Source organism: Azospirillum sp. A26, assembly GCF_042604635.1.
In the GTDB taxonomy this organism is placed as follows: Bacteria; Pseudomonadota; Alphaproteobacteria; order Azospirillales; family Azospirillaceae; genus Azospirillum; species Azospirillum palustre.
The window spans coordinates 1,739,502-1,851,036 of the sequence record NZ_CP170472.1 but is presented as its reverse complement, the minus strand read 5'-3'; the positions used below and the strand labels follow the sequence as shown (position 1 = coordinate 1,851,036).

The following is a 111,535-nucleotide window of genomic DNA, read 5'->3' as shown; positions in this document are numbered from 1 at the left end:
TTCCAGCCGGTGACGATCGGGCGCTACACCCTGCCCAACCGCATCGCCATGGCGCCGCTGACCCGCAGCCGCACCGACAACGCCACCGGCGTGCCGACCGCGATGAACGCCGAATATTACGCCCAGCGCGCCACCGCCGGCCTGATCGTCGCGGAGGCGACCCAGATCTCGCCGCAGGGCAAGGGCTATGCCTACACCCCCGGCATCCACAGCGCCGAACAGGTGGCGGGCTGGAAGCTGGTGACCGACGCCGTCCATGCGAAGGGCGGACACATCTGCCTGCAACTCTGGCATGTCGGCCGCATCTCTCACCCCGACCTGCAGCCGGGCGGCGCCCTGCCGGTGGCACCGTCGGCGGTCAAGCCGGAGATGAAGGCCTTCACCGTCGACGGCTTCAAGGACATCCCGACCCCGCGGGCGCTCGATGTGTCGGAACTGCCGGGGATCGTCGAGGATTACCGCCGTGCCACCCGCAATGCGCTGGCCGCCGGCTTCGACATGGTGGAGGTGCATGCCGCCAACGGCTATCTGATCGACCAGTTCCTGCGCGACGGTACCAACAAGCGCACCGACGCCTATGGCGGTTCCGTCGAGAATCGCGCCCGTTTCCTGTTCGAGGTGCTGGACGCCGTGGTGGCGGAGGCCGGGGCCGACCGCGTCGGCATCCGTCTGTCGCCGTTGAGCCCGGCCAACGACGCCCAGGAAAGCGACCCGGTCGGCACCTTCAGCCCGGTGATCCGCCGTCTGAACGGCTACGGTCTGGCCTATCTGCACATGATCGAGGGCGTGACCCGCGGCCCGCATCCCGGATTCAGCGGCGATCTCGCCGAACTGCGCGGGCTCTATACCGGCCGCTACATGGCCAATAACGTCTATGACCGCGCCATGGCGATCCAGGCGACGGCGAACGGTCATGCCGACATGATCGCCTTCGGCCGGCCCTTCATCTCCAACCCCGATCTGGTGGAGCGGCTGCGCATCGACGCCCCGCTGGCCGAACCGGACCAGAAGACCTTCTATGGCGGCGACCGCCACGGCTACACCGACTATCCCACATTGAAGCAGTCGGCCGGCTGATCCGGCGGCGCACGGGGGGCGTGCATAAACCGTCCGAGTCGCACCGCCGGTCGCGGTACTGGGGTGCCGGGGATGGGGGTGGAGCGGCACTTCGGTGCTGCTTTTGCCCGGCCGGCGAGCCGGCGGGTGGGGAAGCGTAAGCCTGGGGTGAGGCAATTAACGGCGATTCGGTCATCTTTCCTTTGGAAGGCTTGACCTGGGATCGGATACCTGTGACAACAGACTTTCGGCACACTCTATGAGCTTGAAGACACATGTTCGACCGCCCGCCCCGCCAGGGCTTCCGCGCTCCCGAGATCACCAAGTCCAACGTCACCGCCACCGTGAAGTGGTTTAACCCCACCAAGGGGTTCGGCTTCGTGTCGCCTGAGGACGGTTCGCCCGATGCCTTCCTGCACGTCTCTGCGGTTCAGGCCGCCGGCTACGACGCGCTGGACGAAGGCACCACCATCACCTGCGACCTGGCCCGTGGGCCGAAGGGTCCGCAGGTTGCCTCCATCCACACGGTCGATACGTCGACCGCTCAGCGTTCGGCCCGTCCGCGGACGACCGGTGGCTTCGACCGTGGCGGCTATGACCGCGGCGGCTACGATGCCGGCGGCAGCACCGGTGGCGAAGAAGTCGACGGCACCGTGAAGTGGTTCAATGCCGATAAGGGCTTTGGCTTCATCACGCCCAGCACCGGTGGCAAGGACGTCTTCGTCCACGTCAACGTGCTGCGCCGTTCGGGCATGCAGACCCTCCAGGAGGGCGATCAGGTGCGCGTCACCGTTCGCCAGGGCCAGAAGGGTCCGGAAGCGGGCAAGGTCGAGTACCTGTAAGGCTCCGGAATATCCGGGCCTCGGTCGTAACGGCGTTCGTCCTCTCCGGACGCACGCCGCATCGGCTGGCTCCGCTTGGCTGAAAAGCCTGACGAAGCCCCGAGCCGCCTTGGCTCCGGGCTTCCCGGTGAGAGTCCGGACTTTCAGCGCACGGTGCCTCCCTTCGGGGGCGCGCCGTGCGTTCCTGTCTTTTATTCTGCTGCTTTTGCGGTCCTGGCTCGTGAGTGATCCGGCCGTGGCTCCAGTTCGGCCCGGCTGTTCGTTGCCTGTGTCTTCTCCGCTCTTTTCTGTTTCCTCCCGTCTGCTTTTTTGGCGCCGCCCTCCGGGGCGGCCGGCGCGGGTGAATCAGCCGGCCTGTCCAGGCTGGCTTGCTGGTCTCTTTCCTGCTGCCCCAAGCTGTCGAAGGCGCGATTCGGCATGAACGAGTTGCTGACCGTCCTGCTCCCGGGCGCTGAGGGCGGCGGATGGTCCCTGGCGCAGTTGGTGGGATTTTGCGGCACGCTCGGCGGCATGCTCTGGCCCTTTTTTCGCAGCCGCACCGGCATGCTGCTGGTGCAACTGGTGCCCTGCCTGTGTTTCGCCCTGCATTTCGCCATGGTGGGCTCTCCGACGGCGGCGGCGCTGAACGGGCTGGCGGCGCTTCAGGTGGTGGCGGCGCTGGCGATTGGCGGCCGGCCGGCCTTCCGCATCGCCTATCTGCTGATTCTGCCGGTGATTGCCGCGGTGATGGCCCTCACCTGGTCCGGCCTGCCCTCGGCCTTCGCCGCGGCGGGAATGGCGCTGATCAGCCTCGCCCGCTACCAAACACAGGTTGCGCGCTTCCGCGGCACCATGCTGGTGGCTTTGCCCTGTTGGTTCGTGCACAACAGTCTGGTGGGATCGGTGCCGGCGATGATCTCGGACGTCACCGGCATCGTCGTCAATGGCTGGATGCTGCTGCGTGGCACCGGGTCGGCGGCCTCATCGACATTGATGGCGACACCAATGGCCCCACCAACACCAATTCCGTCGGCAAGCGGAGAGGGGAAGCTGCCATGACCGTCAACCATTCGAACCTGTCGGCGGAAGACGCCGCCGCACTGCGCGCGATCCCGCTGTTCGCCAAGCTGAGCGACCGTGCGGTGTCGCTGCTCGGCGGCGTCGCCATCGTGCGGCCGGTGTCGCGTGGCACCACCCTGTTCCTGCAGGACGAGACGGCCGACCGTTTCTTCGTCCTGCTCGACGGCTGGGTGAAGCTGTACCGCCTGACCCGCGACGGGACAGAGGCGGTGGTGCATGTCATCGGCCCGGCGGAAAGCTTCGCCGAGGCCGCCATGTTCGCCGACGGCAAATTCCCGGTCTGTGCGGAGGCGGTGACCGACGCCCGCGTGATGACCCTGACCGCCGACGGATTCGCCCGCTGCCTGCGCGAGGATGATCGCATCGCCTTCGGCATGCTGGGCTCGCTGTCGGTCCGGCTGCGCCATCTGGTGACGCAGATCGAACAGCTCCAGGTCCAGCCGGCGCCGCAGCGGGTCGCCGCCTTCCTGATGCGCGTCTGCCCGCAGGGCGACGGGCCGGCGCAGTTCCAGCTTCCCTTCGACAAGGCGTTGATCGCCCGCCGCCTGGGCATGCAGCCGGAAACCCTGTCGCGGGCCCTGGCCAAGCTGCGGGCCGTGGGGGTGGACACCCAGGGGCTGATCGTCAACGTCGCCGAGCGTGCCGCCCTGCGCGCCATGGCGGAGGCCGGCGAGGAGGAGTGACGGGACCGCGGTGCCGGCGGCTGTGACAGCATCGGCTCCGCGGTTCAGACCGGATTGACGGCGCAGTCCCCCCGTGCGAGTTTGCACCCCTTCCGGTACCGCATTTGTTCAGGATTTCGAGGCAGCGATGGGCGACAGCAAGACGGTGGAGACGGCATCGGATCCGGCGCAGGATCTGGTGGCCTTCGCCGGTGACCGGCGCTTCGCCACCGTGATGGCGGACCCGCCCTGGCGCTTCGTCAACCGCACCGGCAAGATGGCGCCGGAGCACCGCCGCCTGTCGCGTTACGGCACCATGACGGTGGAGGACATCTGCGCCCTGCCGGTCGCCGACATCGCGGCCCCGACCGCGCATCTCTATCTCTGGGTCCCCAACGCCCTGCTGCCGGAAGGCTTGCAGGTGATGCGCAGCTGGGGGTTCGAATACAAGACCAACCTGATCTGGCACAAGGTGCGCAAGGATGGCGGGTCGGACGGGCGCGGCGTCGGCTTCTACTTCCGCAACGTGACCGAACTGATCCTGTTCGGCGTGCGCGGCAAGAAGGCCCGGACGCTGCCGCCCGGCCGCACACAAGTCAATCTGATCGAAAGCCGCAAGCGAGAGCACAGCCGCAAGCCCGACGAGCAGTATGAACTGATCGAGTCCTGCAGCCCCGGCCCCTATCTGGAGATGTTCGCCCGCGGCGCCCGGCCCAACTGGTCGGTCTGGGGCAATCAGGCCGACGACGGCTATGAGCCGACCTGGAAGACCTACGCCTTCAACTCCGCCACCGACCGCGAGGCGGCAGCGGAGTAGGGGGCCGCGTTACAGCAGCCCCAGCGCATCCAGATCGCGCCGCAATGCCTCGGCACCCAGGAACAGGTGCGCCGACATTCCCACCGACTTCGCCGCCTCGACATTGTCGGGGTTGTCGTCGATGAAATAGCACTCCTTCGGATCGAGGCCGTAACGATCCGTCAGCAGCCGATAGATCGCCGGATCGGGCTTCACCAGCCGTTCCGCACCCGAAACGATGATCCCGTCGAAGCCGTTCAGGAAGTCGAAGCGCTTGCGCGTCAGTTCGAACTTCTCGACCGAGAAGTTGGTGATGGCGTAGACGGGGACACCGCGGGCCTTCAACTCCGCCAGAATGTCCGGAGTGCCGGGGATCGGGCCGGGCACCATGCGCTCCCACATGTCGTCATAGGCGCGGATCAGCTCGGCGCAGTCCGGATGTTCCTCGGTCAGCAGGGCGACCGCGTCCTTCCAGGGGCGGCCGCGGTCCTGCTCCAGGTTCCAGGCGGGGGTGCAGACCCCGTCGAGGAAATCCTCCATCAGGTCTTCGTAGCCGTCGAACAGCTCGCGGTAGAGATGCCGCGGGTCCCATTCGATCAGCACCTGCCCGACGTCGAAGACGACGACGGACGGCTTGGCCCGCTCGGTCATTCCGGTCATTGAACGATCCGCCTCAACCCTTGGCGCGGGCGGCGTCGGTCAGCCGCTTCATGTCGTCCAGCTTGATGGCGCCCGGCACCAGCTCGTCACCGAAGACGAAGGCGGGGGTGCCGCGGATGTTCAGCTTCTCGGCAAGCGCCTGATTGGCGGCGATCACCTTCAGCACGTCCGGCGATTCCATGTCCTTCTTCAGCCGGTCGGTGTCGAGGCCGACCGACTTGGCCAGCCGCATGATGACCGCCTCGTCCAGCTGGCCGCGCTGGGCCATCAGGGCATTGTGGAATTCGACATATTTGCCCTGCCCACGGGAGGCGAGCGCCGCCTTGGAGGCGACCAGGGACGCCGGCCCCAGGATCGGGAATTCCTTCAGCACGAAGCGCAGCTTGGAATCGCCCTTGATCAGCGACTGGGTGTCGGCCTGCACCGCCTTGCAGTAGCCGCACTGGTAATCGAAGAACTCGACGACCGTAACGTCGCCCTGCGGGTTGCCGATGACCGGATCGGCGGGGTTGCGGAGCAGCTCCTGCTTGTTCTCGGTCAGCGCCTTGCGGGCCTGTTCGGCCTCCGCGGTCTTCTGGCGCTCCTGCATGGCGTCGACGGCCTGTAGGATCACCTCCGGATGCTCCATCAGATAGTCACGGACGATCTTCTCGATGGCAGCCTTCTGGTTGCCGTCGAAGCTCGCCGATTGCGCATGGGCCGGGGCGGCGGCGGACAGCGCCAGCGCCGCGACGGGCAGGGCGAGCAGGGCGGAACGCAGAAACGGCAGGGCGGGGCGCATAAGGCGGCGCATGGGGGGCGGTCTCCGAAACACGAAGGACATTGGGCCGAAGGCCGCCCACACTGGACCGACAATCCGGTCCGGACAAGCGCAAAACGCCTGCCCGGACCTCACGTTTCAGCGAGCGGCCATCACCCATCGGCCGTCACCCGCCACCCATCGGCCGTCAGCGGGCGCGCAGCAGTTCGCCCACCGACAGCAGAGCCATCTCGTCGCCGTCGGCCTTGCCGATGGTCCGGCCGGTGGAGTAGGGCAGGTTGTTGTCGTTGACGACGACGATGTGGTCGCCATCGACGATGTTCACCCCCTCAGGCCCGAGATGGGGCATGACGAAGCGGCCTTCCGGGGCCTGGCCGGCGCGGGCCTTGTGGTCGGGGTCGGCAATGTCGGTCAGGTCGATGTAGCCGACCTTGCGGACGAAGCCCTCGGCATCCGCCCCGGCGATGTCGATCTTGTAGATGCGCTTGAAGGCGGCCGGCGCGTTGAAGCAGTCCGGCTTGATCTCGCCCTGGCAGGCCTGGGTCTTCGCCCCTTCGGTCGTATCGTCGCGCTCGATCACCAAGGCGCTGCCGGCGTCGATCATCGCCATGTCGGCAACGACATTCGCGTTGTCCTCCAGCCTGTACTTCCACGACTTGCCGGTGTACGTGCGGCTGGCGACGTCGAATTCCAGGATGCGGGTGTACGCGCGGCCGTCCTTGTTCTCGAAAGCATTGGCGGCGGCGTTCCACAACGGACCTTCCAGCGACGGGTACAGCGTCTTGCCGTCCGGCGACACGCCCATCGGCTCGAACCCGCGGGAGCGGCGGACCTCGAAGCTGACGGTGCCCGGCACCGCCGGCAGGCCGTTGTTGCGGTAATGGTCGGGCGAGCGGGCCGGCTTGCCGTCGATCACCGTCTCATGGACCGCGATCACCACGCCGTCCCGGCTCAGCTCCAGGATATAAGGGCCGAACTCGTCGCCGATGAACAGGCGGTCGTTCTGGACCACCAGCGATTCGGGATCGAAATCGGCGCCGGTCAGGTAACGGCTGGTGGTGTTCTCGTTGACGATGGCGAAGGGGACCTTGCGGTCGGGATCGCGCAGGAAGGTCGTTTCCAGCCGCTGCGTGGCGCCGCTCTGCCAGTCCGGCTTGACCCGGTGGACCATCAGCAGGGCATCGACCGAGTTCACCTTGCTGCCGAAGCCGTTGTCGGTCAGGGCCAGGAACTCGCCATTGGGCTGCGGCACGACGGCGGAGAAGCCCTGCACCGCCTGGCCGGCGACCGGCAGCATGATCTCCGTCTCGCGCGGGGCCTTGGGGTCGGCGGCGAAGGAGGTGGCGCGGATGGTGCCCACGGCGTCGACGCGCTTGCGGTCGGCATTGGTGAACTTGCCGGCGGTGGCGAACAGCGGGCCGGCATCGGCCGGCGCCTGCACCAGCGTGTCGGCCGGCAGCACCGCATGGCCGGCGAGCGTGGCGGGATAGCGCTTGGCCAGCTGGTCCTGCGCCTGGGCGGCGGCAACGGTCAGGCTGGCGGACATCAGGGCGACGGTGGCGAGCAGGGCGCCACGCCAGGAGGGGAGGCGCCAGGACGGCAGGCGGACTGACGGCATGCGGTATACTCCGTGGACGGAACCGCGCGCCCTGTTTCACTCAGGCGCGCTCGATGTCCGCGGAATAGCAAGCGGCGATGACGTGGCCGGGACGGTTCAGTGACCGTTGCGTTACCGGAAGGACGCTTTGGTCATATGACCCGCGCGTCGCCGACGATCCCGTCAGCGCTCCGGCTTGTCGGCGCCGCCGGTCTGGCCGCGGATGTCCTGGGCGCGCAGCCAGCCGGGCGATCCGGCAGGCAGCATCTTTTCCGCCCGCTCCGCCTGGGCCTTGGCCATCGGCATGTCGCCGCGCGCCAGCGCCTCCTCCGCCGTGGCGTAGGCGACCATGCCGTCGTTCTTCTTCATGCTCCAGGCCTGGGCGGTCAGCCGCCACAGGAAGGCCGACTGCGCCTTGCCCTTGGAGGCGATCTGCAGATTCTTCAGCGCCTCGTCGGCCAGGCGTGGGTCATGCTGCTCCAGCAGGGCGTGGGCGAGGGAGACGCGGATCGTTCCGGCATCGGAACCGGCCATCTCCACCGCCTTCCGATAGGGGGCCACCGCATCCGGTGCCCGGCCGGTCTGCAACATCAGGTCGCCCTTCATCTCGTAGAGATAGGGGTTCTTCGGTTCGTCGGCGATCAGCCCGTCAACCAGCGGCGTCGCCTGCTTGACGTCGCCCTGGCGGAAATAGGCATAGGCGCGGCCGTAGCGGGCGGCCGGCGACGGATCGTTCACCTTGTAGCGGACCAGGGCGCCGCGCGGGTCGAGATAGCCGTAAAGTTTGGCCTGGACGCGCCGCAGGTCGGCCTCCGTCGCCGACGGCAGCTGGGCATTGCTGTAGCGGGAGCGGGCGACGAAGGCCTTCACCGCGTCGATGCGCTCGCGCGTCAGCGGGTGGGTCAGGCGATAGCCGGCGTCGCGGTCGTTCATCAGCGGGTCGTTGACGCCCAGCTTCTCCAGGAAGGTCTCCATTCCCCTGGCGGAGATGCCCGACTGTTCCAGGAAGGACAGGCCGGCCTGATCGGCCGAGGCCTCCTGCGTGCGGGAGAAGGACAGGTAGTTCCGCTCCGCCAGATGCTGGCCCAGCATGACGCCGGCCGCACCGGCGCCGGCATTGCGCGAGGCCAGACCGCCGGCGATGCCGAGACCCATGCCGAGCAGCGAGGCGAGGAAGGCATTGTCCATCGCCTCGGCCCCGCGGACCAGATGACCGCCGGAGATGTGGCCGGTTTCGTGGGCGATGACGCCCAGCAGCTGGTCGGCGTTGTCGACGTCCAGCAGCAGCCCTGTGTGGATGAAGATGTTCTGTCCGCCGGCGACGAAGGCGTTCACCGTCGGATCGTTGATCAACAGAATCTGCACCGAGTCCGGGTCGATGCCGGCCGCCTGGAAGATTGGCCGGGCCATCTTGCGGATGATATGGTCCGTCTCGGCGTCGCTGAGGATTTGCATCTCCGAGCGGCGCTGCGCGCTCGCCGGTGGCGCTCCCCACACCAGCGACATCAGACATACGGACATGATGGCGACGACCGAAACCAGCCTGCTGGGCTTGCGCACCGTGACGACCTCCGGCTTGGAACAGCGGACCCCCGCGCACGACCGGCGGAGCCCGCGACACACTCGCCTGCAAATCTGGCAACGGTTGGGCGCGGTTGCCATAGCTGCATCACTGCTGTCGGGCTGCGTCAACACCAAGTTCAAGACCGATGCCACGGTGCAGAGCTTCGTCGTCGCCGACGAACCCTATGCCGCCGGCGTGGGTCGCGACGTCATCGCCCAGGGCGGCAAGGCCGGCGACGCGGTCGCGGCGATGGCTCTGGCGATGACCGCCAGCCTGCCGTCGCGCGTCGGGCTGACCGGCGGCGGCGTCTGCGTGCTGTTCGATGCCGCGTCGAAGAAGGCCCGCACCATCGATTTCCTGCCGCGCCCGGCCGGTGCCGGTGGTGTCGCCATGCCGGCGATGGCGCGCGGCCTCTTTGCCGTCCAGGCCGCCGCCGGCGTGATGCGGTGGGAGCAGGTCGTCTCTCCGGCCGAACAGCTGGCCCAGTTCTCCCCCGGCCTCAGCCGCGCCCTGGTGCAGGACCTGGGCACCTTCGGCGGGCGGCTGGGGCCCGACTCGGAGACGAGGCGGCGCTTCCTCGGCGGCGGCACTCCGGCGGTTGGCGCCGTGGTCGGCCAGCCGGAATTGGCGGCGACCCTGTCGGTCTTGCGACGTCAGGGGGTGGGCGCCTTCTACAACGGCCCGCTCGCCGCGACGGTGGCCCAGGGCACCGGCATCGACCCGGCGCAGCTGCGGGCCTACCAGCCGCGCGTCGGCGGCACGCTGACCGTGCCCTTCGACATTTCCGACCTGCATGTTCCCGACCTGAGCGAGCCCGAGGCCGGTGCCGCCCTGGTCCAGGCCTGGAAATCGGTTGCCGCCCTTCCTCCGGCCGAGCGCGCCACCCGCGCCGCCCAGTTGCTGGGCGCCACCGGCAAAGGCGCGACTGCCGCCGGGGCCGGCGTGATGGTGATCGATCCCGACGAGAACGGCGCGGCCTGCGCCTTCACCCAGGGGGCACCCTTCGGCACCGGCCGCGGCATCCCCGGCACCGGCATGCTGGTTGCCCAGGGCGTGGACCGCGGCGGATTCGGCGCGCCGGCTCTCATCGCCAACTCCATCATCGGCCGCACCCTGTTCGCCGGGGTCGGCACCGCCAACGGCGACGACGGCCCGGCGGCCGGCCCGGCGGCACTGCTGTCGGTTGCCCTTCCCGCAGGTCTGGAGGACAAGTCCACCGCCAGCCAGATCCAGGCGGCCCGTCCGCAATCCATTCCCGGACGCGTCAGCTTCGTCGGTTGCCGGGTGTCGGTGGAGGATGGGGTCCGCTATTGCCAGACGGCGAACGATCCGCGCGCCGGCAGCCTCGCGCTGACGGTGGAAAGCGAGCGCAAGCGGGACTGAGTCCCGGACAATAATGGTCCGGCCCAAGGCCGGCGACAGGTAGAGACGGACGATCATGAGCAAGCAGCCCAAGGTTTCCAAGCGGGGCGCCATTCCGCCCTTCTTCGTGATGGAAGTGATGCGCGCCGCGGCCGAGCGCGAAGCAGCCGGCCTGGAGGTCCTGCACATGGAGGTGGGGCAGCCGTCGAGCGGCGCGCCGAAGGGTGTGGTGCAGGCGGCGGCCAGCGCGGTGACCGGCACCGACCCGCTGGGCTACACCGGGGCGCTCGGCATCCCGCCGCTGCGCGCCGCCATCGCCAAATGGTACAAGGACCGCTACGGCGTCGAGGTGCCGGAAGGCCGGGTGGTCGTTACCACCGGGTCGTCGGGGGCGTTCCAGCTGGGCTTTCTTGCCGCCTTCGATCCGGGCGACCGGGTGGCGATGGCCTCGCCCAGCTATCCGGCTTACCGCCACACCCTGACCGCGGCCGGCGTTGTCCCGGTCGAACTGCCGACCGGGCCGGAGCATCGCTTCCAGCCGACCATCGAGCTGCTGGAGGCGCTCGACGAGCCGGTGCAGGGGCTGATCGTCGCCAGCCCGGCCAACCCGACCGGGACCATGCTGAGCCGGGAGGAACTGACCGCGCTCTCCGACTGGTGCCGCGCCAATGGTGTGCGCATGGTGTCGGACGAGATCTACCACGGCCTGACCTATGGCACCGACGCGGTCACCGCGGCCGAGGTCAACGATCAGGCGCTGGTGGTCAACAGCTTCTCCAAATATTTCTCGATGACCGGCTGGCGGCTGGGCTGGATGATCGTGCCGGACGATCTGCTGCGCTCCGTCGAATGCCTGGCGCAGAACCTGTTCATCTCGGCGCCGACGCTGAGCCAGGTCTCGGCGGTCGCCGCCTTCGAGTGCACCGAGGAGCTGGACGGCCACGTCGCCCGCTATGCCCGCAACCGCGCGCTGCTGCTGGAGGAGCTGCCGAAGGCCGGCTTTACCAGGATGGCCCCGGCCGACGGCGCCTTCTACATCTACGCCGATGTGTCGGACATGACCGACGACAGCGAGGCGCTGGCGAAACAGATCCTGGAGGAGACGGGCATCGCCTGCACCCCCGGCATCGATTTCGACACCGCCCGCGGCCGTCGCTTCCTGCGCTTCAGCTTCGCCGGGTCGGAAGCGACCATCGCCGAGGCGGCGCGGCGGCTGATCGCCTGGCGGGCCGGGAAGTAGGACGTTTTCCGGCGGGGGCCGTCGCTGCGGCGGCCCCCGCCGTCCTCCCGTTCAGAACAGATGCTGCCCGCCGGTGATGAAGGTTTCCGTCCCGGTCACATAGGCCGAGTCCGGGCCGCACAGGTAGAAGATCACCGCGGCGACATCCTCTGGCGTGCCCATGCGCTTCAGCGGGATGCGCGGGATCAGCACGTCATATTCCGGGCCGGTCATCGCCGTTTCGATCTCGCCGGGGGCGACCGCGTTGACGCGGACGCCGATCTCCGCGAACTCCACCGCCATTTCGCGGGTCAGGCCGGACAGCGCCGCCTTCGAGGTCGAATAGGCCGAGCCGGCGAAGGGATGCACCGAATGGCCGGCGATGGAGGTGACGTTGACGATTGCCCCCTTCGCCCGCGACAGCGGAGCGGCGAAGCCGCGCGCCAGAACCAGGGCGGCGAAGAAGTTCAACTCGAACACCCGGTGCCAGCCCTCGATCGAGCCGTTCAGGCAGCCGAGCCGTTCCTTGATCGGCGTCTTCGGCGAAATGCCGGCGTTGTTGATCAGGGCGTGCAGCGGCGCGCCGTCAAGCGCCTTGTTCGCCTCCTCGACGAAGGCGGCGCGGCTGGCGGGGTCCGACAGGTCGGCCGGGATGTGGTGGGTCCAGTTGGGATCGCGGCGGCAATGGGCCGGCACATCCTCGCGCGAGCAGGAGATCACGCGCCAGCCTTCATTGCTGAAGCGGGTGACGGTGGCGTGTCCGATACCCCGGCTGGCGCCGGTGAGAATGACGACTTTGCGGTGCGGCATGGGGGCTGCGCTTCACGAATGATTGCGGTCGGCGGGGAAAGCGGACGCCCTGGGAACGGCCTCGGGAGTTCCGGATGGGAGGAACGAAGGCCCCCTCATCCGCCGGTGGTCCACCGCCTGCGGCGATCCTACCCGCCGCCGCACCGCCTGTCATCACCGCCTGTCATCCGCCGGTATGCCGGCTTCTCCCGGCTGTCCGGTGTGAGCCGGGGGCGGCATATGGCGCGGCAGAACGACGCAATCGGCGGCCTTGTCCATTGACCTTGCGCCCGGCAGCGCCAACCTTGGCGAATCCCCGCAAGACGGAGCCAGCCCTTGTCGCGCCAGCCCTTCCGTCCCCTTGCGTCCTTATTGCGCCGCCGCCTTGTCCTGCTGACCGTCACGGCGCTGTCCATGACGGCCTCGGCCGGCTGGGCTGCGGAGCCCTCGCGGGTCGCCTGCGTGCCGCCCGGCGTCTGGGCCGACAGTGCCGGTGCCGCGGTGGAGCCGGTGCCGCTGTTGCGCCGCCTTGCCGAGGCGCCGGCGGTCCTGCTGGGGGAACAGCATGACAAGGCGGACCACCACCGCTGGCAATTGCACACTCTGGCTGGACTGCATGCGCTGAACCCCGACCTTGCCGTCGGGATTGAGATGCTGCCGCGCCGGCTGCAGCCGGTTCTCGACCGCTGGGTGGCGGGCGAAATGACGGAGGGCGAGTTCCTGAAGGCGACGGACTGGCGCACCGTCTGGGGATTCGACCCGCAATTCTACCTGCCGATCCTGCAATTCGCCCGCCTGCACCGGCTGCCGGTGGTGGCGCTGAATGTGGAACGGTCGCTGATCGGCCGCACCGCGCGCAACGGCTGGGCCACCATCCCGGAGGCGGAGCGCGAGGGCGTCGGCAATCCGGCCGCTCCGACGGAGGCCTACCGCAACCGCCTGACCGAGACGCTGGCGACGCACGACCGCTCCGAAGCCCGCTCCGCCGCACCGGCCGACGCCCCCGACAGCGCGGTCAAGCGCTTCATCGAGGCGCAAGGCATCTGGGACCGCGCGATGGCGGAAAAGATCGCCGAGACCCGCCGCATCACCGGCCGTCTCGTGGTCGGCATCCTGGGGGAGGGGCATGTCGCCAGCCGTGACGGCGTTCCGCATCAGCTGGCCGATCTCGGCATCGGCGATGCGGCCGTGCTACTGCCCTGGGACGCCGACCGCGACTGCGACGAGCTGGATGGGCGCATCGCCGATGCGGTGTTCGGCCTGGGGCCGGAACGGGAGGATGCGGAGCCGCAACGCCCCAAGCTGGGCGTGCAGCTCGACCCCGGTCCGGAGGGCATCACGGTGGGGGCGGTCAGCAGCGGCAGCGTGGCCGCGGCGGCGGGCCTGCGCACCGGCGACCGCATCCTGATCGCCGCCGGCACGCCGGTGCGCGCACCCGCCGATCTGGTCGCGGTGATCCGCCGGCAGGCGCCGGGCACCTGGCTGCCGCTGACCATTCGGCGCGATGGGGCGGAACAGGAGGTGGTGGCGAAGTTCCCGGTGGACGGGGCGGCGCATCCACCCCAACCCTGACTTGGCCCCTACAGCATCTTCTCCCACCGGGCGAGCGCGTCCGGCGTGGGGTTGACCGCCGGGGCGCAGTCGGAGCGGCCGAGCCGCTCATGATGCTCGCGCAGGGCCCAGACGACGGTGGGGAAGGCAAGCTCGTTCCAGGGGATGTCCTTCCACTCGAACAGGCCGACCTCCAGGCTTTCCGGACCGGGCTCCACGTCGGGCGAGAGCAGGCGGGCGCGGAAGATCATCTGGACCTGACTGATGCGCGGGATGTCGTAGATCGCCAGCAGATGGTCGATGTCGATGCGCGCCCGTGCCTCTTCCCAGGCTTCGCGGGCGGCGCCGTCGCGGGTGCTCTCGCGCTCCTCCATATAGCCGGCGGGCAGGGTCCAGTAGCCCTTGCGCGGCTCGATGGCGCGGCGGCAGAGCAGGATGCGGCCATCCTCCCAGGTCGCCACGGCGCCGACCACGATCAGCGGGTTCTGATAGGCGATGTAGCCGCAGTCCGGGCACAGCAGCCGCTCGCGGTCCTCGCCGGGCGGGATGGCGCGGACACGCGGGCCGCCGCAGTTCGGGCCGCAATCGTACTTGCCGGTATCGGGGGATTTGTCGTCGGGGAGAGTGTCGTCGGGCATGGCTTCCGATATGGCGCCGGATTCTTGGTTGGGCAAGCGGAGAAAGCGAAAGCAGGGCCGCTGCCGTGTTTGGTGCGTTCGCGCCCTGTTCCAATTCGCGATTCGTTCCGATAGGCTGCTCCCGTTCCAGAGGTGAGGGGATTTGGGGTGACGCAGTTCCTGGTCAACGGGATGGTGGTGGATGGCGCATCGCTGGCGATAGGGCTGGCGGCCGGTCTGCTGCTGGGCGCCGCCGTCGCCTGGGCGGTGCTGCGCGCCGCTGCCGGGCGGGCCGAAGCGGTGGCTGCCGCGCTGCATGCCGAGTTCGCCACCCGCCTCGACCTCGCCGAACGGACCGAGGGCGACCTGCGTGAGGAGATCGAGGCGCGCGACCACCAGATCGCCCGCCTGCATGGCGAGGTCGCCAACGCCCGCGAACGCCATGCCCAGCTGTCCACCCGGCTGGAGGCCGAGCGGACAGCGGCGGCGGAAAAGATGGCGCTGCTGGAGCGCGCCCAGGCAGCGCTGGCCGACAGCTTCAAGGCGCTGTCGGCGGAGGCGCTGCACCAGAACAACCGCAGCTTCCTCGATCTGGCGCGGGAGACGCTGGCCGGCTTCCAGGAGCAGGCGAAGGGCGACCTCGACAAGCGTCAGACCGCCATCGCCGCCATCGTCGATCCGGTACGCCAGAGTTTGGAGGCGATGGACCGGCAGATCCGCGACCTGGAAAGCACGCGGGCGGGGGCCTATGAGGGGTTGAAGCAACAGGTGCTGTCGCTGGTGGAGACGCAAAGCGCGCTCAGGGCGGAAACCGGCAACCTCGTCCGGGCTCTGCGCACCCCGGCGGCGCGCGGGCGGTGGGGCGAAATCCAGCTGCGCCGGGTCTGCGAGATGGCGGGGATGCTCGACCATTGCGATTTCGTCGAGCAGGTGTCGGTCGACAGCGGCCGGCTGCGTCCCGACCTGATCGTGACGCTGCCCGGCGGCAAGACCCTCGTGGTCGATGCCAAGACCCCGCTGGAAGGCTATCTGGACGGCATCCAGGCGGTCGACGACACGGTCAGGCGCGACGGCATGGTCCGCCATGCCCGCCATGTGCGCGACCACATGAAGCAGCTCGGCACCAAGGGCTATTGGGACCAGTTCGACGACAGCCCCGAATTCGTCGTGCTGTTCCTGCCCGGCGAGAATTTCTTCTCGGCGGCGCTTGAGCAGGACCCGGCGCTGATCGAGGCCGGCATCGACCATCGCGTCATTCTGGCGACTCCCACCACCCTGATCGCCCTGCTGCGCGCCGTCGCCTATGGCTGGCGGCAGGAACGGCTGGCCGACAATGCCCGCGAAATCAGCGCGCTCGGCGCCGAGCTGTACAAGCGGCTGTCCGACCTGGGCGGCCATATGGACCGGTTGGGTGGGCAGTTGGACAAGGCCGTCGGCTCCTACAACAGCGCGGTCGGCACGCTGGAATCGCGGGTGCTGGTCAGCGCGCGCCGGTTCCGCGACCTGCATGCCGCGCCGGAGGGGGCGGAGATGCCGCTGCTCGAACCTCTGGATCACAGCCCGCGCCGCCTGCAGGCGACGGAACTGCGCGCGGTGCCGCCGGTCGAGACCACTGCGGCCGATTGAGGCATTCCGACCGATGGATGCAGAGCCGCCGGCGTGCTATCCCTGCGGCCTGACAGCTTTTCGATCCGATGGAACCCGCCGATGACTGACCAGACGGCAACCGGCCAAACAGCCACCAAACAGACGGCAACCGAGCAGACCGTCCGCTGCGACCGCTGTGCCCACCGCTATCCCGCCGCCGAGGAGGGGTGCCCGCGCTGCCGGTCGATTCGCCGCACCAACGCCGTCATCGTGGCGCTGCTGGTGATGCTGGTGATCCTTGCCCTGGTCGGCTGGGTCGGCACCTTGGTCTTGACCTGAGATCGGGCCTGGAACTTTGGTCGGTCATTGCGCAGCCCCTGCACAAACCATGGGCAACGCGCGCAACGAAACATCATTTCTGTTTCACCCGATAATCGAGCAAGTTTTTTGCTTGTCACATTAGCGTTATTTTGAGAAGCAACCCCATGCCGTCGTTTCTGCGCAGGGGTTGCATGATGCTGAAAAACCTCCGGATTGCCGCGCTTACCAACCTGTTCGGGGTGGTGGTCACGCTGGGTTTCCTGGCGGTGGTCATCACCGGTGCGCTGGCGATCCGCGAGCTGAAGGTGGGCGGGCCGATCTACCAGCGCATCGTGCTGGGCAAGGATCTGATCGCCGACATCCTGCCGCCGCCGGAATATGTGATCGAAGCCTATCTGGAGGCGACGCTGGCGATGAACGACCCGGCGTCGGTCGAACAGCGCCGGGCGCGGCTGGCGCAGCTGCGCAAGGATTATGACGAGCGCCATGAGTACTGGCTCAAGGAGAGCTTCGAGCCGTCGCTGCTCACCCAGCTGACCCGGACCTCCCACGCGCCGGTGATGCGCTTCTGGACCGAGGTGGAGACGAAGTTCCTGCCGGCGCTGGCCCGCAAGGACGAGGCGGCGGTCCGCGCCTCCTACGCGATCATCGCCGAGGCCTACGCCGCCCACCGCGCCGTCGTCGACCGCATCGTCGAGGACACCAACCGCTACAACGACGAGACGGAGGTCTATGCCACCGGACGTGAGGACCTGTTCATGACCGCGGTGTGGGGCGTCTCGGCCCTGGTGCTGGCAGTCGTGGTGTTCGGCGTGTTCGGCATCCGGCGCCGGGTGGTGAGGCCGGTGGGAGAGCTGACCGCGGCGATGCGGGCTCTGGCGCAGGGCGACCTGACCGTCGCCATTCCCGGAGCCAACCGCGGTGACGAGGTCGGGGCGATGGCGCAGGCCCTGCGTGTCTTCAAGGAGAATGCGGAGGAGGCCGAGCGCCTGCGCCGCCTGCGCGACGAGGAGCGCGAGCGGTCGGAGCGCGAAAAGCAGGCAGCTCTGCTGCGCATGGCTGAAACGGTGGAGATGGAGGCATCGAACGCCGTTGACGTGGTGGCCAGCCAGACCGGCCAGATGGCCGGCAACGCCACCCGCATGGCCGAATCGGCCCGTGCGGTCAGCGACAACAGCCAGACTGTCGCCGCGGCTGCGACCCAGGCGCTGTCGAACGCCCAGACCGTCGCCGCCGCGTCGGAACAGCTCAGCGCCTCCATCCGCGAGATCGCGGCCCAGATCGGCACCGCGACCACGATGACCGGCGATGCCGTAGGCGCCTCGGTGCGGGCGGAGGAGACCATTCAGCGTCTGGCCGAGGCGGTGACCCGCATCGGCGAGGTGACCGACCTCATCAACGACGTCGCCGGCCAGACCAACCTGCTGGCGCTGAACGCCACCATCGAGGCGGCGCGGGCTGGCGAGGCTGGCAAGGGCTTCGCCGTCGTCGCCAGCGAGGTGAAGCTGCTGGCCGGCCAGACCGCAAGGGCGACGGACGAGATCGAAAGCCAGATCGCCGCCATCCAGGCCACCACGGCCGAGGCGGTGAGCGCCGTGCGCGCCATTGCCGAGCGGGTACGCGGCGTCGAAACCGTGTCTGCCACCGTCGCCGCCGCCATCGAGGAGCAGGAGGCGGCGACCGGCGAGATCGCCCGCAATGTCGTCCAGACCTCCAACGCCGCGCAGGAGGTGGCGACCCGCATCGCCGCCGTCTCGCAGGAGGCGACCGCGACCGGCGAGCGCGCCAACGAGGTCAACAGCCTGTCCGTCCGCGTTGCCGCCAGCATCGACCAGCTCCGCCGCGTTCTGATCGAAGCGATCCGCACGGCCACGCCGGAGGTGAACCGCCGGGCCGCGCCGCGCTATCCGCTGAACCGTCCCGGTCGGCTGTGGGTGAGCGGGCGCGAACTGCCGGTGACGGTCGACAACGCGTCGGAGGGCGGCGCCCAGCTGAGCGGGCTGCCGCAGGAGGCATGGTCCGGTCTGGCGGAGGGGAATGCGCTGCGCATCGCCTTGCCGGGACTGGACCCGGTGGCTGCCGTTGTCCGGGGGCTCGACCGCGGCGGTGCCGGCCGCCTGCACGTCACCTTCATCCTGTCCGGTGCCGAGCGTGACCGCTTTGCCGCGCAGTTCGGCCGCAGCGTCGCCGGACTGGCCGCGCTCGACCGCGCCGCCTGAACGGTTGCGGCTGCCGGCTTGCGGCTGCCCTTCCGCGGTCAGGGAATAACCTTAATTATGACAGTGATTTCATGACGGTTCGGCGGTTGCCGGGTTCAGAATGGCGTCGGTTCCTGGGCAGCCTGCCCATTCTGAAAGCCTCTGCGCCATGGTCGAAACCACCGCCTGTCCTTATTGCGGGTCCGATTACGGGCATGGTCCCAACGATTGCCCGCTCTGCCGGTCCGCCCGGCGCAAGGATCTGGTGGTGCGCTGCGTCATCGGGCTGATGTTCCTTGTCCCTATCCTGACGCTGTTCGCCACCATCCTGCTGGACAACGGCGTGGGGAAGATGCTGTCGATGGATTGAAGGGGCGGATTGAAGAGCCGGATAGACGCCTACATGTGACCGGTGCGTGCCGACTGCTCCAGCGCCTTGATGTGTGACAGGCCGGGCAGGATCTCCGACTTCACGAATTCCATGCGGCGGTTGGGACCGCCGCCGCCGCGGGCGAAGCGGTGCTTCCACAAATTCATTTTCACCGCCAGACCGCACAGCACGCCGCCGATGGTGACGTGGTGCGAGGCAATCAGCTCGCGGATCGACCGGAAGGTTTCGGCGTTGATGTCGCTCCAGAAATCCTTGGAGCGGTTGTCGAAGCTCTCGAACCGGCCGGTGATGGAGGTCGCGATGTCGGTCAGGTCGCGGGCGATCTCGTCGAGCATGCGCATCTGGCGGGAATCGCGCTTGACCTCGGCGGAGCTGCGGATCTCCTCCATCCAGCTGACGAAGCGCTGAACCTCCGGCACGATCTCGTCCAGGCATTTGCGGAAATAGGCGAGCGACAGGAAGATGTCGCCATATTCCTCGAGGAACTTCGGGATGTCGTTCAGGCCGATGTCCAGCCGGTCGGCCATCATGCGCAGATTGCGCAGGGCCTCGTCCCGGTTGGGGTTGGCGAACAGCTGGATGATGTCGGTCACGTCGGCGACCTGAAGCTCCTCCGTGCCATAGACATATTCCATCAGCGGGCGGGTGAAGACCCGCATGTAGCTGGTCAGCTCGGCCTTCTTGCGGTCGGACAGGGTCAGCGATTCGACGTTGTTGACGTCGATGTTCAGCCGCCGCAGCTCGATCCGCGAGGAATAGACGTCGAAGCTGGAGGCAGCGCCGATCTTCTCCAGCTTCACCAGATCGCGTTCGACCTCGTCCTTGTAGGATTCGAAATAGGAGGGGATGTGGCGGGGAGACACCTGACCGCTGCCGGCCTGGGCGTCACGGAACATTTCCACCACCGTCTGAAGCCGGACGTTCTTGATCAGGCGCGCATGCTGAAGGCCGGGCGTTTCCAGCGGGATCGCCGACAAAGGCAGGATGTGCAGGGAATCGCGGGCCTCGTCGTCCCAGGTCTTGCGCTGTTCCGTATCGGGCGTGGACTTCGCGTCCGCCGCCGTATCGCTTGCCCCACCGTCCAACCGACCGTCTCCCACTGCCGTCTCGCGTCCCGTGCCGGCGATTATCGCAGAGCGCACCTTACAACAGGAGTCAGGGCTGACAAGGATCGAGATGTGGCGGATTGCCGCGCAACAGGCTGCGGCGTGCCGAGAGGCCCGAGGGGCCTCCTGCCGGCGCGCCGCGGCGGGCGGTCAGTGGACGCTGACTGGCTCCATGTCGTTCTGGACGATGGCGGCGAAGGCCAGTTCGCGGTCGGCGACGACGCTCAGCGGCGTGCCGTCGGCGGCGTGGATGGCGAAGGCAGCGGCACCGTCCATCTCCACCGGGCGGACATAGGCGACGTCGCCCAGGCCGAAGCTGGCGAAATCCTGGGTCGACAGCTGGCGCAGCTGGCTGTGGGTATCGTGCATCATGGTCTTGGTCTCCCGCGGCTCCCCGTCATGGGCGGCCGCGCGTGCAGAGTATCGGGGGCGAGAGTATCAGGGAAGACAGCGGGAAGGGGGGATCAATCGTCCCGGCCGTCGGCGGACACGTCGATGGTGCGGGGCATCGCACCGGCGGCGGTCTTCTTCGGCTGTTCGATCTTGATCGTCCGGACCTTCGGCTCCGGCATCGGGCGGGTCAGGTCGATGTTGAGCAGCCCGTTGTCGAGCGAGCAGCCCACCACCTCGATCCCTTCGGCCAGCACGAAGCTGCGCTGGAACTGCCGCGCGGCGATGCCGCGGTGCAGATAGACGCGCGACTTGTCGTCGGTCTGGCGGCCGCGGATGACGAGCTGGTTGTCCTCGATCTGGACCGACAGGTCATCGGAGGTGAAGCCGGCCACGGCAAGCGTGATGCGGAGGCCGTCGTCGCCGATCTGCTCGATGTTGTAGGGGGGATAGCCTTCGGCCGAATTCTTGGCGATCCGGTCGAGCGTCCGCTCGAACTGGTCGAAGCCGAGCAGCAGCGGGCTGTTGAAAAGCGAAAGGCGAGTCGTCACGACGCATCCTCCTCACGACGGGAGCGAGTTGCGGAAGGTGGGCCCGTTTCCGGCGCCCGGCGGGTCAGCGGCCCAGCATCCGCCGGCGCCGCCATGCCTATAGATTGGGAGAGCCGCGGCTGCGGTCAAGAACCCTGTGCGCCTCTGGAATGGTTAAGAATCTCAGGAGCCTCGCCAAGCTCCACCGCCACCGCGTCGGCGATGGCGAGGCAGGAGGTCAGGCCCGGCGATTCGATGCCGAACAGGTTGACCAGACCGGCCACCCCGTGGGTGCCCGGCCCCTGGATCAGGAAGTCCGCCTGCGGCTGTCCCGGGCCGCTCAGCTTCGGCCGCACGCCGGAATAGGCCGGCACCAGCGCATTGTCCGGCAGCCCCGGCCAATAGGAGCGGACCGCGTCATAGAAGGAGTCGGCCCTGGCAGGGTCGACGGCGTAATCGATCCCGCCAGTCACGTCGCCCAGCCATTCCACGTCGGGACCGAAGCGGGCCTGTCCGGCAAGGTCCAGCGTCAGGTGAACGCCCAGCCCGCCCTCCACCGGAACCGGATAGACCAGCCGCGAGAAGGGGGAGCGGCCGGCGGCCAGCGCATAGTAGTTGCCCTTGGCCAGCACGCGCGGCGGCACGTGGGCGGCGTCCAGCCCCTCCAGACCGCGGGCGACGGCCCAGGCCCCCAGCCCAGCGGCATTGACCAGGGTGGAGCAGGCGATGCGCATCGGCTCCGCCCCGCCGACCTCCAGCTCGAATCCGGCTGCGGTGCGGTGGGAGCGCTCCAGTGGGCTCAGCAGCGCCAGCATGGCCCCGGCATCCTCCGCGTCGCCCAGCAAAGCCAGCATCAGCCCGTGGCTGTCGATGATGCCGGTGGAGGGCGACAGCAGGGCGCCGACGGTGCGCAGGTTCGGCTCCCATCGCATCGCGGTGGCAGCGTCGATCTCCGTCAGGTCGGTGACGCCGTTGGCCGCCGCCTGGGCGCGGATCGCCGCCAGCTTCGGCAACTGCGCCTCCTCCGTCGCGACGATCAGCTTGCCGATGCGGCGATGCTCCACCCCGTGGGAGGCGCAGTAGTCGTAAAGCGCATCGCGGCCGGGCACGCACAGCCGGGCGCGCAGGCTGCCGGTCGGATAATAGATGCCGGCATGGATGACTTCGGAGTTGCGCGAGCTGGTCCCGGTGCCGATGGCATCCGCCGCCTCCAGCACGATGACCTCGCGCCCGGCCCGCGCCAGCCGCCGCGCCACCGCCAGACCGACCGCGCCCGCCCCGACGACCACGCACTCCACCCGTTCCATCGCGTCATTCCTGCCTGCCGCTTGCGCCGCCGGGAAGGGGAGCGGAAAAGGGCGGGGCGTGCAAGAGGTTCCGGATATGCCATCGGGCCCGCATATGCGTTGGGCTTGACTCGGCCGCGCCAATGGGTATTGTGCGCGCCTTCACCTCCTGGGAAAGCGGGCGCGCGCAATTTTTGACGCCCCGTCCGCCGCCTGAACAGGGCGGCCGGAACTACCGGGACAACATCAACTCGTGTCCAACGAGGCGTGAGAGTTATGAGCAAGCGTCAAGAGTCCAAGTACAAGATCGACCGCCGCCTTGGCGTCAACCTGTGGGGCCGCGCCAAGAGCCCGCTGAACAAGCGCGAGTATGGCCCCGGCCAGCACGGCCAGCGCCGCAAGAAGCCGTCGGACTACGGTCTGCAGCTGATGGCCAAGCAGAAGCTGAAGGGCTACTACGGCAACATCGGCGAGAAGCAGTTCCGCCGCATCTATGCCGAGGCCGTCCGCCGCAAGGGCGACACCGGCGAGAACCTGATCGGCCTGCTGGAGCGCCGTCTGGACGCCGTGGTCTACCGCATGAAGTTCGCGCCGACCCCGTTCGCCGCCCGTCAGCTGGTCAACCATGGTCACATCCTGGTCAACGGCCGCCGCCTGAACGTCTCTTCGGCCCGCATCAAGGACAACGACACCGTCGAGGTGCGCGCCAAGTCCAAGCAGATGGCGCTGATCCTGGAAGCCTCGGCCTCCGGCGAGCGTGACATCCCCGACTATCTGGAAGTCGACGGCAGCGCCCTGAAGGGCCGCTTCGTCCGCGCCCCGCTGCTGGCCGACGTTCCGTACCCGGTCCAGATGGAACCGAACCTGGTCATCGAGTTCTACTCGCGCTGATCGGTCGGCTCCTGCCGAACGCGAAAGGCCGCCCCCTCGGGGGCGGCCTTTTTGCTTTCGGGGCCAGCGTTCCGGGCTTGTCGCACCGGCAGCCCGGCAGTCACCGCCGACGCGTCAGCAGCAGTGCCGTCAGGTCGTCGTCGATGGGACCGGTCGCGGTCAGGTCATCGAGCAGGCCGGACAGCAGGCCGGCGTCGTCAGGCTCGTGCAGGCGGCGGGCGAGCAGAGTGGCGAGGCCGTACTCGTCCAGAACCTCGTGGCCCTCGCCGCCTCCGATCGGGATTTCGATGGCCGCATCGGAATAGAGGAGCAGGCGGGCTCCGGGTGGCATCGGCAGCCGGCGGGCATCGTAGGTGATCGACGACAGCAGGCCGAGCGGCAGCCCGCTGCCGTCGCCCAGCCGCGGTGCCTCGTCGCCGGGATGCCAGATCATCGGCGCCGTCGATCCGGCGGACGCATAGTGGAACTCCCCGGCCACCGGATCGATCAACCCGGTCAGCATGGTGGCGAACTGGCCGCAGGGCAGCAGCCCGCACAGCCGGCGGTTCACCGTCTCCAGGAACTCCGCCGGGGTCAGGCCGGTGCTGCCGATCTGGCGGCAGATGGCATCCAACCGGAAGGTGTTCAGCGCGGCACCGACCCCATGGCCGGAGAAATCGACCAGATAGACGGCGACCCGGCCGTCGGGCAGACGCTCGATCCCCCAGAAATCGCCACCCAGCTCGGAGGAGGGCGCGAAATGCGCCTGGACGGCGATGCCGGTCGCCGCCTCCAGCTCCGCCAGCCGGTCGGGGCCGGGAAGCATCCGGGTCTGCATGGCGCGGGCCAGTTCCAGCTCTCTTTCCGTGCGGCTGTGATACTGCTCCAGATCGCGCAGCATGGCCCGCTTGCGCAGTTGGATGCCCACGCGGGCCAGCAGCTCCACCGCGTTGATCGGCTTGGTGACATAGTCGGTCGCGCCGGCGGCGAAGGCGCGGGCACGGTCCTCCGCCCGGCTCAGGCTGGACTGCACCAGAACCGGCAACGATTTCCAGCGTGGGTCGGCACGCAGGCGCCGGCACATCTCGAACCCGTCCATCTGCGGCATCATCAGGTCGAGCAGCACGAGGTCCGGCTTGAAGCGCTCCATCAGGTCCAGCGCGTCCTGCCCGTCCTCCGCCTGCTCGATCAGGGTGATGCCGCCGCGCTCCAGCAGGGCCACCAGAAGGTGACGGTTGATCCGGTTGTCGTCGACGATCAGCACGCGGGCGCCGGCCAGCCCGTCGACGGCATCGCCCGCCTCGGCCGGACGCAGGTCGGACGGCATGGAAGCGCTCATTCCGCCGCCTCCCGTTCGATCCACAGCAGCGTATGGTCGTCGCCGCTGGACTGCCCCAGGGCGAGCGAGCGGACCACGGCGTCGAAGCCTTCACCCTCCTCCACGGCGCGGGCGATCATCCAACCGAGCCCGATCCCGGTCCCGCCGGCGTCCAGCGCATCCAGAACCGCGACGGAGTAGAGCGCCAGCACGCTGCCCCGCGGCAACTCCATCACGTCGCTGCGGTAGCGGGTGCCGGGCGCGATGCCGATCGGCAGGCCGGCAGCCGCACCGAACGCCGGCCCGCCGTCGCCGTTCAGGATCATCGGCGGCGCCCCGTCCGCCGAGGCGTGGATGAAGCGTCCGGCCTCGCCGTCCACCACGCCATAGATCATGGTGGCCTTCTCTCCCGGCGCCAGCAGCCCGGCGGCGCGGTCGTTCAGCGCGGTCATCAGGACGGCGGCGTCCTCGCCATGGGCGGGACCCAGCTCTTGCAGAAGGGCATGCAGCCGGAAGGCGTTCAGCGCCGCCGAGACTCCGCGGCCGGCGACGTTCAGCAGATAGGCGCCGAAGCGCCGCCCGCCCAGCGGCAGCACCCCCCAGAGATCGCCGCCGAGATTGGGCGAGATCACGCTGTGGGCGCGCAGGCGGCAGCCCGCGGCGGCGGCCGCGGCGGCACTCTGCGCCGGGGTCGGCAGCAGATGCTCCTGCATCGACCGGGCGATGGACAGCTCGGCCTCCACCCGCGCCCGATAGGTTTGAAGGCGGCGGATCAGCACCCGGTCTTCCAGATGGATGCGCACGCGGGCCAGCAGCTCCGTGCGCTCCAGCGGCTTCGACACCAGATCGGTGGTGCCGGCGGCGAAGGCGCGGTTGCGGTCCTCGCCCGACGACAGTGCGGTCTGCACCAGGATCGGCAGGTCGGCCGTCTCCGGCATGGCGCGTAGGCGGCGGCAGACCTCGAACCCGTCCATTCTCGGCATCATGATGTCGAGGATCAGCAGGTCGGGGATGGCGGCCCCGATCATCGCCAGCGCCTCGAACCCGCTGGCGGCGAAGGAAACCTGCCGGAAACCGGCCTCGGCCAGGAAGGCGCCGATCAGCGTGCGGTTGAAGGCGGTGTCGTCCACCACCAGGATCGGGCAGTCCAGGACGGTACAGTCGGGGATCCGGCATTCGCAGGGCTGGTCGCCGGAGTCCCGCGCATCGGAATGTCCGGCATCCGATGGCGGGAGCGCTCCACAGCCGGGATTATGCCAGCCATCCGCGGTCACAGCCGGAACCTCATGCGGATGCGGCGGCCGCCATCCTCGATCACCAGACCATCGGCGATATTGCCGATCAGGTCGAGGCCGCGGCCCGACGCTCCCGAGCTGGCGCGCGGGCCCGGGGTAAAGCCGGCGCCTTCGTCGGTGATCTCCACCGTCGCCAGCCACCGGCCATCCTCCGCCGGGTCGATCCGGAGCGTGACGACGATGCGGCGGCTTGCCAGCACCGGGTCGGCCAGACGGTCGCCCAGGTCGCGGGAAAAGCGTTCCAGCTCCTGGGCGCTCAGCTCCTTCATGCCGGCGACGCCCAGGTTGCCGTGGACCAGCGCGTTGCTGACCGCCTCGTGCAGGGCAAGCTCGACGTCGTCGCGGCGGTCCCCCTCCAGCGGATGGCGGGCGCTCAGCGCGGCCAGCAGCCTGCCGCCAAGCTGGAGGTCGTGCGCGGTGGCCGTGGTCAGGTTCAGGTAGAGGTCGCTTCTCGCCGCCTCCGCCAGCAATGGCGCCAACCGGTCGGCGGTATCGGAAGCGCCGGTGTCGGCCGGCGGCTCGATCCAGGCGGCGACGGGGGGAAGCCAGAGCGCGTCGGTTTCCGGGACGGCGTTCCCGTCTCCGGCCAGCAGGACTGCCAGCGGCGCCGGTCCGGCGGGCGCCTGCACCGGGGACAGGCGCAGCGCCAGCGCAAGCCGGTTCAACCGGTCGGCCGCCACCCCCGGTGCCAGAAGACCGGCGAAGCGGGTTCGGCAGCCGGCGGCCTGGTCCGTTTCCTGTGTCGTGCTCTGGATTGTCCCGTCGATCACCGGGATCAGTCCTCGATCTGGACGATCTTGGCGATCTGCGCCACGGTCAGCACCCGTTTGACCTGACCGGTGGCGCCGCGCAGGATGAACTGCTTGGCGGCGCGCTCCATCTCCTCCCGCGCGATCAGAAGCATGCCGATGCCGGCGGAATCGACGAATTCGAGCGACGACAGGTCGAGCACCTGACGCTTGAGCTTGTTCTGCCCCATTTCGCCGATCAGTGCCCGTAACTTCGCGTGGTCGTTGAAGGTCAGCCGACCGCGCAGGCGGATCACCGCCTCCTGATCGCGCACTTCGATCCCGTAGTCCATAGGGCAGTCTTTCCGCAAATGTGGTTCAGTGTACAGGCGGGGGCACCGCGCTAGAAGAGTTCAATATCACCGCCAGCGCTGCTTCCCCCTGCGGCATCAAGGTCAAGCACGCCGTTTTCGTCCAGGGCCGTGCCTTCCAGCAGCAGCCTGCGCACGAAGCGCTCGCGCATTTCGCTCAGCGTGAAGCGGCCCATCAGCTGGTTCAGCCATTCCTGCGGTTCGCGTGCGCCGATGGCGGGCGGCACCTGGGCGCGGATCCTGGTTTCCAGTTCTCCCAGCCCGGCGCTCATGATGGCGAGGCTGTCGTTGATCGCCTCGATCCGCTGCTTGGTCAGGTCCTGGAACTGCATGCCGGTGATGACGTGCGCGATGGTGGACGACATGTCGGACGACACCGATGCCGCCGTCTCCAGCACCGACTGGAAATGGTTGGTCTGCTCTACCAGGCTGTCCATCGTCTTGTCGACGCGTTCCTTGGCCAGCATCTGCGGCGACATGTCGGTGTTGGCGATCTGGCGCAGGATGTCGTGGCCGTTGCGCACGCCCTTCACCACGGCGGTGACGGTGCCGCGCATGCGGTCGGCCAGCTCGCCGGTGGAGCGGGAGAGGTGCCGCACCTCCTGCGCCACCACGGCGAAGGTCCGCCCGGCCTCGCCGGCGCGGCTGGCCTCGATGGTCGCGTTCAGCGCCAGGAAGTTGGTCTGGCGGTTGATGCCGTCGATGTCGCCGATCGACTTCTCCAGCTCGGCCACGTCCTTCTGCACGTCGTCCAGCAGATAGACCATGCTCATGGCATGGCGCGACAGGGTGACGATGTTGGTCACCATGTCGGTGATCACGTCCTGCATGCCGACGACCAGCCTGTCGAGCGGCACCCGCTCGCCGTCGATGTCGACCGACCCGGCCATGTCGACGATCTGGGCCACCCGCTCGGACTGCTCCAGCGCCTTCCGGGCCAGTTCGCGGAAGCGCTCCGACAGGTCGAGGGTGGATGTCTCCACATGGTCCGAGGTGCGCGTCAGCTCGCCCTGCACGATGTCGAGCGTGCGGCGCTGCACGTCGGCGAAGCCGAGCCAGGTGGACAGAAGCTCCGCGGTGACCGCGAGCTTGGCGTCGCCGTCCGGCGTCGCGGAGACGTCCCGGGGCGCGGCATTCCGGGGGCCGGTCTGGACGGCGTCGTGGGCAGCGGACTTGAACATACTGATGCTCCTTGGAAACTCTACCCGGATCCCCGATCAGGTCGGGGTGGTGCGGGGGCGTTCGCCGACGGCGTCGAAGGCGCGCAGCATTTCGGCGGGGATTTGGGCGAGCGGCAGTTCGACCGCGACCGCGCCGGCCTCCCTGGCGGCGCGCGGCATTCCATAGACGACGCAGCTCGATTCCTGCTCGCCGATGGTGAAGGCGCCGGCCTCATGCATGGCCTTCATGCCGATGGCGCCATCGCGGCCCATGCCGGACAGGATGACGCCGACGGCGTTGTTGCCGGCCGCCTTGGCGACGGAGGCGAACATCACGTCGACCGACGGGCGGTGGCCGCTCACCGCGGGGGTGTCCTGGATGTGGCAGACGAAGCCGGCGGTGTCGCGGACGATGGCGAGATGGCGGTCGCCGGGGGCGATCAGCACCAGCCCCTGGGCCGGGCGGTCGCCATGGACGGCGACCCGCACGGTGGGGGCGGACAGCCGGTCGAGCCGCGCCGCGAAGCTGGGCACATAGCTGGGCCCCATATGCTGGGTGATGACGATGGGCGGGCAGTCGGCCGGCATGGCGGCCAGCACGTCGCGGATGCGCTCCACCCCGCCGGTCGAGGCGCCGACCGCGATCAGCCGCTTGCCCGAGCCGGCGCGCCGCGGCGTCGGCAGGACGCCATGGGCGGCAGCCGGGCGGCGCATGGTCAGGCGCGCGGTGGCGGCGACGCGGATCTTGGAAACCAGCTCCATCGCCGTCGCCTCGAAGCCCTGCCCCTCGGAGCCGCCGGGCTTGGCGACGCAGTCCACCGCCCCCAGCTCCAGCGCGCGGATGGCGGCGTCCGACCCTTCGCGGGTCAGGGAGGAGACCATGATGACCGGCGTCGGCCGCAGGGTCATGATCTTCTCCAGGAAGGACAGCCCGTCCATCTTCGGCATCTCGACGTCCAGCGTGATGACGTCGGGGTTGGTGGCCTTGATGACCTCGCGCGCTTCGAAGGGGTCGCGGGCGACCCCGGCCACCTCCATCCCCGCCTCCCGGGTCAGGATGTCCTTCAGCATCTCGCGCATCAGCGCGCTGTCGTCGACGATGACGACACGGATCGGTCTGGTCATGGGTCAGCTCCCTTCCGGATCGGCGGGGGTGAACAGTTCGACCTCACCCTCCTCGGGGGCCTGGCTCAGGTGCGTGATGAAACGCCGTTCGCGGGTGACGGTGTCGGCCGCCGCCTCCGGCCGCAGCAGGCGGCGCAGCGCGCGTCCGCTGTGCGGGAAGTAATGCACCCGCCGGGCGGAGCCTCCGCCCAGATCGTGGCCGGCCAGCGTCAGCCCCTCCGTCCGCACGTAATCCAGCGCGAAGCGGCAGTTCAGCCCGCCGATGTCGTAGCTCGATTCGATGACGCGCCCGCCGCCGAACAGCTTGACTTGCAGGCGCTGGCGTTCGGCACCGGCGGCCAGCAGCGCGTTGATCAGCCGCTCCATGGCGACGGAGCCGTAGCGCGCGGCCATGCCGGCCCCCTCAAGCTCGCTCGCCGGCAGGTCGGGCAGCATGAAATGGTTCATGCCGCCGATGCCGCGCACCGGATCATGGATGCAGGCCGCCACGCAGGAGCCCAGCGTCGTCGCGATCATCAGGTCGGGACGGTCGCTGACCGCCTGCTGGCCCAGCCCGATCTTGACGGTGTCGGCGTTGAATTCCCGGTTGAAGTAGCGCCCGCTGCCCATGCGGTTGCGGAGCGTCGGGCTGGCTGGCTCCTGCCGGGGGAGGGGTTCGGCGTTCATCGCTCACTCCCTCCGGTAGATGGTCGGACCGGCCTGCCGGAACAGGTTCGACACGCCATACAGGCTCTCCGAATGGCCGAGGAACAGATATCCGCCGGGGCGGAGCATCCGGGCGAAGTTCTCTATCACCTGCATCCGGCCGCGGCGGTCGAAATAAATCAGGACATTGCGGCAAAAGATCGCGTCGAACGGGCCGGACATCGGCCAATGTTCCAGCAGGTTCAGGGGCTTGACGGTCACGAGGCGCTTCAGCTCCTCGCCCATCTCCACCGCCGGCTCGCCGCCCAGCCGGGTGTCGGTGGTGAAGCGCTGGCGGATTGCCGGAGGGATGCCGGTGGCGCCCGAAATCGGATAGATGCCGCGCCGGGCGGCTTCCACCATGTGGGTGTCGATGTCGGTGGCGAGGATGCGGGCATCCCAGCGGCGCAGCTCCGCCCCTATGGCGGAAACCAGAACCATCGCCATGGTGTAGGGCTCCGGTCCTGAGGAGCAGCCGGCCGACCACAGCCGCAGCCGCGGTTTCGGCTTGTGGGCGTTCAACGCCCGCAATTCGGGCAGGACGGTGGAGGCGAGGAAGTCGAAATGATGCGATTCGCGGTAGAAGCTGGTCAGGTTGGTGGTCAGCGCATTGACCAGGAAGCCGATCTCGTCGGCCACGCCCTCGCTTTGCAGCAGGGCGCAATAGGCGTCGAAATCGGGCAGCCGCAGCTCGCGCAGGCGGCGCGCCAGCCGGGCATAGACCATCTCCGCTTTATGCGGCGCCAGCGCGATGCCGGCCAGCTGATAGAGCAGGCCGGCGATCAGGTCGAAATGGTGCCGCTCGAAATGGAATTCGCGCGCGCCACCGAACACCGCCGCCGGCGCCGCCGGGGGGCGGCGCAGCGTCTCGGGTTCGGTCAGTGAGGCGGGCGAGCGGTCGGTCATCGCGGCACCGGGGGCATCGTCAAGAGAGCTCGGGTCAGGCGGATCGGCGATCGAGGGTGAAGAAGGTCATCTGCTGGCGCAGCTGGTCGGCCTGATCCTCCAGCGAGCGGGCGGCGGCAGTGCTTTCCTCCACCAGGGCGGCGTTCTTCTGGGTCATCTCGTCCATCTGGGCGATGGCGATGTTGACCTCGTCGAGGCCGGACGCCTGCTCGGCGGTCGCCCGCGCGATTTCCGACACCAGATCGGCGACGCGGCCAATGCCCGACACGATCTCCGTCAGGGAGCTGCCGGCCGACCGCACGAGGTCGACGCCATCGCGCACCTGACCCCCGCTGTCCAGGATCAGCGCCTTGATCTCCTTCGAGGCCTGGGCGGAGCGCTGGGCGAGCTGCCGCACCTCCTGCGCCACCACGGCGAAGCCGCGCCCGGCATCGCCGGCCCGCGCCGCTTCCACCGCCGCGTTCAGCGCCAGCAGGTTGGTCTGGAAGGCGATCTCGTCGATCACCCCGATGATGTCGGAGATTTTCTGCGACGACTGTTCGATCCTGCGCATCGCCTCCACCGCGCTGGTCGCCACCTGCCCGCCGCGCGAGGCCGCGGCGCGCGCCTCGGTGGCGTAGCCGTTGACCTGCTGGGCGTTGTCGGCATTGGAGCGCACGGTGGCGGCGAGCTGTTCCATGCTGGCCGCGGTCTCCTCCAGCGAGGAGGCCTGCTGTTCGGTCCGCTCCGACAGGTCCATGCTGCCCTCCGCCACTTCGCGGCTGGCGACGGCGATGGAGCCGGCGGCATGGTCGATGCGCTGCACGATCTCCGACAGATGAGCGACCGTGCCGTTGAAATCGTCCTTCAGCCGCTGGAACACGCCTTCATACTGCTTGTCGATGCGGCTGGTCAGGTCGCCGCGCGACAGCGATTCCAGCACCGTTGCCAGATCCTCGGTGACGGCGGCGATGTTCCCGGACAGGCGGTTGATGCCTTCGCTGACCAGCCGGAAGAAGCCGCTCTTGCCGTCCAGCGGGATGCGGTGGGTGAAGTCGCCGCGCACGGCATTCTCCACCATGGCGCCGATCTCCGCCTCGATCGCCAGCTCCTCGGTCAGGTCGCGCCATTCGACGACGGTGCCGAGCCGCTCGCCCTGGCGGCTGACCACCGGGTTGGCGATGACCTGGAAGGTGCGGCCGCCGGTCTTGGCCAAGCCGCGATGGGTGTGGGTCAGATCGGTCAGCAGGCGGCGCTGGTGGGTTGGGTCGCGGTGGAAAGCGTCGAAATTCTGTCCGACCAGCTTGCTCGAGTCGAAGCCGGGCAGCGCGGTGCGCAGGTCGGCCTCGGCATGGCGGAACATTGCTGTGATCGAGTCGTTGGCGTAGAGGATGCGGCCGTCGGCATCGGCCATCATGATGTTGGCAGACACCCGTTCCAGCGCGATGCGGGAGCGCAGGGCCTCCACCGCCTCGTCCTTGAAGGCGTCGACGGCGCGGGCCATGTCGCCCAGCTCGTCCTGCTGGCCGGTGTGGGGAACGCTGACCGACAGCTTGCCCTCGGTCAGTTCGGTCATCACCCGGCGGATGCCGGTGACCGGCCCGACGATGGAGGCGGCGATGCGGTTGGCCGCGACGATGCCGATCACAAGCGACAGCAGGCCCAGCCCGACCGTCAGGCGGATGGTGAAGGCGGCCTCGCTGCCGGCCTCCTGCTCGATGACCCTGGAGCCGGCGGCGATGGAGGCGACGATGCCGTCGATGGCGCGGTTGACCGCCGACGCGGCGGTGACGAGGTCGTCGGTGCGGCGCTTGGCCTCGTCATTGGCGGCGACGATCTCGCGGAAGGCGCTGCGGTATTCGGCGGCGCGGGCGTCGACCTCGCGCAGGGCAACGGACAGGGCGGCATTGTTTTGCAGCAGGGCGGACAGACGGGCGATCCCGTCGCCCATCGCCTTGCCTTCCGCCTCCACCTGGGCGACGGCGGCCGGATCGCGCAGGCCGATGGCGCGGTTGGCGTAGAAGCGGGTCATCAGCCAACGCTTCTCCACCTCCTGCATGCCGAAAGCGATGTCCTTGTCGCCGGAGGCGTTGGCCGCGGCCACCGCCTCTTCCAGCCGCTTGGTCACCTGGGTGCCCAGCGGGTCCATGCGCTCGTGCAGCGTCCGGTCGGCACGCTCGCGCACGGTCCGCACCGCGTCGAATTTCTCGTGGTAGGCGCCGTGCAGGCTGTTGAGGTCGGCGAACGCGGCGGCCTGGGGGGAAGCCTTCATCATGGCCTGCCGGTCCGACATCGCCGATTCGAACTCCCCGCGCAGGACGCGCAGCCGCTCCAGCGCCTCGGTGGTGCCGAGATTGATGTATTCCCGGGTTTGCAGCCGTTGCGCCCCCAGGCGGCTTTCCAGATCCTTGGCGAAGACGGCGAGGTCGCCCGACGCGATGACGCTGTCGATCCGCCGGTTCAGCCCGTCCAGCCCATAGATGCCGGTGCCGGACTGGGCGGCGATCAGAACCAGCAGCAGGCCGAAGACCAGCCACAGCCGCTTGGCGATGCGCATGTTGCTGAGGAAGTTGCCGGATTTGGCAATCGTACCGTCGGTGGCCATCGCTGACGTTCCCTCTTTTTATGGCTTCTCGTTGTGGCCTGCGTCGCCGGGGGATCGCCAACCGGTATCAGGTCGGCTCCAGCGCCGCGCGGGTGGCGTCCTGGTCGACATGCTCGCCGGCGAACAGCTTCCCCACATTGAGCAGGGTCACCATCCGGTTCTCGGCGGTGTAGAGGCCGCTGAGATACTCGGCGTCGACCAAACCGCTGTCGACATCGGGCGGCGGCTTGATGGCGTCGTGGCCGATGGCGAGGATGTCGGAAATGGCGTCGACCAGGATGCCGCGCGTTCGCTCCCCCACCTGCATCACCACCACGACATGGCGCTTCGTCACCTGGGTCAGGCCACCGCCGAAGCGGGCCCGCAGGTCGAAGATCGGGATGATGATGCCGCGCAGGTTGATCACGCCGCGGACATAGTCGGGAAGATTGGGCAACCGGCTTTCCGGCGTCCAGCCGCGGATTTCCCTAACTGCCAGGATGTTGACGCCGTACTCCTCGCTGCCGACGGTGAAGGTGACGTACTGCTCCTCGCTGCCGTTCGCGGCGCCGGCCGGCTGGAGATCGGTGCGGGAGCTGACAGGGGCGATTGCGGTGGAACTGCTCATCGCTGAACCTCAAACCGTTTGGCGTTGATGCTGGTCGGACTTGTCCGCCGGGGCGGGCAGGGACGGGGAAGGCGGGGGGCTGCCGCCGGAGGCGCTGCCAGTGCCGGCGCCGGTGCCTGAACCATGGCGGCTCATTTCGCGCAGGCCCGCCACGTCCAGGATCAGGGCGACCCGGCCGTCGCCCAGGATGGTGGCGGCGGCGACGCCGTCCAGCCGGCGGAAGTTGGATTCCAGGCTCTTGATGACGACCTGCTGCTGGCCCAGCACCTCGTCCACCACAAGGCCGAGGCGGGAGCCGTCCTCCGTCTCCACCAGCACGACCAGCCCCTTGGTGGCGTCGTCGATAGCCTTGGGGATGCCGAACAGCCGGTGCAGATGGACGAGCCGGACATATTCGCCGCGCGCCATCATGACGTCGCACTTGTTGACCAGCCCATGCAGGTCGGCGGGTTTGGGGCGCAGGCTTTCGACGATGTTGGTCAGCGGCAGGACGAAGCGCTCCTCCCCGACCGAGATCACCATACCGTCCAGCACCGCCAGCGTCAGCGGCAGCGACAGGACGAAGCGGGACCCTTCGCCCGGTGTCGAATAGACGCCGATCCGTCCGCCCAGGCTGGAGATGTTCCGCCGCACCACGTCCATGCCGACGCCGCGGCCCGACAGGTTCGACACCTGATCGGCGGTGGAGAAGCCGGGCAGGAAGATCAGGTGGTCGATCTCCTCGTCCGACAGGCTGGCACCCGGCTGCACCAGACCCTTCTCGATGGCCTTCGACAGCACCTTGGCACGGTTGATGCCGCGGCCGTCGTCGGTCACCTCGATTACGATGCGGCCCGACCGGTGGGCGGCCGACAGATGCACGGTGCCGGCGCGCGGCTTGCCGACGCGCTCCCGCTCCTCCGGGCCTTCCAGACCATGGTCGATGGAGTTGCGGATCATGTGGGTCAGCGGGTCGACGAGGTTCTCCACCACCGTCTTGTCGACCTCCGTCGTCTCGCCGGTGGTGACCAGCATCACCTCCTTGCCGGTCACGGCGGCGCATTCGCGCACCAGCCGCGGCATGCGCGAGAAGACGCTGGAAACCGGCTGGGCGCGGATCGACATCACGCTTTCCCGCAGTTCGCGGGTGTGCTGGGCGAGGCCTTCCAGCCCCTCCAGCAGTTCCTGGAACTGGCCCGGCGGCAGGTCGCGCAGATGCTCGGCGATCATCGCCTGGGTGATGACCATCTCGCCGACCATGTTGACCAGCCGGTCGATCTTGTCGAGATCGACGCGGATGGTGTGGGCGGTCGGCCCGGCATGATCGCTGCCGCCGTTCGTCCGCTTGGCGCCGTCGCCGGGCTTCGCCGCGCCCGCCGCGCCCGACGTGGTGGCGGCCGGAGTGGCGGTCGGGATGGCCGGTGCGGCTGCGGGGGCAACCGGCTCCGGCAGGTTGGCGGCAGGGGCGGGCGTGACCGGCTCCGCCGACGGAATAATCGCGGGGGCGATGATCGCCGGCGGGGGAGCTTCGGCGCTGATGCGGATGTCGCAGTCGTCGGCGACGAACTCGAACACGTCGTCGATCCGGGCGCGGTCCACCTGCGGGTCGGCCAGCAGCGTCACCGTCCAGGACAGGTGCAGCAGTTCAGCATCGAGGTCGCGCAGGGAGGGCAGCCTGTCCAGATGGCAGACCACTTCCGCTTCGCCCAGGCGGCGCAGGGCGCGCAGCATGTAGGTCGGCTCGTTGCCCGACAGCAGCAGTTCGGCCTTCGGACGGAAAACGATGGTCCAGCGGACCTTGCCTTCGGGAACGGGGCCGGCGGCGGACCCGGGCTGATCGTCGCGCGCGGCCTGGATCGCCGCCAGCGCGTCGCCGAAGATGCCGGCCTCGTCATCCTCGTCGTCGGGATAGAAGCCTGCGACGGCCTGGATGGCGGCGGGCGATGCGGCGGGGCCCCCGTCCGCCGGCTCCCCGGTCTTGTCCAGGAAGCGGCGGAGGGCGGCGACGGTGTCGTCGGTGGTGCCGGCCGGCGCCTCGGTCTCGTCGGCGGCGTGGGCCAGCAGGCGGGCCAGCACGTCGTTGGCGCGGATCAGCGTGTCGACCAGTTCGGTGCTGACCGGAATCTCGGCGTTGCGCACGCCGTCCATCACCGTTTCGAATTCATGCGCGAAGGCGACGAGGTCGTTGAAGCCGAAGGCGCCGCCGCCGCCCTTGATCGAATGGACGGCGCGGAAGATCGCGTTCACCTCGTCCATGTCGATTTCGCCGGGGGCGAGGCGCAGCAGCCCGGCCTCGGCGACCGCCAGGAGTTCGGCGCTCTCGTCGAAGTAGGTCTGTTTGAAGCGGCTGAGATCGTCCACGGCTGCACCTCTCCCTGAATCCGACGGCTTGCGGTCAGCCGCAGACCTTCTGCACCACCGACACCAGCTTGTCGGGGTTGAAGGGCTTCACGATCCAGCCGGTGGCGCCGGCGGCGCGGCCCTCCGCCTTCTTGCTCTCGTCCGCTTCGGTGGTCAGCATCAGGATCGGCAGGGTGCGGTGGGCCGGGATGGCGCGCAGCCTGCGGATCAGGGTCAGCCCGTCCATCACCGGCATGTTCAGGTCGGTGATGACCAGATCCACCTTGTTGGTGGCGATGGCGCTCATCGCCTGCTGGCCGTCGGCGGCTTCCACCACGTCATAGCCGGCGCCCCGCAGGGTGAAGGACACCATGTCGCGCATGGTGCGCGAATCGTCCACCGTCATCACTTTCTTCTTCACGCTCGGCTCCATTGCTTCAGCCAGGCGGCGAGTCCCAGATCCTCGCACGCTTCGGACAGGACCTCGGACGGGGCGGCGAGGACGAAGGCGGCCCCGCGCTCGGCCGCATCGCGGGCGGCGACGACCAGCGCCTGGATGCAGGCGGCGCTGATGCGTTCCACGGCGTCGGCCTGGACGGTGACGTCGGCCGACGCCTTGAAGGCGGCGCGCAAACTGTCCAGCAGAGGTTGCGCCATGGGCAAATCGAGGTCGCTCGGCAGGCCCAGGCGGAGCCGGCCGTCATCCTCCTCCGTCCACTTGATCAGCGACACGCCACCCCTCCGTCTACGGCAGGCACATTCTTGCGCATTCCGGTTGCAGCAGCGACGTTGCCAGACTGCGTCTCAAGGATTCGTTAAGCGCAAGCTTCGGACGGAGGGGGCGGCGGCGGGAAGTTGGGGATAACCGCAATCAAAAATGGGACATGGTGGAGGGGCAGGCCGCCGGCAGGATATGTCAGCCTTTTACCGGCGCGATCAGCGGACGGAATTCGGCCAGGACGGACTCATAGACCGGGCGCTTGAAGGCGACGATCAGGCCCGGCAGTTCTTCCGCGTCGATCCATTTCCAGGCGTCGAATTCCGGGTGGTCGGTGTCGAGCCGGATGTCCGCCTCGTCGCCGGTGAAGCGGGCCAGCATCCACATCTGCTCCTGCCCGCGCCAGCGGCCCTTCCACACCTTGCCCAGCAGGTCGTCGGGCAGGTCGTAGCGGTGGGGGGCAGCGGTCATGGCGATGAACTCCGCCTTTGCCGTGCCGATTTCCTCCTCCAGCTCGCGGAAGGCGGCGATGCGGGCATCCTCGCCATCGTCGATGCCGCCCTGGGGCATCTGCCAGTCGGCCTCCGACCCACAGCGCCTGGCGACGAACACCTCGCCGCGGTCGTTCAGCAGCATGATGCCGACACAGGGGCGGTAGGGAAGGGAGTCGCGATCAACAGGGGGGCGGTCGATGGGGGCGGTCATGCCGGCGGGCTCCGTTCGGGTCAGGCTTTCGTGAGGAAGAAATAGACGGTCATCGCCGCCCCAACCAGGATCACCAGCTTGCGCAGGACCGGCGGTGGGATGTGGCGGGCGACCGAGGCGCCGGCATAGCCGCCGGCCATGGCGGCGACCAGCATGATCAGCGCCTCCGTCCAATAGACCGCGCCGCCGGCGACGAAGGCCGCCACCGCCACCGCATTCAGGCAGCCGGAGACCAGGGACTTCAGCCCGTTCATCGCATGGAGGTCGGTCAGGCCGAAGACACCGAGCGTCGCCAGGATCAGGATGCCGATGCCGCCGCCGAAATAGCCGCCATAGACCGCGATCAGGAATTGCACCGCCAGCACCGTGCCGTGGCCGATGGTGAAATTCCGCCGGATCCAGGCCGAGGCCGTCGGGCCGATGGCGAACAGCAGCGTGGCGAACAGCAGCAGCCACGGCACGATGACCTCGAAGGTCCGCTGCGGCGTCCACAACAGCAGAAGCGCGCCCAGCAGTCCGCCGACGAGGCTGATGCCGAGGAAGGAGGGCAGGTGGACCTCGCGGATGCGTCCCAGTTCCCGCCGGTAGCCGAAGGCGCTGGCCAGCGCGCCGGGCGACACCGCGACGGTGCTGGTGGCGTTGGCGTTCAGCGGCGGCACGCCGGCCAGGATCAGCGCCGGGAAGGTCAGGAAGCTGCCGCCCCCGGCCACGGCGTTCAGCACGCCGGCACAGAAGGCGGAGACGATCAGCAGCAGCGTCAGCATGTCACCCTACCCGAAACCTTGTGGCCCGAAAGCCTTGTGACCCGAAAACCGTGCCCGGCGCAGCCGGCGCGTTGCGTTTTGCACACGCCCGCCCATACCGCAACGCCGAAGTCCCACAACCACGCGGCTTTCGCAACCCCGAACAATTCGTTAAGGTCGTCGTCCCTTCAACGGATAGAGTGTCCGGAGACCTCCATGTCCGCCCTGCTCGACACCACCGACGCCCTGCACGACCAGATGATCGCCCTCGGCCGCGCCGCCCGCGCCGCCGCGGCCGCGCTGGCGACTGTGCCAGGACCGTCAAAGGATCGGGCGCTAAGGGCGGCGGCGGCGGCCATCCGCGCCCGCGCCGCCGAGATCAAGGCCGCGAATGCCGAGGACATGGCGAGCGCCCGCGACCTGTCCGGTCCCATGCGCGAACGGCTGATGCTGGACGACACGCGCATCGAGGCGATGGCCAAGGGCCTTGAGGACATCGCCGACTTCCCCGATCCCATCGGCGGCGTGCTGGCGGAGTGGACGCGGCCCAACGGTCTGCGCATCCAGCGCGTCCGCGTACCGCTGGGCGTCGTCGGCATCATCTATGAAAGCCGGCCCAACGTGACGGCGGATGCCGGCGGCATCTGCCTGAAGTCGGGCAACGCCGCCATCCTGCGCGGCGGTTCGGAGAGCATCCGCTCGTCCCGCGCCATCGCCTCCTGTCTGGCCCAGGGCCTGCGCGAGGCCGGGCTGCCGGAGGCGGCGATCCAGCTGGTGCCGACCACCGACCGCGCCGCCGTCGGCCACATGCTGACCATGCGCGACTACATCGACGTCATCATTCCGCGCGGTGGCAAGTCGCTGATCCAGCGCATCGCCGACGAGAGCCGGGTGCCGGTCATCAAGCATCTGGACGGCAACTGCCACGTCTATGTCGATGCCGCCGCCGACCTGGAGAAGGCGCGCAAAGTGGTGCTGAACGCCAAGATGCGCCGGACCTCCATCTGCGGCGCCGCCGAGACGCTGCTGGTCGACCGTGCCATCGCCGACACGGCCCTGCCGGTTCTGGTGAAGGACCTTCTGGATTCCGGCTGCGCGGTGCGCGGCGATGCGGCGGCCCAGGCGGTCGATCCGCGGGTGACGGCAGTAGCGCCGGAGGATTGGGATACCGAGTATCTCGACGCCATCATCGCCTGCGGCGTGGTGGACGGGGTGGACGGGGCCATCGACCACATCGACGCCCACAGCTCCCACCACACCGAATCGATCCTGACCGAGGATCCGGCGGTGGCGGAGCGGTTCCTGTCCCGTGTGGACAGCGGCATCGTGCTGTGGAACGCCTCGACCCAGTTCGCCGATGGCGGCGAGTTCGGCATGGGGGCGGAGATCGGCATCTCCACCGACAAGTTCCACGCCCGCGGCCCGGTGGGTGCGGAGCAGCTGACCAGCTACAAGTATGTCGTGCGCGGCGATGGCCAGACGCGGCCTTAAAATCGACGCCCTTCCCACCATTGAAACCCTCTCCCCCTGGGGAGAGGGTAATCGCTCCGCGTTGAGGTTGGGAACGGATCGTGCGCCCCACCTCTATTCCGGCCCGCTCTATGCCGGTCTGACCGTCGGCATTCTCGGGGGGTCGTTCAATCCGGCCCATGCCGGGCACCGGCACATCAGCCTGTTCGCGCTGAAGGCGCTGGGGCTCGACCGCGTCTGGTGGATGGTCAGTCCGCAAAACCCGCTGAAATCCACCTCCGGCATGGCGTCGCTGCCCGAACGGCTGGCGGAGGCGCGGGGCGTCGCCGCCCATCCGCGGATCGAGGTGACGGCCATCGAGACCGCGCTCGGCACCCGCTACACCGCCGATACGCTGGCCAAGCTTCAGCGCCGCTTCCCCAAAACCCGCTTCGTCTGGTTGATGGGGGCGGACAATTTGCGGCAAATTCCACGCTGGAAGCACTGGAATCGAATCTTCGACTCGGTGGCCGTTGCGGTTTTCGCCCGTCCAACCTATTCTCTTGGTGCGTTGAGCGGCAAGGCCGCCCAGCGCTACACCCGTCGGCGGGTGTCGGTGTCCGGGGTAAAAGGGCTGGCGCGCCGCAGGCGGCTGGCCTGGGCGTTCTTACGCAACCCCTTGCACCCGGCCTCGGCGACGGCGATCCGGCAGGCACGGGCCGCCGGGTCGTGAAACCGTTGCAAGAGGTTGGAGCCATCACCACGCACACCGAAACGGCCGCGACCGCTCCGCGGCCAGCCGCCGTTCCCCAGATCCTGGAACCGCAGGACCTGAAGGCGCTCATCCAGGCGTCGCTCGACGCCGACCAGGCAGATGACGTGACCGTCATTGATCTCGCCGGGAAAACCACCTTCGCCGATTACATGATCGTGGCGTCGGGCCGCAACACGCGGCACATCGGTGCCATGGCGATGAAGCTGGCCGAAAAGCTGAAGCAGGCCGGCGTCCGCGGCGTCGAGATGGAAGGCATGGCCCAGTGCGACTGGGTGCTGGTCGATGCCGGCGACGTGATCGTCCACCTGTTCAAGCCGGAAGTCCGGACCTTCTACAACATCGAAAAGATGTGGGGTCTGGAACTGCCGACGCCGTCGGGCACGGCGCGGCTGAGCGCCTGACGGGCAGCAGGCGGAAACGACGGCGGAGGGCCGCATCATGCGTCTGTGGCTCGCCGCCGTTGGGCGGTCGCGGGGTGGACCGACCCGCGACCTGTTCGACGAGTATGTCGGACGGCTCGGCTGGCCCTTCACCCTGAAGGAGGTCGAGGTGAAGAAACGCCTCTCCTCCGACGAATTGAAACGGCAGGAGGCCGAGCTGCTGCTCGCCGCCGTGCCGGCCGGCGCCATCGTCGTGGCGCTGGACGAACGCGGCAAGGCGCTGCCCAGCGAAAGTTTCGCCGCGAAGATCGGTGACTGGCGCGACCGCGGCGCCGGCGATCTCGCCTTCCTGATCGGCGGTGCCGACGGCCATGGCGACGCGGTGCGCGCGCGGGCCAACTTCCTGCTCGCCTTCGGGCCGATGACCTGGCCCCACATGCTGGTGCGCGGCATGCTTGCGGAGCAACTCTATCGCGCTCAACAAATTCTTGCCGGTCACCCCTATCACAGGTCCTGATTCCGAGCGTCGCATCCGGCGCACGGAAAAGCGCCGGAGCTGAAAACACAAAACTCCGAGACCACAACCTTTCGAGAAAGGTAAGCGCGATGACCGAGACCAACCGACCCCGCCCCGTCGTCCTCTGCATCCTGGACGGCTGGGGCTATCGCGAGGAGCGGTCCGACAACGCGATTGCGCTGGGCGAGACCCCGAACTGGGATCGCCTGTGGTCGGCCGAACCGACGGCCTTCCTCGACGCCAGCGAGGAGGAGGTCGGCCTGCCCAAGGGCCAGATGGGCAACTCCGAGGTCGGGCACATGAATCTCGGCGCCGGCCGGGTGGTCATGCAGGATCTCGTGATGATCGACCACGCCATCGTCGAGGGCGAGCTTGAGCGCAACGCGGCGCTGAACGATCTGGTCAAGGAGATGCACAAGACCGGCGGACGCGTCCACCTGATGGGCCTGCTGTCGCCGGGCGGCGTCCACTCGCACCAGGACCACATCGCCGCGCTGGCCGGCGTGCTGTCGCGCGAGGGTGTGCCGGTGGCGGTCCATGCCTTCACCGACGGCCGCGACGTTCCGCCGCAGAGCGCCAAGGACCAGGTCGCCGAGTTCATGGCCGACGTCTTCGAACTGCCGGGTGTCGAGGTGGCGACCGTCATCGGCCGCTATTACGCGATGGACCGCGACAAGCGCTGGGACCGTGTCGCAAAGGCCTATGCCGCGATGACCAGGGCGGAGGGCGAGCGCGCCGCCGACCCAATCCAGGCCATCGAGCAGAGCTATGCGGCCGACAAGCATGACGAGTTTATCCTGCCGACGGTGATCGGCGATTACGCCGGCATGAAGGACGGCGACGCCATCCTGATGGCGAACTTCCGCGCCGACCGCGCCCGCGAGATCCTGGCCGCCTATGTCGAGAAGGATTTCGACGGCTTCCCGGTCGCCAGCTCCCCTGCGGGTGGCGCGCCGAAGCTGGCCGCCGTGGTCGGCATGGTCGAATATTCGTCGGCGCTGGCGAAGCTGATGACCACCATCTTTCCGCCCAAAACCCTGACCAAGGTGCTGGGCGAGGTGGTTTCCGAGGCCGGATTGAAGCAGCTGCGCATCGCCGAGACGGAGAAGTATCCGCACGTCACCTTCTTCTTCAACGGTGGCGAAGAGCGGGTCTATGAGGGCGAGGACCGCATCCTGGTGCCGTCGCCGAAGGTCGCCACCTACGATCTCCAACCGGAGATGTCGGCCTCGGAAGTGACCGCCAAGCTGGTCGGCGCCATCGATTCTGGCAAGTACGACCTGATCGTCGTCAACTTCGCCAACCCCGACATGGTCGGCCACAGCGGCATGCTGGATGCCGCCATCAAGGCGGTGCAGGCGGTCGACGGCAGCGTCGGTCAGGTGGAGGCCGCGGTGCGCCGTGCCGGCGGCACCATGCTGATCACCGCCGACCACGGCAACTGCGAACTGATGAAGGACCCGGAGACCGGCGGTCCACACACCGCCCACACGCTGGACAAGGTTCCGCTGGTGCTGGTCAACGGTCCGGCCGGCGCCCGCATCGACAGCGGCCGTCTGGCCGACATCGCCCCGACGCTACTCGACCTGCTGGGCCTGCCCAAGCCGACCGAGATGACCGGCCGCAACCTGCTGGTCCGCACCGCCGCCCGCGCGGCGGCGGAATAACGGATGGCGCGGAGCGGCCCCTTCGCCCTTGATGCCCCCTCTCCCCCCCGGGAAGAGGGTCGGGGTGAGGGGGGCGCGTGGCGTGGAGTTGCTAGAATCTCGGCGCTTGGTCCTGCATCTCGACTTACATCCTGCAATGCATCCCCCTCACCCAGCCCTCTCCCCGGGGGGGAGAGGGGATCCGCCGGGGGAAGAGTATTTGGAGTGGGAGGGGAACTGTTCGCCAGCTTCGTCGTCATCGCCGGCCTGATCCTTGCCCAGCCGGCAAACGCCCAATCCGAAGCCCCCAAGGACACCCTCAAGCGGGTCGAGCAGCAGCTTCAGACCGGCAAGCAGCGCCAGCAGCAATTGGAACGCCAGTCCCAGGCGCTCCAGACCGAACTCGACACCCTGCGCGGCCGGCTGATCGCGCTGGCCGATCAGGCGCGCGGGCAGGAACAGACGCTCGACCAGCTGGAAGACTCGCTCACCGCCCTTGAGGGGGAGGAGCGCGAGCGTTCCGCCGGTCTCGACGCCGAACGCCAGCAGATCGCCACCTTGCTGGCCGCCCTCCAGCGGCTGGCGCGAATTCCGCCGGAGGCGGCGCTGGCCCGGCCGGAAAGCCCTGTGGACACCCTGCGCTCCGCCTTGCTGCTGCGCGACGCGGTGCCGGCGCTGAAGGCGCGGGCCGATGCGCTGTCCCAGGCGTTGACCGCGCTGGCAGACACCCGCGGCAAGCTGGTCGACCAGCGGGCGAAGGCATTGGCGGCGCGGGTGGCGCTGACCGAAAAGCAGGACGAGATGAACCGCCTGATCGCCCGGCGCGAGGAGCTGTCGCGCCAGACGGAGGAGGAACGCGTCCAGGTCGGCCAGCGCATGGCGGACCTGTCGGGGCAGGCCACCGATCTCCGCCAGCTGATGGAGCGCATCGAGGCCGAACGCCGCGCCGCCATCGAGGCCGCCGCTCGCCGCGAAGCCGAGCGGCGCGAGGCGGAACGCAGGGAAGCCGCCAAGCGCGAAGCGGAAAAGCGCGAGGCCGAACGCCGGCTCGCCGCCCAGAAGGAGGCGGAGCGTAAGGAGGCCGAACGAAAGCTGGCCGAACTGCGCGCCGCCGAACAGAAAATCGCCGAGCAGAAGGCTGCCGAGGAAAAGCGCGCGAAGGACGAAGCCGCCAGGGAGGCGGCACGCGAACGCGAGCTGGCCGCGAAGTCTCCGGAGGACGGTCCGCCGGCCGTCTCCGGCATGGTCCTGCCGGCTGCCGGCAAGCTGACGACCCGCTTCGGCGAGGCCGACCGATATGGCGCGACCAGCCGTGGCGTGACGGTCCAGACCCGGGCCGGAGCGGCCGTGGTGGCGCCGCGCGGCGGCACCATCGTGTTCGCCGGCCCGTTCAAAGGCTATGGCCTCATCTTGATCGTGGAACACGGCAACGGATATCATAGTTTGATTGCGGGTTTGGGCCGGATCGAAACGGCCGTCGGGCGTAAGGTGGCCAGCGGGGAACCGCTGGCGGTCATGCCGCCGGACGGCAATCCGGATCTCTATTTCGAGCTGCGACGAAACGGCCAGCCGATCAATCCGCAACGCGGGTTCGGCGCCCCGGAGGGGAAAGGACAAGGGTAGATGAGGATGTTCAAGCGCGCCGCAACGGCGGCAGCTCTGGTGTTTCTGGGCGCCGGCGTCGCCACCGTCACTGCTCAGTCCAGCAATTCGTCGGACACCTACCGGCAGCTGAACCTGTTCGGCGACGTCTTCGAGCGCGTCCGCGCCGAGTATGTCGAGCCGGTGACCGACGAACAGCTGATCGAATCGGCGATCAACGGGATGCTGACCTCGCTCGACCCGCATTCCAGCTATCTGAACAAGAAAAGCTTCCAGGATATGCAGGTCCAGACCCGCGGCGAGTTCGGCGGGCTGGGCATCGAGGTGACGATGGAGAACGGCCTGGTGAAGGTCGTGTCGCCCATCGACGACACCCCGGCCTTCCGCGCCGGCCTGCAGCCGGGCGACCTGATCGTCCAGCTGAACGGCGAGGCGGTGATGGGCCTCAGCCTGAACGAGGCGGTGGAGAAGATGCGCGGGCCGGTGGGCAGCGAGCTGAAGGTCACGGTCCGCCGCGGCGAGGCGGGCGAACCCTTCACCGTGTCGCTGACCCGCGCCGTCATCAAGGTGCAGTCGGTCCGCTTCCGCACGGAGGGCGACATCGGCTATGTCCGCATCACCAGCTTCAACGAGCAGACGCAGAGCGGGCTGGAGAAGGCGATCTCCTCCATCCAGCAGCAGCTGGGCGACAAGCTGAAGGGCTTCGTGCTCGACCTGCGCAACAATCCGGGCGGTCTGCTCGACCAAGCGGTCTCGGTCTCCGACACCTTCCTGGAGAAGGGCGAGATCGTGTCGACCCGCGGCCGGCGCGCCGAGGAGGGCACCCGCTTCAACGCCAAGCCGGGCGACCTGATCAAGGGCATGCCGCTGGTGGTGCTGATCAACGGCGGGTCGGCCTCGGCCTCGGAAATCGTCGCCGGCGCCCTGCAGGACCACAAGCGCGCGATCATCATGGGCACCCAGAGCTTCGGCAAGGGATCGGTGCAGACCATCATCCCGCTGCCCGGCCATGGCGCCATGCGTCTGACCACGGCGCGCTACTACACGCCGTCGGGACGCTCGATCCAGCAGCTCGGCATCACCCCGGACATCGAGGTGCATGTCGCCAAGGTGGAGGACCTGGACAAGAACGTCATCCGCCGCCGCGAGGCCGATCTGAAGGGCGCGCTGGTCAACCCCGACGCCGCCAACAAGGCACCGCGTCCGGCCACCACCAACCCGGCCGCTCCCGGCACGCCCGCCGCCCCGAACCCGGCAGCGCCGGCTCCGGGACCGGGCGCAGGTGCCGCTCCGGCGGCGCCCGGTGCGGCGCCCGGCGCTGCCCCTGCTCCGGGTGCCGCTCCCGCCCCGGCCGAGGGTGCGGCGGCGGAGGGGGCGGAGCCGCCCTTCGACTTCCAGCTCGCCCGCGCGCTGGATCTGCTGCGTGGCGTCGCCCTGTTCCAGCAGCGCTCCGCGGCGCGCTGACCGGAGCGAACGACGGTGAAGGCTCCCGCCCTGCTCGGTCGTCTGCGGTTCGATGTCCGGGGCCTGCGCCCCGGGCTCGGCTGGCTGCGCCGTTTCCGTCGCAATGGAGACGACCCGGCAGGGCGGCCGCGCAAGCCGCTTTCCAAAGCCCTGCTGGGTGCCGTCGCCGTGGTGGCGGTCGCCTATGCCGGCTTGGCCGGTTGGCTGGCGCTGAACGGCGGGGCGACGCGGGACGCGTGGCAGGCGTCGATTCCGTCGACGACGGTGGCGGTCGCCCCGCTGCCGCCGCCACCGCAGCCGGAGCCCAAGGTTGCCGCCCCGGCGGTTCCACCGCCGTTGCCGACCGATGCCGCCCCGCTGCCGCTGCCGGGTGTTCCGGCGGCGGCGGTGACGCTGGTCCCGGCCCCGGTGCCGGGATTGGTGGAGGACAGCCGCAACGGCCCGCTGCCGCGCATTGCCCAGGACGGGCGCAAGCCCTGGCAGGTCTATGCCCGGCCATTCCCGGCGACCGACAAGCGGCCGCGCATCGCCATCGTGATGTCCGACCTTGGACTCAGCGGCGTCACCACCGGCAATGCGCTGGCGAAGCTGCCGCCCGGCATCACGCTCGCCTTCCTGCCCTATGCCGAGCGGCTGGACGACTGGGTCGAGCGTGCCCGCACCAAGGGGCACGAGGTGATGCTGTCGGTGCCTATGGAACCGCTGAACTATCCGCGCGACGATCCCGGTCCCAATGCGCTGCTGACCATGCTCGGCCCCGACCGCAACATGGAGCGGCTGGAATGGTCGCTGGGCAAGGCGGTGGGCTATGTCGGCATCACCAGCACCACCGGCAGCAAGTTCACTGCCAACCCGGCGGCGATGCAGCCGGTGATCGACGCGCTGAAGGCCCGCGGCCTGCTGCTGGTCGATGCCCGCGCCAATCCCAAGAGCGTCGCCGGGCCGCTCGCCAATCTGGCCGGCGTGCCGCGGGCGCTGGGCGACCGCGTCATCGACCGCGACCTGTCGCGCGGCGCCATCGACGACCAGTTGCGCGAGTTGGAAGAGATTGCCAAGACCAACGGCGCCGCCGTCGGTTTCGCTTCCCCCTATCCGACGACGATCGAGCGCCTCAATCTCTGGATGACCGCTCTGGCCGATCGTGGCATCGCGCTGGCCCCGGTGTCGGCTGTGGTCAATATCCAGAAGTAGCGCGCCAACCGGCTCCGCACTCCATCCGCTTGAATGCGACAACGCGCGCCGGGCGGATGCACGCCTGCGCCTTGCGCGACTGCGTCCTATGCGGGAATATCCACGCCGGCTTTCGAATTGGCGGAGAGGGCGGATGTTTCATCCGGAAGCGCTGGAGCCCATTGTTGCGTTCCTGCGCGGCATCGGCATGCCGGTGGAGTATGGCGACGCTGCCCATGGCGGCTTCCTGCCCGGTGTGAACATCCAGGCCGGGGCTCTGCATGTCGATCCGGAGACGCTGCTGGGACCGGGCGACCTGCTGCATGAGGCGGGGCACATCATCGTCCTGCCGCGCCAATACTGGCCGTCGCTGGGGCGTGACGTGCAGGCGGACATCGACACCATCCTCGCCGACCAGACCGCGCGCGACGGCTCCCCCGACCCGATCCTGACCAGGGCCGCCCGCCAGGGCGAGTTCATGTCGCAGGCCTGGTCCTACGCGGTGGTCCAGCATTTGGGCCTGCCGCAGGAGTGTCTGTTCTTTCCCGGCTCCTACCGGTGCAGCGGCTATGAGGGCACCCACCCGATGCTGGCCTGGATCGAGCAGGGAACCCATTCCGGCCTGATCAATCTGGCGCAGGCGGACTTCACCGGCTATGCGGGGATGTTTGCCTTCATGGGCGACAACGGGCTCGCCCCGTTTCCGCAGATGGCCAAGTGGACGTTGGACTGAGGGTACGGTCGGCAGCGCCCTCTCACCCGCAAAGCGCATCCCAGTCCAGCGCCCCCGGATCCTCGACCAGATGGTCCACCGTGTCGAACACCACGGCGGGGTGCTGGGGCCAGGCGATGGTCAGCATGCCGGCAGCCTTGGCGCTGCGGGCGCCGGTGGGGCTGTCCTCGATCACCGCGCAGGCTTCCGGCGGCAATCCCAGCATCGTCGCCGCCAGCAGGTAGGGCTCCGGATGGGGCTTGCCGTTGGCAACGTCCTCGCGGGCGATGCTGAAGCGGAAATGCGGGATCGCCATCGCCCGCATGTTGGCGTCGACGATCATGCGCCCGCCGTTCGACACGCAGGCCTGGGCCAGCCCGCGGGCGGCGAAGGCCTCCACCAGGGCGAAGGCACCGTCGCGCGGGCGCACCCGGTCGACGTTGGCGACATACTGGGTGTTGATCTCGTCGGCCCAGGCAGGCAGGTCGATGGGGAAGGGGCGGCGGGCATGCAGGGCGGCGTAGATCTCGCGGAAGGCCACGCCATGCATCGATCGGCAGTCCTCCTCGCTCAGCTCATGGCCATAGCCGCGGCAGACGTCGACGGTGATCTGCTGGTGCCAGGGCTCGCTGTCCATCAGCGTGCCGTCGATGTCCCACAGGATGGCGCGGATCGGGCTGCGCGAAACCATGGTCACCGCACCACCAGATCGTCGCGGTGGATCATCTCGTCACGCCCCTGGTAGCCCAGGATTTCCGGGATCTCGGTGCTCTTGTGGCGCAGGATCTTGCGGGCGTCGTCGGCACTGTAGGCGACGAGGCCGCGGGCGACCTCGCGCCCCTCCTGCGTGCGGACGATCACCACGTCGCCGCGGTCGAAGTCTCCCTGCACGGCACTGACGCCGGCGGGCAGCAGGCTGGCGCCGTGGGACAGGGCGCGCATGGCGCCGTCATCGACCACCAGCACGCCGGTGGCGTTGACATGGCCGGCAATCCAGGCCTTGCGGGCGCTGGTCGGCTCGGCCGACGGCAGGAACCAGGTGCAGAGCGCGCCGCCATCCTCCGGCCGCAGCTCCAGCGCCGCCAGCGGGTTCATGCGCTTGCCCTTGGCGATGACCATGCGGCAGCCGGCCGACAGGGCGACGCGCGCCGCAGCGATCTTGGTCACCATGCCGCCGCTGCTGTAGCCGGGTGGCGGCTCGCCGGCCATGCCCTCGATCTCCGGCGTCAGTTCGCGCACGGTGGGGATATGGCGGGCGTCCGGGTCCTTGCGCGGGTCGGCGGTGTAGAGGCCGTCGATGTCCGACAGCAGCACCAGCGTGTCGGCGCTGACCATCTGCGCGACGCGGGCGGCCAGCCGGTCGTTGTCGCCGAAGCGGATTTCGGCGGTGGCGACGGTGTCGTTCTCGTTGATGACGGGAACCGCGCCCAGCTTCAGCAGCGTGTCGATGGTGTTGCGGGCGTTCAGGTGACGCCGCCGCTCTTCCGTGTCCTCCAGCGTCACCAGCACCTGGGCGACGGTCACGTCATGGCGGGCAAGCGTTTCCTGATAGGCGTGGGCAAGGCGGATCTGGCCGGTGGCAGCGGCGGCCTGCTTCTCTTCCAGCTTCAGCGCCCGGCCGACGAGGCCCAGATGCTCCCGCCCGCAGGCGACGGCGCCGGAGGTGACGATCACCACCTCCTGCCCGCGCTTGCGGCAGGCGGCGACATCGTCGGCCAGTGCGTCGAGCCAATCCCGGCGGATTTGCCGGGTTTCCCCGTCGACCAGAAGGGCCGAGCCGATCTTTACGACCAGCCGGCGGGATTCGAGAAGGGTAGGGGCGTCAAGCGCCATGGCGGGAGGTTCCGTCCGTATCGTCGTCCGAACCGTCCTCTTCGCCTTCCGGCTCCTCTCCGTCAAGAGCTTCGTCCGAGTCGCCTTCCTGCTCCTCACCCTCTTCGAGTTCGCCCTCTTCCAGGGCGTCCTCTTCGAAATCCTCGTCCTCGAGATCGTCTTCCTCGAGATTATCGTCCTCGCCGCCGACCCATTCGCCGGTTTCATCGTCCCACTGCATCTCGCCGTCGTCGGGCAGCTTCTGGCCGACCGGCGGGCGCGGGATGGAGCGGGTCGCCGGGGCGTTGATGACCTCGGGCTCTTCGGCCTTCGAGTCCTTGATGACGGTCAGCAGCCGGTACAGCACCTGCTTCACGCCCTGGCCGGTGGCGCCCGACAGCACCATGACCTCGGCGCCCGAAGCCTCCTCCAGCGCCGCCTTCTTCTCCTCGATCTCCTCGTCGAGCAGGGCGTCGGACTTGTTCAGCCCGATGACCTCCGTCTTGTCGGCGAGGTTGCCGCCATAGGCTTCCAGCTCGTTCCGGATCGTGCGGTAGGAGGCGACGACGTCGTCGGCCGTGCCGTCGATCAGGTGCAGCAGGATGCGCGAGCGTTCGACGTGACCGAGGAAGCGGTCGCCCAGCCCATGGCCCTCGTGTGCGCCCTCGATCAGGCCGGGAATGTCGGCGATGACGAACTCTTCGTCACCGGCGCGGACGACGCCCAGGTTGGGAGCCAGCGTGGTGAAGGGATAGTCGGCGATCTTCGGCTTGGCCGCTGTGGTGGCGGCCAGGAAGGTCGACTTGCCGGCATTGGGCAGCCCGAGCAGGCCGGCGTCGGCGATCAGCTTCAGCCGCAGCCACACCCACTGCTCCTGCCCGGGCCAGCCGGGGTGGAACTTGCGCGGCGCCCGGTTGGTCGGCGTCTTGAAGTGCGCGTTGCCGTGCCCGCCGTCGCCGCCGCGCAGGAAGACGCGGCGCTGTCCGGCCTCGGTCAGGTCGCACAGCACGGTTTCCTGGGTCTCGTCCAGGATTTGGGTCCCCACCGGCACCTTCAGGACGACATCCTCGCCGCGCGCGCCGTTGCGGTTGCTGCCCATGCCGTGATGGCCGCGCTGCGCCTTGAAGTGCTGCTTGTAGCGGTAGTCGATCAGCGTGTTCAGGCCGTCCGCCGCCTCGATGATCACGTCGCCGCCGCGACCGCCGTCGCCGCCGTCCGGGCCGCCGAACTCGATGAACTTCTCGCGCCGGAACGCCACGGCACCGGGGCCGCCGTCACCGCTCTTCAAGAACACCTTGGCCTGATCGAGGAACTTCATCGGGGGACCTTGCCCGTAAACGGAAGGGAAACCGGCGGCGGGACGGCACCGGACTGAAAACGAAAATCGGGGAGCCGGTCGCCCGGTCCCCCGATTTTATCCCACAAGCGTGCAGGCCTGCGACACAGGCCGCGCAACGACCTTACTGGTTGTTCGGCCCGATCACTCGGCGGCGACGGCCGGAACTTCCTGGTCGTTGGCCGGAACGACGTTCACGAAAGTGCGGCCGTTCGAGCTGTGCTTGAAGTAAACCTGACCGTCGGCCATCGCGAAGATGGTGTGGTCGCGGCCGAGGCCGACATTCTCGCCCGGGTGGAACTTCGTGCCACGCTGACGGACGATGATGTTGCCGGAGACGACCTTCTCGCCGCCGAAACGCTTCACGCCGAGACGGCGACCGGCGGAGTCACGGCCGTTGCGGGACGAGCCGCCTGCCTTTTTGTGTGCCATGGGGTGTTGCTCCTAATACTGAAGGTGCGCCTGGAAGCTTGACCGGAAGACCCGGATCAGGCCGCGCCGTTGATGCCGGTGATGCGCAGGACGGTCAGGTCCTGGCGGTGGCCGTTCTTACGGCGGTAGTTCTGGCGGCGCTTCTTCTTGAAGACGATGATCTTCGGGCCGCGATCCTGGGCGACGACCTCGGCGACAACCGAGGCGCCGGCCACGGTCGGGGTGCCAATGGTGGTGTTGCCTGCGTCGCCGACCATCAGCACGTCATCGAGCGTGATGGAGGCGCCAGCATCGGCCTCGAGCTTCTCAACACGGATCACGTCGCCATTGGCGACCTTGTACTGCTTGCCGCCGGTGCGGATCACTGCAAACATTGTCGTCACTGCCTATGTCAAAACAAACGGCGGGCTTCTCGCCCACCGTTCGATGCGCAAGCCCGTTCATGGGAGCGACGATCTATACTCAAGGTGGCCTGAGAGTCAACAGGGATACGGCCGAAAAGCTTCGCATTTTTCTGCAAAAAAGGCTTGCACGGCCGGGGGCGTTTATATAGGTTCCGCCCACCCCGCCAAACGGGGCAGCGGATGGGTGGCAGAGCGGTTGAATGCACCGCACTCGAAATGCGGCATACCCTCACGGGTATCGGGAGTTCGAATCTCCCCCCATCCGCCATTCTCTCTCACCAGAGAGTAAATTGCAAAGCGCCAGCCGGATCGGCTAGGCGCTTTTTTCTTGTCCGGCTCGTGGCGGCCTTTGTCTCGGCTGCTTTTGTCTCGGCCGCCCCGGTCTTTTCCGGTTGGGCATCTCCTTTTTCTCCGGGCCGTCGCGATGGCCGTTCCCCCGGCTGGTTTGTTGGTCATTTCAACGCCAACGCCCAGATCCCTTCGGTGCGATCCGCCAGGGATGCGACCGGAGGGGTGCCGCCATGAACTCGCTCAGCCGTCACGATGGGTGCCTGCGCTTCTCCTATGTCGTCGACGGCGGCCTGCGCGTCGAAGGCACCCACGATCCGGCGGAGCAGGTGCTGGTCCTGAAGGTGACGGCGCCGCAGGGGCGGGTGATCCATATGGATGCGCTTCCCTGCGACGACCCCCGTGTCATCCTGGCGGCGCTGCGCGAATGGGGCGAGCCGCCGGAGGAGGTGCGCGACGCTCTGCCTGCGCTGGGCGGCAACGCGATCCTGCTGGAGACGCGGCTCGGCGACTCGGTGCGCGCCTCCGTCCGCCGCCATGGCATGAAGGTGGAGGTCGTCTTCATCGACGGTGACGGCCGGCGGCTGGCGGAGTTGCGCGCCGGCAGCCTGGAGGCGCTCGACGCCAAGGCCGGCGGACTGCTGCGCCTGTCGCAACGGACCCGTGCGGTGCTCAGCGCCTGGCTGTCGGCCGAACCGCTGTGGCTGGCGGCATTCCTGTTGGGCGGGCCTTTCCTTGGCGCTTTGCTGATCGTCTTCGGGGCGCAGGTCTCGCCGGAGCAGGTGCTGGTCACCGCCTATGCCGGGGCCGCCGGGCTGGTCGCCGCCTACGAACTGCTGCGCGCCGGCTACGCCGAGTGGGTGTTGGCGCCGCCGGACAGCTTTCCGCGCCAGTGATCTCCGGCATTTGATCCGTATCACGGATCTTCCGTTTGACGGAAAAACAAGCCCCGACGCTGTGGCGCCGGCATCGGGAGGCCGACCATCGCCCCGCCCATGACTGGGCCAAACGACTGGGAGGACATCACATGACGCAGGCTCGATACTGGATCGCCGGCTGCGCGATTTCCCTTCTGTGCGCAGGCACGCTCCCGATGGCGTCCGCCGCGGATCCCGCGCTGGAGGGCGCGGTGCGCAAGGCGGTCAGCCAGCAGGCCCAGCCCTGGCTGGCCGATCCGGCGGTGGTCGGCGCGGTGAAATCGCAGAACAGCAGGAATGCCGGCATCGCCCAGGCCAAGATCGACGAGATGGACAACAGGTGGAAGGCGGCGGCCAAGGCAGGAGGCGCCAACCCGGCCTTCGATGAGGTCTCGTCGAATGCGGTGTCCAAGCAGCTGAAGCAGGTCGTCGCCGGCAGCAATGGCCGGATCGTCGAAATCCTTCTGATGGACGACCATGGGCTGAATGTCGGCCAGACCGCCGGGACCTCCGACTTCTGGCAGGGCGACGAGCCGAAATGGCAGAAGATCTTCACCGGCAATGCCGATCTCTACATGACCGACCCGGAGAAGGACGACAAGACCGGCGCCATGCTGACCGAGGCCAGCGTTCCGGTGATGGACCCGGCCGGCAAGCAGAAGATCGGCGTGGCGATGATCGTTCTGGATACTGCGAAGCTGGGCCAATAGGCGCCACCCACAGCGGCGGTTCGGCAAAGCAAACGGCGCCCCGGATGGTCCGGGGCGCCGTTCTCATGTCCGACTCAAGAGCGGACGGACCGTGTCAGGGCGTCAGGCCGCCTGCTGGGTCAGGGCGGGGGCCGGAGCGGGCGTCTCGACCTCCACCGCCTGGTTGCCGGCGGCGGTGACGATCGGAATGCTCCGCGGCTTCATCGCTTCGGGTACCTCGCGCGCCAGCTCGATGTGCAGAAGGCCATTCAGAAGAGACGCGCTGGTCACCTTGATGAAATCGGCCAGCTGAAAGCGGCGCTCGAACGCGCGCCCGGCGATACCCCGGTAGAGGAATTGGCCGGCCGGCTCGTCCTTCTTAGCTTTACCAGTGACGGTCAACGAATTCTGGTGAGCGACGATGTTGAGGTCGTCCAGACCGAAGCCGGCAACGGCCATGGTGATCCGGTACGAATCCTCGCTCAGCTTTTCGATGTTGTAGGGCGGGTAGGACGCCGCCTCGTCACCGGTGGTCGCGGTCTCCAGCAGACGCGACAGGCGGTCGAAACCGACGGTGGAACGGAACAGCGGCGAAAGGTCGTAGCTACGCATGACATATCCTCCGAAAGAGCGATACGGCCATCGAGGACCACGGTCTGGTCGGTCGTCGACGGTGGGTTTGGAGGCGGACCCCGTATGGGCATCCGCCTGACGAGCGAGAGATAATCGACGCTTTTTCCTGTTCAAGAGGGTGGTCGTACAAACGCCGGCCGGATCCCGCCTGGGGTTGCCGGGTACCGCCCAGTCACCAATTGTTAATCAGTTGCGGCAAGGCTCAGGCTAGGGCCGTAAGTCCGCGGGAGGGGGCCGACGACCATGACTTCGCACACCTTCTTCTTCAACGGTCCCTACGACGAGACCATGGCCCTCTTGATCGAGGCGCGGAATTACATCGCCTATCATGATGCGGCCGAACACCGGAAGCTGCCGCCGCAGGTGCGCTTGCAGATCTCCTACGAATCCATGCGGGTGACCAGCCGCCTGACCCAGGTGATGGCGTGGCTGCTGGCGCAGAAGGCGGTTCATGCCGGCGAGATGTCGAAGGAGCAGGCGGCGAGCGAGGATTTCGCGCTGTCCGGCGGCGAGATCTGTTCCGATCCCAGCGGCCCCGACAACGAGGAACTGCCGTCTGGCCTGCGCAGCCTGCTGGAGCGCAGCCACAGCCTCTATATGCGTGTATACCGGCTCGACGCCATGGTCCGCGCCGATGTGGAGCGCGAGGCCGCCGCGGCGGTTGTCGGGTAAGCTTTCGGTGGGGTGAAGGACCGCCGCCGCACCATGCGCAAATGGAAAAGCACAAACGAAAAGGGCGTCCGAACCGGTCGGACGCCCTTTTCGCATCGGCAGGATAGAAGTGCGGTAACGCTTACTTCTTGAGGCCGAAGTTCGCGAAGCGCTTGTTGAACTTGGCGATCTGCCCGCCGGTGTCCAGCAGCTTCTGCACACCGGTCCAGGCCGGGTGAGACTTCGGGTCGATGTCGAGGCGCAGCGTGTCGCCCGGCTTGCCCATGGTGGAGCGGGTCGTGAACGAGCTGCCGTCGGTCATGACCACGGTGATCTCGTGATAGTCGGGATGGATGTCAGTCTTCATGGCCGGGGTTCCTGCAAAGCGAGCGGCGTCTATACCAAAACGCCTTCGCCGGTGCAACCCCGGAATCGAGCCTCGTTCAGGGAGTCTTCGGCGGGTTCCACGGCCGTTTCCGCGGCGGTTTCGCCCGTCCATCGCCTTGTTGGCGTCGCCGCACCGCGCTATATGCCAGCGATCCGCATCAATAACCCCAACAGACAAGCGGGAACCGCGTGGCTCGCCAACCCTCCCCCGACATGATCGCTGCCTCCGCCCGTGGCGAGGCGGATGCCCGCCGCCGCGACCTCGGCCCCCTGCGCCGGCTGGTGCCGTTCCTGCTTCCCTACAAGTGGCGCATCCTGGGCGCCATGGTGGCGCTGACCGTGGCCGCCGGTACCGTGCTGGGGCTGGGGCAGGGGATGCGGGTGCTGATCGACCAGGGTTTCGCCGGCGGCGACACCTCGCTGCTCGACCGCTCGCTCCTGGTGCTGCTGGCGGTGATCGCGCTGATGGCGGCCTCGACCTATGGCCGCTTCTATCTGGTCAGCTGGATCGGCGAACGGGTGGTCGCCGACATCCGGCGCGCCGTCTACGACCATGTACTGACCCTGTCGCCCGGCTTCTTCGAGACGACCAAGACAGGCGAGATCCTGTCGCGGCTGACCACCGATACCACGCTGTTGCAGGTGGTGGTCGGCTCGTCCGCCTCCATCGCGCTGCGCAACGCGCTGCTGTTCCTCGGCGGCACCGGCATGCTGCTGATCACCTCGCCCAAGCTGACCGGGCTGGTGGCGCTGGTGGTTCCGCTGGTGGTGGCGCCGATCATTTTCTTCGGCCGGCGGGTGCGCAAGCTGTCGCGCGACAGCCAGGACCGCATCGCCGACATCGGCTCCTTCGTCGAGGAGACGCTGGCCGCCATCCGGACGGTCCAGGCCTTCACCCACGAGGCCATCGACCGCACCCTGTTCGGCAAGCGGGTGGAGGAGGCCTTCGACGTCGCCATCCGCCGGGTGCGCGTACGGGCGGTGATGACGGTGATCGTCATCGTCCTTGTCTTCGGCGCCGTCGGCATCATCCTGTGGATCGGCGGTCATGACGTGGTGGCCGGACGGATCACGCCGGGCCAGCTGTCGGCCTTCGTCATCTACTCCGTGGTCGTCGCCGGATCGGTCGGCGCCATCAGCGAGGTGATCGGCGACCTCCAGCGCGCGGCCGGCGCCACCGAGCGTCTGTTCGGCCTGCTCGCCATCGAGTCGGAAATCCGTGCCCCGGCCGCACCGAAGCCGTTGCCCAGCCCGGCGGCGGGGGCGCTGTCCTTCGACGCTGTCCGCTTCCACTACCCGTCGCGCCCCGACTGGGCGGCGCTGGAAGGCTTCTCGCTGGACGTGAAGCCGGGCGAGCGGGTGGCCCTGGTCGGCCCGTCGGGCGCCGGCAAATCGACGGTGTTCCAGCTTCTGCTGCGCTATTACGACCCGCAGGCCGGTTCGGTGCGGCTCGACGGGGTCGATGTGCGCGATGCCGACCCGGTCGATGTGCGCCGTCGCCTCGGCCTCGTCGCCCAAGACCCGGTGGTGTTTTCCGCCAACGCCTGGGAGAACATCCGCTACGGCCGGCCCGACGCGTCGGATGCCGAGGTGCGGGCCGCCGCCGAGGCCGCCCATGCGCTGGACTTCCTCGATGCGCTGCCGGAGGGGTTCGGAACCTTCCTGGGCGAGAAGGGCGTGCGGCTGTCGGGCGGTCAGCGCCAGCGCCTCGCCATCGCCCGCGCCATCCTGCGCAACCCGCCGGTGCTGCTGCTGGACGAGGCGACCAGCGCGCTGGATGCCGAAAGCGAGCGGATGGTGCAGGATGCGCTCGACCGGCTGATGCATGGGCGCACCACGCTGATCGTCGCCCACCGGCTGGCGACGGTGCTGAACGCCGACCGCATCGTGGTGATGGACAAGGGCCGCGTGGTCGAGACCGGCACCCATGGCGAGCTGGTGGCGCAGGGCGGGCTCTATGCCAGACTGGCGGCCTTGCAGTTCGACCGCGCGGACGGAGTGGCGTAAAGGGACATAAGGGCACATCGACGCCTCCGGCCGACCGCGCTACCCTTCCCGCCATTCCCAGCCCCCATGAGGCAGTGCGATGGCGCGGATATCGGCGGGCCGCCTGATGGCGGTGATAGTGAAGGAATTCATCCAGATGCGGCGCGACCGGCTGACCTTCGCCATGATGGTGGGGGTGCCGATCCTGCAACTGATCCTGTTCGGCTTTGCCATCAACTCCGACCCGAAGGCGCTGCCGACCGCGCTTCTGGTCGCCGACTCCAGCCCCTTCGCCCGGACGCTGGTAGCGGCGATGGAGAATTCCCGCTACTTCGCCATCACCCGCAGTGCCGCTTCGGAGGCGGAGATCGACCGGCTGCTGGCGGAAGGGGAGGTGCAGTTCGCCGTTACCATCCCTCCCGGCTTCGCCCGCGATCTCCAGCGCGGCACCCGCCCGGTCCTGCTGGTGGAGGCCGACGCCACCGACCCGGCGGCGACCAGCAACGCCCTGTCGGCGCTGACCGCCATCGCCCGGCAGGCGCTGAACCCCGATTTGACCGGGCCGCTGGCGAGCTTGCGGACCGGGCCCGACCCGGTGGACCTGCGCGTCCACCGCCGCTACAACCCGGAAGGCATCACCCAGTACAATGTGGTGCCCGGCCTGATGGGCGTGGTGCTGACCATGACCATGGTGATGATGACGGCGCTCGCCGTCACCCGCGAGCGGGAGCGCGGAACCATGGAGAACCTGCTGGCGATGCCGGTGCGCCCGTTCGAGGTGATGCTGGGCAAGATCGTACCCTTCGTCGTCGTCGGCTATGTCCAGGTGCTGCTGATCGTCGTGGCGGCGCGCCTGCTGTTCGACGTGCCGATCGTCGGCAGCCTGGGCCTGCTGTCCGCCGTGCTGATTTTGTTCATCGCCGCCAATCTGGCCGTCGGATTCACCTTCTCCACGCTGGCGCGCAACCAGTTGCAGGCGATGCAGATGTCCTTCTTCTTCTTCCTGCCGTCGATGCTGCTGTCCGGCTTCATGTTTCCCTTCCGCGGCATGCCCGGCTGGGCACAGACGGTGGGGGAAATCCTGCCGCTGACCCATTTTCTGCGCATCGTCCGCGGCATCCTGCTGAAGGGGAACGGGCTGGCCGAGATCGCGGCGGAGGTGCTGGCGCTGGCGCTGTTCCTGACGGTGGTCACGGTGGTGGCGCTGAAACGCTATCGCCAGACGCTGGATTGAACCGCGGGAGCCGCCAGGGGGCGCACCACCGATGGCCCGGCTCTGCGCCTGTCCGTCCGGTTGTGCCGGCTGGATGCCTCCTCCATCATTCCTTAACCACGACTCCGCTATAGCCGTAACAGTGGCGGTGCTGGCGACGGTGAAGCGGGGGGCAGAGATGGGTTTTCGCGCTTTTGGCGGGCGTGCCTTCAAACTGGTCGCGTGCGTCGGGCTGGCCGTCGCCCTGCTGGCGGTGGGCGAGGCCGACGCCAAGTCCCGCAAGAAGAAGCCGGCGCCGATCCCGGCCTATGCCACCAGCGTCGCCTGGGGGGCGGTGACCGGCCCCTCGCTGGGGGCCGCCAAGTCCATCGGCGGCTATGCCGCCGGCTGCATCGCGGGTGCCCGTGCCCTGCCGCCGGAAGGCGTCGGTTATCAGGTGATCCGCCTGTCGCGCCAGCGCAACTACGGACATCCGGTGCTGGTCGACATGCTGCGCGACTTCGGGCAGCGGGTGGCGCTCTCCGGGCTGGGCACTGCGCTGATCGGCGACATGGGGCAGGCGCGCGGCGGGCCAATGCCGTCGGGCCATGCCAGCCACCAGATCGGCCTGGATGCCGATGTCTGGCTGCGTCTGGACCTGCCGCCGATGGGCCGCGCAGGCCGCGAGCGGCTGGACGAGATCAAATATGTCGATTACGACCGCATGCGGGTCACCGAGGACTGGTCGGACCGTCAGGCGAAGATGATCCAGATCGCCGCCAGCGATGCCCGTGTCACCCGAATCTTCGTCAACCCGGCGATCAAGCTGGCGATGTGCCAGCGCAGCTGGGCCGACCGCAGCTTCCTGAACAAGCTGCGCCCCTGGCACGGTCATGACGGCCACATGCACATCCGGCTGGGCTGCCCCGCCGGCAGTCCGCAGTGCGAGCAGCAGGATGCCCAGCCGGAAGGCGACGGCTGCGGGGACGAGCTGATGTCCTGGCTGGACAGCGCCGCTCCCGCCACCGAGCACCCGCCGGGCTACAAGCCCGAGCCGCGGGTGGTCCGCAAGATGCCGGCAGCCTGCGCTCCCGTGCTGAACGCGGCGGGCACCCGCATGGCGTCGCTGGCCGACTCCGCGGCGGCGCCCGCCAAGGCTGCGCGCTGACGGGTTAACGTGTTTCCGCGGAGAAATTTTTCCACTTGCATGCAATTAGCGTCCGTCTAACCTGAGGCTGGACAGATTCTTGCGGATGGTGTGTCCGGTGCGCGCCGGACAACCGCAAGGATACTGTGCCGGGTGCTGTCGGCCGGGGGTGGCCGGCGGTGCCGGGAGTCGTTCGGCGGATGGGGTGCCACGGCGATGACGGACATGGGGAAATGACGGACAAGGACGGAGCGTCCGGACACGGACCGAGCCTGAAGACGCGCCTGTATGCGTGGTGGGAAGGCTATGACCTGTCCGGCATGAAGGCGAAGAAAGGCGATGAGCCGGCGCCCGAACCGGAACAGCCGCAGCCTGCCGCGCCCGGTCCGGGCATGAACCGCTGGGGCAAGCCGCTGTGGACAGCCACCCGCATCGAGGTGGCGGAGAAGATGTGGGGCGAGGGCTTCAACACCCCCGGCGGCGCCGACCACATCCCCTATCTGGTCAAGCCGCTGGGCCTGAACCCGGCGATGAGCGTGCTCGACCTCGCGGCCGGACTGGGCGGCACCAGCCGCACCATGGCCGGCAAATACGGCTGCTGGGTCACCGGACTGGAGGCATCGGAGCTGCTGGCGAAGGAGGGCATGGTCCGCTCCTTCAAGCTTGGCCTGGAGAAGAAGGCGCCGGTCGAGACCTTCAATCCCGAGCATTTCGGCTATCCCAAGCGCGTCGACGCCATCGTCTACAAGGAAGGCCTGTTCTTCGTCCGCGACAAGGAACAGATGTTCGACGGGATGGAACTGGCGCTGAAGCCGCGCGGCCATCTGCTGATCACCGATTACATCGCCGAAGCGGATGTGATGGGGGCAAAGGCGGTGCAGAGCTGGTGCGACAAGGAGCCGCTGACCCCGAACCTCTGGCCCAAGGACCGCATGGCCAATGCGTTCGCCCAGCGCAACCTCGACCTGCGCATCGCCGAGGACATCACCGACACCCACCGCGGCCTGATCCTGTCCGCCATCCAGGGGCTGGTCGAGCATCTGGAGAAATTCCAACTCGACACCCCGACCAAGCTGGCGGTGATGGAGGAGGTCGAGCTGTGGGCCCGCCGCGTCGCCGCCATCGAGGCCGGCTTGCGGGTCTACCGCTTCTACGCGATCAAGCCGGCGGAGTAGGGGCGTCAGCCCCCGACCGTGCCTGCTGAAAAAAACTTTTGCGCGATTGCATTTTTTCACTTGAGCGCGGCCGCTGCTCTGGGTACATAGAGCGCCCCGCGTGACCCCAAGAAACGCGGACGCGCTTGTGGCGGAATTGGTAGACGCGCTAGGTTCAGGTCCTAGTGGCTGAAAGGCCGTGGGGGTTCGAGTCCCTCCAAGCGCACCAACACTTTCAGTGTTGGTGAAGAGTAAGAGAAGTATAGTGGGGCCATAGCTCAGCTGGGAGAGCGCTACAATGGCATTGTAGAGGTCAGGAGTTCGATCCTCCTTGGCTCCACCATTCTCTGCCGCCTGCCGGGGCGGAAAATTCCCGGCCAATCCCCGATCTTTCGAATTCACCCCGATCCCCACCGAACTCGCCGGGATCTTTATCGGTACAGCCACTGTGGCCTTTCCGCATCAGGAAGGCGCAGACAGGGTGTTACCACCTTGGGGCGCATGGCCGAACGGGTGCCGCGCACGGATAATCGCGCCTGTCGAACCGCAAACTCTCTTCTGCACGCTTCGACAAAAACACGCACCCACATCGCACGCCATTCCGATCTTTCCGGAGCGCCCACCATGTCCACACGGATGGAACACGGGTTGAGGACGCTTGTCCTCGCCCTTTACGATGAAGCTGCATTGACGGCGGCTGCCAAGGGCCTGACCGGGCTGTTGGCCGAACGGGCGGTCTTGAGCGAGGCCGCAAGCCTCGCGTCAGTCCCGGCCCGCCGGACGGTGTCCGAGGAAGAGGTGTTGCGCATCGTGCTGTCGGCCCGCCGGCTCCAGCGCATGGGCGGCTCGCGCGACGACGGCCCGGTGCTGGTCCCCGGCCTGTCGGCGGTTCCGCAATTGCCGCCGCTGCATCGGGCGGTTGCTGCGATGAAGCCGCGCCGCGGCCGTCTGGCCCTATGGGCGATGCGCTCGCTTGCACGGCATCCGTCGGCGCCGCTGATCTGACGCGCACCGGCTGACAGGCGGCGGTTCCGTGCCGGCGACTAGTCCCCGCCGGCGCGGACCGCTGCTGCCTTTCGCCGCAGCGGACAGAGTTGCGCAGCAACTGGCCCGGGATAGGGTGCGTGGCTTACCTTTGTCCCATGCGGCCCCGTTGCGCGCAGTCGGGGGAGGGCTATTGCGGATGCGTGCTGGCGCGCTGCGGCGCGGCAGGCTACATACGCAAGGCTGCGCTTGCGTCGCAGCGATTGCGTCGCGCGCATCCGCGTCTGCGTCGGATTGGCCTCCCCCGGAGTTGACCGTTGACCAGTGGACAGTTGACCAGCATGCCGCCCGTCACCTTTTCCCTGTGGCCTTTCATGCGCCGGCCTTCGGCCGCTCGCCGCCCGGCCTGCCGGCACTGACGGTCGGGGATCGGAACTGGCATGCGCAGGACGACGATAAAGCCGCGGGCCGACTGGCGCCCGGGTCTCCGCAAATATCCCTATGGTGTGCGGGCCATGTCGGCCGGGGCCGGCTGGCGGGAAGACACCGTCTACGAGTTCACCGCCTCGCAGATCGACCTGATCGAAAGCGTGGCGGACGAACTGCACAGCATGATCGCCGTCGCCGTGCGCCATGTGATGGAGCACAAGCTGTTCGCCTCGCTCGGCATCCGCGGCGATCTCGCGCGCATGCTGGAGGCGTCCTGGGTCGATTACTGGGCCGGCGGACGGCGCAACGAACGGGCTGGCGGGCTGGCCGGCCGGTTGACGCTGGCCTATGACGGGCGCGACAGCGTCAAGCTGCTCGGGTGCAACTATGACACCACCGAAGGGCTGTTCGCCGCCTCGCTGATCCAGCGCAACTGGCGCGAGGCGATGGCACCGGACGCCAACCAGTTCAACGGCCTGCACGAGGCGCTGGTGGAGCGCTGGGAGGAGTTGGCGATGGGCGTGCCCGGCCGCGGCCGCATGCATGCGACCTGCGCCACCCCCGACCCGGTGCGCGAGGGCGAACTGGTCTATCTCGCCGCCACCGCGGCGGAGGCCGGCATCGACACCCGCCTGCTGCCGCTCCAGTCCATCGCCTGGGACGGCCGCCGCTTCCTCGACGACGAGGGACAGCCGATCTCCTGGCTGGCGAAGCTCTATCCGTGGGACGGACTGGCCGACGACGGCTTCCTCCAGCGCCTGCGCAGCAGCGGCATGAGCGTGCTGTCGCCGCTGTGGTGCTGGCTGTGGTCGAACCATGGCCTGCTGGCGGTGCTGTCCCACCTGTACCCGCGCCACCCGAACCTGTGCCGTGCGGCACTGGACCCCAGCGGCGTGGCCGGGGCCGATACGGTGACCACGCGCGCCCTGCACGGGCTGGACGGTGCGCCGACCCGGATGCTGCGGCATGGGGAGGTGATCGCCGACGATGGGCCGGACATCGGCGAGGATGTCGCGGCCCATGGTGCCGTCTGGCTGGAAACCCCGTCCTGCTTCAGGGAGGAGGACACCCGCGCCGTCCTGCACGCCTGGATCGTCGGCGACAAGTGCTTGGGCATGGCGGTGCGGGAATCCACCGACCCGCGGCTGGGGGCCGGTGTCGGGCCGGACGCGGCAATGGTCCCGCACCTGTTCAGGGGCTGATTGCCCGCCGGCTGTCCCGACAACCCGTCAGGGCGCGAACGGGTTCTTCAATGCCGGGCCGAAGGTCGCCTTGCGGGCGGCGCGCCAGATGCTTTCGGCAGCCGCATCGTTGCCGCGGTCGGCGATGGCCATACCGGCCACGCCGGACTGATGGCTGAGCCAGTCGCGCAGCAGGTTCTCGAACCGCGTGACCTCACGCGGATCGTCGCTGGCCATAGTGATCGAAACGGTCAGTTCGGTGGTCATGGTCGGTTCCCTCCTGACGGTTGGACGGGCCGGTCTATCCAAAAAATCAGCCTGCCAAAAATCAGCCGGACCAGCGCCGTGGACGAGAAGGTGCCCCCTATGCACGGGGGTAAGCCTGCGCCCCCGGTCCCGCATGCGCAATGAAAAAGGCGGGGTATGACCCCGCCTTCCTCGCGTCCCGTGCACCGGAACCCTGTTCTGCCGGACGGAGCCGGCTGCCCGTCACTTCGTGTCCGACTTGCTGCCGGGAATGGCGATGCTGGCGATCTGCTTCTGCAATTCGTCGATCTGCTTCTGCAATTCATCGAAGGTGGCGCCGCCCGGATTGGCGGCGGGCGCGGCGTTGCCCCCCTGGCCGGGCTGGCCGGCCGGGCGCTGCGCGCCGGGCACCTCATCCCCGGCGCCGGGGGCGCCAAAGGGGGTGAACATGCGCATGGCGCGTTCGAACATCGCCATGTTCTGCTTGCTGACCTCGTCCAGCCGGCCGAACGGGAACATGCCGCCCAGCGTGTTCTGGAAATAGTCGCGCATCTGCTCCTGATTGCGCGAGAAGGCCTGCATCGAATATTCCAGATAGCGCGGCACCACGGACTGCATGTTGTCGCCGTAGAAGCCGATCAGCTGGCGCAGGAAGCTGATGGGCAGCAGGTTCTGCCCCTTGCTTTCCTCTTCCACGATGATCTGGGTCAGAACGGACCGGGTGATGTCCTCCCCGGTCTTCGCGTCATAGACCACGAAGTCCAGCCCGTCCTTCACCATCTGGCAGAGATGGTCGAGCGTGACGTAGCTGCTGGTGGCGGTGTTGTAGAGCCGCCGGTTGGCGTACTTCTTGATCGTGATCGGAGCGGACTTCTGGTCTTCCTTGTCGGCCATCGCTGAATCTTTCAAGAAGGGACGCGTTCCAGGTCACGTTCCAGGTCATGGAGTTCCGGAACACGCGTGACTGGCGGCGGAAATTGTTCCGTCATTAGGACTACTCGAAGGGATAGCAATTTGTCCAGCGTTGCGCCGCGGCATAGCGCCGCGGTTGCGCTCGGCCCAGCGGTGCGGATGGAGGATCGCTGCGCAAGCGGTTGCCTCCCGCCGATACCCGAAAGGTCAGGTAAGGGACCATGCCGGACTGGTCAAGCCGGCCCGGCGGCCCCTATACTCCGGCCATGGCCGACCCGTCGAATCCAGACCGCCCCTCCGATCCGTCCGCCGCCGACCCGCCTTCCTATGAAACGCTGGCGCGCCGGTACCTGGATCTGTGGCAGGACCAATGGACGGCCTGCGCCGCCGATCCGGAGATGGCCGACATGATGACCCGCATGTTCCAGATGATGGGGCAGGGGGCAGGACCGTTTGGCTTCGGTCAGGCGGGGTTCGGCGCGTTCGGCGGCGGTTCCATGCCTGGCACCGGCTGGGATCCCCACCCCTGGCCATTCCCGAACAGCGGCTCCCCCCAACACGGACAGCCTTCCGATGAGCGAGCGTCTGGCGGACGACAGGCAGACGGGCGAGGCTCCGCCCAATCCGGCAGCGGGGCCGGTGAAACGGCAGGGACCGCGCCCTCTGGCGCTCCATCTGATGGCGGCTCTGGCCAGCTTGCTCAGCTCGTCGGCCGCATTGCCGCACTTGAGGAGCGGCTCGCTTCCCTGGAACCCGGCCCTGCGGAGCCGGGCGGCGGTACTGCGGGAGGACATGGCGCGGGCGGACCGGATGCAGGGCGCCCGAGTGCAGGAAAGGGCACCAGGTCCCGGCGACCGTCTGGCCAGGGAGGTTGACCGGGAGATCCGCCGCCGCATCGACGCCGTCCTGACCGGGGTCGAGCACTATCGCAGCCACCCCTACCGCCGCGACCTGCCCGATCCGCCGGTGATCTGGTCGGAAGGCGGATCGCGTCTGCTGGATTACGGCCAGGGAGAGGGCGGGCGGCCGGTTCTGTTCGTGCCGTCGCTGGTCAACCGCGCCTATATCCTCGACCTGTCGCGCGACAAGAGCCTGATGCGCTGGCTGGCGGCGCATGGTTTCCGGCCGCTCCTGCTCGATTGGGGCAGGCCGGGGCCGCTGGAGCGGCGCTTCACCCTGACCGACTACATCGCCGGACGGCTGGAACGCGCGCTGGACTTCGCCGTGGAGACGGCCGGCACGCCGGTCCCGGTGGTCGGCTACTGCATGGGCGGGCTGCTGGCCGCGGCTCTGGCGCAGCGCCGGCCGCGTTCGCTCGCCGGGTTGGGGCTGATGGCGACGCCCTGGGACTTCCATGCGGAGGATGCGGCGACCGCCCGCCGGGTGGCGACCTTCATCCAACCCTGGGGCCCGGTGCTGGACCGCTGGGGCGAACTGCCGACCGACGCCCTGCAGGCGCTGTTCGCTCAGCTCGACCCGCTGCTGGCGCTGAAGAAATTCTCCGGTTTCGCCCGCATGGCGCCCGGCTCCCGTGCCGCCACCGCCTTCGTCGCGCTGGAGGATTGGCTGAACGACGGGGTGCCGCTGGTGGCCGGGGTGGCGCGCGACGCGCTGGCCGGCTGGTACGGGCGCAACGACACGATGGCGGGGGCCTGGATGGTCGCCGGGCTGCCGGTCGATCCCGGCGCCATCCGCGTGCCGACGCTCGCCCTCATCCCGGAGCGCGACCGGATCGTCCCGCCGGCCTCGGCCCTGGCGCTGCCCGCCGCGATTCCCCGTGCCAGAATTCTGCGGCCGCCGCTTGGCCATATCGGTATGGTGGTGAGCGCCGGTGCCGAAACCGGAGTGTGGAATCCTCTGGCCGAATGGCTTGCTGCGACAGGTTAGCGCCGCGACCTTCGGCCAGCTTGCACCCGTCATATTGCCCGACTTAAGGTAAGAATCACTCCGAGCGTCCCACCAGCGCTATAATAAAACTGTCCTATTTCGAGGAGCGTTCAATGACCGAGGTTGTCATCGCCGGTGCCGCCCGTACGCCCATCGGCAGCTTCAACGGCGCCCTCAGCGCCGTTCCCGCCCATGTTCTGGGCGAGGTCGCGATCCGCGAAGCGCTGGCCCGCGCCAAGACCGACGCGGCGGAAGTGAACGAGGTGATCTTTGGCCAGATCCTGACCGCCGGCCAGGGTCAGAACCCGGCCCGTCAGGCCGCCGTCAACGCCGGCATCCCGGTTGAGGCGACCGCCATCGGCGTCAACCAGCTCTGCGGGTCCGGTCTGCGCACCGTGGCTCTCGGCTATCAGGCAATCAAGAACGGCGACGCCGACATCCTGGTCGTCGGCGGCCAGGAAAGCATGAGCATGGCCCCGCACGTCATGCATCTGCGCAACGGCACCAAGATGGGGTCCGCCGAACTGCTCGACACCATGCTGCGCGACGGCCTGACCGACGCCTTCCATGGCTATCACATGGGCAACACCGCGGAGAACGTCGCCCAGAAGTGGCAGCTGACCCGCCAGGAGCAGGACGCCTTCGCCGCCGCCAGCCAGCAGAAGGCCGAGGCCGCCCAGAAGGCCGGCCGCTTCAAGGACGAGATCGTTCCGGTCACCATCAAGGGCCGCAAGGGCGACGTCGTCGTCTCGGACGACGAGTACCCGAAGCACGGCACCACGGAGGAATCGCTGGCCAAGCTGCGCCCGGCCTTCTCGAAGGACGGCACGGTGACCGCCGGCAACGCCTCGGGCATCAATGACGGCGCCGCCGCCCTGGTGCTGATGACGGCGGAGAACGCGGCCAAGCGCGGCGTCACCCCGCTGGCCCGCATCGTCTCCTGGGCGACCGCCGGCGTCGATCCGGCGATCATGGGCACCGGCCCGATCCCGGCCTCGCGCAAGGCGCTGGAAAAGGCCGGCTGGACCGTCGACGACCTCGACCTGATCGAGGCGAACGAGGCCTTCGCCGCCCAGGCGCTGGCCGTCAACAAGGACCTCGGCTGGGACACCGGCAAGGTCAACGTCAATGGCGGGGCCATCGCGCTCGGCCATCCGGTCGGCGCGTCGGGCGCCCGCGTGCTGACCACGCTGCTGTTCGAGATGCAGAAGCGTGATGCGAAGAAGGGCCTCGCCACCCTGTGCATCGGTGGTGGCATGGGCATCGCCCTCTGCGTCCAGCGCGACTGAGGACCGGACGGGCCGCTTTTGGACATGGAAGCGGCCCGCTTCGCTTGAAGGCATGGGATATCCGCCGGACCTGCGGAGGGAGTTCCATGCCCAACAATAAAAAGTCAAGAAACCAACCAACCATCACTAAATCTGGGGAGAAGAACTATGGCTCGTGTTGCAGTCGTCACTGGTGGCACCCGCGGCATCGGCGAGGCGGTTGCCGTCGCCCTGAAGAATGCCGGCTACAAGGTCGCCGCCAACTATGCCGGCAACGATCAGGCGGCCGAGGAATTCACCGCCCGCACCGGCATCCCGACATACAAGTTCGACGTCGCGGACTTCGACGCCTGCAAGAAGGGGATCGCTGCGATCGAGTCCGACCTGGGCCCGGTCGACGTGCTCATCAATAACGCCGGCATCACCCGTGACGGCGTGATGCACCGCATGACCTACGATCAGTGGGAGAAGGTGATCCACACCAACCTGTCCTCCTGCTTCAACATGTGCCGCAATGTCATCGACGGCATGCGCGAGCGTGGTTTCGGCCGCATCGTCAACATCGGCTCGGTCAACGGCCAGGCCGGCCAGTATGGTCAGGTCAACTACGCCGCGGCGAAGTCCGGCATCCACGGCTTCACCAAGGCGCTGGCGCAGGAAAGCGCCGCCAAGGGCATCACCGTCAACGCCATCGCCCCCGGCTACATCGACACCGACATGGTGCGCGCGGTCCCGGCCAACGTGCTGGAAAAAATCGTCGCCCGCATCCCAGTCGGCCGTCTCGGCCGCGCGTCTGAGATCGCCAAGGCCGTGCTGTACCTCGTCGACGACGACAACGGCTTCATGACCGGCTCGACCCTGTCGGTCAACGGCGGCCAGCACATGTACTGATCCGGAACCGGGGCTCGCATCCCGGTTCGTTAGGTCTGAGAAGCCCCTTTCCCGCACCCGGCCGGACCTCTGGTCCAGCTGGGGTGGGGAAGGGGTTTTGTTTTTGAAACAGCCTCCACCGCACTTGACGGACCGGCCGCCGAGTTGAAGGTTATCGTCCGTTTCGGACGCACCACCACATTGGACACCCTGCGATGCCCTACACCTCGTTGCGCGACTTCATCGACCGGCTGGAGAAGGCGGGGCGGCTGGTGGTGGTGAAGGAGCCGGTGTCCAGCGTGCTGGAGATGACCGAGATCCAGACCCGCCTGCTGGCCGAGAACGGTCCGGCGGTGCTATTCGAGAACGTCATCAAGGCCGACGGCACGCGCTCGGAGATGCCGGTGTTGGTCAACCTGTTCGGCACGGTCGAGCGGGTCGCTTGGGGGATGGACCGCGAGCCGCACCAGCTGCGCGCCGTCGGCGAGACGTTGGCCTTCCTCAAGCAGCCGGAACCGCCGGGCGGATTCCGCGAGGCGCTGGAACTGATCCCGCTGGCCAAGACCGTGCTGTCGATGAAGCCGAAGACGGTCGGCTCGGCCCCCTGCCAGGAGGTGGTGCTGACAGGCGACGACATCGACCTCGGTCGCCTGCCGGTGCAGAGCTGCTGGCCGGGCGAACCGGCGCCGCTGATCACCTGGCCGCTGGTGGTTACCAAGGGGCCGACCGGGAAGCGCGAGGACGACTTCAACCTCGGCATCTACCGCATGCAGGTGCTGGGGAAGAACAAGACGATCATGCGCTGGCTGAAGCACCGCGGCGGCGCCCAGCATCATCACCGCTGGGCCGCCAGCGGCAAGCGCGAGCCGCTGCCCTGTGCCGTCGTGCTGGGGGCCGATCCCGGCACCATCCTGGCCGCGGTGACGCCGGTGCCCGACACCCTGTCGGAATACCAGTTCGCCGGCCTGCTGCGCGGCAAAAAGGTGGAGCTGGTGGAGTGCAAGACGGTGCCGCTCAAAGTGCCGGCCCAGGCTGAGATCGTCCTGGAAGGCCATGTCAGCCTGGACGAGTATGCCGACGAGGGACCGTACGGCGACCACACCGGCTATTACAACTCGGTCGAGCCCTTCCCGGTCTTCACCGTCACCGCCATGACGATGCGGCGCAAGCCGATCTACCTCTCCACCTTCACCGGCCGTCCGCCCGACGAGCCGTCGGTGCTGGGCGAGGCGCTGAACGAGGTGTTCATCCCGCTGCTGATTCAGCAGTTTCCGGAGATCGTCGATTTCTGGCTGCCGCCGGAAGGCTGTTCCTACCGCATCGCCGTGGTCAGCATGAAGAAGGCCTATCCCGGCCATGCCAAGCGGGTGATGATGGGGGTCTGGTCCTTCCTGCGCCAGTTCATGTACACCAAGTGGGTGATCGTCGTGGACGACGACATCGACGCGCGGAACTGGAAGGACGTGATGTGGGCGATCTCCACCCGCATGGATCCGGCCCGCGACATCACAGTGATCGAAGGCACGCCCATCGACTATCTCGACTTCGCCAGCCCGGACTCGGGGCTCGGCGGCAAGGTCGGCCTCGACGCCACCAACAAATGGCCGCCGGAAACCAAGCGCGAGTGGGGTGAGAAGCTGCACATGACCGACGAGGTCGTCGAGGCGGTCAGCCGGAAATGGGACCTCTACGGCCTGCCGGGCAGCGGGAAGCCGATCTGGAAGACGTGAGTGAGCCACCCTCTCCCGGCCGGGGTCGGGAGAGGGAGTCCATCACCGCCGCGGATCGCGGCTCAGGCCCTTGGCCTGCAACTCTCCGAGATATTCGGCCCACAAGGCGTCCTGTTCGGTGCCGATCTCGTAGAGGTATTTCCAAGTGAAGATGCCGCTGTCGTGCAGGTCGTCGAAGACGATGCGGATGGCGTAGTTGCCGACCTGCTCCAGCCGCATGATGCCAACATGGCGGCGGCCGGCGACCGTCTGCTTCTGGCTGGGGTTGTGGCCCTGGACCTCGGCGGACGGGCTGACGACGCGCAGGAACTCCGCCGGGTAGGAGAAGGTCCGGCCGTCGTCGAAATCGACCTCCAGACGCTTCTCCTCCTTCTTCAGGCGGATCTCGGTCGGCCAGTGGACCGTGCCGAATCCATCGCCCGCATCGGCGCCTGCACTCATCGCGACGCCCCCGCCTTGTCCAGGCTGCGGGCCTCGTCGATCAGCATGATCGGGATGCCGTCGCGAATCGGATAGGCCAGACCGGCGCGCTCGCTGACCAGCTCCGCACGCTCGGCGTCATAACGTAGCGGACCCTTGGTCAGCGGGCAGACCAGGATCTCCAGCAGCTTCGGATCGACGCGGGCGTTGGTTTTCGCTTCGCTGCTCTTGTCCTCTGGCGTCGCCATGTCGTGTCTCGTGGTGATTGGAAGAAAGGCGGTGATTGGAAGGAATCAGTGCTTGGGCGGCGGGCCGTCCCCGTCATGGCTGTCGAGAATGGCCATCTCGACCAGCCCGATCAAGAGCTTCCCACGTTCCGCCAGGGTCGGCGCCTCCAGCAGCGCCTGTTTTTCACCAGGCGTGAAGGGGCAGATCATCGCCAGCGAGTTGACCAGCCGTTCATCCAGCGTCGATTCAATGGATTTCCAGTCGACCGACAGGCCCTGGACCCGGAAGTAGGTCTTCAGGACGCCGAGCAGCCGGTTGCGGTCGATGTCGCCGCAGGACTCGGGTTCCAGGTCGGCGCGGAAGGGGCGCCAGTCGGGAACGACCCGCCGATAGCCGCGCGCACCTTCCACCTCCCGCCCGATCTCGAACCGGGCGACCCCGGTCAGGGTGATGAGGCATCGGCCGTCATCGGTCTCGGCGAAGCTGGTGATGCGGCCGGCGCAGCCGCAGTTATAGACGGCCGGCTCGCGCTCCCGCCCGGCGGGGTCGAGGGGCTGGATCATGCCGATCATGCGGCCGCTGCCCAGCGCATCCTCGACCATGGCGAGATAGCGCGGCTCGAAGACGTTCAGCGGCAGCCGCGCCCGCGGCAGCAGCAGGACGCCGGCCAGCGGGAAGATCGGCATCATCGCCGGCAATTGGCTGAACTCGGGGTCGAAGGGGTTTCTGGTCATGCCAATCAGATAGAACCCCTTCGCCGATGGAACAGCCGTCCTCTTTTCGGAAAAAGCGTCAGCTGAACATCATGGTCGACAGGCGGCGGCGGGTCTTCACCGTCAGCGGGTCGGTCTGGCCGAACGCCTCGAAGAACTTCACCAGCTGCTTGCGGGCGCCGTCCTCGTTCCAGGTCCGGTCGCGCTTGAAGATCTCCAGCAGCTCGTCCACCGCCGCTTCGCGCTTGCCGGCGGCGAACAGCGCCATGGCGAGATCGAAGCGCGAGGCATGGTCGTTCGGGTCGTGGGCGACCTTTTCCATCAGCTCCGGGATCGGGCCGGCGTTGGCGGCCTGTTCCGCCACGTCGAGAGCGGCGCGGACGTTGGCCAGCTCCTTGTCCTTGGCGATGGCTTCCGGGGCCTGGGCCAGCATCTGCTTGGCGTTCTCCAGATCGCCGGCGGCGATCAGGCAGCGGACGATGCCGGCATAGGCCTGGGCGTTTTCCGGCTCGGCCTGCATGATCTGGCTGTAGAGGTCGAGTGCGCCCTGCAGGTCGCCGCCCTCCAGCATCTCCTTGGCCTGGGCGAAGGCCTCCTCCAGCATGTCGTCGGCACCGCCGCCGGCACCGGCCTGCTTGGCCAGCGCCACCAGCTTGTCGACGAAGGCCTTCACCTGCGATTCGGGCAGGGCGCCCATGAAGCCGTCGACCGGACGGCCCTGGAAGAAGGCATAGACCGCCGGGATCGACTGCACGCGCAGCTGCGAGGCGATCATCGGGTTGGCGTCGGTGTCGATCTTCACCAGGCGGACCGCGCCCTTGGCGGCGCGCACCACCTTCTCGATGATCGGGCCCAGCTGCTTGCAGGGGCCGCACCAGGGCGCCCAGAAATCGACGATCACCGGGACGTCGCGCGAGGCCTCGATCACGTCGGCCATGAAGGCGCGGTCGGTGCTGTCCTTGACGATCTCAGCGGCACCGGGGGCGGAACCGGCGGCGGGAGCGGCGGGCTTGGACCCGTTGGCGGGGGGCATGGAGAACATGGCGTGTTTCGGTCCCGTTGGTGATGCCTGGCCCATTAGGACATCCCGGTGGGCCATGGAGTTGCCGATCCGGCCGGCCCGGATCCTCATCGTTGGCGACATATGTGAGCGTGCGGGGCGACTCAAGCAAGCATTGCGTGGACAGGCGTTGCGCAGAGGCGCCGGCCCGTCACTCCTGCGTGCGGCCGAACTCGACGATTGCCGGCTCATGCCCGCAGGCGCGGATGAAGCGCATCAGGTCGTCCCGCCGGATCGCGGTGGTGCGGTCGTTCAGCAGCGGGTGATAGTTCAGCAGGTCATGCTCCATCATCGCCTGCTGGAGGACCACGCGCACCTTGTGTCCGGTGTCGTTGACCAGGGAGAAGGGCGTGACCGATCCCGGCCGGATGCCGAGGAAGCGCCAAAGCCGCTCCGCCGAGGCGAAGGACAGCCGTGCCGACCCGATGGCCTTGTCCAGCCGGTTCAGGTCGATTTTCGCATCCTCCAGCGCCACCACCAGCCAATGCTGGTCCTTCTTGTCCTTCAGGAACAGGTTCTTGCAATGGCCGCCGGGCAGGGCGCCACGCAGGGCCTTGCTTTCCTCCACCGTGTGCAGCGGCGGGTGGCTGTGCGTGGTCGCCTGGATGCCCAGCGCGTCGAGCCGCGCCAGCAGTTGGTCCGGCGAGGTCGGCAGCGGCGCGTCCCCATCGGGAAGGGAGGCGTCCGGAAGGGAGGTCGATGCGGTGTCCATGACAGCCCTTGTACCGGGCGTGCGGAAAATCGTCCAGCCGGTGAAAAAAACTGAAACAAGGCACTTGCATTGCGTCGGCCGATGAGTATAGTCCGCCGCACACCGCCGGACGGCAGCGACAACGGTCTGAACCGATGAAACGCCGGACGATGGAATGGAGCGCGGGCGTAGCTCAGGGGTAGAGCACAACCTTGCCAAGGTTGGGGTCGAGGGTTCGAATCCCTTCGCCCGCTCCAGTTTCCTCCAGACTTTACGCTGGAGCACGCGATTTCAAAAGGCCGGACCTTCGGGTGCCGGCCTTTCGCATTTTCTCCCTCCTGTTTCCAGCCCATCCGGACTTGCCGGCCTGCGGTCCGCTGAGAATGACTCCGGGCGGGATGATCGCCCATCTCATTCTTTCAGCTTTCAATTGCGGCAAGTCAAAGCCTGATCGTCATACAATTGTAGGCGGCTGGCGGGGCTGAAACAGCGTGATGAGCCTGCCGCTCCAGCCAAAGACCGTTCAGCATGGCCGCAGTTGTGCCTGTCGTCAGGAGCTGCTGTGATTTCCCGAAAATTTCTCGTTCAGGCTGTATATCGCGTTTCAATAATCCGAAATGAGCTGCGGAATTTCCTATGGCTTATTTACAGATTGTCAACCTCCTTGCGTATGACCGCATGGAGAGGTACACTTCAAAATCTAAATAAATAGCGTCTAAGGCTCCGGGGGTTGTGGCGAACGAAGATACTCTGCGGAAAATCGGGTCAAAATTCAGAAACATTCCCGTGGAAGGATGCTCCGGCCATTTGCCTTCGCTCGGCCGGCACCGCTTCACCGCCACGGTTCCGGCAGGAATTCGGCGCAGGAATTCGGGATGGCTGAAAGCACGGTTCGGCTCCGCCCCTGCCCCACCCCGTCCAACTTCGCCGGAATCGAGAGATGGTCCCTCACCGGGGGCCTCTGCCGACCTCCGCCCCTCCGGACTTCGACCCCAACCTCCCGACCCGGATACGAAGCCCGGATAGCAAGACCCAGATACCAGGAAAGGAAACCGTCATGGCTATGCAGCGCTATCTTGTCGACTATCCCCGGCTGTCCACCGATGCCCTCGCCAAATGGTCGTCGGTTCCCAGCAGCGTCGCCTCCGACGCGATGAACCGGTGTCAGAGCATGGATTCGCGGATCAAGCCGATGGTCCCCGGGATGCGCATCTGCGGTCAGGCCCGCACCGTCGTCACCATGCCCGGCGACAACAGCATGGTGCACCACGCCGTCAGTCTGGCGGAACCAGGTGACGTGGTGGTGGTGGCCGGCGGCGGCCTGGACGATGTGGCGCTGGCCGGCGAATGGGTGGTGCGCTGCTGCAAGCGGCGTGCGCTGGGCGGTCTGGTTGTCGACGGCTCGGTCCGCGACCTGCACGAAATCCGCGGGCTGGGCCTGCCGGTCTTCGCCAAGGGTGCCGTTGCCCGCGGTCCGCACAAGAATTTCGGCGGCAAGATGGACGTCATCGCGGCCATCGGCGGCGTGCCGGTCAATCCCGGCGACCTGATCCTGGGCGACGAGGACGGCGTGGTCGTGGTGCCGCTGGCCTTCGCCGACGCCGCCCTGACCCAGAGCCTCGCCCTGCTGGAGCGCGAGCGCAAATGGACCGAGCAGATCGAGGCCGGCGCCACCCTGGTGGACGTGCTGGGCGTCCCGCCGCTGGAGATCGTTCCCGCCGACTGAGCGGAACCGTGTAAAGGAAAGCCCCCGCATCGTCGGCCGCATTGTCGGCCGTTGCCGACCCCGCCCCCATGGTGCCGCGTCCATGTCGCTGATTTTCCAGATCGTCCTGCCGATGTTCGGCCTGATCGCGCTTGGTTTCTGGGCGGCGCGCTACCGTGGCTTCAGCACTGCGATGGTCCAGGGGCTTTCCCGTTTCCTCGGCATCTATGCGCTGCCGGCGCTGCTCTTTTCCAACATGGCGCGGGCGGACATTCCGGACCCGCTGGAATGGGCGGTGCTGGGCTCCTTCTACATCGCGGCGGTCGCGGTCTTCCTTGTCGGCGGACTGTGGATGCGGATGGCCGGCCGGCGGGAACAGATCGCTCCCATCGGCCTTGCCAGCTCCTTTTCCAACATCGCGCTGCTGGGGTCGCCGATCATCATGGAGGCCTATGGGCCGACCGTGGCGGTGCCGGTGATGCTGCTGATCGTCTTCCAATCGCCCCTGCTGTTCACCTCGGCCACCATGCTGGCGGAAACCCAGCGATCGGCGCGCAGCGGCCGGGCCGGACGGCCGGTGAAGGCGACGTTGGACGCCGCCAAGGCGACGTTGACCAGCCCGCTGGTGGTATCGGTCATTTTGGGGCTGGCCGCCAATTTGCTCCATCTGGCGATCCCGCCCATGGTGATGAAGAGCTTCACCATGATGGCGCAGACGGTTCTTCCCTGCGCCTGCTTCACGCTGGGGGCATCGCTGGCGCTCAGCCCGGCCTCGGGCGCGGTGCTGCCGGCCACCGTGGTGGCGCTGTTGAAGACCGGGCTGCACCCGCTGCTGACCTGGCTGCTGGCCACCCAGGTCTTCGACCTGCCGCCGCTGTGGGTCGCCCCGGCCGTGACCGCCGCGGCCCTGCCCATCGGCATCAACGCCTATGTTTTCGCGGAGCGCTACAATGCCGGGCGCGAGGTGGTGTCGATGTCTCTGCTGATCTCCACTCTGCTGTCGCCGGTGTCGATCTCCATCGCCTTCATGGTGTCGTCCGCAGGCTGACGCCGGGCCGGAGCGGTCCGCGGGTATTGCCGGATCAAGTTCCAATACGGTGAATTTACTTGATGCGTCCGCCGATCCATCCAAAGGGTGTGGCGGCGTATTTCACGCTGCATGCGGCAGTGTGGCCGCTATTACCGCCATTGATGGGAGAGGAAAATCCTGTTAGCCTCTAATTGTATGAATTTCTAAGCATTCTGATATCGGCAAGGCTGTGTCTTGATCTTCCAGAACACGGAATGTGATAAGTCGCCGCCTCGGTGGCGGAAACTGGCCGGCTTCGTTTCGGATAACAATAAATCCGCCTCTTCTGCCGCATATCATAGTATGTTCAAGACTCGTAACGCTTCGGCGTCGAAGAAATTCGGAGCCAAGTGCGTCATATCAAAGACTCGCACAAAAATAAGCGCGTTAATCATTGTAAAAGATTTTCCGGGTGAGATGGCGCAGCGATGGCCGTGCCGGCGGGCAGGCCGCCTCGATGCCATTCCCGGAACCGGCGCGGGAGTCCGTCCCCGCAGGGTTTCATCGACCGGAGCGGCGTCGCGCGGCAGCCGCACGTTCCTCCGCCCCAATGCCATACCGGATCGTTCGCGCCACGGACAGCCGGCCGACGCAGGTGCCCCATGACCCTCCTCAACAACTTCCACATCCCCGTCAAGATGGCCATTCCGGCGACGACGGCGATCATCGGCATGCTGGTGATCGCGCTGCTCGGCTGGTCGGCGATCACCCAGCAGTCCACGCTGCTCGACGCCCTGTTCAACCGCTCCTTCACCCGGGAAGCGGAAATCCAGGGGCTGACCGATACCCTGACGGTGGCCCACGCCGGCATGTACCGGACCGTGATCCTCAGCAGTGCGAACGCCTCGCCGAAGGCGGTGGAAGAGGAGATGAAGGCCCTCAGCAATCAGCTCGGCAAGCTGAAGAGCCAGTCGGAGGCGCTGAAGGGCGCCACCGCCGACACCGACGAGGAGGCGAAGTTCTTCGAGCGGTTCGGTGCCGACGCCGCCACCTATCTGGCGAAGGTGGGCAGCTTCCTCGACCTGCTGAAGATGGGTGTCGATCCGCTGGACTTCCTGCAGGAGGTGCAGGCCGCCTACACCCGATTGCAGGGAACCAGCCGCGACTATCTGACCTACAAGCGCAAGGTTTCGACCGACGCCTACGCCGAGGTCAACGCATCGGTCGACAACACCACCCAGGCCTTCATGGCGGTGGCCGCGGCGGCTCTGCTGGTGACGGTCGGTGTCGCGCTGTTCATCGGCATGAACATCGCCCGCCCGATCGTGCGCCTGACCGACGTGATGGAGCGGCTGGCCCGCGGCAACCTGGAGGCGGACATCCCCGCTGCGGAGCGCGGCGACGAGATCGGCCAGATGGCCCGTACGGTTCAGGTCTTCAAGGAAAATGCGGTCCGCGTGCAGGAACTCTCGCGGGAGCAGGAAGCGATGCGCCTGCGCAACGAGCAGGAGCGGCGGCAGGCGATGACGGCGCTCGCCAACGACCTTGAGGCGTCGGTCAAGGCGATGATGGGCGAGGTGGTGCGGTCGGCGACGTCGATGCGCAACGAAGCCAACTCGATGCTCGACAACGCCAAGCAGACCAGCCACCACAGCGACAGCGTCGCCCATTCGGTGCAGGAGGCGACCAGCGAGGTCGAAAGCGTCGCCGCCGGCGCCGAGCAGCTCCGCGCCTCCATCGACGAGATCACCCGCTCCATCAGCCAGTCGGCGCAGCTCGCCCGCGGCGCGGTGGATGAGGCCGGACGCACCGACAGCATCGTCCAGGGGCTGAGCGAAGCCAGTCGCAAGATCGAAGAGGTCGTCGGCCTCATCCAGTCCATCGCCGGCCAGACCAACCTGCTGGCGCTGAACGCGACCATCGAGGCGGCGCGCGCCGGCGAGGCCGGCAAGGGCTTTGCCGTGGTGGCCCAGGAGGTGAAGAGCCTCGCCAACCAGACCGCCAAGGCGACCGAGGAGATCGGTGCCGAAATCGCTGCGGTCCAGGCCGCGACCCATGCGGCGGTCGGCGCCATCCGTGCCATCGTCGGCACCATCCGGCAGGTCGACGAGTCCCTCGGTACCGTCGCCGCGGCGGTGGAGGAGCAGGATGCCGCCACCCGCGACATCAGCGCCCGCTCCCAGCGCGCCGCCGTCGACACCATGGCGGTGATGCAGGAGATGCGTCTGGTCCAGCAGGCCGCCGAAACCACCGGCCATTCCGCCGGATCGGTGCAGAACACGACCGAGGAACTGTCGCGCAGCTTCAACCGCCTTGACCACGAGATCGAGGCCTTCATCACCCGCATCACCGCGGCGTGACGGCGGGAATGTAACGGTGAGGTAAAACGAAAAACGCCCTCTCCCGCATTGTGCAGGAGAGGGCGTTTTTCGATCCGGCTTCCGGTTTCTTTAGGCGTCAGACGCTCTCCAGCACCGTCTTGCGTGCATCCGCCCAGTCGCGTGCCGTCGTCGGCCGGCCGTCGGCGTCGATCAGGCCGCGGGCGAACAGTTCCACAGCATGGCGGATGAAGAAGGCAGCGGTGCTCGACCGCTCCCAATGCTCCATCCAGTTCTGCTCCAGGAAGGCCAGGATCCCTGGCTGGCCCAGCTCGACCTCCCACAGCACGCCGAGCAGCGACGTCTGCTGCTCCTCATGCATGCAGTCCTCGAAGCACAGGCGCTTGTCGGCGCGCGCTTCCTTGCGGGCGGTGGTCTCCGGACCCGGGCCCAGGCCGTAATCGATCAGCGTCCGCCGTTCCGGCGTTGCGCATAGCCAGTGCGCTACCTCATGCACGATCACCGTCGCCTCGACATCGGTGCGGATCACCTTGCCGTCCCACATGAAGGAGCGGCTGGGCGGCTCGTCCAGCGTGTCGATGCCATGGGCATGGGCCAGCCGCACAGCGTTCGCCCGGTGGGCCGGCGTGTCGACGCCACCGCCCGGCTCGTCGTCCGGCCGCACGGGCCAGGTCGAGGCGATCCGGCGGAAGGCGGCGCGCGCTTGGGCATGGCCGTCCAGATGGGCGTCGAAGGCGGCGATGGCCTTCGGCATGTCGTCGATGGCGATGGGGGTCAGGATCATCGGGCCTATTTGCCCAAGGGGGCGTCCCGGCGCAAGGGGAATGTAACCGTGCAGAGCAGCAGGGCTGCCCGGCAAGACAATGGCGCCGGCAAGTCCCGGTCTTTTCGGGTCCTGCCGGCGCCATAACTGTCATGGTGCCGCTTGGGATCGATGCGGTTTCTTACGCCGCGCGCATGTCGGACAGGAAGCGCGACACGAAGCCGCGCAGGTCGGTCGCCTCGTGGTTCAGCCCGTCGGCGGCGGTCAGCACCTCGCGCGAGGCATCGCCGGTGGAGGCTGCGGCCTCCGACACGCCGGCGATGTTGCCGGACACCTGCTGCGTGCCGCGCGCCGCCTGCTGGACGTTGCGGCTGATCTCCTTGGTCGCAGCCCCCTGTTCCTCCACCGCGGCGGCGATGGTGGTGGAGATGTGGTTGATCTCGGCGATCACCCGGCCGATCTCGGCGATGGCGCCCGCCGCCTGCCGGCTGATGTCCTGGATGCCGGCGATCTGGCTGCCGATTTCCTCGGTCGCCTTGGCGGTCTGGCTGGCGAGGCTCTTCACCTCCGACGCCACCACGGCGAAGCCCTTGCCCGCCTCGCCGGCACGGGCCGCCTCGATGGTCGCGTTCAGTGCCAGCAGGTTGGTCTGGCTGGCGATGTCGGTGATCAACTGGACCACCTCGCCGATGCGCTGGGCGGCGTCGACCAGCCCGCGGACGGTGCCGTCGGTCCTCTCGGCGGTGGCGACCGCCTGTCCGGCGATCCGGGTGCTTTCCGCCACCTGCCGGCCGATCTCGGCGATGGAGGCGGTCAGTTCCTCCGTCGCGGCGGCCACCGTCTCCACATTGCCGGTCGCCTCATGGGAGGCGTTGGCGACCGCATCGGCCTGCCGGGTGGTCTGCTCGGCGGTTGCCGACATGGTCTGGGCGGTCGCCTGCAACTGCGTCGCCGCCGCCGACACCCGGCCCAGTGCCTGCAACACCAGCCGGTCGAACTCCTGGGTCAGCCGGTCGATGCGCTCGCCGCGGCTGCGCTGGGCCTCGTGGTCGGCGCGCTGGGCCTCGGCCAGCCGGTCGCTTTCGATCAGGCTGTCCTTGAACACCTGCAGGGCCTTGGCCATGCCGCCGATCTCGTCGGCGCGCTGCAGTCCGGGAATGTCGACGCTGCGGTCGCCGGCGGCCAAGCGGGTCATGCGGTCAGTCATCGCCACCACCGGCCGCGACAACCCGCGGCCGATCAGCAGCGCCGTCGCCAGCCCCAGCACCACCGCGATCAGCGAGGCGATCGTCATCCCGCCGCGCGCCTTGTCGATGAAGGCGCCGGTTGCCATGCCCAGGCTCTTCTGGGCGTCGACGCTCGCCACCGTCAGCTGCTCCGCCTCCTTGGCGATGGAATCGCCGACGGGGATCAGCACCTCCTTGACCAGCCGGTCACGCTCGGTTGTCGCCTTGACCACGCCGTTGAAGCCGGTGATGTAGACGCGCAGCATGGCGGTGTAGGACATCGCCATCTTGCGGCGGTCCATGTCGGTCAGCTTCGCCATCATGGCACCGCCACGGCTGGCGGCATCGGTGAACTGGGACCGGGTCTGGCTGGCCAGGGCCGGAGAGCCGTCGATGTTGTAGCGCGTCGCCGAAATGCGGGCCGACAGCATGTGGCGCAACGCCATGCCTGCCAAATAGGCAGCGTCGGTGTCGCCCCCGGTGCTGGCGCTGTCCATGATGTTGTCCAGCGCGCTTTCCAGCCGCGGGCCGATCTCGTCCAGTTCGGAGATGGCCTTGCTGCGCTGGGCCTGGAAATCCATCGCGGCGGCGAAGGCATCCTGGTATTGGGCGATCTCCTGCGCCATATGGTCGGCGGTCTGCAACAGGGCAGGGTCGGTGACCAAAGCGCGGGTCTTGTCGATGGTCTGCGCCGCCTCCTGCGCCGTGCGCCGGACGGTCGCGCCGACCTCCGGATCGCCGGTCAGCAGGAAGCGGGTGGCCTGCTGGCGCATCTCCAGCATCAGGGCCTGGATGCGCCCCAGCTCGTTGGTCTGCTGGCCGAGCTGCCGGTAGGTGTCCACCGCGCCACCGGCCTCCGACAGGGCCGCCACGCCGATGCCGCCGATCAGCACCAGGAACACTAGGATGCCGGCGCTGGCCGCCGTGATCTTCGTTCCTACGGAAAAGCGATTGAAAAGGCTCATGGCCGGGGCCTCCATCGGCACGGGGGTGCTGCGCGGAACCTGAAAAGGTCAGTGATAGCGACCTGTTCCCAAAAGCCGGTTTCAGGAAGCATGCCACATGCCCCGGTATGGACCGGCCCTGCCCGCCGATAGCCGAAGAGACCCATGAATGACCTAGGGGAAAGCAGTCGTTCCGCATCGTTGGAATAAACCGCAACGCCGGATGTTTGCCTGTTTCGTTGGACTGCGGGTGGCGGGTGTGCGGACGCTTTCACGGGTGAACAGTCCATTTTTTGTGCCGCGGCGGTCACAGGAGAGGCATTTTGAACATCCCCCCGTATCGTGATATATGCCAAAGGGCGCAGCGGCCGTCCGGGGTCGTCGCCGATTCCCCCATCTCCCGGTCCCTGACGCTTTGATCCGACGGCTGGCCATGTCCATTCCCGACGCGCCCCTTTCCGCGGCTTCTCCGGATGCCCGCACCGCTCCCGCCCGTCCTGCGGCCGACCGCCCCCCGGCAGACCGATACGGCCGTCCACGGCGCGGCTGCCTGTCGGTCGTCATTCCCTTCTACAACGAGGGTCCCAACATCGACGCCCTGTTCGGCCGGCTGGTGCCGGTGCTGGACGGGCTCGGCATGGATTGGGAGGTGGTGTGCGTCAACGACGGCAGCCGCGACGACACCGTCGACCGACTGCTGGACGTCCATGACCGCGAGCCCCGGGTGAAGGTCGTCGACCTGTCGCGCAATTTCGGCAAGGAACTGGCGCTCTCCGCCGGGCTCAGCCACACCACCGGCGACGCCATCGTGCCGATGGACGCCGACCTTCAGCATCCGCCGGAACTGCTGCCGGCCTTCATCGCCAAGTGGCGCGAGGGCTTCGACGTGGTGGTCGCGGTGCGCCATGCCCGTGTCGGGCAGAGCCTGAAGCACCGGCTGTTTGCCCGTCTGTTCTACTGGGTCTTCGACCATCTGTCGGAGATCAAGCTGCCGCGCGAGGTCGGCGATTTCCGCCTGATGGACCGCCGCGTCGTCGAGGTCATCAACCGGATGCCGGAGCGCACGCGCTTCATGAAGGGCATCTTCGCCTGGGTCGGCTTCCGTCAGGCCGCGATCCCCTACGAGCAGGGCGAGCGTGCCGGCGGCGATACCAAATGGGGCTTCGTCAAGCTGCTGCGCCTGTCCTTCGACGGGCTGACCGCCTTCTCCACCTTCCCGCTGCGGGTGTGGAGTCTGGTCGGCATGGCGGTGTCCGGCGTCGCCTTCGTCTATATCCTGATCCGCCTGATCCGCACGCTGATCCACGGCATCGACGTGCCGGGCTATGAATCGCTGCTGGTCGCCGTGCTGTTCCTGGGCGGCCTCCAACTGATCACCCTGGGCATCATCGGCGACTATCTGGGCCGCGTCTTCGCCGAGGTGAAGGGGCGTCCGCTGTTCATCGTCCGCTCGGCCCACGGCTTCGGTCCGGCGGACGGCCGGCACGGGCATGATCTGGACCCTGTCGGTGAAAGCTTCGGCGACGGAGCAGCGGGGCAGGAGCCGCGCCGATGAGCATCGAGACCCGTTTGCACAGCGGCGACGGGGAGGATGCCGGTGGCGCCGCCCGCCGCCCGCGTCCCGCCACAGCCGCACCCTCCACCGCCACGGCGGCCGGCCGCGCGCTGCCGCGTGGCGAGGCGGCCCTGTGGGATGGGCTGTCGCGCGCGCTTCTTCTGGGCGTGCTGATCCTGGCGGCGCTGACCTTCCTCAGCTACGGCATCAGCACCGACGAGGAGGTGCAGCACATCTACGGCAAGAAGCTGCTGTCCTATTACCTCAGCGGCTTCCAGGACCGGTCGGCCTTCCATTTCAAGGATCTGGCCTATTACGGCGGGCTGTTCGACCTCGTCACCGCCGTCATCGTGCCCTTCTCCCCCTTCGAGGAATACGAGACGCGGCACCTGCTCTGCGCGCTGGTCGGCGTGCTGGGCATTGCCGGAACCTGGCGTTACACCCGGCTGCTAGCCGGTCCGCGGGCCGGCTTCATCGCGGCGGCCCTGCTGTCGCTGAGCGGCGTCTATTACGGCGCCATGTTCAACAACACCAAGGATGTGCCCTTCGCGGCCGGCATGGTGTGGACGCTCTATTTCGCCACCCGCATCCTGAAGCAGATGCCGCGTCCCAGCCGGAGCGCCGTGCTGAAGTTCGGGCTGGTGCTGGGCATGACGCTGGCGATCCGCGTCGGCGCGGTGCTGGCCGGCTTCTATCTGGCGGTCGCCATGGCGCTGCATTTCGCGCTGGTCACCCGGCAGGAGGGGCACCGCTGGGCGTTGGCCGATGCGCGGCGCGCCTTCCTGTCCCTGTGGCCGGCGATCCCGGTCGCCTACGCAATCATGGCGGTGTTCTGGCCCTGGGTGGTGCAGCGGCCGTTCCGCAACCCGCTGGAGGCGCTGCGCGTCGTCTCCCACTTCCCGATCGACATCCAGACGCTGTTCATGGGCGAACTGGTCCATTCGAATGACCCGCCCGCTTTGTATCTGCCGGTCTATCTGGCGGTGAAGCTGCCGGAGGCGGTGGTGATCGGCGTCGGGGCCGCGGTCATCATGACGGCGGTGTGGCTGGCGCGCGGCGGCTGGCGGCGCGCCGGGGCCTTCACCGTGGTCCGCTATACCCCGCTGGTGCTGGCGGGCTTCCTGCCGATCCTGCTGTTCGTGTTGATGCGGCCGTCCGTCTACAACGGCATCCGCCATTTCCTGTTCCTGGCGCCGCCTTTCGTGGTGATGGCCGCCATCGCCGCCGACCGGCTGTGGACGCTGTCGCAGCGTGGCGGCCGGGCGCTGGGACAGGGGTTCGCCGCCGCGATGACCGTGGTCGCCGTGGTGTACGCGTGGCAGCTGGGCGCCATGCATCCGAACCAGTACGTCTATTACAACCAGTTCGTTGGGGGCGTACGCGGCGCCGACGGCAAGTTCGAGCTGGATTACTGGGGCAATTCCCTGCACGAGGCGTTGCAGGAACTGATCGAGTATGTCGAACGCGAAAATGACGGCCATGCCCCGCCGCGGCAATACACGCTGACCGTCTGCGGCAACACGCTGGCGGTGCGGTTCGAGCTGCCGCCCTGGCTGCGTCTGGTCAACGGGATCGAGCCGGACTGGCGCAAGGCGGACTTCTTCCTGGCCTTCACCCAGGTGAAGCGGTGCCCGTCGCTGCTGGACGGCCATCCGATCCTGGAGATCGCCGCCGACGACGTGCCGCTGTCGGTGGTCAAGGACCGCCGTCCGCCAAGGGCCGAAATCCCCACCGAATAGCCGCTGGCGAATAACCGATGCCGGCGTGCCAAGCCTGACCTGATGGGCGGCGATGGGGCAGTTGGGGAGTACCCCGGCGGCTCCCGCCCCGTCTTTCGCCGCATCGCCCTTCGCGGACCTGTCCGCCCGCCGTACGTCTGCCCACTCTCCAGGCTCGCGATTGGGAGCGGGCGGAGGTGTGCATGGGGCGCGGACTGCTTTGGGGCGCTTTCTGCCTGCTGCTGTGGAGCGTTCCGCTCGGTCCGACCGGGGCTATCGGCCTGGACCGGGCTCCCGACCCGTTGGTCGATGCGGTCACCCGTGCGGTGGAGGAGCGGCAGCCTGCGGCCGGAACCGGGAGCCTGGTGGTCGGCATCATCCGCGACGGCCGGACGCTGGTGGTCGGGCGGGGCGATGCCGGGCGCCTGGATGGCGGGCCGGCCGACGGGCGCACTCTGTTCCAGATCGCGTCGCTGACCAAGCCCTTCACCGGCACCATCATGGCGGAACTGATGCGGGAAGGCCGCGTCGACCCCGCCGACCCGCTCCAGCGCCATCTGCGCCGTGTCGGCGCGGTGCCGGTCGCCCACGTGCCGGATTATGACGGTCGTCCGATCCGGCTGCGCGACCTCGCCACCCACACCGCCGGCCTGCCGAACGTGCCGGAAACCCCCCGCTTCTCCTGGAGCCGGCTGGAGGACCCGCGCAATCCCTACAAGCCGCTGTCACGGGGCGAGCTGGCGCTGTGGCTGTCCGATTACCGGCTGCCGGTGCCGCCGGGTGTGCGCTTCAGCTATTCCAATGCCGGCATGTCGGTGCTGGGCGAGGCGCTGGCGGCGGCGGCCGGCCAGCCTTACGAGACCTTGCTGAAACGGGTTGTGACCGACCGGTTCGGGCTGCGCGACACCACCCTGCACCCGACGGCGGAGCAGCGGATGCGCAAGGCGGCTGGCCATGCCCGCGGCCGGGCCGTGCCGGATTGGGAGGCGCCGGCGATGCTGCCCGCCTTCGGCCTCTATTCCTCGGCCGACGATCTGCTGCGCTGGCTCTCCGCCAATCTCGGGGATTGCCCGGGCGCTGCCGCCGTTGGGCCGGACGGTCACGGCTGTGCGCCGCCGGTGGCGGCCACCCTGGCGCTGGCGCAGTCGGTGCAGGTGGATGGCCGCTCGCTGGCCGATCCGGGCAGCCTGGGAAGCGGGGCTATGGCGCTCGGCTGGTTCGTCGCCTGGGCCACGGACGGAACGCCGATCCACTGGCATTCCGGTTCCACCGGCGGCTTCAACGCCTACATCGCCTTTTCGAAGGCGCATCGCTGGGGTGTTGTGGCCCTGACCAACAGCGACCCCGATCAGGTCACCGCCGACCATGTGGTGATCGACCTCGTCCGCCGGCTGGAAGCGCGGCCGGAGGTGGCGAGCCTGCCCTGAGATCCTGTCGTGAGGCTGCGGTGCGGTTCAGTGCAGGCGCCGCAGCGGCTTGACCGGGATCTCGACATCGGCGCGGGCGGGGGCTATGGGGCCTGCCTGATGATGGGCGAGGCGCCAGTTGCCCTTTTCGCGGGCGAACAGGTTGGTGGCGGCCAGGACGGCATCGCCCAGCGTTTCCTCGCAGACCACCAGTGCGGTGTTGCCGTGCAGGGTGACCCGCTCGTTCCGGGCCTCCACCGTGATGCCGCTGGGGGTGCGCAGAACGTCGCGCCAGCTGGTCAGCACGGCGTCACGCCCGAACAGGGCGGTCCAGCCGGGATGGATGCAGGAGACGGGCAGCGTTTCCGCCCACAGGGCTTCCATCGCGGCGGCGTCGCGGTTGGTGAAGGCCCTGTAGAAGGCTTGGTTGAGGGCCAGCAGCGTGTCGCGGTCGGTCATGTCTTCGTCCGGGCGATGGTTCCGGGAGATCGGACGGCACCCGGCCCAGCGGGCCGGCACCGGGACCGCTTGTAAAGAAGCAATCACTCATGGGCAAGCGCCGGTCCGGACGGATCCGGGCCGGCGCTGTGACAATGAATGCGTCGTACCGGCTCAGGCAGTCAGATCGACGTTCTGAGACTTCGCAGGGGTCGCGGCAGTGGTTGCCGTCCCGCTCTTCCCGGCCGACAGCCCGGCGATCGGATTGGACAGGTCGAGTGTCAGGTGGGTGACGCCGTCCTTGGAGGTGGTCGGCTTCAACACCGCCAGCCCCTTCATCCCGTCGCCGCCGCCGCCTTTGGCGGCCATGTCGTTCAACTTGCCGAGGATATCCTTGATCTCATCCTCGCTGAAGCCTTCCGACCGCACGATCATGCCGGTCGACTTGCCGGTGGCGGTGGTGGTCATGCCGGTGGCGCTGAGCGCCATGTCGCCGCCCTTGCCCAGTGAGGCCTGCAGGCGCTGGTCGTCGCGGCGGAAGTCCAGGGTCGATTTCGCGAAGGAGATCTTGACGCTGCGGTCGCCGTCCTGGATTTCCAGGTCGATCCCGTGCGACTCGATCGACCATTGGGACTGGGTGGCCTGCATGTCCACCGACAGGTCGCTGAGGTTCATGCCGTCCAGCTTGGACTTCAGCCCGTCGCCGAAGCCCTTCACCGCATCGTCGATCCGGTTCTGCGGAACGCCGAGCGCGCTCAGCGTGTCGCCGAGCCCCTGCTTCAGGGCATCGATGCCCTTGCCGAACATGCCGGCCAGGCCCTTGCCGTGGTCCAGCGCCGACTGCATCAGCGACTGGGCCTGCTTGGCACGGTCCACGCCGCTGCTGGACGCCAGGGCGCCACCCCCGCCCGCGGCCCCGCCCGCAGCCTGGGCACCGCTCTTGCCGGTCATGCTGTCCAGCAGCGATTCCATCGACTGGCTGATGGTGTAGGCAGGCGACTGGGACTTCTTGTCCGCCTTGTCGCCGTCCACCGTTTTCGCGTCCGATTTGGCCAGCGCGTCCTTCACCGTGCCGGCCGTCTTTGACGAGCCGTTCTGCACAGCCGTGGACAGCACCGACGGTTTGCCGCTCGGGCCGCTGAGCTCCGCGTAGTACATGGATGCCCCCGCATCGCGTTGTTTGTGTGCAAGCGGAAGCATGACGCTGGCAACCTTTACCGTTTGTTAATTTCATGGATTTCTTTCAATGATTGAAACAAATTCGTTTCCTTACTAAGTGTCAGCGACTGTGAAACTTCATCCGATAACTTACCGCCACTTGTTCCGCCTTCGTGATGAGCTGCGACGAGCCGCGGCTTTCACCAAGGGGAAGGGGCTGCTACCCTTGTCGCCAAAGGACCCGGAAGAAGGGAGCCAGCCATCATGACCGACCGCCTGTCCATCGCCCTCGCCCAGATCAATCCCGCTGCCGGCAACCTCGCTGCGAATGCGGACCGACTCCGTGCCGCGAGGGCCGAGGCCGCAGCGCGCGGTGCCGATCTGGTCGTCTGTCCCGCTGTCGGCCTGTCCGGTGCCCCGTTGCTGGATCTGGCCGCACTTCCCGCCTTCCTCGACGCGGTGGAGGCAACGGTGCAGGCGCTGGCGGAGGACACCGCCGACGGCGGGCCGGCGTTGCTGGTCGGCGCACCCTGGCGTGGGGATTTGGGGCGTGGGGATTCGGGACGCGACGGATCGAAGCGTCACAATGCAGCGCTGTTGCTGGATGGCGGGACAATCGCTGCGGTTCGTTTCCAGGCAGTAACGGACTCCGGCGAGGTCGGTGGGCCGGAGGAAGATTGTTTTGATAGCGGTCCGATGCCTGGTCCGGTGAATGTTCGCGGGGTGCGGATCGGCCTGCTGATCGGCGGCGACCTGACCACCGGCGACGTTGCGGAAACGCTGGCGGAAAGCGGTGCCGAGCTGCTGGTCGCCATGCTGGCAAGCCCCTTCGCTCCCGGCCGCGCCGACGAACGGGTCCAGGCCGCCGTCGCGCGGGTGGTGGAATCCGGGTTGCCGCTGGCCGTCGTGAACCTCATCGGCGGGCAGGATGAGCGGGTGTTCGACGGCGGCAGCTTCGCGCTCGCCCCCGGCGGGCGGCTGGTCGCCCAGGCCCCGCTGTTCGCCGAACATCTTCTGCTGACCCGGTGGGAGCGCGGAGACGATGATGGCTGGGACAGTTCCGAGGCCGAAACGATTGCTCCGGCCGAAGGAACTGAGGCGCTTTATGGCGCACTGGTGCTGGGTCTGCACGATGCCGTAACGAAATCCGGCGCGCCGGGGGTGGCGGTCGGTCTGAACGGCGGTCTGGACTCGGCACTTGTCGCCGCCATTGCCGTCGATGCGCTGGGGCCGGAGCGGGTGCTGGCGGTCCGGGCACCGCTGCCAGGCAGTCCGGAGGCGGAGTTTGCCGGTGCCTTGGCCGACAGCCTGGACGATGCGGCGGAGATCGTGGAATTGCTGGGTTGCCGCCTCGACAATGTCGCGCTGGCGCCGCTGCTGAAGGCCGCCGACTCGCTGCTGGCGCCCGCCTTTGCCGGCCGTGAACCGGCCGTGGCGGTCGACCGGATGCATTCCCGCCTGCGTGCCGCGACTCTGGCGGCGCTGGCGGAGCGGATGGGCGCCTTGCTGCTGTCGAGCGTGGACCGCACCGACCGGTTGCTCGGCCTTGCGCCGGAGGAGATGGGGTGCGGCTATGCTGTGCTGGCCGACGTGCCGAAGACGGCGGTGCTGGAACTGGCGCGCTGGCGCAACGGCAACCAGCCGGCGGGATCGCGCGGGCCGGCCGGGCTGGTGGTGCCGGACCGGGTGCTGACGCGCCGGATGAAAGCCGAAACCCCGGCTGGGCTACCGCCGGCGGAGGCGTTGGACGATCTGCTGGCTGGCTTGCTCGATGGCGGGCTGGCGCCGGTCGGCCTCATGGCGCGCGGTCATGCCGCGGAGACGGTGGCGGCAGTCTGGCAACTGGTGGTCCAGGCGGAAGCAGGCCGCCGCAGGGCTCCGCCGGGTCCGCAGGTGTCGCGCCGGCCCGCGGCGCGGCTGCGGCGCTTTCCGATTGCCGGCGGCTTCACCGATCTGCCGTAGAGTGGGCGGGGTGAAGGGGGAAGCCGCTGTCCCCTTCATCCCCATCCCGATGTCGTGCGGGAGTCAGCCGCGCGTCAGCTTGATGATCGTGGCGATCATGCCGAAGGTCCTTTACCGTTGCTTGCGACTTTGGTCGAAGATTGGGTTCGGGGACGCCGGTTACGCGGCTTCGGTCAGCGCCAGCTGCGGGCGGCGCAGGCTGGACTGGATGGTGAAGGGTGCACGGACGCCGCCGTTGAACAGCTCGGCGCATTCCAATGCCTTCAGCACGCGCTCTTCCGGCGGCTGGCCGGCGGTGGAGGCCAGCGAACCCAACGCATAATCCGACCCGCAGCCGATGGCGTGGTAGCCGCGCACCGCCTCGCCGACCTGATAGTCGGACTGCACGGTGAACAGGCGGCCTTCCAGCCCGACCATGAAGGTGCCGCCGGTCTCCACGTCGTTGGAGCGGTGGGCGTAACCGCCGTCCTTCAGGCAGTTGCGGACGGCATCGACGAAGTCGACGACCATGTAGCGGAACAGGTCGGCGTCATGGTCGCGGGACGGGACCTCCAGCCGGTAATGCAGCAGCTGGCCCATGCGGAAGGAACTGGTGAAGCCGATCAGGCTGTCGCCGTTGCGGAACACCTTGGTGTCGGCGCGGACGGTGATGTCCAGCCCGTTCACCCCGGCGCTGTCGCCACCCATCCACACGCGATCGCCGTCCACCAATCCCACAATGCAGGTCATCGCCAACCCTCGCCTGATAAAAAGAAACCGAGGCAAAGGGTGTGGGAAGGCGGTTAATGAATTATTGCCCAGCTTTGTGACATTGCGCGTAACAAAGGAGGTATCGCTACCTCCTTCGTCGTGCGTTTGTCTTGCTTACTTCGCCAGATCGACCAGAGCCTTGACAGTATTCTCCGCCCCCTCGGCGATCTGGGCCAGAGTGGCGTCCAGCATGTAGCAGGGGGAGGTGACCACCTTCAGCCCCGGATCGACCACGATCTCGCCGTGGGTGGCGGTGCGATGAACCGCCCCCATCGCTTCCAGGGCGGCGACGGTGCCGGGATCGTTGCCGACGGTCAATTCCACCCCCTGCTGGCCCAGGATCTTGGCGAGGATGGCTGGCGCGATGCACAGTGCGCCGATCGGCTTGCCGGCCGCACGCATGGCGGCCACGGCGGCCACCACCTGCGGGTTGACCGAGCAGTCGGCCCCCTTGAAGGCGAAGTCACTGAGATTCTTGGCGGCGCCGAATCCACCGGGGAAGATCAGCGCATCGACGTCGCCGGCCGAGAACTCGCTGAGCGCGGTGATCTTGCCGCGGGCGATGCGTGCCGATTCGACCAGCACGTTGCGGCTTTCGCCGGTCTCCTGGCCGGTCAGGTGGTTGACGACATGGGCCTGCGGAATGTCGGGTGCGTAGCACACCGCCACCGCGCCCACCCTGGCGATGGCCAGCAGGGTGCAGACCGCCTCGTGGATTTCCGCGCCGTCATACACGCCGCAGCCCGACAGCACGACGCCGATGCGCAAGCTCTTGTCCGCCATAGGATGTCTCCGAGATTGGATTTGCCGCCAAGCTAACGCAGCCCGTTTCCCGCGCCTACCGTGGCAACCGACGCAATGCCCGACCTGTTGCGCGGATGCATCGGTCGCGGACCGCTTTCGGAAGGCGCGCCGGCCGTGCTAGGACTGCCCGCCTGTCCCGTCTGCAACCCGAGTCCTGCCATGTCCACCGCCGTCCGTTTCGCCCCCAGCCCGACCGGCCGCATCCATGTCGGCAATGTGCGCCTTGCCCTCGTCAACTGGCTGTTTGCGCGCAAGACCGGCGGAAGCTTCATGTTCCGGCTTGACGACACCGACGAGGAGCGCTCCACCCAGGAATTCGCCGACGCCATCGCGGCTGACCTCACTTGGCTGGGCCTGACCTGGGATCGTTTCGCCCGCGAAAGCGACCGCTATCCGCGTTATGACGAGGCGGCAGCGGCGTTGAAGGCCGCCGGCCGGCTTTATCCCTGCTACGAGACGCCGGAGGAACTGAACCTCAAGCGCGCCAGTCTGGTGTCGCAGGGCCGTCCGCCGATCTACGACCGCGCCGCGCTGCGCCTGACCGACGAGGATCGTGCCCGGCTGGAAGGGGAGGGGCGCAAGGCCCATTGGCGCTTCAAGCTGAACCCGACTCCGGTGGAATGGACCGACCTCGTCCGCGGACCGGTGCGGTTCGAGGGCACGGCGCTGAGCGATCCGGTGCTGATCCGCGAGGATGGCCGGCCGCTCTACACCCTGACCAGCGTGGTCGACGACGCCGACTTCGCCATCACCCACATCATCCGCGGCGAGGACCATGTCGCCAACACCGCGGTGCAGATTCAGATATTTGAAGCGCTCGACGCAGCCGTGCCGACCTTCGCCCATCTGCCGCTGCTGACCGATGCCGGCGGGCAGGGGCTGTCGAAGCGACTGGGCAGCCTGTCGGTCGGCAGCCTGCGCGACGAGGACGGCATCGAGCCGATGGCGGTCAACAGCCTGCTGGCGAAGCTCGGCACCTCCGATCCCATCGAGGCGCGGCTGACGCTCGACGAGCTGGTGGTGGAGTTCGACCTGTCGAAGATCGCCCGCGGCACGCCGAAGTTCGATCCGGAGGAACTGGGCCGGTTGAACGCCCGCATCCTGCACCTGACGCCGTTCGAGACGGTGGCTGCCCGGCTGGAGGCGCTGGGCCTGACCGGAGTCGATGCCGCTTTCTGGGAGGCGGTGCGGCCCAATCTGGCGCGGCTGAGCGACGCGCGGGACTGGTGGGCGGTGACCCATGCGCCGGTGACGCCGCTGGTGGAGGATGCCGCTTTCCTGGCCCAGGCGGCGGCGCTGCTGCCCGATGAGCCGTGGGACCTCGGCACTTGGGGCGCCTGGACCAATGCGGTGAAGGGGGCGACGGGCCGCAAGGGCAAGGAGCTGTTCCTTCCTCTGCGCCGTGCGCTGACCGGGCGCGACCATGGACCGGAATTGAAGAACCTGCTACCCCTGATCGGACGGGCGCGCAGCCTCCGGCGACTGGCCGGCGAAACCGCCTGAAACCTTTCTTCATCCAGGAGTTCGGACCGTGCCGTTGGACCTCTACAACACGCTGACCCGCCGTAAGGAGCGCTTCGAGCCGCTTCGCCCGGACCATGTCGGCATGTATGTCTGTGGTCCGACCGTCTACGACACGGCCCATATCGGCAACGCCAGGCCGGTGGTGGTGTTCGACCTGCTGTTCCGGCTGCTCTCGCGCCTCTATCCGGCGGTGACCTATGTCCGCAACATCACCGATGTGGACGACAAGATCATCGACCGGGCGCGGGACAGCGGCGAGCCGATCGACGCGCTGACCGCGCGCACCACCGACCTGTTCCATGCCGACATGGACGCGCTGAACGCGCTGCGCCCGACCATCGAGCCGCGGGCGACCCAGCATATCGGCCAGATGATCGCGCTGATCGCCACGCTGATCGAGCGCGGCAACGCCTATGCCGCGGAAGGGCATGTGCTGTTCTCCGTGCCGTCGATGCCGAGCTATGGCCAGCTGTCCCGCCGCTCGCTGGAGGACATGATCGCCGGTGCGCGGGTCGAGGTGGCGCCCTACAAGCGCGACAGCTCCGACTTCGTGCTGTGGAAGCCGAGCAGCCCCGACCAGCCCGGTTGGGACAGCCCCTGGGGCCGCGGCCGTCCGGGCTGGCACATCGAATGCTCCGCCATGGCGAAGGAGCATCTCGGCGCCACCTTCGACATCCATGGCGGCGGTCTGGATCTGATCTTCCCGCACCATGAGAACGAGATCGCCCAGAGCTGCTGCGCCAACGGCACCGACCGGCTGGCCCGCACCTGGGTCCACAACGGCTTCGTGACGGTCGAAGGCGAGAAGATGTCGAAGTCGCTCGGCAACTTCTTCACCGTCCACGACCTGCTGGACGAGTTCCCGGGCGAGGCGATCCGCCTGACCCTGCTGAGCGCCCATTACCGCCAGCCGCTGGACTTCACCCGCGAGGGCATCCGGCAGGCCAAGGGCACGCTCGACCGCTGGTATCAGGCCCTGCGCGGTGAGCCGGCGGCGATTCCCGCCGAGTTGCCCTTCGACGTACTGGCGGCGCTGGAGGACGACCTGAACAGCCCGCTCGCCATCGCGCATCTGCACGAACTGGCGACCGCAGTGAACAAGGCGAAGAGCGATGCCGAGAGGGCCGCGGCCAAGGGCGCGCTGCTGGCGGCCGGACAACAGCTCGGCCTGTTGCAGCAGGATCCGGAGGCATGGTTCCGCTGGGCGCCGACCGGCGGGGCCGAAGGGTTGATCGACGCCGAAGTCGAGCAGTTGATCGTCGACCGCAAGTCAGCCCGCGCAGCGAAGAACTTCGCCGAGGCCGACCGCATCCGCAAGGAACTGGCCGACAAGGGCATCGTCCTTGAGGACGGTCCACAGGGCACGACCTGGAAGCGGGGGTAATTGGTCGATCCGCCCTTTTCCAATGAGGGAAAGGGCGGTCTGTCCGTTATTGTTCCCTGGTGCACAACAAACCTTCGCCAACTCTGCTGATTATCCTGCGCATCGATCCGGCCTAATCTCCTCCTCAGACAAAACGCGGCCCTCACCGGCCACCCTGACTGAGGAGACCCTGACCATGATCGACAATCGCACCGCCCCCTATGCCGCCTTCCTGCTGCGCGTTGGCCTCGGCCTGCTGTTCCTGGCGCACGGCCTTGTGCTGAAGGTGCTGACCTTCACCATTCCCGGCACCGTCGGGTATTTCGAGAGCATCGGCTATCCCGGCTTCTTCGCCTATCTCGTGATCCTGGGCGAGATCGGCGGCGGGCTGCTGCTGATCGCCGGTGTCTACACCCGCTGGATCGCGCTGGCCCTGCTGCCGCTGATGATCGGCGCTACGCTCCAGCATGTCGGCAATGGCTGGGTGTTCAATGCGCAGGGCGGCGGTTGGGAGTTCCCGGCCTTCTGGACGGTCCTGCTGGTGGTGCAGTCGCTGCTGGGCGAGGGCGCCTTCGCCCTGAAGGTTCCGGCGCTGGGCGCCCCGGCCGACCGTCGCGAACTGGCCTGATCCGCAACCGAAACCGGTATTCGACGGCGGCGCGGAGCGGGGAGGGGGCAATTTGCCTCTTCCCCGTTCCGCGTCGCCGTCCCATTTGGTAGACAGGACGGAGACCAACCGGAGAGCCTGATGACCGTTTCGCCGAACGACCAGCACAAGACGGAGTCCTCCGGGGTCCTGAATTTGCTGGACGACCTGATCGCCAAGGCGCGCGCCGCCGGTGCGGATGCCGCCGATGCCGTGCTGTTCGACAGCGCGTCCGTGTCCCTCGCCCACCGGCTGGGCAAGACCGAGAAGCTGGAGCGCTCCGAATCCGGCGATCTCGGCCTCAGGGTGTTCGTCGGCAAGCGGCAGGCCATCGTCTCCTCCACCGACCGCAGCGGCAAGGCGCTGGACGAGCTGGTCGAGCGTGCCATCGCCATGGCCCGCGTGGTGCCGGAGGACGGCTTCGCCGGCATCGCCGATCCGGAGCAGTTGTCCCGCAGCTGGCCCGACCTCGACATCTGCGACGATGAGGAGCCGTCGGCGGAAACGCTGATCGAGCGCGCGCGAATCGCCGAAGAGGCGGCGCTGGCGGTCCAGGGCGTCACCAATTCCGAAGGCGGCGATGCCGGCTGGAGCCGCTCGACCATCGCGATTGCCGCCTCCAACGGCTTCGCCGGCACCTACGGGGTATCGCGCCAGTCCTTGTCGGCCTCCGTCCTGGCCGGCACCGGCACCGGGATGGAGCGCGACTATGATTATGACAGCAAGGTCTATGGCGCCGACCTGCGCGACCCCGCCGAGATCGGCCGCGAGGCCGGCGAGCGTGCCGTCCGCCGCCTGAACCCGCGCCGGGTCAAGAGCTGCAAGGTGCCGGTGTTCTTCGACCCGCGGGTGTCGCGCGGCCTGCTCGGTCACCTGACCGGCGCCATCAGCGGGCCCAGCATCGCCCGCGGCACCAGCTTCCTTAAGGACAGGATGGGGCAGCAGATCTTCGCCTCCTCCATCACCATCGTCGACGACCCGCATGTGAAGCGCGGCCTGCGGTCCCGTCCCTTCGATGCCGAGGGCGTCGAAGTGTCGCGGCGCACGCTGATCGAGGACGGTGTGCTGACCACTTGGCTGCTCGATTTGCGGTCCGCCCGGCAACTCGGCCTGACGACCACCGGCCACGCCGCCCGCGGCACCTCCGGCCCGCCCGGCCCGGCGCCGGCCAACGTCTATATGGCGGCCGGCAAGCGCAGCCGCGCCGACATGCTGGCGGAGATCAAGGACGGCTTCTACGTCACCGACCTGATGGGCATGGGCGTAAACGGCGTCACCGGCGATTATAGCCGCGGCGCCGGTGGATTCTGGATCGAGAACGGCCAGATCACCTATCCCGTCAACGAGATCACCATCGCCGGCAACCTCAAGGACATGTTCCTGAACATGGAGGCGGCCGACGACCTGGAACTGCGCTTCGGCATGGATGCGCCGACCGTGCGCATCGACGGCATGACCATCGCCGGAATGTAGGCGCCGGTATGTGAGCGCCGGCGTTCAAGCCGCTCAGGGCGGAGGCATCTCCGCCCGTCTCTTCATCATTTGGCATCGTTCTTGCGCAGACAGCGGGCAACCCAAAGCGGGTTCGCCCGCTTTTTGTGCTGCATTTCCGCCACTCTGCCTGTCCAAACGTCAGCTGGGCTCTTGCGCATATCTGCCTTATCTGTTAGCAATCTGCCGCTTTTTTAGGCGAAATGCTGAAGGTTTGTGCAAATGGATGCGACAAAGACGGGTGGCGACGTCCTTTTCGTGCTGATGGGCGCGGTGATGGTGCTGGCGATGCATTGCGGCTTCGCCCTACTGGAGGTCGGGACGGTCCGGCGCAAGAATCAGGTGAACGCGCTGGTGAAGATCCTGTCGGACTTCGCCATGTCGACCATCGCCTATTTCTTCGTCGGTTATGCCGTGGCCTACGGCATCGACTTCTTCGCCGACGCCCACACGCTGGTCGGCAAGGGAAGCGGCGGCTTCGCGGCCTATGGCTACGATCTGGTGAAGTTCTTCTTCCTGGCGACCTTCGCCGCCGCGGTGCCGGCCATCGTCTCGGGCGGCATCGCCGAGCGCGCCAGGTTCTGGCCGCAGGCCGGCGCCACGCTGGCGCTGATCGCGCTGTTCTACCCGCTGCTGGAAGGCACGGTCTGGGGAACCCGCTTCGGCCTGCAAGGCTGGATGGCCGCAACCTTCGGCCAGCCTTTCCACGACTTCGCCGGATCGGTGGTGGTGCATGCCTTCGGCGGCTGGGTGGCACTCGGTGCGGTGCTGAATCTGGGCAACCGCCGCGGCCGTTACCGTCCGAACGGCTCGCTGATCGCCATTCCGCCGTCGAACATTCCCTTCCTGGCGCTCGGCGCCTGGGTGCTGTGCGTGGGGTGGTTCGGCTTCAACGTGATGAGCGCCCAGGTGCTGGACGGCGTGACGGGTCTGGTGGCGCTGAACTCGCTGATGGCGATGGTCGGCGGCATCGTCACGTCTCTGGTCATCAGCCGCACCGATCCCGGCTTCGTCCACAACGGCGCACTGGCCGGTCTGGTGGCGGTCTGCGCTGGGTCCGACGTGATGCACCCGCTGGGCGCGCTGGTCACCGGCGGCATCGCCGGGCTTCTGTTCGTCTGGGCCTTCAACAAATGCCAGATCGACTGGAAGATCGACGACGTGCTGGGCGTCTGGCCGCTGCACGGTCTGTGCGGCCTGACCGGCGGGCTGCTGGCCGGCGTCTTCGGGCAGGAGGCGCTGGGCGGTCTTGGCGGCGTGTCGATCCTCAGCCAGATCGTCGGTACGCTGGGCGGCACTGGCTTCGGCTTCGCCTCGGGTCTGGCGGTCTACGGCCTGCTGCGCGTCACCGTCGGCATCCGCCTCGATCCCGAGCAGGAGTACAAGGGTGCCGACCTGTCGTTGCACCACATCACCGCGTACCCGGAAGAGGACGCGCCGACCCTGTAATGCGCCGCGCACAACGCCGCCGCCCCTTGGCCGACTCTTGCTTTGCCGGGGCGGCGGCTTTAGTGTCCGGCGCGAACTCCTCCCCCTCACGACGCCGGATTTTGACCGCCCCATGAAGGCCGCCATCGTCGTTTTCCCCGGCTCCAACCGCGAACGCGACGCCGTCGCCGCGCTGGAGGCCGTCAGCGGGACCAAGCCGCATCTGGTCTGGCACCGCGACACCGAACTGCCCAAGGTCGACCTGATCGTCGTGCCCGGCGGCTTCTCCTATGGCGATTACCTGCGCTCCGGCGCCATGGCGGCGCATTCGCCGATCATGCGCGAGGTGAAGGCGCGGGCCGATCAGGGCGTGCGGGTGCTCGGCATCTGCAACGGCTTTCAGATCATCACCGAGGCCGGTCTGTTGCCCGGCGCGCTGATGCGCAACGGCGGACTGAAGTTCATTTGCCGTGTCCAGCATCTGCGGGTGGAGAACACCGACAGCCCCTTCACGGCAAAATACGCCAAGGGTCAGGTCGTGCGTTACCCGATCGCCCATGGCGACGGCAACTATTGGACCGACGCCGAAACGGTGAAGCGTCTGGACGGCGAGGGCCAAGTGGCCTTCCGCTACATCGCCGACGAGGCCCGCGCCGATCCGCGCGGCAATCCTAACGGTTCGGTCACGGATATCGCCGGCATCTTCAACGCCAAGCGCACCGTGCTCGGCCTGATGCCGCACCCCGAGGACGCGGTGGAGGCCCTGCACGGCAACACCGACGGCAAGCCCATGTTCGAAGGTCTGGTGGAGGCCCTGTCGTGAGCGCTGAAGCTACCAAGGCGCAGGAGCGTCCGGTCACCGTCGAACTCGCCAAGGAGTTCGGCCTGTCCGCCGAGGAGTACCAGAACGCCCTGGACATCCTGGGCCGCACCCCGACCTTCACCGAAATGGGCATCATTTCGGTCATGTGGTCGGAGCATTGCTCCTACAAGTCGTCGAAGGTTTGGCTGAAGACGCTGCCGACCACCGGCCCGCAGGTGATCTGCGGCCCCGGCGAGAATGCCGGCGTGGTCGACATCGGCGATGGCGACGCCGTCATCTTCAAGATGGAAAGCCACAACCACCCGTCCTACATCGAGCCCTTCCAGGGCGCGGCGACGGGCGTCGGCGGCATCCTGCGCGACGTGTTCACCATGGGCGCCCGACCCATCGCCAACATGAACGCGCTACGTTTCGGCTCGCCCGACCATTCCAAGACCCGCCATCTGGTGTCGGGCGTGGTCGCCGGCATTGCCCATTACGGCAACTGCGTCGGCGTGCCGACCGTGGGCGGCGAGACCAACTTCCACCCGGCTTACAACGGCAACATCCTGGTCAACGCCATGACCGTGGGTGTCGCCAAGACCGACAGGATCTTCTATTCGGCCGCCGCCGGCATCGGCAACCCGGTCGTCTATGTCGGCTCCAAGACCGGCCGCGACGGCATCCACGGCGCCACCATGGCGTCGGCCGAGTTCACCGAGGATTCGGAGGAGAAGCGCCCGACCGTGCAGGTTGGCGACCCCTTCACCGAGAAGCTGCTGATCGAAGCCTGCCTGGAGCTGATGGAGACGGACGCCATCGTCGCCATCCAGGACATGGGTGCCGCCGGCCTGACCTCGTCGTCGGTCGAAATGGCCGGCAAGGGCGGTCTGGGCATCGAGTTGACGCTCGACACCCTGCCGATGCGCGAAGAGGCGATGACGCCCTATGAGATCATGCTCTCCGAAAGCCAGGAGCGCATGCTGATCATCCTGAAGCCCGGCCGTGAGGAGGTGGCGAAGGCCATCTTCGACAAGTGGGAGCTGGACTTCGCCGTCATCGGCCACCTGACCGACACTGGCAACCTCGTCATCAAGATGTATGGCGAGACCTGGTGCGACATGCCGATCGCCCCGGTGTCCAACGCCGCCCCCGAATACAACCGCCCGTGGGAGCCGACGCCGAAGGCTTCGGATGTCGCCGACAGCGTGTTCGATGGCTACACCGAGGAACTGGGCGACACGCTGACCAAGCTGTTCGGCTGCCCCGATCTGGCCTCCAAACGCTGGATCTGGGAGCAGTATGACAGCCTCGTCGGCGGCGATACCCGCTTCATGTCGGGTCAGGCCGACGCCGCGGTCGTCCGTGTGCCGGGCCAGACCAAGGCGGTCGCCATCACCACCGACTGCACGCCGCGCTACTGCCTCGCCGACCCGGTCGAAGGCGGCAAGCAGGCAGTGGCCGAGGCGTGGCGCAACCTGTCGGCGGTGGGCGCCCTGCCGCTCGCCATCACCGACAACATGAACTTCGGCAACCCCGAGAAGCCGCGGATCATGGGCCAGTTCGTCGGTGCCGTTCAGGGCATCGGCGAGGCCTGCAAGGCGCTGGACTTCCCGGTCGTGTCAGGCAACGTCTCGCTCTACAACGAGACCAACGGCGAGGCGATCCTGCCGACCCCGGCTATCGGCGGCGTCGGCATCATGCCGGACGCGATGATCGCCGTCGGCATCGCCTTCCGAGGTGAGGGCGACGTGATCCTCGCGGTGGGCGAGACGAAGGGCCATATCGGCCAGTCGATCTTCCTGCGCGAGATCCTCGGCCGCGAGGAGGGGGCACCCCCGCCGGTCGATCTGGCGGTGGAGCGCCGCAACGGCGACTTCGTGCGCGGCCTGATCCACGAGGGTCTGGTGGTGTCGAGTCACGACGCGGCCGACGGCGGCCTGATCGTCACCATCGCCGAGATGGCGCTGGCCGGCGGCATCGGTGCCTACCTGACCGGCTTCGACGGCCAGCATGTCCGCGTGCTGTTCGGCGAGGACCAAGGCCGCTACGTCCTGGCCGTCCGTCCGGACGTCGCCGCGACGGTGCAGGAGAAGGCCAAGGCCGCCGGCGTTCCGGTCACCGTGCTGGGCGAAACCCGCGGCACCTCGCTGTCGGGCCGCGGTGGCGAGATCGTCTCGCTGAAGCGTCTGCGCGAGGCGAACGAAGGCTGGCTGCCGACCTATATGGCCGCCGAACTGTAAGACGGCCGGGTCGTAAGGAAAACGGCCAAGCCTGATCGAGATGACCGATCGAGGTCGACGGGGCTGCTTCATGCGAGGCGGCCCCGTTTCTTTTTCCGGCCGGGGAGCGGCGAGCACCCTCCACCGTTCAAGCTCTGTCGTGTACAGACCGACAAATCGCGTTAAACTCGCCGCTCCAAAGGGTCGGATCGGCATATGAGCGCGCCTGGAGGCGGGGAATGGGGTTTTCAGTCACCTTTTGGGGCGTGCGCGGCACCATTCCCTGCCCAATGGCCTCGCATCTGGGGTTCGGTGGCAACACCTCCTGCGTCGAAGTGCAGGCGGGCAAGCAGCGGATCATCATCGACGCCGGCACCGGGCTGAGGATGCTGGGGCGCAAGCTCCTGGCCGAAGGGGTGACCGGCGCCACGCTGCTGCTGAGTCACACCCATCTCGACCACATCAGCGGCTTTCCCTTCTTCGCGCCGGCCTACACCAAGGGCTTCGGCCTTCGCGTCATCTCCGGCCATCTCAATGGCGGTCCCGATATCGAATCGGTGATGGCGCGCCAGATGGAACGGCCGCTCTTCCCGGTACCTCTGCGCACCATGGGCGGTGACCTGAGCTTCCTTGAGGTGCCGCCCGGCCACAGCTTCAAGCTGGAGGGCGGGGTGCGCATCCACACCGCGGCGCTGAACCATCCCGACGGCGCCACCGGCTACCGGATCGAGTATCAGGGCCGGTCGGTCGCCTATGTGACGGACACCGAACATGTGCCCGACCACCCCGACCGCAACATCCTGAACCTTGTCGATGGGGTGGATTTGCTGCTCTACGACTCGACCTACACCGACGAGGAGTGGCTGCAACGGATCGGCTGGGGCCATTCCACCTGGATGGAAGCGGTGCGGATCGCCCGCGCGGCCCATGTGAAGACGCTGGGCCTGTTCCACCACGATCCCGACCACGACGACGCGACGATGGAGCGGATCGAGGCGGCGGCCAAGGCAGAGTTCGCAAATTGCTTCGCCGCGCGTGAGGGAACCACCATTTCCCTCGACTGACATTCCCTGTGCATCGGGCATTATGACCGCAACCATCCTGATTCTGTTCGCCGCCACCTATCTGGGCATGGCGCTGGGCGGTTTTCCCGGCCTGCGCATCGACCGCACCGGCATCGCGCTGGTCGCAGCGATCCTGTTGCTGGCGACCGGGGCGCTGGATACCGCCGCCGCCGTGTCGGCCATCGACTTCCCGACGATCTTCATCCTGCTGGGTCTGATGATCCTGTCGGCGCAATATGCCGGCAGCGGCTTCTACGACTGGTGCGCCCTGAAGGTGGCGCAGGCGGCGAAGTCGCCGGCGCGGCTCCTTGGGGTGATCGTGCTGGTTGCCGGCGGGCTGTCGGCGGTGCTGGCGAACGACGTGGTCGTCTTCGCGATGACGCCGATGCTGTGCCTGGGCCTCCAGGCGCGCAAGCTGGACCCGCGGCCCTACCTGATCGGGCTGGCGGGCGCCGCCAATGCCGGGTCGGCGGCGACTATGATCGGCAACCCGCAGAACATCCTGATCGGTCAGGTCGGGCATCTCGATTTCTGGCGCTTCCTGGCGATCTGCGGCGGCCCGGCACTGGCGGCCATGGCCATCGCCTATGCGACCGTCTGGCTGGTCTGGCGCGGCCGTTTCGGCATGCCGCAGGAGGGGCACGAGGACGCCGTCCAGGCGGCGCCGAAGCTCGACCGCTGGCAGTTGGGCAAGGCGGTGGCGGCGACGCTCGTTCTGCTGATCCTGTTCACCCGCGACATCCCGCAGGAACATGCGGTGCTGCTGATCGCCGGCATCATGATGGTCAGCCGCCGCATGGCCAGCCGCGACATGCTGGGCATGGTCGACTGGCATCTTCTGGTGCTGTTCGGCGCGCTCTTTGCGATCAACCATGCGCTGGGGCTGACCGGCATCCCGACGGCGCTGGTCAACGATCTAAGTGCGGCAGGATGGCTTCCCGACCGGCTGGCGGTGATGCTGCCGCTGTCGCTGGCGGGCAGCAACACTATCGGCAACGTTCCGGCGGTGATCCTGCTGCTGGCCGCCTGGCCATCCCCGCCGGAAGGGGCGCTCTACGGGCTGGCGCTGCTGTCGACCCTGGCCGGCAACCTGCTGCTGCCGGGCAGCCTCGCCAACATCATCGTGGCGGAGCGGGCTGCTGCTGCCGGCGTCAAGCTGGGGTTCGTCGAGCATGCGCGCTGCGGCGTGCCGATGGCTCTGCTGTCGATGGCGGTGGCGGCGGTCTGGCTATGGGCCGGTGGGTGGATGGGGCTGTGACGGGCAGGCTGTGACCTGTGATCAGAGCGTGACTTTCGGAACCGCAAGCCCCTTCTTCCGGGTGCGACAAATGGGGTACTCTGTTCGGAGCGCCATTGTCGTGCGCCGGGGTGGGGGAACGCTGTGGGTCTGGTCGGCCAATTCCTTGAATTTATCGAAAGTGCCCCGAACCAGTCGCTGCGATCGCTCAGCGATCGGGTGCTGCGCAAGTGCCGCGACCTGACCGGTGCCGAGGCCGGCACAGTCTTCATGCTGCGCGGGCAGGGACGGCACCGGCATCTCGATGCGGTCAGCGCGCAGAACGACGTGATCCGCGCCAGGCCGACCCTGTTCTCGGTGCCGGTCAGCCAAGCCTCCATCGTCGGCTATGTCGCCGCGACCGGCGAGACGCTGCTGCTGGAGGATGCCTACGCCATTCCGGCGGACCAGCCCTACAGCTTCAACCCGGCCTTCGACCAGCGCACCGGCTTCCGCACCCGGTCCATCATGGCCTTCGCGCTCAAGGGGTTCCGTGACCGGCCCATCGGCGTGGTGCAGCTGATCAACCGCCGCCCGCTGGAGGGGCCGCCGGCTTTTCTGCCCGACCATGAGCAGATGATCGCCCCGGTCAATCACATCGTCGGCCGGGCGCTGGAACGCGCCGCGACGCTGGAGCGGCTGACCGAACGCAACCGCGCCCTGACCAAGGAGCGCCGCCTTGTCGCCGAACTCCAGGCCGAGACGGAGCGGGCCTTCATGGTGTCGGTCAATCTGCTGGCCCGCGCCGCCGAGGTGCATGACGAGGACACCGGCAACCACATCCTGCGGGTCAACGAATACTCTTACCTGCTGGCGACCTGGGCCGGTTGCAGCCGCGCCTTCTGCCGGGAGATCCGCTTTTCTGCCGCCCTGCACGATGTCGGCAAGATGAGCGTCGATCAGGCGGTTCTGCACAAGCGGGGCCGGCTCGACGAACGCGAGCTTGCGGAAATGCGGCGCCATCCGGTCTATGGCCACGACATCCTGGTCGCATCGGACCGGTTGAAGATGGCCGCCGAGATCGCGCTGTACCATCACGAGCAATGGGCCGGCACCGGCTATCCATTCGGCCTGACGGGTGAGGCAATCCCGCTTGCCGCCCGCATCGTCGCCATCGCCGACTGCTATGACGCGCTGCGTAGCGCCCGGCCCTACAAGCCGTCATTCAGCCATGAGAAGACGGTGGATATCCTGCTGAACGGCGACGACCGGCTGAATCCCAAGGTCCATTTCGATCCGCGCCTGCTGGCGCTGTTCGCCGCCCGCCATGCGGAGTTCGGCGATATCTGGGAGCGGCTGAAGGATCAGGAAACGCAGGATGCCTGAGGCCTGACGAAAGAGGGCCGGTGCGGGCGGTCCATGACCTCCTGCACCGGCCCTGTCTCAGGCTCAGCCCCGCTCAGATGTGGGTCACTCGGCCGGGTTGGTCGCCGCGAGCGCGCGGCGGCGGACCCAGCGGATGCTCTTGATGGCGAGCCACAGACCGCCGATGGCAAGGCCGGTCAGCAGCAGGATCTTCGGTCCATCCTCGCCGATGGCGGCGGCAGCCTCACCGAACATGTAACCGGCGCCGGCGAAGCTCCAGGCCCAGATGCCGGCGGCGATGAAGTTCCAGAACAGGAAGCGCGACCACGGCATCCCCGAGGTGCCGATGGCGACCGACGCGATGTTCCGGACGCCGTAGAGGAAGCGGAAGACCAGGATGAAGGCGACGCCGTATTTCTCCAGCCAACCCAGCACCCGGCAGGCATGGGCATCGGCGGAGGGGAAGCGGGCCAGCGCCTTCTTGCCCCAGCGGCGGCCCAACCAGAACCAGACCTGATCGCCCAGGAAACTGCCGACCCACACCGACCCGACCAGCCAGTAAAGATTGACGATACCGAGCTTGGCGCCCATCCCGCCGAAGATTACAAATGTTTCACCTTCAAAAAAGGCCCAGACAAAGGCCATCGGGTAAAAGGCATTCCCCCATTCCTGCAACCACGAAATCCAGTCCAAAGCTCCCTCCGGGAGACGTCGCATGTGGGTTCGGCGTGCCCGGTGGCGCTTTGATACCGCTTTATTGTGCGATGCGGTACATAAAGCATGGGCTGGAAGGGATCATGACATAAAGCCGTGTGCTTTGTCTCGGAAACTTTATTGACGAAGGGACGCACCCAGCGGTGAGACTGGGGCAGTGAGACTGGCGTGTCAGAAATCCTCGCCCGAAAGCTCTCCCACCGCCTGCCGTGCGGCGCGCAGCAGGGCGGGGTTCGGCTCCGCCGCGCCTTCCCCGTCCTCGCCGTCGGTATCCCCGGAGTCGGGGACGGCGCGGCGCTTCAGTTCGCGCGCCGCTTCGATCAGCAGATGGGCCAGCCGCTGGTCGGGCAGCGCCTGCACCAGAGCCCGCAATTCCGCGTTGGACAGCGCCGCCGGATCGAAGGCCGGCGGGGGAGGCGGCGGGGCCGGGGGGGCGAGCGGCAGGGTCGCGACGGTCGCCGCCATTGCCGCCCGGGGCAGCGGCGCGGCTTCCCGCACCATGTCCACGGCGACCTGGGCGGCCATGGTCGAGGGGGCGGCGCCCGTCGCGGAAGCCCGCGCCCGGCGCGGCTTGCGCACCGGCTCGCTTTCCGGCAGGTCGTCGAACAATAGCCGTTGGACGCTCATCGCTGCAGATGCCCCCTGCGCTCCATCGATGCCGCCAGCGCTGCGGCAGCCAATCCCGTTCACTCGCAGTTTGCGATGTGTTCTCTTTTCATTCTAGAAATCGCGGTCGGTTTGTCGAGTGGATTCTGTCGGGCTATGCCTGAGGAACATCCTGGACAGCCACCGCCTCCAGGAATCGCTCGGGCCGCAGCACGCGTGTGGCACCGGCCTGGCGCACCGACAGAAGCTGGCGGTCGACCGTCACCAGCCAGGGAACCGAGCCGCCGACGGCGGCGGCCAGGAACATGTCGTCTTCCGGATCGCGGCACAGCCGACCGACCGCGGCCGGTGCGACCAGAGTCATCTCCTCGCCGACCCGCTCCAGGAAGGCGTGGCGATCGGCCGCGGCGGCATAGCGGTCGAAGGTGGGGCGCATCAGCACCTCCCGCAGCTCCGCCAGCGTTTCGCTGCTGCCGACGAGGCCGCGGTCGGCACGCACCTGCTCCACGCACCGGCGGATCGCATCGTGGCGCCGGGCGGTGGCATTTCCCAGCAGCGCATAGGCCACCAGGATGTTGGTGTCGAGCACGGCCCGGACGGGGGGGCGGATGGGGGAACCAACCGTGTCGGAGGCGGCTTTGTCGGAACTGAGCATTGATATATTGCAGGGCTGTGTCGGTTGAAGTCGTCGGGCCTGATACGAGGCGTCTGTTGTGGGCAGGAACGCTTTGCGGTAATAACCCGGTAAGGTGTGAACGGACTCTTTAGGACGGAAGTATCGGCATGACCAGCATCCTCGTCGTCGACGACAGCCGACTTGCGCGCAACATGGTTTCCAGCGTTATCGCCTCCTTGCGGCCCGACTGGACCATCGTCACCGCGGCGAGCGGCGAGGAGGGGCTGGAGATCGTCGGCGAGGTGCCGCCGGTTGCCGCCATCGTCGATTACAACATGCCGGGCATGGACGGGCTTGCTCTCGCCGAACGGCTGAAGGAGCGTTTCGTCGGCCTGCCCATCGGGCTGCTGACCGCCAACGTCCAGGACACGCTGAGGCGCAAGGCCGAGGCGCTGGGCGTCCGCTTCATTGCCAAGCCGATCACCTCGGACAAGATCCGTGACTTCCTCGCCGCGGCCGGGCAGTGACGGCGATGGGACAGCCCGGATCGGTTCCATCGGCGGACAACCCGCTCCGTCTCGACGCCGACGAGGCCGACGCCATCGCCGAACTGTTCAACATCGGCATGGGTGAGGCGGCCGCCGGCCTCAGTTCCATGCTGGGGGAGGAGGTTCATCTGTCGGTGCCGTCCTTCGCGGTCTCGACCCGTGCCCGCATCACCAGCGAGGTCGGCGACGAGCTGGATGGCGACCAGCCGGTCTGTGCGGTGCGCGGTGCCTTCACCGGCCCCTTCACCGGCGAAGCGATGCTGATCTTCCCCGAGCGCGGCACGCTGGCCCTGGTCGGCCGCCTCGTCCCCGTCGACCCCGCTGCCGAGGCGCCGGGCGAGATGGAGCAGGACGCGCTGACCGAGATCGGTAACATCATCCTGAACGGCTGCCTCGCCAGCCTGTCCAACCTGATCGGCGGCGAGCTGTCGGGTGCGGTTCCGGGCTATGGCGCCGGCGCGCCGGCGGCGGTGATCGGGTCCGGCACCGATCCGGTGCTGTTCGTGCGCATCGACATGGCGCTGGCGGCTGGCGATGCCAGCGGTCACGCGCTGTTCCTGCTGGACATCGCATCGCTCGATGCCTTCCGCGAGGCGATCCGGCGGGCTTTGGCGGGGCTGTAAAAAAGGGGGGCGCGAACGCCCCCCGATTTCATCATCCCTCGATCTTCGAGAAGTCGGCCACCGCGTTCAGCGTCGTGCGGATCTGCGTCAGCAGGCGCAGGCGGTTGGCGCGCAGGTCCTTGTCCTCCGCGTTCACCGTGACCTTGTCGAAGAAGGCATCCACCGGGCCGCGCAGCTTCGCCAGCGCCGCCATGGTGCCGGTGAAGTCTTCCGCGTCCAGCAGCGGCTTGGCGGTGGCCGAGGCCTCGTTCAGCGCCGCGAACAGCGCCTTTTCCTCGTCCTGCGCCAGACGGTCGGCATCGACCGGCTGGTCGAAACTCGCGCCGTCCTTCTTCTCCTCGATGCGGACGATGTTGGAGGCACGCTTGTAAGCTGCTGCCAAGTTGGCGCCCTCGTCGGAGCCGACGAACGCCTGGAGAGCTTTCACGCGGGCCAGCAACCGGACCAGATCGTCCTCGCCGCCGAGCGCGAACACCGCATCGACCAGATCGTGGCGGACGCCCTGCTCGCGCAGCACCACCTTCAGGCGGTCAGCGAAGAAGGACATCAGGTCGCCACCGACGTTGTCGGCCGGGGCGAAGCCGCTGACCTTGTAGGCGCCATGGGCCGCCGCGAAGATGTCTCCCAGCTTCACCCGCAGCCCGTTCTCCAGCACCAGACGGATCACGCCAAGTGCGGCCCGGCGCAGCGCGTAGGGGTCCTTCGATCCCGTCGGCTTCTCGTCGATGGCGAAGAAGCCGACCAGCGTGTCGATCTTGTCGGCCAGCGCCACCGAAACCGAAACCGGGGCGGTCGGGCAGCTGTCCGACGGACCCAGCGGCTTGTAATGGTCGGCGATGGCGTTGGCGACGTCGGCGCTCTCGCCCTGGCCCAGCGCGTAGTAGCGGCCCATGATCCCCTGGACCTCGGGGAACTCGCCGACCACCTCGGTCACCAGATCGGCCTTGCACAGCAGCGCGGCGCGGCTGGCGGCGTCGCTGTCGGCACCGATGGCGCGGGCGATCTCGGCGGCCAGCAACTGCACGCGGGTGACCTTTTCGGCCACCGTGCCCAGCTTGGCATGGAAGGTAATCTTCTCCAGCGCCGGGACGCGGGCTTCCAGCTTGGTCTTGCGGTCCTGGTCCCAGAAGAACTTGGCGTCGGACAGGCGGGCGCGCAGAACGCGCTCGTTGCCGGCGACCACGGCCTTGCCGCCGTCCAGCGTCTCGGTGTTCGCCACGACGATGAAGCGCGGAGCCATCTTGGCCTCGGCGTCCAGCACGGCGAAATACTTCTGGTGGGTGCGCATGGAGGTGATGAGAACCTCCGATGGCACATCCATGAAGCTCTCGTCGATGCTGCCCATCAGCACCACCGGCCATTCGACGAGGCCGGCGACCTCCTCCAGCAGGGCGTCGTCGGGCGACAGGGTCAGGCCCTGGGCCTTGGCCAGCGTCTCGGCATCGGCCTTGATCTTGGCCTTGCGCTCCTCGCGGCCGAGCACGACCTTGGCGGTGCGCAGCTTCTCCTTGTAGTCGGCGAAGCTCTCCACCGTGAAGGCGTCGGGCGCCAGGAAGCGGTGGCCGCGGGTGCCGTTGCCGAAGACGATGCGGCCCTGGGTGCCGCCGATGTCATAGCCGCCGTCGAGCACGCGCCCGCCGAACAGGGCGATGATCGAGTGCAGCGGACGGACCCAGCGTGCGGTGCCGGTGCCCCAGCGCATCGACTTGGGCCAGGGCAGTTCGGCCATGGCGGCGGGGATGATCTCCGCCAGCACCTGGGCGGTCTCGCGGCCCTTCTTCTCGGTCACAGCGAAATAAAACACGCCCTTGCCGGTATCGCGTTGCTCGCACTGGTCGAGGCTGTCGAGACCGGCTGACTTCAGGAAGCCGGCGACCGCCTGCTCCGGCGAACCGACGCGCGGACCCTTCTTCTCTTCTTTGACGTCTTCGGTGCGGTCCGGAAGTCCATTCACCACCAGCGCAATCCGACGAGGGGTGGACTGCTCTACAGCAGCTTGGAAGCCCAAACCAGCGGCCGCAAGCTTCTCAACGATCAGACGGCGAAAATCCAGCGCAGCTTTCGCTTGCATGCGTGCCGGAATTTCTTCCGAGAACACCTCGATGAGAAGTTCGTTATTCAGGATCTGAGCCATGTTTTTACTTCGCCCCCGTCCAGGCTTCACAGCAGGCCTTGGCCAGCGTGCGCACGCGGCCGATATAGGCTGCGCGCTCGACAACGCTGATCACGCCGCGGGCGTCCAGCAGGTTGAACAGATGCGACGCCTTGATGCACTGGTCATAGGCGGGCAGCGCAAGGTTCTGCGCCACCAGCGCCTGACACTCGGCCTCGGCGTCCTTGAAATGCTGGAGCAGCATGTCGGTGTTGGCGAACTCGAAATTATGCTTCGAGTATTCGATCTCGGCGCGCTTGAACACGTCGCCGTACTTCACGCCCTGGCCGTTGAAGTCCAGGTCGTAGACATTCTCCACGCCCTGCACATACATGGCGAGGCGCTCCAGCCCGTAGGTCAGCTCGACCGCGACGGGGTCGCACTCGATGCCGCCGACCTGCTGGAAATAGGTGTACTGCGTCACTTCCATGCCGTCGCACCACACTTCCCAGCCCAGGCCCCAGGCGCCCAGCGTCGGGCTTTCCCAGTCGTCCTCGACGAAGCGGATGTCGTGCAGCGCCGGGTCGATGCCGATGGCGCGCAGGCTGTCCAGGTAAAGCTCCTGCGCGTTGGCCGGCGAGGGCTTCATGATGACCTGGTACTGGTAATAGTGCTGCAGGCGGTTCGGGTTCTCGCCATAGCGGCCGTCCTTGGGCCGGCGCGACGGCTGGACATAGGCCGCCTTCCAGGACTCTGGCCCCAGCGCGCGCAACGTGGTCGCGGGGTGGAAGGTGCCGGCGCCGACCTCCATGTCGTAGGGCTGCAGGATGACGCAACCCTGCTCCGACCAGAACTGGTGGAGCTTGAGGATCAGGGCCTGGAACGACAGGCCGCGGCGGTCGGCGGAATTTCCGCCGTCGGAAGTCCCGATCTGGGAGGCCATGGACGGTCCACAATAGAAATGTTGAAAACGCGCCGCACGATAGGCGGGCGCCACCGTCAAATCAAGCCGCAGCGCGGCAGATCGCGCCGCCGCGGCGTCGTGTCGGGGGAGGGCGGCGGGCGATTTCCGCCGTTGGTGACCGTGTCAGCGGCCGTAGGGACAGGCCGGGCGGCCGCAGGAGACCGCGGAGCGCGGGGCGACATAGGCGCCGCATTCCGGACATTTCTCCATGTCCTCCGCCTCGAACGCCGGGGCAGGCGCGCCGGCACTGCGCGCGGACGCACCGCCGTCGCCGCCGTCGCGCCGTCCGCGCTGAGGCGGGGCGTCCTGGCGACGGGCGGCGCTGCGGGCGCGGCCGATCTCCTGCACGCGGTTGACCCAGCGCCAGCCGAACCAGACCGCGCCGATCACCAGCGCCAGAAGAATAATCTTGGACAAGGACATCATCGCCGGCAACCCGTCTGATCTTCCAGGCATTCAGCCCGCAGGTGACGGGAAGTCAAGGAAATAGACGGGGGAGTTGAGGGTGGCGGGACCGCCGCGAGAGCATGCGGCGGTCCTGCGACAGCGACAGCCTTACTTGGCGGCGACGGCCGGGCGCCAGTTGTAGACCGGGACCACGCCATAGGTGCGGGTCATGTCGGCCTGCCGCACGCT

At 67.8% G+C, this 111,535-nt stretch carries 105 protein-coding genes, 4 tRNA genes and 1 pseudogene (2 of these 110 only partly in view); 58 read left to right on the top strand and 52 right to left on the bottom strand.

What is annotated here, in order from left to right; translation table 11 throughout:
- The 5 genes from ABNQ39_RS09395 to ABNQ39_RS09375 form a co-directional block, all read left to right on the top strand.
- Positions 1-1,077 carry the 3' portion of an alkene reductase gene (locus tag ABNQ39_RS09395; protein WP_376957114.1) on the top strand. Its footprint begins 30 nt before the window's first position, so the window shows 1,077 of its 1,107 coding nt (coding positions 31-1,107); the start codon falls outside the window, past its left edge; its stop codon occupies positions 1,075-1,077.
- Between the two features lie 254 nt (positions 1,078-1,331).
- Positions 1,332-1,898: a cold-shock protein gene (locus ABNQ39_RS09390; RefSeq protein ID WP_098739171.1), complete on the top strand. Its 567-nt coding sequence runs from the start codon at positions 1,332-1,334 to the stop codon at positions 1,896-1,898.
- Between the two features lie 417 nt (positions 1,899-2,315).
- Entirely contained in the window at positions 2,316-2,936 is a 621-nt protein-coding gene (locus tag ABNQ39_RS09385; RefSeq protein WP_376957110.1) for a YgjV family protein, read from the top strand.
- Positions 2,933-3,640: a Crp/Fnr family transcriptional regulator gene (locus ABNQ39_RS09380; RefSeq protein WP_376957107.1), complete on the top strand. Its 708-nt coding sequence runs from the start codon at positions 2,933-2,935 to the stop codon at positions 3,638-3,640. The genes ABNQ39_RS09385 and ABNQ39_RS09380 overlap by 4 nt, the downstream gene beginning before the upstream one ends.
- A gap of 127 nt (positions 3,641-3,767) precedes the next feature.
- Positions 3,768-4,436: an MT-A70 family methyltransferase gene (locus tag ABNQ39_RS09375; RefSeq protein WP_376957104.1), complete on the top strand. Its 669-nt coding sequence runs from the start codon at positions 3,768-3,770 to the stop codon at positions 4,434-4,436.
- Positions 4,437-4,445: 9 nt separating this feature from the next.
- Here ABNQ39_RS09375 and ABNQ39_RS09370 read toward each other — a convergent pair whose 3' ends face one another.
- The 4 genes from ABNQ39_RS09370 to ABNQ39_RS09355 form a co-directional block, all read right to left on the bottom strand.
- Positions 4,446-5,075 carry an HAD family hydrolase gene (locus tag ABNQ39_RS09370; RefSeq protein WP_376957101.1) on the bottom strand — a complete coding sequence of 210 codons (630 nt, stop codon included), beginning with the start codon at positions 5,073-5,075 and terminating at the stop codon, positions 4,446-4,448.
- A 13-nt stretch (positions 5,076-5,088) separates the two neighbouring features.
- Positions 5,089-5,868 carry a DsbA family protein gene (locus ABNQ39_RS09365; RefSeq protein ID WP_376957098.1) on the bottom strand — a complete coding sequence of 260 codons (780 nt, stop codon included), beginning with the start codon at positions 5,866-5,868 and terminating at the stop codon, positions 5,089-5,091.
- Positions 5,869-6,022: 154 nt separating this feature from the next.
- Entirely contained in the window at positions 6,023-7,453 is a 1,431-nt protein-coding gene (locus tag ABNQ39_RS09360) for an esterase-like activity of phytase family protein (protein WP_376957095.1), read from the bottom strand.
- 162 nt (positions 7,454-7,615) lie between these two features.
- Entirely contained in the window at positions 7,616-8,953 is a 1,338-nt protein-coding gene (locus ABNQ39_RS09355) for a M48 family metalloprotease (RefSeq protein WP_376957093.1), read from the bottom strand.
- Here ABNQ39_RS09355 and ABNQ39_RS09350 point away from each other — a divergent pair.
- Positions 8,952-10,379 carry a gamma-glutamyltransferase gene (locus tag ABNQ39_RS09350; RefSeq protein ID WP_376957090.1) on the top strand — a complete coding sequence of 476 codons (1,428 nt, stop codon included), beginning with the start codon at positions 8,952-8,954 and terminating at the stop codon, positions 10,377-10,379. The genes ABNQ39_RS09355 and ABNQ39_RS09350 overlap by 2 nt on opposite strands.
- A 55-nt stretch (positions 10,380-10,434) precedes the next feature.
- Complete coding sequence (locus tag ABNQ39_RS09345; RefSeq protein WP_376957088.1) at positions 10,435-11,598, top strand: pyridoxal phosphate-dependent aminotransferase; 1,164 nt, start codon at positions 10,435-10,437, stop codon at positions 11,596-11,598.
- 51 nt (positions 11,599-11,649) lie between these two features.
- Here ABNQ39_RS09345 and ABNQ39_RS09340 read toward each other — a convergent pair whose 3' ends face one another.
- Positions 11,650-12,387 carry an SDR family NAD(P)-dependent oxidoreductase gene (locus ABNQ39_RS09340; RefSeq protein WP_098739178.1) on the bottom strand — a complete coding sequence of 246 codons (738 nt, stop codon included), beginning with the start codon at positions 12,385-12,387 and terminating at the stop codon, positions 11,650-11,652.
- Between the two features lie 315 nt (positions 12,388-12,702).
- On the opposite strand from ABNQ39_RS09340, the gene ABNQ39_RS09335 reads away from it, so the two are divergent.
- A complete protein-coding gene (locus ABNQ39_RS09335) occupies positions 12,703-13,938 on the top strand; it encodes a ChaN family lipoprotein (RefSeq protein ID WP_376957086.1) in 1,236 nt (411 codons plus the stop codon).
- Between the two features lie 8 nt (positions 13,939-13,946).
- Here the strand turns inward: ABNQ39_RS09335 and ABNQ39_RS09330 are convergent, their stop codons facing one another.
- Positions 13,947-14,555, bottom strand: a complete 609-nt coding sequence (locus ABNQ39_RS09330) for an NUDIX hydrolase (RefSeq protein WP_376957084.1) — start codon at positions 14,553-14,555, stop codon at positions 13,947-13,949.
- Between the two features lie 147 nt (positions 14,556-14,702).
- Between ABNQ39_RS09330 and rmuC the strand changes: the two genes are divergently transcribed.
- The 4 genes from rmuC to ABNQ39_RS09310 all read left to right on the top strand — a co-directional run bounded on the left by rmuC (position 14,703) and on the right by ABNQ39_RS09310 (position 19,010).
- On the top strand, positions 14,703-16,160 hold the full coding sequence (gene rmuC, locus ABNQ39_RS09325) for a DNA recombination protein RmuC (RefSeq protein WP_376957081.1): 1,458 nt from the start codon (positions 14,703-14,705) through the stop codon (positions 16,158-16,160).
- Positions 16,161-16,241: 81 nt separating this feature from the next.
- Positions 16,242-16,460 carry a hypothetical protein gene (locus tag ABNQ39_RS09320; RefSeq protein WP_376957079.1) on the top strand — a complete coding sequence of 73 codons (219 nt, stop codon included), beginning with the start codon at positions 16,242-16,244 and terminating at the stop codon, positions 16,458-16,460.
- A gap of 173 nt (positions 16,461-16,633) precedes the next feature.
- A complete protein-coding gene (locus ABNQ39_RS09315; protein ID WP_376957077.1) occupies positions 16,634-18,661 on the top strand; it encodes a methyl-accepting chemotaxis protein in 2,028 nt (675 codons plus the stop codon).
- 148 nt (positions 18,662-18,809) lie between these two features.
- Positions 18,810-19,010: a hypothetical protein gene (locus ABNQ39_RS09310; RefSeq protein WP_244592736.1), complete on the top strand. Its 201-nt coding sequence runs from the start codon at positions 18,810-18,812 to the stop codon at positions 19,008-19,010.
- A gap of 29 nt (positions 19,011-19,039) precedes the next feature.
- On the opposite strand, the gene ABNQ39_RS09305 is transcribed toward ABNQ39_RS09310, so the two are convergent.
- The 4 genes from ABNQ39_RS09305 to ABNQ39_RS09290 all read right to left on the bottom strand — a co-directional run bounded on the left by ABNQ39_RS09305 (position 19,040) and on the right by ABNQ39_RS09290 (position 22,364).
- Positions 19,040-20,116, bottom strand: coding sequence for a hypothetical protein (locus tag ABNQ39_RS09305; RefSeq protein ID WP_376957075.1), 1,077 nt, complete (start codon positions 20,114-20,116; stop codon positions 19,040-19,042).
- A gap of 171 nt (positions 20,117-20,287) precedes the next feature.
- Positions 20,288-20,509 (bottom strand): DUF1150 family protein, encoded by a 222-nt coding sequence (locus tag ABNQ39_RS09300; RefSeq protein ID WP_098739183.1) that lies wholly within the window; start codon positions 20,507-20,509, stop codon positions 20,288-20,290.
- Positions 20,510-20,601: 92 nt separating this feature from the next.
- Entirely contained in the window at positions 20,602-21,078 is a 477-nt protein-coding gene (locus tag ABNQ39_RS09295; protein WP_098739184.1) for an Hsp20 family protein, read from the bottom strand.
- 125 nt (positions 21,079-21,203) lie between these two features.
- On the bottom strand, positions 21,204-22,364 hold the full coding sequence (locus tag ABNQ39_RS09290; RefSeq protein WP_376957073.1) for an NAD(P)/FAD-dependent oxidoreductase: 1,161 nt from the start codon (positions 22,362-22,364) through the stop codon (positions 21,204-21,206).
- A 255-nt stretch (positions 22,365-22,619) separates the two neighbouring features.
- On the opposite strand from ABNQ39_RS09290, the gene rpsD reads away from it, so the two are divergent.
- Complete coding sequence (gene rpsD / locus ABNQ39_RS09285) at positions 22,620-23,234, top strand: 30S ribosomal protein S4 (protein ID WP_109445619.1); 615 nt, start codon at positions 22,620-22,622, stop codon at positions 23,232-23,234.
- A gap of 100 nt (positions 23,235-23,334) precedes the next feature.
- Here rpsD and ABNQ39_RS09280 read toward each other — a convergent pair whose 3' ends face one another.
- From ABNQ39_RS09280 to ABNQ39_RS09210, 15 genes and pseudogenes are all read right to left on the bottom strand, one after another.
- Positions 23,335-24,552 (bottom strand): PP2C family protein-serine/threonine phosphatase, encoded by a 1,218-nt coding sequence (locus ABNQ39_RS09280; protein WP_376957070.1) that lies wholly within the window; start codon positions 24,550-24,552, stop codon positions 23,335-23,337.
- The gene (locus tag ABNQ39_RS09275) at positions 24,549-25,805 is read right to left on the bottom strand and encodes a response regulator (protein ID WP_376957068.1); all 1,257 of its coding nucleotides are present in this window, start codon (positions 25,803-25,805) and stop codon (positions 24,549-24,551) included. The genes ABNQ39_RS09280 and ABNQ39_RS09275 overlap by 4 nt, the downstream gene beginning before the upstream one ends.
- The gene (locus ABNQ39_RS09270; protein WP_376957066.1) at positions 25,802-26,596 is read right to left on the bottom strand and encodes an ATP-binding protein; all 795 of its coding nucleotides are present in this window, start codon (positions 26,594-26,596) and stop codon (positions 25,802-25,804) included. Before ABNQ39_RS09270 ends, ABNQ39_RS09275 begins: the two co-directional genes overlap by 4 nt.
- A gap of 5 nt (positions 26,597-26,601) precedes the next feature.
- Positions 26,602-26,907, bottom strand: coding sequence for an STAS domain-containing protein (locus tag ABNQ39_RS09265; RefSeq protein WP_376957064.1), 306 nt, complete (start codon positions 26,905-26,907; stop codon positions 26,602-26,604).
- 50 nt (positions 26,908-26,957) lie between these two features.
- Positions 26,958-27,638, bottom strand: a pseudogene (locus tag ABNQ39_RS09260) (methyl-accepting chemotaxis protein); the annotation flags it as partial.
- 504 nt (positions 27,639-28,142) lie between these two features.
- The gene (locus ABNQ39_RS09255) at positions 28,143-29,210 is read right to left on the bottom strand and encodes a protein-glutamate methylesterase/protein-glutamine glutaminase (protein WP_376957062.1); all 1,068 of its coding nucleotides are present in this window, start codon (positions 29,208-29,210) and stop codon (positions 28,143-28,145) included.
- A 3-nt stretch (positions 29,211-29,213) separates the two neighbouring features.
- The gene (locus ABNQ39_RS09250) at positions 29,214-29,876 is read right to left on the bottom strand and encodes a chemotaxis protein (RefSeq protein WP_376957060.1); all 663 of its coding nucleotides are present in this window, start codon (positions 29,874-29,876) and stop codon (positions 29,214-29,216) included.
- A 3-nt stretch (positions 29,877-29,879) separates the two neighbouring features.
- On the bottom strand, positions 29,880-30,800 hold the full coding sequence (locus tag ABNQ39_RS09245; RefSeq protein ID WP_376957058.1) for a CheR family methyltransferase: 921 nt from the start codon (positions 30,798-30,800) through the stop codon (positions 29,880-29,882).
- 34 nt (positions 30,801-30,834) lie between these two features.
- Entirely contained in the window at positions 30,835-33,384 is a 2,550-nt protein-coding gene (locus tag ABNQ39_RS09240) for a methyl-accepting chemotaxis protein (protein WP_376957056.1), read from the bottom strand.
- Positions 33,385-33,451: 67 nt separating this feature from the next.
- Complete coding sequence (locus ABNQ39_RS09235) at positions 33,452-33,991, bottom strand: chemotaxis protein CheW (RefSeq protein ID WP_098739194.1); 540 nt, start codon at positions 33,989-33,991, stop codon at positions 33,452-33,454.
- 9 nt (positions 33,992-34,000) lie between these two features.
- Entirely contained in the window at positions 34,001-36,331 is a 2,331-nt protein-coding gene (locus tag ABNQ39_RS09230) for a chemotaxis protein CheA (protein WP_376957054.1), read from the bottom strand.
- A 34-nt stretch (positions 36,332-36,365) separates the two neighbouring features.
- On the bottom strand, positions 36,366-36,743 hold the full coding sequence (locus ABNQ39_RS09225) for a response regulator (protein WP_109048963.1): 378 nt from the start codon (positions 36,741-36,743) through the stop codon (positions 36,366-36,368).
- Entirely contained in the window at positions 36,728-37,042 is a 315-nt protein-coding gene (locus ABNQ39_RS09220; protein ID WP_098739197.1) for an STAS domain-containing protein, read from the bottom strand. Before ABNQ39_RS09220 ends, ABNQ39_RS09225 begins: the two co-directional genes overlap by 16 nt.
- A 184-nt stretch (positions 37,043-37,226) precedes the next feature.
- On the bottom strand, positions 37,227-37,733 hold the full coding sequence (locus ABNQ39_RS09215) for an RNA pyrophosphohydrolase (RefSeq protein ID WP_376957051.1): 507 nt from the start codon (positions 37,731-37,733) through the stop codon (positions 37,227-37,229).
- Between the two features lie 20 nt (positions 37,734-37,753).
- A complete protein-coding gene (locus tag ABNQ39_RS09210) occupies positions 37,754-38,497 on the bottom strand; it encodes a sulfite exporter TauE/SafE family protein (protein WP_376957049.1) in 744 nt (247 codons plus the stop codon).
- Positions 38,498-38,692: 195 nt separating this feature from the next.
- On the opposite strand from ABNQ39_RS09210, the gene ABNQ39_RS09205 reads away from it, so the two are divergent.
- From ABNQ39_RS09205 to ABNQ39_RS09165, 9 genes are all read left to right on the top strand, one after another.
- Positions 38,693-39,967, top strand: a complete 1,275-nt coding sequence (locus tag ABNQ39_RS09205; RefSeq protein WP_376957047.1) for a glutamate-5-semialdehyde dehydrogenase — start codon at positions 38,693-38,695, stop codon at positions 39,965-39,967.
- Entirely contained in the window at positions 39,948-40,658 is a 711-nt protein-coding gene (locus ABNQ39_RS09200; RefSeq protein ID WP_376957045.1) for a nicotinate-nucleotide adenylyltransferase, read from the top strand. The genes ABNQ39_RS09205 and ABNQ39_RS09200 overlap by 20 nt, the downstream gene beginning before the upstream one ends.
- A complete protein-coding gene (gene rsfS / locus ABNQ39_RS09195; RefSeq protein WP_376957043.1) occupies positions 40,655-41,101 on the top strand; it encodes a ribosome silencing factor in 447 nt (148 codons plus the stop codon). Before ABNQ39_RS09200 ends, rsfS begins: the two co-directional genes overlap by 4 nt.
- Positions 41,102-41,138: 37 nt before the next feature.
- Positions 41,139-41,597 (top strand): 23S rRNA (pseudouridine(1915)-N(3))-methyltransferase RlmH, encoded by a 459-nt coding sequence (gene rlmH, locus ABNQ39_RS09190; protein ID WP_376957041.1) that lies wholly within the window; start codon positions 41,139-41,141, stop codon positions 41,595-41,597.
- Between the two features lie 89 nt (positions 41,598-41,686).
- Positions 41,687-43,264, top strand: coding sequence for a 2,3-bisphosphoglycerate-independent phosphoglycerate mutase (gene gpmI / locus ABNQ39_RS09185; protein WP_376957039.1), 1,578 nt, complete (start codon positions 41,687-41,689; stop codon positions 43,262-43,264).
- A 204-nt stretch (positions 43,265-43,468) separates the two neighbouring features.
- Complete coding sequence (locus ABNQ39_RS09180; protein ID WP_376957036.1) at positions 43,469-44,866, top strand: murein hydrolase activator EnvC family protein; 1,398 nt, start codon at positions 43,469-43,471, stop codon at positions 44,864-44,866.
- Positions 44,867-46,309, top strand: a complete 1,443-nt coding sequence (locus tag ABNQ39_RS09175) for a S41 family peptidase (RefSeq protein ID WP_376957034.1) — start codon at positions 44,867-44,869, stop codon at positions 46,307-46,309.
- 15 nt (positions 46,310-46,324) lie between these two features.
- The gene (locus tag ABNQ39_RS09170) at positions 46,325-47,500 is read left to right on the top strand and encodes a divergent polysaccharide deacetylase family protein (protein ID WP_376957032.1); all 1,176 of its coding nucleotides are present in this window, start codon (positions 46,325-46,327) and stop codon (positions 47,498-47,500) included.
- A 133-nt stretch (positions 47,501-47,633) separates the two neighbouring features.
- Positions 47,634-48,212: a hypothetical protein gene (locus tag ABNQ39_RS09165; protein ID WP_376957030.1), complete on the top strand. Its 579-nt coding sequence runs from the start codon at positions 47,634-47,636 to the stop codon at positions 48,210-48,212.
- Positions 48,213-48,234: 22 nt separating this feature from the next.
- Here the strand turns inward: ABNQ39_RS09165 and ABNQ39_RS09160 are convergent, their stop codons facing one another.
- From ABNQ39_RS09160 to rplU, 5 genes are all read right to left on the bottom strand, one after another.
- Positions 48,235-48,882 carry an HAD family hydrolase gene (locus ABNQ39_RS09160; protein ID WP_376957028.1) on the bottom strand — a complete coding sequence of 216 codons (648 nt, stop codon included), beginning with the start codon at positions 48,880-48,882 and terminating at the stop codon, positions 48,235-48,237.
- Positions 48,883-48,884: 2 nt separating this feature from the next.
- Complete coding sequence (gene proB / locus ABNQ39_RS09155; protein ID WP_376957026.1) at positions 48,885-50,024, bottom strand: glutamate 5-kinase; 1,140 nt, start codon at positions 50,022-50,024, stop codon at positions 48,885-48,887.
- The gene (obgE, locus tag ABNQ39_RS09150; RefSeq protein WP_376957024.1) at positions 50,014-51,321 is read right to left on the bottom strand and encodes a GTPase ObgE; all 1,308 of its coding nucleotides are present in this window, start codon (positions 51,319-51,321) and stop codon (positions 50,014-50,016) included. The genes proB and obgE overlap by 11 nt, the downstream gene beginning before the upstream one ends.
- Positions 51,322-51,483: 162 nt before the next feature.
- Positions 51,484-51,771, bottom strand: coding sequence for a 50S ribosomal protein L27 (rpmA, locus tag ABNQ39_RS09145; RefSeq protein ID WP_098739208.1), 288 nt, complete (start codon positions 51,769-51,771; stop codon positions 51,484-51,486).
- Positions 51,772-51,827: 56 nt separating this feature from the next.
- The gene (gene rplU, locus ABNQ39_RS09140) at positions 51,828-52,145 is read right to left on the bottom strand and encodes a 50S ribosomal protein L21 (RefSeq protein WP_012974890.1); all 318 of its coding nucleotides are present in this window, start codon (positions 52,143-52,145) and stop codon (positions 51,828-51,830) included.
- A gap of 208 nt (positions 52,146-52,353) precedes the next feature.
- On the opposite strand from rplU, the gene ABNQ39_RS09135 reads away from it, so the two are divergent.
- From ABNQ39_RS09135 to ABNQ39_RS09125, 3 genes are all read left to right on the top strand, one after another.
- Positions 52,354-52,443, top strand: a tRNA-Ser gene (locus ABNQ39_RS09135).
- A gap of 253 nt (positions 52,444-52,696) precedes the next feature.
- A complete protein-coding gene (locus ABNQ39_RS09130; protein WP_376957021.1) occupies positions 52,697-53,359 on the top strand; it encodes a hypothetical protein in 663 nt (220 codons plus the stop codon).
- A 131-nt stretch (positions 53,360-53,490) separates the two neighbouring features.
- Positions 53,491-54,090 carry a PDC sensor domain-containing protein gene (locus ABNQ39_RS09125; protein ID WP_376957019.1) on the top strand — a complete coding sequence of 200 codons (600 nt, stop codon included), beginning with the start codon at positions 53,491-53,493 and terminating at the stop codon, positions 54,088-54,090.
- Between the two features lie 102 nt (positions 54,091-54,192).
- Here ABNQ39_RS09125 and ABNQ39_RS09120 read toward each other — a convergent pair whose 3' ends face one another.
- On the bottom strand, positions 54,193-54,681 hold the full coding sequence (locus ABNQ39_RS09120; protein WP_376957017.1) for an Hsp20 family protein: 489 nt from the start codon (positions 54,679-54,681) through the stop codon (positions 54,193-54,195).
- A 264-nt stretch (positions 54,682-54,945) separates the two neighbouring features.
- Here ABNQ39_RS09120 and ABNQ39_RS09115 point away from each other — a divergent pair, with 264 nt between their 5' ends.
- Positions 54,946-55,374 (top strand): DUF1465 family protein, encoded by a 429-nt coding sequence (locus ABNQ39_RS09115; RefSeq protein ID WP_376957015.1) that lies wholly within the window; start codon positions 54,946-54,948, stop codon positions 55,372-55,374.
- A gap of 121 nt (positions 55,375-55,495) precedes the next feature.
- Here the strand turns inward: ABNQ39_RS09115 and rpmE are convergent, their stop codons facing one another.
- Positions 55,496-55,720 (bottom strand): 50S ribosomal protein L31, encoded by a 225-nt coding sequence (rpmE, locus tag ABNQ39_RS09110; RefSeq protein ID WP_012974887.1) that lies wholly within the window; start codon positions 55,718-55,720, stop codon positions 55,496-55,498.
- A gap of 233 nt (positions 55,721-55,953) precedes the next feature.
- Between rpmE and ABNQ39_RS09105 the strand changes: the two genes are divergently transcribed.
- The 8 genes from ABNQ39_RS09105 (at position 55,954) to ABNQ39_RS09070 (ending at position 63,834) form a co-directional block, all read left to right on the top strand.
- Entirely contained in the window at positions 55,954-57,747 is a 1,794-nt protein-coding gene (locus ABNQ39_RS09105) for an ABC transporter transmembrane domain-containing protein (RefSeq protein ID WP_376959773.1), read from the top strand.
- 79 nt (positions 57,748-57,826) lie between these two features.
- Positions 57,827-58,960 (top strand): ABC transporter permease, encoded by a 1,134-nt coding sequence (locus ABNQ39_RS09100; protein ID WP_376957012.1) that lies wholly within the window; start codon positions 57,827-57,829, stop codon positions 58,958-58,960.
- Positions 58,961-59,117: 157 nt separating this feature from the next.
- Positions 59,118-60,086 carry a penicillin-insensitive murein endopeptidase gene (gene mepA / locus ABNQ39_RS09095; RefSeq protein WP_376957010.1) on the top strand — a complete coding sequence of 323 codons (969 nt, stop codon included), beginning with the start codon at positions 59,118-59,120 and terminating at the stop codon, positions 60,084-60,086.
- A 212-nt stretch (positions 60,087-60,298) separates the two neighbouring features.
- Positions 60,299-61,240, top strand: a complete 942-nt coding sequence (locus ABNQ39_RS09090) for an SAM-dependent methyltransferase (RefSeq protein WP_376957008.1) — start codon at positions 60,299-60,301, stop codon at positions 61,238-61,240.
- 121 nt (positions 61,241-61,361) lie between these two features.
- Positions 61,362-61,448: transfer RNA gene (locus ABNQ39_RS09085), tRNA-Leu, on the top strand.
- Between the two features lie 38 nt (positions 61,449-61,486).
- Positions 61,487-61,562: transfer RNA gene (locus tag ABNQ39_RS09080), tRNA-Ala, on the top strand.
- 281 nt (positions 61,563-61,843) lie between these two features.
- Complete coding sequence (locus ABNQ39_RS09075; RefSeq protein WP_376957006.1) at positions 61,844-62,224, top strand: hypothetical protein; 381 nt, start codon at positions 61,844-61,846, stop codon at positions 62,222-62,224.
- A 494-nt stretch (positions 62,225-62,718) separates the two neighbouring features.
- Complete coding sequence (locus ABNQ39_RS09070) at positions 62,719-63,834, top strand: glutathionylspermidine synthase family protein (RefSeq protein WP_376957004.1); 1,116 nt, start codon at positions 62,719-62,721, stop codon at positions 63,832-63,834.
- Between the two features lie 27 nt (positions 63,835-63,861).
- On the opposite strand, the gene ABNQ39_RS09065 is transcribed toward ABNQ39_RS09070, so the two are convergent.
- Both ABNQ39_RS09065 and phaR read right to left on the bottom strand, forming a co-directional pair.
- Complete coding sequence (locus ABNQ39_RS09065; RefSeq protein WP_376957002.1) at positions 63,862-64,080, bottom strand: hypothetical protein; 219 nt, start codon at positions 64,078-64,080, stop codon at positions 63,862-63,864.
- 222 nt (positions 64,081-64,302) lie between these two features.
- Positions 64,303-64,953 (bottom strand): polyhydroxyalkanoate synthesis repressor PhaR, encoded by a 651-nt coding sequence (gene phaR, locus ABNQ39_RS09060; protein WP_109048134.1) that lies wholly within the window; start codon positions 64,951-64,953, stop codon positions 64,303-64,305.
- Between the two features lie 591 nt (positions 64,954-65,544).
- Between phaR and ABNQ39_RS09055 the strand changes: the two genes are divergently transcribed.
- The 4 genes from ABNQ39_RS09055 (at position 65,545) to ABNQ39_RS09040 (ending at position 70,726) form a co-directional block, all read left to right on the top strand.
- A complete protein-coding gene (locus ABNQ39_RS09055) occupies positions 65,545-66,858 on the top strand; it encodes an alpha/beta fold hydrolase (protein WP_376957000.1) in 1,314 nt (437 codons plus the stop codon).
- 113 nt (positions 66,859-66,971) lie between these two features.
- The gene (locus ABNQ39_RS09050) at positions 66,972-68,147 is read left to right on the top strand and encodes an acetyl-CoA C-acetyltransferase (protein WP_376956998.1); all 1,176 of its coding nucleotides are present in this window, start codon (positions 66,972-66,974) and stop codon (positions 68,145-68,147) included.
- Between the two features lie 147 nt (positions 68,148-68,294).
- Positions 68,295-69,017 (top strand): acetoacetyl-CoA reductase, encoded by a 723-nt coding sequence (phbB, locus tag ABNQ39_RS09045; protein ID WP_063635164.1) that lies wholly within the window; start codon positions 68,295-68,297, stop codon positions 69,015-69,017.
- A 194-nt stretch (positions 69,018-69,211) separates the two neighbouring features.
- Positions 69,212-70,726, top strand: coding sequence for a UbiD family decarboxylase (locus ABNQ39_RS09040; protein ID WP_376956995.1), 1,515 nt, complete (start codon positions 69,212-69,214; stop codon positions 70,724-70,726).
- 42 nt (positions 70,727-70,768) lie between these two features.
- On the opposite strand, the gene ABNQ39_RS09035 is transcribed toward ABNQ39_RS09040, so the two are convergent.
- The 5 genes from ABNQ39_RS09035 to ABNQ39_RS09015 form a co-directional block, all read right to left on the bottom strand.
- Positions 70,769-71,167, bottom strand: a complete 399-nt coding sequence (locus ABNQ39_RS09035) for a gamma-butyrobetaine hydroxylase-like domain-containing protein (protein ID WP_376956993.1) — start codon at positions 71,165-71,167, stop codon at positions 70,769-70,771.
- Positions 71,164-71,394: a Trm112 family protein gene (locus ABNQ39_RS09030; protein WP_098739230.1), complete on the bottom strand. Its 231-nt coding sequence runs from the start codon at positions 71,392-71,394 to the stop codon at positions 71,164-71,166. Before ABNQ39_RS09030 ends, ABNQ39_RS09035 begins: the two co-directional genes overlap by 4 nt.
- Before the next feature lie 45 nt (positions 71,395-71,439).
- Positions 71,440-72,108, bottom strand: coding sequence for an LON peptidase substrate-binding domain-containing protein (locus ABNQ39_RS09025; RefSeq protein ID WP_376956991.1), 669 nt, complete (start codon positions 72,106-72,108; stop codon positions 71,440-71,442).
- Positions 72,109-72,166: 58 nt separating this feature from the next.
- Complete coding sequence (locus ABNQ39_RS09020) at positions 72,167-73,129, bottom strand: tetratricopeptide repeat protein (RefSeq protein ID WP_376956989.1); 963 nt, start codon at positions 73,127-73,129, stop codon at positions 72,167-72,169.
- A 169-nt stretch (positions 73,130-73,298) separates the two neighbouring features.
- Positions 73,299-73,859, bottom strand: coding sequence for a prolyl-tRNA synthetase associated domain-containing protein (locus ABNQ39_RS09015; protein ID WP_109048127.1), 561 nt, complete (start codon positions 73,857-73,859; stop codon positions 73,299-73,301).
- A gap of 161 nt (positions 73,860-74,020) precedes the next feature.
- Between ABNQ39_RS09015 and ABNQ39_RS09010 the strand changes: the two genes are divergently transcribed.
- The 4 genes from ABNQ39_RS09010 to ABNQ39_RS08995 all read left to right on the top strand — a co-directional run bounded on the left by ABNQ39_RS09010 (position 74,021) and on the right by ABNQ39_RS08995 (position 78,912).
- A tRNA-Gly gene (locus tag ABNQ39_RS09010) sits at positions 74,021-74,095 on the top strand.
- A gap of 800 nt (positions 74,096-74,895) precedes the next feature.
- Positions 74,896-75,564, top strand: a complete 669-nt coding sequence (locus ABNQ39_RS09005; RefSeq protein ID WP_098739234.1) for an RraA family protein — start codon at positions 74,896-74,898, stop codon at positions 75,562-75,564.
- A gap of 82 nt (positions 75,565-75,646) precedes the next feature.
- Positions 75,647-76,591, top strand: a complete 945-nt coding sequence (locus ABNQ39_RS09000; RefSeq protein ID WP_376956986.1) for an AEC family transporter — start codon at positions 75,647-75,649, stop codon at positions 76,589-76,591.
- A 623-nt stretch (positions 76,592-77,214) separates the two neighbouring features.
- Complete coding sequence (locus ABNQ39_RS08995; protein ID WP_376956984.1) at positions 77,215-78,912, top strand: methyl-accepting chemotaxis protein; 1,698 nt, start codon at positions 77,215-77,217, stop codon at positions 78,910-78,912.
- A gap of 97 nt (positions 78,913-79,009) precedes the next feature.
- Here the strand turns inward: ABNQ39_RS08995 and ABNQ39_RS08990 are convergent, their stop codons facing one another.
- Positions 79,010-79,675 (bottom strand): hypothetical protein, encoded by a 666-nt coding sequence (locus ABNQ39_RS08990; protein ID WP_376956982.1) that lies wholly within the window; start codon positions 79,673-79,675, stop codon positions 79,010-79,012.
- 160 nt (positions 79,676-79,835) lie between these two features.
- A complete protein-coding gene (locus tag ABNQ39_RS08985) occupies positions 79,836-81,845 on the bottom strand; it encodes a HAMP domain-containing methyl-accepting chemotaxis protein (protein WP_376956980.1) in 2,010 nt (669 codons plus the stop codon).
- A gap of 412 nt (positions 81,846-82,257) precedes the next feature.
- Here ABNQ39_RS08985 and ABNQ39_RS08980 point away from each other — a divergent pair, with 412 nt between their 5' ends.
- From ABNQ39_RS08980 to ABNQ39_RS08970, 3 genes are all read left to right on the top strand, one after another.
- Positions 82,258-83,379 carry a glycosyltransferase family 2 protein gene (locus ABNQ39_RS08980; RefSeq protein WP_376956978.1) on the top strand — a complete coding sequence of 374 codons (1,122 nt, stop codon included), beginning with the start codon at positions 82,258-82,260 and terminating at the stop codon, positions 83,377-83,379.
- A complete protein-coding gene (locus tag ABNQ39_RS08975) occupies positions 83,376-85,118 on the top strand; it encodes an ArnT family glycosyltransferase (RefSeq protein WP_376956976.1) in 1,743 nt (580 codons plus the stop codon). Before ABNQ39_RS08980 ends, ABNQ39_RS08975 begins: the two co-directional genes overlap by 4 nt.
- Before the next feature lie 182 nt (positions 85,119-85,300).
- Entirely contained in the window at positions 85,301-86,524 is a 1,224-nt protein-coding gene (locus ABNQ39_RS08970) for a serine hydrolase domain-containing protein (protein WP_376956974.1), read from the top strand.
- Between the two features lie 27 nt (positions 86,525-86,551).
- Here the strand turns inward: ABNQ39_RS08970 and ABNQ39_RS08965 are convergent, their stop codons facing one another.
- The gene (locus tag ABNQ39_RS08965) at positions 86,552-86,962 is read right to left on the bottom strand and encodes a nuclear transport factor 2 family protein (protein WP_376956972.1); all 411 of its coding nucleotides are present in this window, start codon (positions 86,960-86,962) and stop codon (positions 86,552-86,554) included.
- A gap of 153 nt (positions 86,963-87,115) precedes the next feature.
- Positions 87,116-88,099, bottom strand: a complete 984-nt coding sequence (locus ABNQ39_RS08960) for a hypothetical protein (protein ID WP_376956970.1) — start codon at positions 88,097-88,099, stop codon at positions 87,116-87,118.
- Between the two features lie 264 nt (positions 88,100-88,363).
- Between ABNQ39_RS08960 and nadE the strand changes: the two genes are divergently transcribed.
- Positions 88,364-90,061: an NAD(+) synthase gene (nadE, locus tag ABNQ39_RS08955; RefSeq protein WP_376956968.1), complete on the top strand. Its 1,698-nt coding sequence runs from the start codon at positions 88,364-88,366 to the stop codon at positions 90,059-90,061.
- Between the two features lie 159 nt (positions 90,062-90,220).
- Here the strand turns inward: nadE and ABNQ39_RS08950 are convergent, their stop codons facing one another.
- Positions 90,221-90,790: a hypothetical protein gene (locus tag ABNQ39_RS08950; RefSeq protein WP_098739245.1), complete on the bottom strand. Its 570-nt coding sequence runs from the start codon at positions 90,788-90,790 to the stop codon at positions 90,221-90,223.
- Positions 90,791-90,925: 135 nt separating this feature from the next.
- Positions 90,926-91,594, bottom strand: a complete 669-nt coding sequence (gene elbB, locus ABNQ39_RS08945) for an isoprenoid biosynthesis glyoxalase ElbB (RefSeq protein WP_109051619.1) — start codon at positions 91,592-91,594, stop codon at positions 90,926-90,928.
- 180 nt (positions 91,595-91,774) lie between these two features.
- Here elbB and gltX point away from each other — a divergent pair, with 180 nt between their 5' ends.
- From gltX to ABNQ39_RS08895, 10 genes are all read left to right on the top strand, one after another.
- On the top strand, positions 91,775-93,118 hold the full coding sequence (gene gltX / locus ABNQ39_RS08940; protein WP_376956965.1) for a glutamate--tRNA ligase: 1,344 nt from the start codon (positions 91,775-91,777) through the stop codon (positions 93,116-93,118).
- A gap of 28 nt (positions 93,119-93,146) precedes the next feature.
- The gene (gene cysS / locus ABNQ39_RS08935) at positions 93,147-94,523 is read left to right on the top strand and encodes a cysteine--tRNA ligase (RefSeq protein ID WP_376956963.1); all 1,377 of its coding nucleotides are present in this window, start codon (positions 93,147-93,149) and stop codon (positions 94,521-94,523) included.
- A gap of 175 nt (positions 94,524-94,698) precedes the next feature.
- Positions 94,699-95,130 carry a DoxX family protein gene (locus ABNQ39_RS08930; RefSeq protein WP_098739249.1) on the top strand — a complete coding sequence of 144 codons (432 nt, stop codon included), beginning with the start codon at positions 94,699-94,701 and terminating at the stop codon, positions 95,128-95,130.
- Between the two features lie 120 nt (positions 95,131-95,250).
- Positions 95,251-96,621, top strand: coding sequence for a TldD/PmbA family protein (locus ABNQ39_RS08925; protein WP_376956961.1), 1,371 nt, complete (start codon positions 95,251-95,253; stop codon positions 96,619-96,621).
- Positions 96,622-96,861: 240 nt separating this feature from the next.
- Positions 96,862-98,088 carry an ammonium transporter gene (locus ABNQ39_RS08920; RefSeq protein WP_376956959.1) on the top strand — a complete coding sequence of 409 codons (1,227 nt, stop codon included), beginning with the start codon at positions 96,862-96,864 and terminating at the stop codon, positions 98,086-98,088.
- Between the two features lie 112 nt (positions 98,089-98,200).
- On the top strand, positions 98,201-98,890 hold the full coding sequence (gene purQ / locus ABNQ39_RS08915) for a phosphoribosylformylglycinamidine synthase subunit PurQ (RefSeq protein ID WP_098739252.1): 690 nt from the start codon (positions 98,201-98,203) through the stop codon (positions 98,888-98,890).
- Entirely contained in the window at positions 98,887-101,112 is a 2,226-nt protein-coding gene (gene purL / locus ABNQ39_RS08910) for a phosphoribosylformylglycinamidine synthase subunit PurL (protein WP_376956957.1), read from the top strand. Before purQ ends, purL begins: the two co-directional genes overlap by 4 nt.
- A 218-nt stretch (positions 101,113-101,330) precedes the next feature.
- Entirely contained in the window at positions 101,331-102,155 is an 825-nt protein-coding gene (locus ABNQ39_RS08905) for an MBL fold metallo-hydrolase (RefSeq protein ID WP_376956955.1), read from the top strand.
- A gap of 22 nt (positions 102,156-102,177) precedes the next feature.
- Positions 102,178-103,413 (top strand): SLC13 family permease, encoded by a 1,236-nt coding sequence (locus tag ABNQ39_RS08900; protein WP_376956953.1) that lies wholly within the window; start codon positions 102,178-102,180, stop codon positions 103,411-103,413.
- 123 nt (positions 103,414-103,536) lie between these two features.
- The gene (locus tag ABNQ39_RS08895) at positions 103,537-104,757 is read left to right on the top strand and encodes an HD domain-containing phosphohydrolase (RefSeq protein ID WP_376956951.1); all 1,221 of its coding nucleotides are present in this window, start codon (positions 103,537-103,539) and stop codon (positions 104,755-104,757) included.
- 84 nt (positions 104,758-104,841) lie between these two features.
- Here the strand turns inward: ABNQ39_RS08895 and ABNQ39_RS08890 are convergent, their stop codons facing one another.
- From ABNQ39_RS08890 to ABNQ39_RS08880, 3 genes are all read right to left on the bottom strand, one after another.
- Complete coding sequence (locus ABNQ39_RS08890) at positions 104,842-105,381, bottom strand: DedA family protein (protein ID WP_376956949.1); 540 nt, start codon at positions 105,379-105,381, stop codon at positions 104,842-104,844.
- A 240-nt stretch (positions 105,382-105,621) separates the two neighbouring features.
- Positions 105,622-106,077, bottom strand: a complete 456-nt coding sequence (locus ABNQ39_RS08885; RefSeq protein ID WP_376956947.1) for a hypothetical protein — start codon at positions 106,075-106,077, stop codon at positions 105,622-105,624.
- Between the two features lie 133 nt (positions 106,078-106,210).
- Entirely contained in the window at positions 106,211-106,711 is a 501-nt protein-coding gene (locus ABNQ39_RS08880) for a putative toxin-antitoxin system toxin component, PIN family (RefSeq protein ID WP_376956945.1), read from the bottom strand.
- Between the two features lie 128 nt (positions 106,712-106,839).
- Between ABNQ39_RS08880 and ABNQ39_RS08875 the strand changes: the two genes are divergently transcribed.
- Positions 106,840-107,199 carry a response regulator gene (locus tag ABNQ39_RS08875; RefSeq protein WP_098739258.1) on the top strand — a complete coding sequence of 120 codons (360 nt, stop codon included), beginning with the start codon at positions 106,840-106,842 and terminating at the stop codon, positions 107,197-107,199.
- Positions 107,200-107,204: 5 nt separating this feature from the next.
- On the top strand, positions 107,205-107,843 hold the full coding sequence (locus ABNQ39_RS08870; protein WP_376956942.1) for a chemotaxis protein CheC: 639 nt from the start codon (positions 107,205-107,207) through the stop codon (positions 107,841-107,843).
- Between the two features lie 31 nt (positions 107,844-107,874).
- Here ABNQ39_RS08870 and glyS read toward each other — a convergent pair whose 3' ends face one another.
- From glyS to ABNQ39_RS08850, 4 genes are all read right to left on the bottom strand, one after another.
- Positions 107,875-109,977 carry a glycine--tRNA ligase subunit beta gene (glyS, locus tag ABNQ39_RS08865; RefSeq protein ID WP_376956940.1) on the bottom strand — a complete coding sequence of 701 codons (2,103 nt, stop codon included), beginning with the start codon at positions 109,975-109,977 and terminating at the stop codon, positions 107,875-107,877.
- Positions 109,978-109,981: 4 nt separating this feature from the next.
- Positions 109,982-110,878, bottom strand: a complete 897-nt coding sequence (locus tag ABNQ39_RS08860) for a glycine--tRNA ligase subunit alpha (RefSeq protein ID WP_376956938.1) — start codon at positions 110,876-110,878, stop codon at positions 109,982-109,984.
- A 144-nt stretch (positions 110,879-111,022) separates the two neighbouring features.
- Complete coding sequence (locus ABNQ39_RS08855; protein ID WP_376959772.1) at positions 111,023-111,322, bottom strand: hypothetical protein; 300 nt, start codon at positions 111,320-111,322, stop codon at positions 111,023-111,025.
- Positions 111,323-111,454: 132 nt separating this feature from the next.
- A protein-coding gene (locus ABNQ39_RS08850) for a hypothetical protein (protein ID WP_109445826.1) crosses the window boundary here: on the bottom strand, positions 111,455-111,535 show its end. Its footprint extends 369 nt past the window's final position; the window shows 81 of its 450 coding nt (coding positions 370-450); its start codon lies off the right edge, out of view — the gene reads right to left on this strand; the stop codon is at positions 111,455-111,457.

What these genes read in the sequence shown, in the direction of transcription:
- ABNQ39_RS09390 (WP_098739171.1), top strand. Translation starts at nt 1,332, where the DNA reads ATGTTCGACCGCCCGCCCCGCCAGGGCTTCCGCGCTCCCGAGATCACC.
- ABNQ39_RS09385 (WP_376957110.1), top strand. Translation starts at nt 2,316, where the DNA reads ATGAACGAGTTGCTGACCGTCCTGCTCCCGGGCGCTGAGGGCGGCGGA.
- ABNQ39_RS09380 (WP_376957107.1), top strand. Translation starts at nt 2,933, where the DNA reads ATGACCGTCAACCATTCGAACCTGTCGGCGGAAGACGCCGCCGCACTG.
- ABNQ39_RS09375 (WP_376957104.1), top strand. Translation starts at nt 3,768, where the DNA reads ATGGGCGACAGCAAGACGGTGGAGACGGCATCGGATCCGGCGCAGGAT.
- ABNQ39_RS09370 (WP_376957101.1), bottom strand. Translation starts at nt 5,075, where the DNA reads ATGACCGGAATGACCGAGCGGGCCAAGCCGTCCGTCGTCGTCTTCGAC.
- ABNQ39_RS09365 (WP_376957098.1), bottom strand. Translation starts at nt 5,868, where the DNA reads ATGCGCCGCCTTATGCGCCCCGCCCTGCCGTTTCTGCGTTCCGCCCTG.
- ABNQ39_RS09360 (WP_376957095.1), bottom strand. Translation starts at nt 7,453, where the DNA reads ATGCCGTCAGTCCGCCTGCCGTCCTGGCGCCTCCCCTCCTGGCGTGGC.
- ABNQ39_RS09350 (WP_376957090.1), top strand. Translation starts at nt 8,952, where the DNA reads ATGATGGCGACGACCGAAACCAGCCTGCTGGGCTTGCGCACCGTGACG.
- ABNQ39_RS09355 (WP_376957093.1), bottom strand. Translation starts at nt 8,953, where the DNA reads ATGTCCGTATGTCTGATGTCGCTGGTGTGGGGAGCGCCACCGGCGAGC.
- ABNQ39_RS09345 (WP_376957088.1), top strand. Translation starts at nt 10,435, where the DNA reads ATGAGCAAGCAGCCCAAGGTTTCCAAGCGGGGCGCCATTCCGCCCTTC.
- ABNQ39_RS09340 (WP_098739178.1), bottom strand. Translation starts at nt 12,387, where the DNA reads ATGCCGCACCGCAAAGTCGTCATTCTCACCGGCGCCAGCCGGGGTATC.
- ABNQ39_RS09330 (WP_376957084.1), bottom strand. Translation starts at nt 14,555, where the DNA reads ATGCCCGACGACACTCTCCCCGACGACAAATCCCCCGATACCGGCAAG.
- ABNQ39_RS09320 (WP_376957079.1), top strand. Translation starts at nt 16,242, where the DNA reads ATGACTGACCAGACGGCAACCGGCCAAACAGCCACCAAACAGACGGCA.
- ABNQ39_RS09315 (WP_376957077.1), top strand. Translation starts at nt 16,634, where the DNA reads ATGATGCTGAAAAACCTCCGGATTGCCGCGCTTACCAACCTGTTCGGG.
- ABNQ39_RS09310 (WP_244592736.1), top strand. Translation starts at nt 18,810, where the DNA reads ATGGTCGAAACCACCGCCTGTCCTTATTGCGGGTCCGATTACGGGCAT.
- ABNQ39_RS09300 (WP_098739183.1), bottom strand. Translation starts at nt 20,509, where the DNA reads ATGATGCACGATACCCACAGCCAGCTGCGCCAGCTGTCGACCCAGGAT.
- ABNQ39_RS09290 (WP_376957073.1), bottom strand. Translation starts at nt 22,364, where the DNA reads ATGGAACGGGTGGAGTGCGTGGTCGTCGGGGCGGGCGCGGTCGGTCTG.
- rpsD (WP_109445619.1), top strand. Translation starts at nt 22,620, where the DNA reads ATGAGCAAGCGTCAAGAGTCCAAGTACAAGATCGACCGCCGCCTTGGC.
- ABNQ39_RS09280 (WP_376957070.1), bottom strand. Translation starts at nt 24,552, where the DNA reads ATGAGCGCTTCCATGCCGTCCGACCTGCGTCCGGCCGAGGCGGGCGAT.
- ABNQ39_RS09265 (WP_376957064.1), bottom strand. Translation starts at nt 26,907, where the DNA reads ATGGACTACGGGATCGAAGTGCGCGATCAGGAGGCGGTGATCCGCCTG.
- ABNQ39_RS09255 (WP_376957062.1), bottom strand. Translation starts at nt 29,210, where the DNA reads ATGACCAGACCGATCCGTGTCGTCATCGTCGACGACAGCGCGCTGATG.
- ABNQ39_RS09250 (WP_376957060.1), bottom strand. Translation starts at nt 29,876, where the DNA reads ATGAACGCCGAACCCCTCCCCCGGCAGGAGCCAGCCAGCCCGACGCTC.
- ABNQ39_RS09245 (WP_376957058.1), bottom strand. Translation starts at nt 30,800, where the DNA reads ATGACCGACCGCTCGCCCGCCTCACTGACCGAACCCGAGACGCTGCGC.
- ABNQ39_RS09240 (WP_376957056.1), bottom strand. Translation starts at nt 33,384, where the DNA reads ATGGCCACCGACGGTACGATTGCCAAATCCGGCAACTTCCTCAGCAAC.
- ABNQ39_RS09235 (WP_098739194.1), bottom strand. Translation starts at nt 33,991, where the DNA reads ATGAGCAGTTCCACCGCAATCGCCCCTGTCAGCTCCCGCACCGATCTC.
- ABNQ39_RS09225 (WP_109048963.1), bottom strand. Translation starts at nt 36,743, where the DNA reads ATGGAGCCGAGCGTGAAGAAGAAAGTGATGACGGTGGACGATTCGCGC.
- ABNQ39_RS09215 (WP_376957051.1), bottom strand. Translation starts at nt 37,733, where the DNA reads ATGACCGCCCCCATCGACCGCCCCCCTGTTGATCGCGACTCCCTTCCC.
- ABNQ39_RS09210 (WP_376957049.1), bottom strand. Translation starts at nt 38,497, where the DNA reads ATGCTGACGCTGCTGCTGATCGTCTCCGCCTTCTGTGCCGGCGTGCTG.
- ABNQ39_RS09205 (WP_376957047.1), top strand. Translation starts at nt 38,693, where the DNA reads ATGTCCGCCCTGCTCGACACCACCGACGCCCTGCACGACCAGATGATC.
- ABNQ39_RS09200 (WP_376957045.1), top strand. Translation starts at nt 39,948, where the DNA reads ATGGCCAGACGCGGCCTTAAAATCGACGCCCTTCCCACCATTGAAACC.
- rlmH (WP_376957041.1), top strand. Translation starts at nt 41,139, where the DNA reads ATGCGTCTGTGGCTCGCCGCCGTTGGGCGGTCGCGGGGTGGACCGACC.
- gpmI (WP_376957039.1), top strand. Translation starts at nt 41,687, where the DNA reads ATGACCGAGACCAACCGACCCCGCCCCGTCGTCCTCTGCATCCTGGAC.
- ABNQ39_RS09175 (WP_376957034.1), top strand. Translation starts at nt 44,867, where the DNA reads ATGAGGATGTTCAAGCGCGCCGCAACGGCGGCAGCTCTGGTGTTTCTG.
- ABNQ39_RS09165 (WP_376957030.1), top strand. Translation starts at nt 47,634, where the DNA reads ATGTTTCATCCGGAAGCGCTGGAGCCCATTGTTGCGTTCCTGCGCGGC.
- ABNQ39_RS09160 (WP_376957028.1), bottom strand. Translation starts at nt 48,882, where the DNA reads ATGGTTTCGCGCAGCCCGATCCGCGCCATCCTGTGGGACATCGACGGC.
- proB (WP_376957026.1), bottom strand. Translation starts at nt 50,024, where the DNA reads ATGGCGCTTGACGCCCCTACCCTTCTCGAATCCCGCCGGCTGGTCGTA.
- obgE (WP_376957024.1), bottom strand. Translation starts at nt 51,321, where the DNA reads ATGAAGTTCCTCGATCAGGCCAAGGTGTTCTTGAAGAGCGGTGACGGC.
- rpmA (WP_098739208.1), bottom strand. Translation starts at nt 51,771, where the DNA reads ATGGCACACAAAAAGGCAGGCGGCTCGTCCCGCAACGGCCGTGACTCC.
- rplU (WP_012974890.1), bottom strand. Translation starts at nt 52,145, where the DNA reads ATGTTTGCAGTGATCCGCACCGGCGGCAAGCAGTACAAGGTCGCCAAT.
- ABNQ39_RS09130 (WP_376957021.1), top strand. Translation starts at nt 52,697, where the DNA reads ATGAACTCGCTCAGCCGTCACGATGGGTGCCTGCGCTTCTCCTATGTC.
- ABNQ39_RS09125 (WP_376957019.1), top strand. Translation starts at nt 53,491, where the DNA reads ATGACGCAGGCTCGATACTGGATCGCCGGCTGCGCGATTTCCCTTCTG.
- ABNQ39_RS09120 (WP_376957017.1), bottom strand. Translation starts at nt 54,681, where the DNA reads ATGCGTAGCTACGACCTTTCGCCGCTGTTCCGTTCCACCGTCGGTTTC.
- ABNQ39_RS09115 (WP_376957015.1), top strand. Translation starts at nt 54,946, where the DNA reads ATGACTTCGCACACCTTCTTCTTCAACGGTCCCTACGACGAGACCATG.
- rpmE (WP_012974887.1), bottom strand. Translation starts at nt 55,720, where the DNA reads ATGAAGACTGACATCCATCCCGACTATCACGAGATCACCGTGGTCATG.
- ABNQ39_RS09105 (WP_376959773.1), top strand. Translation starts at nt 55,954, where the DNA reads ATGATCGCTGCCTCCGCCCGTGGCGAGGCGGATGCCCGCCGCCGCGAC.
- ABNQ39_RS09100 (WP_376957012.1), top strand. Translation starts at nt 57,827, where the DNA reads ATGGCGCGGATATCGGCGGGCCGCCTGATGGCGGTGATAGTGAAGGAA.
- mepA (WP_376957010.1), top strand. Translation starts at nt 59,118, where the DNA reads ATGGGTTTTCGCGCTTTTGGCGGGCGTGCCTTCAAACTGGTCGCGTGC.
- ABNQ39_RS09090 (WP_376957008.1), top strand. Translation starts at nt 60,299, where the DNA reads ATGACGGACAAGGACGGAGCGTCCGGACACGGACCGAGCCTGAAGACG.
- ABNQ39_RS09075 (WP_376957006.1), top strand. Translation starts at nt 61,844, where the DNA reads ATGTCCACACGGATGGAACACGGGTTGAGGACGCTTGTCCTCGCCCTT.
- ABNQ39_RS09070 (WP_376957004.1), top strand. Translation starts at nt 62,719, where the DNA reads ATGTCGGCCGGGGCCGGCTGGCGGGAAGACACCGTCTACGAGTTCACC.
- ABNQ39_RS09065 (WP_376957002.1), bottom strand. Translation starts at nt 64,080, where the DNA reads ATGACCACCGAACTGACCGTTTCGATCACTATGGCCAGCGACGATCCG.
- phaR (WP_109048134.1), bottom strand. Translation starts at nt 64,953, where the DNA reads ATGGCCGACAAGGAAGACCAGAAGTCCGCTCCGATCACGATCAAGAAG.
- ABNQ39_RS09055 (WP_376957000.1), top strand. Translation starts at nt 65,545, where the DNA reads ATGAGCGAGCGTCTGGCGGACGACAGGCAGACGGGCGAGGCTCCGCCC.
- ABNQ39_RS09050 (WP_376956998.1), top strand. Translation starts at nt 66,972, where the DNA reads ATGACCGAGGTTGTCATCGCCGGTGCCGCCCGTACGCCCATCGGCAGC.
- phbB (WP_063635164.1), top strand. Translation starts at nt 68,295, where the DNA reads ATGGCTCGTGTTGCAGTCGTCACTGGTGGCACCCGCGGCATCGGCGAG.
- ABNQ39_RS09040 (WP_376956995.1), top strand. Translation starts at nt 69,212, where the DNA reads ATGCCCTACACCTCGTTGCGCGACTTCATCGACCGGCTGGAGAAGGCG.
- ABNQ39_RS09035 (WP_376956993.1), bottom strand. Translation starts at nt 71,167, where the DNA reads ATGAGTGCAGGCGCCGATGCGGGCGATGGATTCGGCACGGTCCACTGG.
- ABNQ39_RS09030 (WP_098739230.1), bottom strand. Translation starts at nt 71,394, where the DNA reads ATGGCGACGCCAGAGGACAAGAGCAGCGAAGCGAAAACCAACGCCCGC.
- ABNQ39_RS09025 (WP_376956991.1), bottom strand. Translation starts at nt 72,108, where the DNA reads ATGACCAGAAACCCCTTCGACCCCGAGTTCAGCCAATTGCCGGCGATG.
- ABNQ39_RS09020 (WP_376956989.1), bottom strand. Translation starts at nt 73,129, where the DNA reads ATGTTCTCCATGCCCCCCGCCAACGGGTCCAAGCCCGCCGCTCCCGCC.
- ABNQ39_RS09015 (WP_109048127.1), bottom strand. Translation starts at nt 73,859, where the DNA reads ATGGACACCGCATCGACCTCCCTTCCGGACGCCTCCCTTCCCGATGGG.
- ABNQ39_RS09005 (WP_098739234.1), top strand. Translation starts at nt 74,896, where the DNA reads ATGGCTATGCAGCGCTATCTTGTCGACTATCCCCGGCTGTCCACCGAT.
- ABNQ39_RS09000 (WP_376956986.1), top strand. Translation starts at nt 75,647, where the DNA reads ATGTCGCTGATTTTCCAGATCGTCCTGCCGATGTTCGGCCTGATCGCG.
- ABNQ39_RS08995 (WP_376956984.1), top strand. Translation starts at nt 77,215, where the DNA reads ATGACCCTCCTCAACAACTTCCACATCCCCGTCAAGATGGCCATTCCG.
- ABNQ39_RS08990 (WP_376956982.1), bottom strand. Translation starts at nt 79,675, where the DNA reads ATGATCCTGACCCCCATCGCCATCGACGACATGCCGAAGGCCATCGCC.
- ABNQ39_RS08985 (WP_376956980.1), bottom strand. Translation starts at nt 81,845, where the DNA reads ATGAGCCTTTTCAATCGCTTTTCCGTAGGAACGAAGATCACGGCGGCC.
- ABNQ39_RS08980 (WP_376956978.1), top strand. Translation starts at nt 82,258, where the DNA reads ATGTCCATTCCCGACGCGCCCCTTTCCGCGGCTTCTCCGGATGCCCGC.
- ABNQ39_RS08975 (WP_376956976.1), top strand. Translation starts at nt 83,376, where the DNA reads ATGAGCATCGAGACCCGTTTGCACAGCGGCGACGGGGAGGATGCCGGT.
- ABNQ39_RS08970 (WP_376956974.1), top strand. Translation starts at nt 85,301, where the DNA reads ATGGGGCGCGGACTGCTTTGGGGCGCTTTCTGCCTGCTGCTGTGGAGC.
- ABNQ39_RS08965 (WP_376956972.1), bottom strand. Translation starts at nt 86,962, where the DNA reads ATGACCGACCGCGACACGCTGCTGGCCCTCAACCAAGCCTTCTACAGG.
- ABNQ39_RS08960 (WP_376956970.1), bottom strand. Translation starts at nt 88,099, where the DNA reads ATGTACTACGCGGAGCTCAGCGGCCCGAGCGGCAAACCGTCGGTGCTG.
- nadE (WP_376956968.1), top strand. Translation starts at nt 88,364, where the DNA reads ATGACCGACCGCCTGTCCATCGCCCTCGCCCAGATCAATCCCGCTGCC.
- ABNQ39_RS08950 (WP_098739245.1), bottom strand. Translation starts at nt 90,790, where the DNA reads ATGACCTGCATTGTGGGATTGGTGGACGGCGATCGCGTGTGGATGGGT.
- elbB (WP_109051619.1), bottom strand. Translation starts at nt 91,594, where the DNA reads ATGGCGGACAAGAGCTTGCGCATCGGCGTCGTGCTGTCGGGCTGCGGC.
- gltX (WP_376956965.1), top strand. Translation starts at nt 91,775, where the DNA reads ATGTCCACCGCCGTCCGTTTCGCCCCCAGCCCGACCGGCCGCATCCAT.
- ABNQ39_RS08930 (WP_098739249.1), top strand. Translation starts at nt 94,699, where the DNA reads ATGATCGACAATCGCACCGCCCCCTATGCCGCCTTCCTGCTGCGCGTT.
- ABNQ39_RS08925 (WP_376956961.1), top strand. Translation starts at nt 95,251, where the DNA reads ATGACCGTTTCGCCGAACGACCAGCACAAGACGGAGTCCTCCGGGGTC.
- ABNQ39_RS08920 (WP_376956959.1), top strand. Translation starts at nt 96,862, where the DNA reads ATGGATGCGACAAAGACGGGTGGCGACGTCCTTTTCGTGCTGATGGGC.
- purQ (WP_098739252.1), top strand. Translation starts at nt 98,201, where the DNA reads ATGAAGGCCGCCATCGTCGTTTTCCCCGGCTCCAACCGCGAACGCGAC.
- ABNQ39_RS08905 (WP_376956955.1), top strand. Translation starts at nt 101,331, where the DNA reads ATGGGGTTTTCAGTCACCTTTTGGGGCGTGCGCGGCACCATTCCCTGC.
- ABNQ39_RS08900 (WP_376956953.1), top strand. Translation starts at nt 102,178, where the DNA reads ATGACCGCAACCATCCTGATTCTGTTCGCCGCCACCTATCTGGGCATG.
- ABNQ39_RS08890 (WP_376956949.1), bottom strand. Translation starts at nt 105,381, where the DNA reads ATGGCCTTTGTCTGGGCCTTTTTTGAAGGTGAAACATTTGTAATCTTC.
- ABNQ39_RS08885 (WP_376956947.1), bottom strand. Translation starts at nt 106,077, where the DNA reads ATGAGCGTCCAACGGCTATTGTTCGACGACCTGCCGGAAAGCGAGCCG.
- ABNQ39_RS08880 (WP_376956945.1), bottom strand. Translation starts at nt 106,711, where the DNA reads ATGCTCAGTTCCGACAAAGCCGCCTCCGACACGGTTGGTTCCCCCATC.
- ABNQ39_RS08875 (WP_098739258.1), top strand. Translation starts at nt 106,840, where the DNA reads ATGACCAGCATCCTCGTCGTCGACGACAGCCGACTTGCGCGCAACATG.
- ABNQ39_RS08870 (WP_376956942.1), top strand. Translation starts at nt 107,205, where the DNA reads ATGGGACAGCCCGGATCGGTTCCATCGGCGGACAACCCGCTCCGTCTC.
- glyS (WP_376956940.1), bottom strand. Translation starts at nt 109,977, where the DNA reads ATGGCTCAGATCCTGAATAACGAACTTCTCATCGAGGTGTTCTCGGAA.
- ABNQ39_RS08860 (WP_376956938.1), bottom strand. Translation starts at nt 110,878, where the DNA reads ATGGCCTCCCAGATCGGGACTTCCGACGGCGGAAATTCCGCCGACCGC.
- ABNQ39_RS08855 (WP_376959772.1), bottom strand. Translation starts at nt 111,322, where the DNA reads ATGTCCTTGTCCAAGATTATTCTTCTGGCGCTGGTGATCGGCGCGGTC.